The sequence below is a fragment of the Nocardia sp. NPDC004860 genome, assembly GCF_040609015.1.
GTDB lineage: Bacteria > Actinomycetota > Actinomycetes > Mycobacteriales > Mycobacteriaceae > Nocardia.
Window position 1 is genome coordinate 1 of record NZ_JBEXJI010000019.1, and the last position, 115,343, is coordinate 115,343.

100 protein-coding genes and 4 pseudogenes (1 of these 104 running past the window's edge) are annotated in these 115,343 nt (G+C 68.4%); 35 read left to right on the forward strand and 69 right to left on the reverse strand.

Going from position 1 to position 115,343, the window contains the following annotated elements:
- From ABZV44_RS28880 to ABZV44_RS28910, 7 genes and pseudogenes are all read right to left on the reverse strand, one after another.
- A pseudogene (locus tag ABZV44_RS28880) lies at positions 1–866 on the reverse strand (Fe-S oxidoreductase); the annotation flags it as partial.
- A gap of 199 nt (positions 867–1,065) precedes the next feature.
- A complete protein-coding gene (fni, locus tag ABZV44_RS28885; protein ID WP_354842809.1) occupies positions 1,066–2,181 on the reverse strand; it encodes a type 2 isopentenyl-diphosphate Delta-isomerase in 1,116 nt (371 codons plus the stop codon).
- Complete coding sequence (locus ABZV44_RS28890) at positions 2,178–3,290, reverse strand: phosphomevalonate kinase (protein WP_354842812.1); 1,113 nt, start codon at positions 3,288–3,290, stop codon at positions 2,178–2,180. The genes fni and ABZV44_RS28890 overlap by 4 nt, the downstream gene beginning before the upstream one ends.
- The gene (gene mvaD / locus ABZV44_RS28895) at positions 3,287–4,288 is read right to left on the reverse strand and encodes a diphosphomevalonate decarboxylase (protein WP_354842814.1); all 1,002 of its coding nucleotides are present in this window, start codon (positions 4,286–4,288) and stop codon (positions 3,287–3,289) included. The genes ABZV44_RS28890 and mvaD overlap by 4 nt, the downstream gene beginning before the upstream one ends.
- A complete protein-coding gene (gene mvk, locus ABZV44_RS28900; RefSeq protein ID WP_354842817.1) occupies positions 4,285–5,250 on the reverse strand; it encodes a mevalonate kinase in 966 nt (321 codons plus the stop codon). The genes mvaD and mvk overlap by 4 nt, the downstream gene beginning before the upstream one ends.
- A gap of 2 nt (positions 5,251–5,252) precedes the next feature.
- A complete protein-coding gene (locus ABZV44_RS28905; protein ID WP_354843197.1) occupies positions 5,253–6,434 on the reverse strand; it encodes a hydroxymethylglutaryl-CoA synthase in 1,182 nt (393 codons plus the stop codon).
- Positions 6,435–6,438: 4 nt separating this feature from the next.
- Positions 6,439–7,503, reverse strand: coding sequence for a hydroxymethylglutaryl-CoA reductase (locus tag ABZV44_RS28910; protein WP_354843199.1), 1,065 nt, complete (start codon positions 7,501–7,503; stop codon positions 6,439–6,441).
- Positions 7,504–7,915: 412 nt separating this feature from the next.
- Between ABZV44_RS28910 and ABZV44_RS28915 the strand changes: the two genes are divergently transcribed.
- Genes ABZV44_RS28915 through hypF form a run of 4 tightly spaced genes read left to right on the forward strand, consistent with a single transcriptional unit; the run spans position 7,916 to position 12,851 of the window.
- The gene (locus tag ABZV44_RS28915) at positions 7,916–8,905 is read left to right on the forward strand and encodes a ParB/RepB/Spo0J family partition protein (protein ID WP_354842820.1); all 990 of its coding nucleotides are present in this window, start codon (positions 7,916–7,918) and stop codon (positions 8,903–8,905) included.
- A complete protein-coding gene (locus ABZV44_RS28920) occupies positions 8,836–9,507 on the forward strand; it encodes a cysteine hydrolase (protein ID WP_354842823.1) in 672 nt (223 codons plus the stop codon). The genes ABZV44_RS28915 and ABZV44_RS28920 overlap by 70 nt, the downstream gene beginning before the upstream one ends.
- Positions 9,504–10,520: a hydrogenase expression/formation protein HypE gene (hypE, locus tag ABZV44_RS28925; protein ID WP_354842826.1), complete on the forward strand. Its 1,017-nt coding sequence runs from the start codon at positions 9,504–9,506 to the stop codon at positions 10,518–10,520. Before ABZV44_RS28920 ends, hypE begins: the two co-directional genes overlap by 4 nt.
- A gap of 9 nt (positions 10,521–10,529) precedes the next feature.
- The gene (gene hypF / locus ABZV44_RS28930; protein ID WP_354842829.1) at positions 10,530–12,851 is read left to right on the forward strand and encodes a carbamoyltransferase HypF; all 2,322 of its coding nucleotides are present in this window, start codon (positions 10,530–10,532) and stop codon (positions 12,849–12,851) included.
- A gap of 69 nt (positions 12,852–12,920) precedes the next feature.
- On the opposite strand, the gene ABZV44_RS28935 is transcribed toward hypF, so the two are convergent.
- Both ABZV44_RS28935 and ABZV44_RS28940 read right to left on the reverse strand, forming a co-directional pair.
- On the reverse strand, positions 12,921–13,442 hold the full coding sequence (locus tag ABZV44_RS28935) for a hypothetical protein (RefSeq protein WP_354843202.1): 522 nt from the start codon (positions 13,440–13,442) through the stop codon (positions 12,921–12,923).
- Between the two features lie 7 nt (positions 13,443–13,449).
- On the reverse strand, positions 13,450–14,313 hold the full coding sequence (locus ABZV44_RS28940; RefSeq protein WP_354842832.1) for a helix-turn-helix domain-containing protein: 864 nt from the start codon (positions 14,311–14,313) through the stop codon (positions 13,450–13,452).
- Positions 14,314–14,571: 258 nt separating this feature from the next.
- Here ABZV44_RS28940 and ABZV44_RS28945 point away from each other — a divergent pair, with 258 nt between their 5' ends.
- From ABZV44_RS28945 to ABZV44_RS28955, 3 genes are all read left to right on the forward strand, one after another.
- Positions 14,572–15,423 (forward strand): alpha/beta hydrolase, encoded by an 852-nt coding sequence (locus ABZV44_RS28945; RefSeq protein WP_354842835.1) that lies wholly within the window; start codon positions 14,572–14,574, stop codon positions 15,421–15,423.
- Positions 15,424–15,526: 103 nt separating this feature from the next.
- Positions 15,527–15,844, forward strand: coding sequence for a hypothetical protein (locus ABZV44_RS28950; RefSeq protein ID WP_354842838.1), 318 nt, complete (start codon positions 15,527–15,529; stop codon positions 15,842–15,844).
- Positions 15,844–16,425, forward strand: a complete 582-nt coding sequence (locus ABZV44_RS28955; protein ID WP_354842841.1) for a carboxymuconolactone decarboxylase family protein — start codon at positions 15,844–15,846, stop codon at positions 16,423–16,425. Before ABZV44_RS28950 ends, ABZV44_RS28955 begins: the two co-directional genes overlap by 1 nt.
- A gap of 262 nt (positions 16,426–16,687) precedes the next feature.
- Here the strand turns inward: ABZV44_RS28955 and ABZV44_RS28960 are convergent, their stop codons facing one another.
- From ABZV44_RS28960 to bioB, 3 genes are all read right to left on the reverse strand, one after another.
- Entirely contained in the window at positions 16,688–17,404 is a 717-nt protein-coding gene (locus ABZV44_RS28960; protein WP_354842844.1) for a DUF2567 domain-containing protein, read from the reverse strand.
- Positions 17,404–17,619, reverse strand: coding sequence for a hypothetical protein (locus ABZV44_RS28965; protein ID WP_354843205.1), 216 nt, complete (start codon positions 17,617–17,619; stop codon positions 17,404–17,406). The genes ABZV44_RS28960 and ABZV44_RS28965 overlap by 1 nt, the downstream gene beginning before the upstream one ends.
- 101 nt (positions 17,620–17,720) lie before the next feature.
- Positions 17,721–18,758 (reverse strand): biotin synthase BioB, encoded by a 1,038-nt coding sequence (gene bioB, locus ABZV44_RS28970; RefSeq protein ID WP_354842846.1) that lies wholly within the window; start codon positions 18,756–18,758, stop codon positions 17,721–17,723.
- A 111-nt stretch (positions 18,759–18,869) separates the two neighbouring features.
- Here bioB and ABZV44_RS28975 point away from each other — a divergent pair, with 111 nt between their 5' ends.
- Positions 18,870–19,454, forward strand: coding sequence for a TetR/AcrR family transcriptional regulator C-terminal domain-containing protein (locus tag ABZV44_RS28975; protein WP_354842849.1), 585 nt, complete (start codon positions 18,870–18,872; stop codon positions 19,452–19,454).
- A 44-nt stretch (positions 19,455–19,498) separates the two neighbouring features.
- On the opposite strand, the gene ABZV44_RS28980 is transcribed toward ABZV44_RS28975, so the two are convergent.
- From ABZV44_RS28980 to ABZV44_RS29015, 8 genes are all read right to left on the reverse strand, one after another.
- Positions 19,499–20,647: an alpha/beta hydrolase gene (locus tag ABZV44_RS28980; protein ID WP_354842852.1), complete on the reverse strand. Its 1,149-nt coding sequence runs from the start codon at positions 20,645–20,647 to the stop codon at positions 19,499–19,501.
- Between the two features lie 162 nt (positions 20,648–20,809).
- On the reverse strand, positions 20,810–21,286 hold the full coding sequence (locus ABZV44_RS28985) for an SRPBCC domain-containing protein (RefSeq protein WP_354842855.1): 477 nt from the start codon (positions 21,284–21,286) through the stop codon (positions 20,810–20,812).
- A gap of 30 nt (positions 21,287–21,316) precedes the next feature.
- Positions 21,317–22,714, reverse strand: coding sequence for a HAMP domain-containing sensor histidine kinase (locus tag ABZV44_RS28990; protein WP_354842858.1), 1,398 nt, complete (start codon positions 22,712–22,714; stop codon positions 21,317–21,319).
- Positions 22,711–23,370 (reverse strand): response regulator transcription factor, encoded by a 660-nt coding sequence (locus ABZV44_RS28995; protein WP_354842861.1) that lies wholly within the window; start codon positions 23,368–23,370, stop codon positions 22,711–22,713. The genes ABZV44_RS28990 and ABZV44_RS28995 overlap by 4 nt, the downstream gene beginning before the upstream one ends.
- Positions 23,371–23,396: 26 nt before the next feature.
- Positions 23,397–24,653, reverse strand: a complete 1,257-nt coding sequence (locus tag ABZV44_RS29000; RefSeq protein WP_354842864.1) for a DUF1501 domain-containing protein — start codon at positions 24,651–24,653, stop codon at positions 23,397–23,399.
- 16 nt (positions 24,654–24,669) lie between these two features.
- On the reverse strand, positions 24,670–25,893 hold the full coding sequence (locus tag ABZV44_RS29005) for a DUF1800 family protein (protein WP_354842866.1): 1,224 nt from the start codon (positions 25,891–25,893) through the stop codon (positions 24,670–24,672).
- A 156-nt stretch (positions 25,894–26,049) separates the two neighbouring features.
- Entirely contained in the window at positions 26,050–26,742 is a 693-nt protein-coding gene (gene bioD / locus ABZV44_RS29010; RefSeq protein ID WP_354842869.1) for a dethiobiotin synthase, read from the reverse strand.
- Positions 26,739–27,893, reverse strand: a complete 1,155-nt coding sequence (locus ABZV44_RS29015; RefSeq protein WP_354842872.1) for an 8-amino-7-oxononanoate synthase — start codon at positions 27,891–27,893, stop codon at positions 26,739–26,741. The genes bioD and ABZV44_RS29015 overlap by 4 nt, the downstream gene beginning before the upstream one ends.
- Before the next feature lie 105 nt (positions 27,894–27,998).
- Here ABZV44_RS29015 and ABZV44_RS29020 point away from each other — a divergent pair, with 105 nt between their 5' ends.
- The gene (locus tag ABZV44_RS29020; RefSeq protein ID WP_354842875.1) at positions 27,999–28,292 is read left to right on the forward strand and encodes a hypothetical protein; all 294 of its coding nucleotides are present in this window, start codon (positions 27,999–28,001) and stop codon (positions 28,290–28,292) included.
- Between the two features lie 57 nt (positions 28,293–28,349).
- Here the strand turns inward: ABZV44_RS29020 and ABZV44_RS29025 are convergent, their stop codons facing one another.
- From ABZV44_RS29025 to ABZV44_RS29040, 4 genes are all read right to left on the reverse strand, one after another.
- The gene (locus ABZV44_RS29025) at positions 28,350–29,090 is read right to left on the reverse strand and encodes an ABC transporter permease (RefSeq protein ID WP_354843208.1); all 741 of its coding nucleotides are present in this window, start codon (positions 29,088–29,090) and stop codon (positions 28,350–28,352) included.
- A gap of 64 nt (positions 29,091–29,154) precedes the next feature.
- On the reverse strand, positions 29,155–29,964 hold the full coding sequence (locus tag ABZV44_RS29030; RefSeq protein ID WP_354842878.1) for an ATP-binding cassette domain-containing protein: 810 nt from the start codon (positions 29,962–29,964) through the stop codon (positions 29,155–29,157).
- The gene (locus ABZV44_RS29035) at positions 29,961–30,461 is read right to left on the reverse strand and encodes a MarR family transcriptional regulator (RefSeq protein WP_354842881.1); all 501 of its coding nucleotides are present in this window, start codon (positions 30,459–30,461) and stop codon (positions 29,961–29,963) included. Before ABZV44_RS29035 ends, ABZV44_RS29030 begins: the two co-directional genes overlap by 4 nt.
- Positions 30,462–30,516: 55 nt before the next feature.
- The gene (locus ABZV44_RS29040) at positions 30,517–31,779 is read right to left on the reverse strand and encodes an adenosylmethionine--8-amino-7-oxononanoate transaminase (RefSeq protein ID WP_354843211.1); all 1,263 of its coding nucleotides are present in this window, start codon (positions 31,777–31,779) and stop codon (positions 30,517–30,519) included.
- 200 nt (positions 31,780–31,979) lie between these two features.
- Between ABZV44_RS29040 and ABZV44_RS29045 the strand changes: the two genes are divergently transcribed.
- Genes ABZV44_RS29045 through treY form a run of 3 tightly spaced genes read left to right on the forward strand, consistent with a single transcriptional unit; the run spans position 31,980 to position 37,493 of the window.
- Positions 31,980–32,951 carry a bifunctional helix-turn-helix transcriptional regulator/GNAT family N-acetyltransferase gene (locus ABZV44_RS29045; RefSeq protein ID WP_354842884.1) on the forward strand — a complete coding sequence of 324 codons (972 nt, stop codon included), beginning with the start codon at positions 31,980–31,982 and terminating at the stop codon, positions 32,949–32,951.
- Positions 32,952–32,961: 10 nt separating this feature from the next.
- The gene (glgX, locus tag ABZV44_RS29050; RefSeq protein ID WP_354842886.1) at positions 32,962–35,073 is read left to right on the forward strand and encodes a glycogen debranching protein GlgX; all 2,112 of its coding nucleotides are present in this window, start codon (positions 32,962–32,964) and stop codon (positions 35,071–35,073) included.
- An 11-nt stretch (positions 35,074–35,084) separates the two neighbouring features.
- The gene (treY, locus tag ABZV44_RS29055; RefSeq protein ID WP_354842889.1) at positions 35,085–37,493 is read left to right on the forward strand and encodes a malto-oligosyltrehalose synthase; all 2,409 of its coding nucleotides are present in this window, start codon (positions 35,085–35,087) and stop codon (positions 37,491–37,493) included.
- A 12-nt stretch (positions 37,494–37,505) separates the two neighbouring features.
- On the opposite strand, the gene ABZV44_RS29060 is transcribed toward treY, so the two are convergent.
- Positions 37,506–38,669, reverse strand: coding sequence for a DUF2235 domain-containing protein (locus tag ABZV44_RS29060; RefSeq protein WP_354842892.1), 1,164 nt, complete (start codon positions 38,667–38,669; stop codon positions 37,506–37,508).
- A 188-nt stretch (positions 38,670–38,857) separates the two neighbouring features.
- On the opposite strand from ABZV44_RS29060, the gene ABZV44_RS29065 reads away from it, so the two are divergent.
- A complete protein-coding gene (locus ABZV44_RS29065; protein ID WP_354842895.1) occupies positions 38,858–39,535 on the forward strand; it encodes a response regulator in 678 nt (225 codons plus the stop codon).
- A gap of 66 nt (positions 39,536–39,601) precedes the next feature.
- On the opposite strand, the gene ilvA is transcribed toward ABZV44_RS29065, so the two are convergent.
- Positions 39,602–40,957: a threonine ammonia-lyase IlvA gene (gene ilvA / locus ABZV44_RS29070; protein ID WP_354842898.1), complete on the reverse strand. Its 1,356-nt coding sequence runs from the start codon at positions 40,955–40,957 to the stop codon at positions 39,602–39,604.
- A gap of 124 nt (positions 40,958–41,081) precedes the next feature.
- Positions 41,082–41,519 carry a nitroreductase family deazaflavin-dependent oxidoreductase gene (locus tag ABZV44_RS29075; protein ID WP_354842901.1) on the reverse strand — a complete coding sequence of 146 codons (438 nt, stop codon included), beginning with the start codon at positions 41,517–41,519 and terminating at the stop codon, positions 41,082–41,084.
- 86 nt (positions 41,520–41,605) lie between these two features.
- On the opposite strand from ABZV44_RS29075, the gene ABZV44_RS29080 reads away from it, so the two are divergent.
- A complete protein-coding gene (locus ABZV44_RS29080) occupies positions 41,606–41,830 on the forward strand; it encodes a hypothetical protein (RefSeq protein WP_354842903.1) in 225 nt (74 codons plus the stop codon).
- 166 nt (positions 41,831–41,996) lie between these two features.
- On the opposite strand, the gene dnaE is transcribed toward ABZV44_RS29080, so the two are convergent.
- Together dnaE and ABZV44_RS29090 are read right to left on the reverse strand one after the other, a co-directional pair.
- Positions 41,997–45,551, reverse strand: a complete 3,555-nt coding sequence (gene dnaE / locus ABZV44_RS29085; RefSeq protein ID WP_354842906.1) for a DNA polymerase III subunit alpha — start codon at positions 45,549–45,551, stop codon at positions 41,997–41,999.
- Positions 45,552–45,666: 115 nt separating this feature from the next.
- Positions 45,667–46,926 (reverse strand): serine hydrolase domain-containing protein, encoded by a 1,260-nt coding sequence (locus ABZV44_RS29090; protein ID WP_354842908.1) that lies wholly within the window; start codon positions 46,924–46,926, stop codon positions 45,667–45,669.
- A gap of 179 nt (positions 46,927–47,105) precedes the next feature.
- On the opposite strand from ABZV44_RS29090, the gene ABZV44_RS29095 reads away from it, so the two are divergent.
- Both ABZV44_RS29095 and ABZV44_RS29100 read left to right on the forward strand, forming a co-directional pair.
- Complete coding sequence (locus ABZV44_RS29095) at positions 47,106–48,497, forward strand: alpha/beta hydrolase (protein WP_354842911.1); 1,392 nt, start codon at positions 47,106–47,108, stop codon at positions 48,495–48,497.
- A 59-nt stretch (positions 48,498–48,556) separates the two neighbouring features.
- Positions 48,557–49,171 carry a methyltransferase domain-containing protein gene (locus ABZV44_RS29100; protein WP_354842914.1) on the forward strand — a complete coding sequence of 205 codons (615 nt, stop codon included), beginning with the start codon at positions 48,557–48,559 and terminating at the stop codon, positions 49,169–49,171.
- A gap of 28 nt (positions 49,172–49,199) precedes the next feature.
- On the opposite strand, the gene ABZV44_RS29105 is transcribed toward ABZV44_RS29100, so the two are convergent.
- The 3 genes and pseudogenes from ABZV44_RS29105 to ABZV44_RS29115 all read right to left on the reverse strand — a co-directional run bounded on the left by ABZV44_RS29105 (position 49,200) and on the right by ABZV44_RS29115 (position 52,418).
- Positions 49,200–49,598 carry a VOC family protein gene (locus ABZV44_RS29105; protein WP_354843214.1) on the reverse strand — a complete coding sequence of 133 codons (399 nt, stop codon included), beginning with the start codon at positions 49,596–49,598 and terminating at the stop codon, positions 49,200–49,202.
- 161 nt (positions 49,599–49,759) lie between these two features.
- Positions 49,760–50,442: pseudogene (locus ABZV44_RS29110) on the reverse strand (response regulator).
- Positions 50,424–52,418 (reverse strand): sensor histidine kinase, encoded by a 1,995-nt coding sequence (locus ABZV44_RS29115; RefSeq protein ID WP_354842917.1) that lies wholly within the window; start codon positions 52,416–52,418, stop codon positions 50,424–50,426. Before ABZV44_RS29115 ends, ABZV44_RS29110 begins: the two are co-directional and overlap by 19 nt.
- Before the next feature lie 161 nt (positions 52,419–52,579).
- On the opposite strand from ABZV44_RS29115, the gene ABZV44_RS29120 reads away from it, so the two are divergent.
- From ABZV44_RS29120 to ABZV44_RS29130, 3 genes are read left to right on the forward strand one after another with little or no spacing between them, the layout of a single operon-like run.
- Positions 52,580–53,440 carry an ABC transporter ATP-binding protein gene (locus tag ABZV44_RS29120; RefSeq protein WP_354842920.1) on the forward strand — a complete coding sequence of 287 codons (861 nt, stop codon included), beginning with the start codon at positions 52,580–52,582 and terminating at the stop codon, positions 53,438–53,440.
- Positions 53,430–54,317 carry an ABC transporter permease gene (locus ABZV44_RS29125; RefSeq protein ID WP_354842923.1) on the forward strand — a complete coding sequence of 296 codons (888 nt, stop codon included), beginning with the start codon at positions 53,430–53,432 and terminating at the stop codon, positions 54,315–54,317. Before ABZV44_RS29120 ends, ABZV44_RS29125 begins: the two co-directional genes overlap by 11 nt.
- A 3-nt stretch (positions 54,318–54,320) precedes the next feature.
- On the forward strand, positions 54,321–55,373 hold the full coding sequence (locus tag ABZV44_RS29130; protein ID WP_354842925.1) for an ABC transporter substrate-binding protein: 1,053 nt from the start codon (positions 54,321–54,323) through the stop codon (positions 55,371–55,373).
- A gap of 48 nt (positions 55,374–55,421) precedes the next feature.
- Here ABZV44_RS29130 and rarD read toward each other — a convergent pair whose 3' ends face one another.
- Positions 55,422–56,348 (reverse strand): EamA family transporter RarD, encoded by a 927-nt coding sequence (rarD, locus tag ABZV44_RS29135; protein WP_354843217.1) that lies wholly within the window; start codon positions 56,346–56,348, stop codon positions 55,422–55,424.
- A 158-nt stretch (positions 56,349–56,506) separates the two neighbouring features.
- On the opposite strand from rarD, the gene ABZV44_RS29140 reads away from it, so the two are divergent.
- Positions 56,507–58,942, forward strand: coding sequence for a cation-translocating P-type ATPase (locus ABZV44_RS29140; protein WP_354842928.1), 2,436 nt, complete (start codon positions 56,507–56,509; stop codon positions 58,940–58,942).
- Positions 58,943–59,127: 185 nt separating this feature from the next.
- Entirely contained in the window at positions 59,128–59,955 is an 828-nt protein-coding gene (locus tag ABZV44_RS29145; protein WP_354842930.1) for a PhzF family phenazine biosynthesis protein, read from the forward strand.
- Positions 59,956–59,960: 5 nt separating this feature from the next.
- On the opposite strand, the gene ABZV44_RS29150 is transcribed toward ABZV44_RS29145, so the two are convergent.
- Positions 59,961–60,872 carry an ADP-ribosylglycohydrolase family protein gene (locus ABZV44_RS29150; protein WP_354842933.1) on the reverse strand — a complete coding sequence of 304 codons (912 nt, stop codon included), beginning with the start codon at positions 60,870–60,872 and terminating at the stop codon, positions 59,961–59,963.
- A 192-nt stretch (positions 60,873–61,064) separates the two neighbouring features.
- On the opposite strand from ABZV44_RS29150, the gene ABZV44_RS29155 reads away from it, so the two are divergent.
- The 3 genes and pseudogenes from ABZV44_RS29155 to ABZV44_RS29165 all read left to right on the forward strand — a co-directional run bounded on the left by ABZV44_RS29155 (position 61,065) and on the right by ABZV44_RS29165 (position 63,123).
- Positions 61,065–61,850 (forward strand): acyl-ACP thioesterase domain-containing protein, encoded by a 786-nt coding sequence (locus ABZV44_RS29155; protein WP_354842936.1) that lies wholly within the window; start codon positions 61,065–61,067, stop codon positions 61,848–61,850.
- A gap of 69 nt (positions 61,851–61,919) precedes the next feature.
- Positions 61,920–62,442, forward strand: a pseudogene (locus ABZV44_RS29160) (pyridoxamine 5'-phosphate oxidase family protein).
- A 357-nt stretch (positions 62,443–62,799) separates the two neighbouring features.
- Positions 62,800–63,123: a hypothetical protein gene (locus tag ABZV44_RS29165; protein WP_354842938.1), complete on the forward strand. Its 324-nt coding sequence runs from the start codon at positions 62,800–62,802 to the stop codon at positions 63,121–63,123.
- 59 nt (positions 63,124–63,182) lie between these two features.
- On the opposite strand, the pseudogene ABZV44_RS29170 reads toward ABZV44_RS29165, so the two are convergent.
- Both ABZV44_RS29170 and ABZV44_RS29175 read right to left on the reverse strand, forming a co-directional pair.
- Positions 63,183–63,799 (reverse strand): annotated as a pseudogene (locus ABZV44_RS29170) (transposase); the annotation flags it as partial.
- A 282-nt stretch (positions 63,800–64,081) separates the two neighbouring features.
- Positions 64,082–65,533, reverse strand: a complete 1,452-nt coding sequence (locus ABZV44_RS29175) for a DUF222 domain-containing protein (protein ID WP_354842941.1) — start codon at positions 65,531–65,533, stop codon at positions 64,082–64,084.
- Positions 65,534–66,573: 1,040 nt separating this feature from the next.
- On the opposite strand from ABZV44_RS29175, the gene ABZV44_RS29180 reads away from it, so the two are divergent.
- Positions 66,574–67,668: a cytochrome P450 gene (locus tag ABZV44_RS29180; protein WP_354842944.1), complete on the forward strand. Its 1,095-nt coding sequence runs from the start codon at positions 66,574–66,576 to the stop codon at positions 67,666–67,668.
- Between the two features lie 486 nt (positions 67,669–68,154).
- Positions 68,155–68,931 (forward strand): inositol monophosphatase family protein, encoded by a 777-nt coding sequence (locus tag ABZV44_RS29185; RefSeq protein WP_354842948.1) that lies wholly within the window; start codon positions 68,155–68,157, stop codon positions 68,929–68,931.
- A 208-nt stretch (positions 68,932–69,139) separates the two neighbouring features.
- Here the strand turns inward: ABZV44_RS29185 and ABZV44_RS29190 are convergent, their stop codons facing one another.
- Genes ABZV44_RS29190 through lspA form a run of 3 tightly spaced genes read right to left on the reverse strand, consistent with a single transcriptional unit; the run spans position 69,140 to position 71,356 of the window.
- Complete coding sequence (locus ABZV44_RS29190) at positions 69,140–69,802, reverse strand: hypothetical protein (protein ID WP_354842951.1); 663 nt, start codon at positions 69,800–69,802, stop codon at positions 69,140–69,142.
- A 13-nt stretch (positions 69,803–69,815) separates the two neighbouring features.
- A complete protein-coding gene (locus ABZV44_RS29195) occupies positions 69,816–70,742 on the reverse strand; it encodes an RluA family pseudouridine synthase (RefSeq protein ID WP_354842953.1) in 927 nt (308 codons plus the stop codon).
- Entirely contained in the window at positions 70,739–71,356 is a 618-nt protein-coding gene (gene lspA / locus ABZV44_RS29200; RefSeq protein WP_354842956.1) for a signal peptidase II, read from the reverse strand. The genes ABZV44_RS29195 and lspA overlap by 4 nt, the downstream gene beginning before the upstream one ends.
- 104 nt (positions 71,357–71,460) lie before the next feature.
- Between lspA and ABZV44_RS29205 the strand changes: the two genes are divergently transcribed.
- The 3 genes from ABZV44_RS29205 to ABZV44_RS29215 all read left to right on the forward strand — a co-directional run bounded on the left by ABZV44_RS29205 (position 71,461) and on the right by ABZV44_RS29215 (position 73,752).
- Positions 71,461–72,468 carry a hypothetical protein gene (locus tag ABZV44_RS29205; protein WP_354842959.1) on the forward strand — a complete coding sequence of 336 codons (1,008 nt, stop codon included), beginning with the start codon at positions 71,461–71,463 and terminating at the stop codon, positions 72,466–72,468.
- Entirely contained in the window at positions 72,456–73,169 is a 714-nt protein-coding gene (locus ABZV44_RS29210; RefSeq protein WP_354842962.1) for a hypothetical protein, read from the forward strand. Before ABZV44_RS29205 ends, ABZV44_RS29210 begins: the two co-directional genes overlap by 13 nt.
- Positions 73,170–73,290: 121 nt before the next feature.
- Entirely contained in the window at positions 73,291–73,752 is a 462-nt protein-coding gene (locus ABZV44_RS29215) for a VOC family protein (protein ID WP_354842964.1), read from the forward strand.
- A 117-nt stretch (positions 73,753–73,869) separates the two neighbouring features.
- On the opposite strand, the gene ABZV44_RS29220 is transcribed toward ABZV44_RS29215, so the two are convergent.
- From ABZV44_RS29220 to ABZV44_RS29240, 5 genes are all read right to left on the reverse strand, one after another.
- On the reverse strand, positions 73,870–77,169 hold the full coding sequence (locus tag ABZV44_RS29220) for an arabinosyltransferase domain-containing protein (protein ID WP_354842967.1): 3,300 nt from the start codon (positions 77,167–77,169) through the stop codon (positions 73,870–73,872).
- Between the two features lie 750 nt (positions 77,170–77,919).
- Complete coding sequence (locus tag ABZV44_RS29225) at positions 77,920–80,085, reverse strand: hypothetical protein (protein ID WP_354842970.1); 2,166 nt, start codon at positions 80,083–80,085, stop codon at positions 77,920–77,922.
- An 11-nt stretch (positions 80,086–80,096) separates the two neighbouring features.
- The gene (locus tag ABZV44_RS29230; RefSeq protein WP_354842973.1) at positions 80,097–80,498 is read right to left on the reverse strand and encodes a WXG100 family type VII secretion target; all 402 of its coding nucleotides are present in this window, start codon (positions 80,496–80,498) and stop codon (positions 80,097–80,099) included.
- Positions 80,499–80,595: 97 nt separating this feature from the next.
- A complete protein-coding gene (locus ABZV44_RS29235; protein ID WP_354842975.1) occupies positions 80,596–81,096 on the reverse strand; it encodes a hypothetical protein in 501 nt (166 codons plus the stop codon).
- A gap of 251 nt (positions 81,097–81,347) precedes the next feature.
- Entirely contained in the window at positions 81,348–82,727 is a 1,380-nt protein-coding gene (locus ABZV44_RS29240; protein WP_354843220.1) for a DNA polymerase IV, read from the reverse strand.
- Between the two features lie 176 nt (positions 82,728–82,903).
- Between ABZV44_RS29240 and ABZV44_RS29245 the strand changes: the two genes are divergently transcribed.
- Both ABZV44_RS29245 and ABZV44_RS29250 read left to right on the forward strand, forming a co-directional pair.
- Positions 82,904–83,782, forward strand: coding sequence for a UTP--glucose-1-phosphate uridylyltransferase (locus ABZV44_RS29245; protein ID WP_354842978.1), 879 nt, complete (start codon positions 82,904–82,906; stop codon positions 83,780–83,782).
- Positions 83,783–84,005: 223 nt separating this feature from the next.
- On the forward strand, positions 84,006–85,013 hold the full coding sequence (locus tag ABZV44_RS29250) for an alpha/beta hydrolase family protein (RefSeq protein ID WP_354842980.1): 1,008 nt from the start codon (positions 84,006–84,008) through the stop codon (positions 85,011–85,013).
- A 42-nt stretch (positions 85,014–85,055) separates the two neighbouring features.
- Here the strand turns inward: ABZV44_RS29250 and ABZV44_RS29255 are convergent, their stop codons facing one another.
- On the reverse strand, positions 85,056–85,502 hold the full coding sequence (locus tag ABZV44_RS29255) for a MarR family transcriptional regulator (protein WP_354842982.1): 447 nt from the start codon (positions 85,500–85,502) through the stop codon (positions 85,056–85,058).
- Positions 85,503–85,557: 55 nt separating this feature from the next.
- On the opposite strand from ABZV44_RS29255, the gene ABZV44_RS29260 reads away from it, so the two are divergent.
- On the forward strand, positions 85,558–86,625 hold the full coding sequence (locus tag ABZV44_RS29260) for a hypothetical protein (protein WP_354842985.1): 1,068 nt from the start codon (positions 85,558–85,560) through the stop codon (positions 86,623–86,625).
- Between the two features lie 7 nt (positions 86,626–86,632).
- Here the strand turns inward: ABZV44_RS29260 and ABZV44_RS29265 are convergent, their stop codons facing one another.
- Positions 86,633–87,172 (reverse strand): TetR/AcrR family transcriptional regulator, encoded by a 540-nt coding sequence (locus tag ABZV44_RS29265; RefSeq protein ID WP_354842988.1) that lies wholly within the window; start codon positions 87,170–87,172, stop codon positions 86,633–86,635.
- A 110-nt stretch (positions 87,173–87,282) separates the two neighbouring features.
- On the opposite strand from ABZV44_RS29265, the gene ABZV44_RS29270 reads away from it, so the two are divergent.
- Positions 87,283–87,696: an organic hydroperoxide resistance protein gene (locus tag ABZV44_RS29270; protein WP_354842991.1), complete on the forward strand. Its 414-nt coding sequence runs from the start codon at positions 87,283–87,285 to the stop codon at positions 87,694–87,696.
- Between the two features lie 6 nt (positions 87,697–87,702).
- On the opposite strand, the gene ABZV44_RS29275 is transcribed toward ABZV44_RS29270, so the two are convergent.
- The 23 genes from ABZV44_RS29275 to ABZV44_RS29385 all read right to left on the reverse strand — a co-directional run bounded on the left by ABZV44_RS29275 (position 87,703) and on the right by ABZV44_RS29385 (position 113,976).
- The gene (locus ABZV44_RS29275) at positions 87,703–88,239 is read right to left on the reverse strand and encodes an NlpC/P60 family protein (protein ID WP_354842994.1); all 537 of its coding nucleotides are present in this window, start codon (positions 88,237–88,239) and stop codon (positions 87,703–87,705) included.
- A 223-nt stretch (positions 88,240–88,462) separates the two neighbouring features.
- Positions 88,463–88,690 (reverse strand): type II toxin-antitoxin system RelE/ParE family toxin, encoded by a 228-nt coding sequence (locus ABZV44_RS29280; protein WP_354842997.1) that lies wholly within the window; start codon positions 88,688–88,690, stop codon positions 88,463–88,465.
- A 124-nt stretch (positions 88,691–88,814) separates the two neighbouring features.
- A complete protein-coding gene (gene ileS / locus ABZV44_RS29285) occupies positions 88,815–91,970 on the reverse strand; it encodes an isoleucine--tRNA ligase (protein WP_354843000.1) in 3,156 nt (1,051 codons plus the stop codon).
- 312 nt (positions 91,971–92,282) lie between these two features.
- Entirely contained in the window at positions 92,283–92,486 is a 204-nt protein-coding gene (locus tag ABZV44_RS29290) for a hypothetical protein (protein WP_354843223.1), read from the reverse strand.
- A gap of 126 nt (positions 92,487–92,612) precedes the next feature.
- A complete protein-coding gene (locus ABZV44_RS29295) occupies positions 92,613–93,443 on the reverse strand; it encodes a DivIVA domain-containing protein (RefSeq protein ID WP_354843003.1) in 831 nt (276 codons plus the stop codon).
- 72 nt (positions 93,444–93,515) lie between these two features.
- On the reverse strand, positions 93,516–93,818 hold the full coding sequence (locus tag ABZV44_RS29300; RefSeq protein WP_040856625.1) for a YggT family protein: 303 nt from the start codon (positions 93,816–93,818) through the stop codon (positions 93,516–93,518).
- A 484-nt stretch (positions 93,819–94,302) separates the two neighbouring features.
- On the reverse strand, positions 94,303–95,100 hold the full coding sequence (gene sepF, locus ABZV44_RS29305; protein WP_354843006.1) for a cell division protein SepF: 798 nt from the start codon (positions 95,098–95,100) through the stop codon (positions 94,303–94,305).
- Positions 95,101–95,204: 104 nt separating this feature from the next.
- On the reverse strand, positions 95,205–95,978 hold the full coding sequence (locus ABZV44_RS29310) for a YggS family pyridoxal phosphate-dependent enzyme (protein WP_354843009.1): 774 nt from the start codon (positions 95,976–95,978) through the stop codon (positions 95,205–95,207).
- Complete coding sequence (gene pgeF, locus ABZV44_RS29315; RefSeq protein WP_354843012.1) at positions 95,975–96,715, reverse strand: peptidoglycan editing factor PgeF; 741 nt, start codon at positions 96,713–96,715, stop codon at positions 95,975–95,977. Before pgeF ends, ABZV44_RS29310 begins: the two co-directional genes overlap by 4 nt.
- A gap of 139 nt (positions 96,716–96,854) precedes the next feature.
- On the reverse strand, positions 96,855–98,114 hold the full coding sequence (gene ftsZ, locus ABZV44_RS29320; RefSeq protein WP_354843015.1) for a cell division protein FtsZ: 1,260 nt from the start codon (positions 98,112–98,114) through the stop codon (positions 96,855–96,857).
- A gap of 320 nt (positions 98,115–98,434) precedes the next feature.
- Entirely contained in the window at positions 98,435–99,295 is an 861-nt protein-coding gene (locus tag ABZV44_RS29325) for an FtsQ-type POTRA domain-containing protein (RefSeq protein WP_354843018.1), read from the reverse strand.
- Between the two features lie 6 nt (positions 99,296–99,301).
- Positions 99,302–100,747: a UDP-N-acetylmuramate--L-alanine ligase gene (gene murC / locus ABZV44_RS29330; RefSeq protein WP_354843226.1), complete on the reverse strand. Its 1,446-nt coding sequence runs from the start codon at positions 100,745–100,747 to the stop codon at positions 99,302–99,304.
- Between the two features lie 77 nt (positions 100,748–100,824).
- A complete protein-coding gene (ftsW, locus tag ABZV44_RS29335) occupies positions 100,825–102,312 on the reverse strand; it encodes a putative lipid II flippase FtsW (protein ID WP_354843021.1) in 1,488 nt (495 codons plus the stop codon).
- Positions 102,309–103,751: a UDP-N-acetylmuramoyl-L-alanine--D-glutamate ligase gene (gene murD / locus ABZV44_RS29340; RefSeq protein ID WP_354843229.1), complete on the reverse strand. Its 1,443-nt coding sequence runs from the start codon at positions 103,749–103,751 to the stop codon at positions 102,309–102,311. The genes ftsW and murD overlap by 4 nt, the downstream gene beginning before the upstream one ends.
- Positions 103,752–103,800: 49 nt before the next feature.
- Positions 103,801–104,877: a phospho-N-acetylmuramoyl-pentapeptide-transferase gene (gene mraY / locus ABZV44_RS29345; RefSeq protein WP_354843024.1), complete on the reverse strand. Its 1,077-nt coding sequence runs from the start codon at positions 104,875–104,877 to the stop codon at positions 103,801–103,803.
- A complete protein-coding gene (gene murF, locus ABZV44_RS29350) occupies positions 104,874–106,358 on the reverse strand; it encodes a UDP-N-acetylmuramoyl-tripeptide--D-alanyl-D-alanine ligase (protein WP_354843027.1) in 1,485 nt (494 codons plus the stop codon). Before murF ends, mraY begins: the two co-directional genes overlap by 4 nt.
- Positions 106,355–107,971 carry a UDP-N-acetylmuramoyl-L-alanyl-D-glutamate--2,6-diaminopimelate ligase gene (locus tag ABZV44_RS29355; protein ID WP_354843029.1) on the reverse strand — a complete coding sequence of 539 codons (1,617 nt, stop codon included), beginning with the start codon at positions 107,969–107,971 and terminating at the stop codon, positions 106,355–106,357. The genes murF and ABZV44_RS29355 overlap by 4 nt, the downstream gene beginning before the upstream one ends.
- A gap of 239 nt (positions 107,972–108,210) precedes the next feature.
- Positions 108,211–109,968, reverse strand: a complete 1,758-nt coding sequence (locus tag ABZV44_RS29360) for a penicillin-binding protein 2 (protein WP_354843232.1) — start codon at positions 109,966–109,968, stop codon at positions 108,211–108,213.
- A 235-nt stretch (positions 109,969–110,203) separates the two neighbouring features.
- Positions 110,204–110,872, reverse strand: a complete 669-nt coding sequence (locus tag ABZV44_RS29365; protein ID WP_354843032.1) for a hypothetical protein — start codon at positions 110,870–110,872, stop codon at positions 110,204–110,206.
- Between the two features lie 55 nt (positions 110,873–110,927).
- Entirely contained in the window at positions 110,928–111,908 is a 981-nt protein-coding gene (rsmH, locus tag ABZV44_RS29370; protein WP_354843035.1) for a 16S rRNA (cytosine(1402)-N(4))-methyltransferase RsmH, read from the reverse strand.
- A 184-nt stretch (positions 111,909–112,092) separates the two neighbouring features.
- Positions 112,093–112,524 (reverse strand): division/cell wall cluster transcriptional repressor MraZ, encoded by a 432-nt coding sequence (gene mraZ / locus ABZV44_RS29375; protein WP_213560465.1) that lies wholly within the window; start codon positions 112,522–112,524, stop codon positions 112,093–112,095.
- Between the two features lie 460 nt (positions 112,525–112,984).
- Positions 112,985–113,410: a DUF3040 domain-containing protein gene (locus ABZV44_RS29380; RefSeq protein ID WP_354843039.1), complete on the reverse strand. Its 426-nt coding sequence runs from the start codon at positions 113,408–113,410 to the stop codon at positions 112,985–112,987.
- A 125-nt stretch (positions 113,411–113,535) separates the two neighbouring features.
- Positions 113,536–113,976, reverse strand: coding sequence for an SAV_6107 family HEPN domain-containing protein (locus ABZV44_RS29385; protein WP_354843042.1), 441 nt, complete (start codon positions 113,974–113,976; stop codon positions 113,536–113,538).
- Positions 113,977–114,185: 209 nt separating this feature from the next.
- Here ABZV44_RS29385 and ABZV44_RS29390 point away from each other — a divergent pair, with 209 nt between their 5' ends.
- Positions 114,186–114,797 (forward strand): N-acetyltransferase, encoded by a 612-nt coding sequence (locus ABZV44_RS29390; protein WP_354843045.1) that lies wholly within the window; start codon positions 114,186–114,188, stop codon positions 114,795–114,797.
- Positions 114,794–115,343, forward strand: partial view of an NAD(P)/FAD-dependent oxidoreductase gene (locus ABZV44_RS29395; protein WP_354843048.1) — the 5' end (the start) only. The gene runs 1,067 nt beyond the window's last position; the window shows 550 of its 1,617 coding nt (coding positions 1–550); it begins with the start codon at positions 114,794–114,796; its stop codon lies beyond the right edge, outside the window. Before ABZV44_RS29390 ends, ABZV44_RS29395 begins: the two co-directional genes overlap by 4 nt.

Consider the following 115,343-nt stretch of genomic DNA (forward strand, 5'->3'; position numbering starts at 1 on the left):
CACGAGAAATCCTCGAACCTACCCACACCGAAAGTGTCATTGTCCGGATCCGCGGTCTCCATCTCGATCGGCTTACCACCCGACATCATCGGCTTCGCCGCACCCAGCGCCACACCGCCATCGGCCTCACGCTTGAAATAGATATTGAAGAACGCGGCGAACCGGTGCCACGCCACACCCCAGTCGATATTGCGGCTGACCACCACGACCCACACCAGCGCCGTCATCAGCTTGCAGAACGCGAAGACGGAGACCGCCGCGGCGCTCGCGGGGAGCAGCTTGGCGATATGCATGCTGACGAAGTCGCTGGCGGCGTGGTGCTCACCGGTGTAGGCCTGCACCAAGGCCTTCACACCGACCATGCTGATGCCCTCGGCGAGCACGATGAGCTCGACGAAGTAGGCCGCCAGGAAGTTGGAGCCGGAGAACCGCGAGAGCCGCGCGGGCCGCCGCGGGTGGTTGGCCTGCCGAATGATGATGAGCGCCAACACACCGACGATGGTGCCCAGCCCCAACAGCTCGTCGAGCAGGTGATAGACGAGGGTGTCACCGATCAACGGCCACGTGAAGGTGGGGCTGAAGATCTGCCCCTGCGCCTGGAAAACGGTGACGAACCCGAGCAGGAAGCCGACCATGACCAGCCAGTGCGCCCAGCCGACGGTCCGGAACTTCACCATGCGGGTGTGCGCCGCGAATTCCTTGACCAGGGTGGCGATTCGGGGCAGGAACGGCCCGAACCGGTCCGGTGCCGGCTGCCCCAGCCGGATGGTGCGCACGATATTGCGCACCGCCAAAACGAACCCGGCCCACGCGGGCACACCGACCAGTATGGAGATGATGCCCAGCGTTATTTGCAAGGGGCTCATGCAGTGGCCTTTCATTCACGAAGCGACGCTGTGTCGCTCGGCGCTCGTCGCATCATAACTTGCGCTAAGTTACCCGCGGGTAACTTAGCGCAATCCATGTTACTCGCGGGTAGGGTATCAGCAACCTCAGCGAATCGAGCTACCCCACGCGCGCCGGATGTGGTGTGCCGCAAATTCATTCGATATGAGCGCGCTGATCTCAGCGGAGGCGGCTCGTTGGCACGATGGGCCGCAGTGGATTCCGCGAGCGCCGGGCGTAGGCGGCCGGGTCGATGCCGCGCAGTCGGCAGATCTCGGCGAGCCCGCCGGTCAGCAGCAGGTCGGCATCCGCCAGCGCGCGCACGGTGTCCGCGCCGAGCACCACCATGAGCTGCCGGATCTGCGTGATCCACGCGGTGATCGCCGCGATCAGCGCATCGACCCCCTCGGACTCGAGGATCGTCAGGAAGTGCCCGGATACCCCCACCGCGCGGGCGCCGAGCGCCAGGGCGCGAACGACATCGAGCGGAGTGCGCACCCCTCCGGAGGCGAGCAGCGCGACCCCGTTCGTCAGGGCCGCTTCGGCTCCGTCGACCAGGCAGGCCGGGGTGGACAGGCCCCAGTCGGCGAGCAGGCCGAAGTCGGCTCCTCGCCGCCGGGCATTCTCGATCAGCGCGAAATTCGTTCCGCCATTGCCGGATACATCGACGATCCGCACGCCGAGCTCGGCCAGCCGCGTGACCGTATCGGCGCTGATCCCGAACCCGACCTCCTTCACGATCACCGGTATGCCCAGCGTCTCGGTGAGGCGAGCGATATGGCGCGGCCAGGCCGAGAAGTCCCGATCGCCCTCCGGCATCACGATCTCCTGGATCGCATTGACGTGCACCTGCAGTGCGTCGGCACCCAACAGCTCCACCGCGCGCATCGCCATCTCCGGTGTGACATTGGCGTTGACGTTGGCGATGACGTAGCCGTCCGGATTCTCGCCGCGCAGCACGCGGTAGGTCTCGGCCACCGAACCGTCTGCCAGGTACGCGCTCATCGAACCCGACGCGATCGCCAAGCCGGTCTCCCGCGCGGCGATGGCCAGTCCACGATTCACCTCGCCGGTGCGGGCGCTGCCGCCGGTCATCGCGTTGATGTACAGCGGCACCGGCCACGTCGTGCCGCCCACCTCGGTGGCGAGCGAGACGGCGTGCTCCGCGGTGCCACGCAGGGCGTGGTGGACGAAGGCGACCTCATCGAACGGAGACCGGCGATGCCCGGCCATCGATTCGCGATGCTGTGCGACGGCCAGGCGGACATGATCGTCCTTGCGGCTGGCATAGCTCATCTGCTGCTCTCTTTCCTCTCGGGTACCCGGAGATTCAGCGGTTCGACGCCGGCGGCTCGCCAGCGCTGCCGCAGGGCCGGCGCGCGGGCGGGATCGATCAGGGCGATTCCGCAGTCGCCGCCGCCCGCGCCGGAGCTCTTCGCCGCCGCACCGAGTTCCTCGGCCAGAGAGCGCAATCGACACAGTTCGGGACTCTCGATGGCGGTACGGGATACCGCGGCCAGCTCACGGAGCAGGCGACCGGCGGTGCTCAGCGCGAGCTCGGCCGCTCGATCGTCGCCGGAGCGGCATGCCGTCGCGAACTGCTCGACGCACTGATCGCTGGCGGTGACGAACTCCCGATAGGCCGAACCATGGTGTCGGACGGCCCGTTTCATGGCCGCGACCAGCGCGCTCGAATCCGCCGGTCGCCCAACCCATCCCACTTCCAGGGACAGCTCGCGAGGGGGCGGCAGCGACCGTACCGTCAGGTATCTCCACGGCTGCCGGATCAGCGCCCCCAGTTCGGTGTCCGGCCGCGCCAGCGCCGCGGTCAGGGCGGCGCGATCCGGGGTCCGGTAGTACACCCAGCCGCCGTGCGCCGAGGCCGCGACATCACCCCCGGAGCAGTGCGGATCCACCGAGAACACCGACAGCAGAGCCAGTTTCGTCTCGGTATCCGGATCCAGCGGCAACTCGTAGGCCCGGGCGACGGCCCGTACCACCGCTACGGTCACCGCTCCGGAGGACCCCAGCCCGTATTTGCGTCCGGTGGCGGAATCATCCAGTTGGGAGTCGATTTCGAGGGTGAAGCCCACCGGCTCGTGCCCTGACTCGGCCGCGTAACGATCGACGATGGCCAGGGCCGCCAGCACATGGGACAACCCGACCGCACCGGCTGTCCTCGCTGACACCGGCTCGAAACACACTCCCCGGCTGATGAATTCGATGCAACGCCCCGGCGCGCGGTTGGTGATGATCGTCCGCACCACAGGATCGACCGAGCTCACCGGGGTAAGACGCACGCGCACATAGCGATCGATGCCGACCAGCACCGCCGCGCTGCCCGGCTCCAGGACCGCGTATTCGCCGACGATGTACAGCTTGCCCGGAACGGCAACGGTGATCATCGTTCTCCGCTGTCGGAGAGGACGGCACCGGGCCCGGCGGTGGTGACCACGATCCGCTCCGCTCCCCCGGCCACCTCGGCGACGGCCGCCGCGACGACAGCGCTGTCGCGGGAATCGCACAGCACCTTCACATTCGGACCGGCGTCCATCGTGGCCCAGGCGCCGATGCCCGCGGCACGCAACTCCAGCACCAGGTCCAGCACCCGCAGCGTGCCGGGTGCGAAATACCGTACGGCCGGTCGGGCGCCGAGCATGGTGGCATGCATCCCGAGGGCGTTGGCCTCGGCGATCTCCCCGACGGTCGCCAGATCGCCCTCGCGCAGCGCCGCCCGCATGCGGTCCAGGTCCCGGGCGGACTCCGCCACCCACGGCGGATAGAACGGCGACGTGGCCATGGTCCGCCGCATGGCTTCCCTACTGGAAACCGCCTTTTCGCGGGTATCGACCAGGGCCACCACCAGCGCCGGATCCAGCAGCGGCGCGTCGATCGGCTCGGCGAAGCTGCTCAGGTCACCGGCCGCGCCGGCACCCACGCCACGCCACCACACCGCGAAGCCACCGAAGACCGAGCGCGCCGCACTGCCGGACCCGCGGCGCGCCAGCCGGGACAGCGCGGCTCGATCCAGGTCCAGTCCGTAGGCGGTCGCGGCGGCCAGCGCCAGTGCGGCGAAACCCGCGGCCGAGGAGGCCAGTCCGGCTGCGGTCGGCACCGTGTTCACGGTGTCCACCACCGCGTACCGCCGGTCGCCGGTCCGCTCGCGCACCAGCTCGAGAAACCGCGAGACCGGTGCGGCGAAGGCCGCGGGCGCCGGGGCTCCGGAGAAGGTCACCCGGTCGGCGGTCGAGTCCGGCCCCACCGTGACCCTGGTCGTGGTGGGGAATTCCCGCAGGGTCAGCGACAGGCTGGTGGTCATCGGCAGGTGCAGGACCTCGTCCCGCTTGCCCCAGTACTTGATCAGGGCGATGTTCGGATGCGCGATCGCCGCAACGGAATTCATACTTCCACCGGATTCAACGGAACCTCGAGACAGCGCTGGGCACCTGCCGCGAGCAGTGCCGTGTGGACGGCGGGGGCGTCGGTGGTCAATGCGATGACGCAGCCGCCGAGCCCGCCGCCGGAGAGTTTGGCGCCCAGAGCTCCCCCGGCCAGTGCGGCGGTCACCAGCTCGTCGACGGCCGGGCAGCTGACGCCCAATCGCACCAGAATCCGCTGTGCGCCGGTCATGGCATCGCCCAGCTCGGCGAACCGCCCGAACCGCAGATGCTCGGCAGCACCGTGGGTGAGCTGCCCGGCTCGCTCGAGCAGATCCTCACCTGCCGCGCCGAGGGCGTGCAGTCGCCGGCGCGCGGTCGCCACCGCCACTCGGGTGCTGCCCGGCACACCGGTGTCGCCCACCACCAGGACCGCTCGATCCGCGCTGTCCGCCACCGGAAGTGGCCGGGCCACCCCGTCCTGGAACCAGAGCGGCCCGGCCGAGCCGATCACCGTGCGCGCATCGACGCCGCTGGCGTTCCCGTGCGCCAGCGCCTCCGATTCCTGGATCAGCGCGAAAAGTGTTTCACCGGACAGTTTTCGATCCCACAGATCGGCGACCGCCCTGATGATGGCCGCCGCGATTGCCGCGCTCGAACCCAGACCCCGCTCGCTCGGGATATCGCTGTCGACGGCGATGGCCAGGCCCTCATCGGGAACCCGGAGATGGTGGCAGACCGCCGCTACCGCGAGCCGCGACACCGCGGTATCGCCCGGCCCCGCAGCCGGTTCCCGGCCTGCCACGTTCGTCGACTCCACGGTGACCGGGCCCCTGGATCGGCGCGCGGTGGCGGTGACCCCCATGAGCGGCACCGGCAGCGAGATGGCCGGGCGACCGTAGAGCACCACATGCTCACCGAGCAGGATCAGTTTGGCGACGGCCCGGCCATGACCGAGGGTGCGGTCCGCCGACCGTTCAGCACCCATCCTCATGCCTGAATCAGGTGACATGCCTCGTACATTCGCGAATGCTCGGCAACGGCCCGCAAACGGAACGGCCCGGCCCCGTCGACCGCCAATACCTTCGACGAACCGTCCTCGGGTAACTCGAATTCCCTTATCTCACGATATCTTTCGTAGGAGATCGGCTCCCGTCGCGCGATGGCGGACTGGTTGGCCGAGGTCCGCAGTCGCCGCCGATATCCCGGCACCATCGACAATCCGAAAAACTCCGCGACACAACCCGATCCGTAGCTCAGCATTCCGACGGAGCGCCCGCTGAGGTCCTCGGCGTGGTCGAGCAACGACATGAGACCCACGTACAGCGAGGCCGTATAGCTGTTGCCGACAAGGCGATTGTAGACAGTGGTGGCTGCGAGGTCCGCGTCCAGCCGCGCGTTATCGGTGTCGATACCGTGGATTTCCAGCAACCGCGCGTGCGCCTTGTAGGCCATTCTGGTGAACGGCTGGTGATAACAGAACGCCGCGAAATCCTGGATCGCCCGGCCGCCGCGGGCTTCGTAGTCCTTCCACACCTGTTCCACCGCTTCGAGATACAACGAGACCGACAGCTTGCCGTCCACCATCGGTGTCGAGCGGTAGTTGGGTCGCCAGAAGTCCTGCACATTGGCGGTGTACAGACCCGACACGGGCTCGAGGACCGCGACGGCCGGGTCCGCCGACACCAGCATGGCGACGGCGGCCGCGCCCTGCGTGGCCTCACCGGCGGAACCGAGATCGTATTTCGCGATATCGCTGGCGAGCACCAGTACCTTGTGGCCGGGGTTGCGGTGCACGAGTCCGGCCGCGAAGTGCAGCGCCGACGTGCCCCCGTAACACGCTTGCTTCAATTCCACCGCCCGCGTCGAGGACGGTAATCCCAGCAGGTCCTGCACATAGATCGCGGCCGCTTTGGACTGGTCGATCCCGGTCTCGGTCGCGAGCAGGACGGTGCGGATATCCCCGGCGTCGTGCTCGGCCATGATCTGCTTCGCCGCGGCGGCGGCCATGGTGACGATGTCCTCGTCCGTCGCCGGAACGGTCTGCGTGCTCTGCCCCAGGCCGACGGTGTACTTGCCGGGGTCGACGCCGTGCCGCTCTGCCAACTCCTCGAGGTCCAGCGCGTAATGCCCGGTCGCCAACGCGATATCGTGAATTCCAATAGGAAACACCACGTCAATTCTCTCTATCCGATGGTGGGCGTTCGAAATTCAGATGCGTCCGCATCAGTTCGCCGGCGTTCGTCTGGGCCGCCAGCAGCGACAGCTCGCCGCACAGCACCGCCGCCGCTGTCACCACGGCGAGCCGGCGGGCATTCTCCCCCGTCGCCCGGTCCGCACCGCAGCCCAACCTGGCGAGATTCGCCGCGGCGAAATCCAATCCCTTTCCGTTTCCGACCGTTCCGACAATGATGTTCGGCAGCGTGCACGAGAAATAGAGATCACCATCGCGGTCCTCGGCGTGCGTGATGCCCTGCGAGCCCTCGACGATATTGGCCGCGTCCTGGCCGGTGGCCAGGTAGACCGCCAGCAACATGTTCGCGTAATGCGCGTTCGCGGAACGGATTCCGCCCGCCAGACTCGTTCCGATCAGATTCTTGCGGACATTGAGAGCAGCTACCCGCCGCGCGGTCGTGTGCAGATCGTTCGCCACCACGGCACGCGGGATCAGCAGTTCGGTCACCACATTCTTGCCGCGGCCGAGAATGCCGTTCACCGCGGACGCTTTCTTGTCCGTGCAGAAGTTCCCCGACACGGATTCGTAACGCAGACCGGGGAATACGCGCACCAGGTACGCGAGGAGGGCATCGGCGGCCAGGGTCGCCATATTGTGGCCGGAAGCGTCGCCGGTAGCGAATTCGAATCGCACGAACAGCAGATTTCCGGCGATCTGGTGCCGGACATTCAGGAGTTCGGCATAGCGGCTGCAGTCGGCGACGATCCGGCGCATCTCCCCCATGGCATCCCCGAGCCGGCGGACCGCCGCCAGTGCCGCACCGGCGTCGTCGGCCTCGAGCAGGACCGACCGGGTCATCCGTTCGTCGACGAGCGTGCACACGACGCCGCGGTCGCAACGCCTGGTGATCTTGGCGCCGCGCGCCACCGACGGCCACAGCGGTGACTCGTAGGTGGCCAGCGGGACCTCGATCGGTTCGTCCACCACATTGCCAGTGATCTTGATCGGGCCCACCCAGCGCAACGGGACGACCGCCGCGTCCTTTTCACGCTCGGTACCGGTCATGGACATCGAATCTCCCCGAGCATATTCGTGTTATTGCGATTTACATATATGGAAACCGAAGTCGGCCACGGTATTACCGCACATGTCGATCTTCGGGACAAGGGCCGGGCGCACGTCGTCGATCCCACCGAGTGACGCATCCGACTGTGAGCGGGCACAGTGCACCCAACCACACCCCGCCGGGCCTCCTGTCCTGCGGCGATGGCTCGAATCACGCTGTGCAACTGCGGCTTTCGCCCAGTTGCACAGCCCGGGAAGTGGCACACGACCTGTGGATCGACACACTCCCACGGCACATGGGACGGTGGGCGATCACAACAACCATGCCGACCGGTCGAGTCCTCTTGCCGGAAGGATGAGCCTGCGGTAATTTTCGAATTCTGACCCTGTAAGACCAAGGGGCACTACATATTTGGAGCACTCCTCGAAATTGAACCGCGTCAGAACAACCTTAGAGATTGCATCGCTGGTTACTATCGGCTCCCCGAGATCCGAGGGTGAGGATCATTCGCACATCGAAAGGTTGGTCGAGGCCGAGTGGCCTTTGCCGCCCATTCTCGTTCATCGGCCCACAATGCGGGTCATCGATGGATTTCACCGCACATTCGCCGCGCGACTGAAGGGATTCACACATATTGATGCATATCTGGTGGACGGTTCCGAGGAACTCGCATTCATCGTCGGGGTACGCGAAAACACGACCCACGGCCTGCCGCTGTCGCTGAGCGATCGGCGCGCTGCCGCGGAACGCATCATGCGGACGCATCCGCACTGGTCGGATCGCTCGATCGCGACCACCGCGGGCCTGTCCGCGAAGACCGTGGCGGCGATCCGCGGCCGGATTCACGACGATTCGCGATCGAGCCATCGCCTGGGAAGTGATGGCCGCCTACGACCCGTCGACACCAAATCGGCCCGGCGCACCGCCGCCGAGCTGATCCTGGCCCGCCCGGACGCGTCCCTGCGCAGCATCGCTCAAGAAGTCGGCTTGTCCCCGTCCACCGTTCGCGATGTACGCGCCCGGCTCGAACGCGGGGATGATCCGCTCGTTCATTCGAACGAGCACAGACCTCCCCGTACCCCACCGGAGCAGGAGAGCAAACTCTCCGACACCTCCGATCGGCCGGCACCCCCTTCGCCTCCCGAGAAGCCGGCGGACCTCGGCGCCCTGCTGGCCCTGCTGGCCCGGGACCCGGCGCTGCGTATGAGTGCCAGCGGCCGCGACCTCCTGCGCTGGATGCATCAGCACGCGGTGAAGAGCACCGATATCGAGAAGATAGCCGACGCCATTCTCCCGCACACCCGGGACCACATCATCGAATTCGCGAATCAATGCGCGGTCAACTGGTCGAATATCGCCCAGGATCTGCAAAATCACTCGGACACGACGCAGAACAACTAATTACTGGAGTAGTCGACATGTCAAAGATTGCAGTCCTCACGAGCGGCTTGCAGTACGATATCGTCGGAAAGAATCCGGAACGCCGGGCGGCGATCGCCGCGGCGACCGCACATGTGGCGGGATTCTTGTCCGATCTGCGGAAACGCGGCTATCCCGTCTTTCACCTGCAGCTCATCAACGAACCCGACGATCCCCTCGCCGAACGGTACGACGGCCGTGTCCCCGCGCTGCGCGGCACGGCGGGCGCCGAAGTGATCCGGGATTTCCTCGAGCCGGACGATATCGTTCAGGAGCGGAGCAAGGACAGCGGATTCTATGAGACCGATCTGCACGAACGACTCCAGGCAATCGGGGTCGAGACCCTGATTCTCATCGGTCTGCAAACCCAGATCTGTATTCAGACGACTGCGGCCGACGCATTCTTCCGCGGATACATTGTCGGCGTGCCGAGCGACTGCGTATTCTCCGCCGTCGAAGCCGACCGGCAGCGTGCACTCGAATGGCTCGAGGGTTACTGCGCCACAGTCGCCGATTCCGGGGAAATTCTGCGGACGATCGATGAGAACGGCGGCCTCCCCCGGAAGGAGACCAAGACACCGTGACTCTCGCGACCCAGCAGATCCAACTCGACCACGGCACCGGCGCGACACTGTCGAGCGAACTCGTGGCATTCATCGCGGAGACCTTGGGCGACGTCTATGTGGGCGAGATGGAGGACAGTGCCGTCCTCGCGGTGGAGGGCAGCCGTATCGCGATGACCACGGACAGCTTCGTGGTCGACCCTCCGTTCTTCGGCAATGGCGACATCGGAAAGATCGCGGTGTGCGGGACCGTCAACGATCTCGCGGTCTCGGGAGCGGCCCCGCGGTATCTCACGCTCGGAATGATCCTCGAGACGGGACTGCCGTTCGACCGTCTGTCCCGCGTACTGACCTCGATCAGGGACACCGCTCGCGAAGCCGGCGTGCAGATCGTGTGCGGCGATACGAAGGTCGTGCGCGCCGGGGAAGCGGATCAGTTGTACCTCAACACAAGTGGGGTCGGTTTCTTCGTCCGGGAGCCACTGCGGATGGACGCCGTGCGCCCCGGGGATGCGGTCATCCTGTCCGGCCCCCTCGGTAATCACACCGTGCATCTGCTGTCGATCAGGGAGGGCCTCGGCTTCGAAAGCCGGGTCCTCAGCGATTGCGCACCCCTCAACACCATGATCGACGGCGTGCTCGCCGCGGTGCCGGCCGGATCGATTCGCTCGATGCGCGATGTCACCCGCGGCGGACTCGCGGCGGTGCTGCACGAGTACGCGGGCAAGTTGGACAAGACAATCCGGATCGAGGCTCCGGCATTGCCCATTCAGCACGAGACCGCGATGGCGGCGGACATGCTGGGGATCAATCCACTGCACTGCGCCAACGAGGGCTGCGTGGCGATCTTCATCGATCCCGGGGCGACCGATCAGGTACTCGCCGCGCTCCACGCGCACGAGTACGGCCGGCACGCGGTGGCGATCGGCGAGGTGACCGCTCTCGATGGCGCGGCGGTCGTTCTCCGGGATTCCGCCGGCCGCGAATCCACACTGCAACCTCTCCGCGGCGCCGAGCTGCCCCGGCTGTGTTGAACCGATGTCATGACCGAACATGCGACCTGGAAAATCAGGGTTACCGGCGTCGTTCAGGGCGTGGGCTATCGCCCGTTCGTCTACAAGCTCGCCCGTGAACGGCACTTGGCCGGATGGGTTCGCAACGATCCCGAGGGCGTGCTCATCGAGGCGAGCGGCCACGAGTCCGTGCTGCGGCGCTTCAGCGAGGAATTGGCGAGCAGGGCTCCGGAGTTGGCCCGCGTCGATGGCGTGGTAGCCCTCAGCCGATCGGCGGGGCGGTCGGCGGCCACCGATTTCGAGATCGTGCACAGTGCGCACGGCGGAGCGAAAGTCGCTCTGGTGCCCGCGGATACGCATGTGTGTGCCGACTGCCTGGCCGAGTTGCGCGATCCGGCCGATCGCCGCTATCGGTACCCGTTCATCAACTGCACGAACTGCGGTCCACGCTATTCGATCATTCGCGCGCTTCCGTACGACCGGTCGCAGACCACGATGCGCTCGTTCACCATGTGCGAGAGGTGCGACCGGGAGTATCGGGATCCGATGAGCCGGCGCTTCCACGCGCAGCCCAATGCCTGTGCCGACTGCGGACCTCGTCTGTTCCTCGCCGACCGGCAGGGAGCGGTTCTCGAAGGCGAGGACGCATTGCGCCGGTGCGCACGGGAATTGACGGCGGGACGGGTCGCGGCCGTCAAGAGTGTCGGGGGCTTCCATCTCGCCGTGGATGCGCGCCGCGCCGAGTCGGTGGCCTTGCTCCGCGAGCGCAAACGCCGGGATTCGAAACCCTTCGCCGTCATGGTCCGGGATCTGGCCACCGCCCATCGGATCGTGGAACTGTCCGCCGCCGAGGAAGCACTGCTGCGATCGCCCGCGCGGCCGATCCTGCTGGCGCGCAAGCGTTCCGGCGCGCTCCCGGAAGGCGTCGCCCCGAGGAATCCGAATCTGGGACTGATGCTGCCCTCGGCACCGCATCATCACCTGCTGCTGGACGAATCCGGCCTGGACGCGGTGATCATGACGAGTGGAAACATCTCCGGCTATCCGATAGTCCATCGCAACGAGGATGCGCTCCGGCAGCTTTTCGAGATCGCCGATGTGATCCTCTACCACGACCGCGAAATCGAGATCAGGGTCGACGATTCCGTGGTCCGGTTGTCCGCCCACCCCGCGTTGGACGGCCCCCTGGTGACGTTCCTGCGCAGAGCGCGCGGGTATGCGCCGTATCCGGTGGACGTCGGCCGTCCGCTGGCTCCGCTCGTCGCCTATGGCGCCGAACTCAAGACGACGGTGGCCCACTCCGCCGGTTCCCGGGTCTTCCTCAGCCAGCACATCGGCGACCTGAAGAACGACGAAACCTTTGCCGCTCATCGCAAGACGGCGGCACACCTGGCGTCGCTTTATGATCTGGAGCCCGCGGCGGGTGTCTACGACATGCACCCGCAGTTCCGCTCCAGCAGTGCGCACGAGGGCATCGGCGAACCGGGCGATCCCGTGTTCGTCCAACATCATCACGCTCATATGGCGGCGTGCATGGCGGAGAATCGGCTCACCGGACCGGCCATCGGTGTGGTGTTCGACGGAGCCGGCTACGGCACCGACGGCACCATCTGGGGCGGGGAATTCCTGGTGGGTGGCTTCGAAAGATTCGAGCGGGCAACGCATTTGCGGCGTTTGGCGCTGATCGGCGGTGACCGAGCGGTGCACGAACCGATTCGGACCGGGGTATCGGTCGCCCTGGACGCATTCGGCGATATCGACACCGCCGTCAAGGCGTTCCCGGCGATCGGCCGGCTCGAGCCGGATCGCCGGCATGTGTATTCGACGATGCGAGCGCAAGGAATCAATTCGCCCGAGGTATCGAGTATGGGCCGGCTCTTCGACGGGGTCGCCGCCCTCCTGGATATCTGCTGCTACGCCGAGTACGAGGCCCAGGGCCCGATCGAGTTGGAGGGCCTGCTCGAGCGGGACCTCGCCATGGCCGACGGATACGAGTTCGACTACACCACAACCGAAGTCGACTTCGGACCGGTGATCCGCGCGATCGCCGAGGACCTCGCCGCCGGCCTACCGCTCCCACAGATCAGCCGGCGGTTCCATTCCGGCGTGGTCACCATGGTCCGGCGGCAATGCCGCGAGATCTCCCGTGCCACCGGCATCCGGCAGGTCGTCCTCTCCGGCGGCGTATTCCTCAACGAATTCCTCCTGGTCAACTCCCTCACAATGCTCGAGCGCGACGGATTCGACGTCTACAGCCACCGCCACGTCCCCCCGAACGACGGAGGCATAGCCCTCGGCCAGCTGCTTGTCGCGGACCACCGGCGCGCCCTCGGGAACGGACGGGTCGGGTGAGAGGCGACGCGTCGGTGGCGAACTCGCGCCTTCGGCTTCGCCGTTCCCGACTCGCACCGATAGCCGGAACTACCAGCGGACCATGGGCATCGGACGCGTCGGATGGGTCAGCGCATAGCGAGCGGCTTGCCGGGCCAGGAATGCGTGAAAGCCGACATAGGGCAACTGTGCGACAACAGCTTTCACCTCGGCCCTGGACACTGGTCGATGAAGCAGCCCGTGTGTCACATCGATCCGGTCGGCGACGCGGAAGGTCTCGGCCAACCGATCGTCGACGCCGCGAAGGCCATGATGCTCGAGCACCATCCGACGTGCAGCCGCTATATCGCCGATCCCGAATTCAGCAGCGTGACAGCCCACCAGATCCGCCGACGCAGCCAAATAGTCCCAGCTCCCCACCGTCCAGATCCCCAGATCGTGCACCGCCCACGCCAGCGCCGCAACATCCGGCACCGCCTCCCCCAGCAACAACTGCTGATAGTTCAAACAGCGCAACACATGATTCCGGTACACCGGCAACGAATCACCGACCTCCCGCCGATGCCGATCGAGCACGGCATCCACAATCGGATGAGAATCCCGGATCTGCATCCAATGATCATCGCGCACCGACCCACGATTCGGTGGACATGCTCGTCATCCCGGCGGTCGGCCAGGCGATGTCGTCGACGGCGAGCCAGGAGGTCACGGCGACGGCGGTGGGGGTGATGCCGGAGAAGGCGACTATGTCGCGGTGGAGATGGGATTGGTCGGCGTAGCCTGTTTCCGCGGCGACGCGGGCCGGGTCGGTGCCGGCGGCGAGGCGGTGGACGGCGTGGTCGAAGCGGATCAGGGTGGCGGCCCGTTTGGGGGGCAGGCCGAGTTGGGTCTGGAATCGGGACCACAGGCGTTTGCGGGTCCAGCCGAGTTCGTCGGCGAGGGCGTCGACCCGGACCAGGCCGTGACCGGAGCGGATGCGGCGCCAGGCCCAGACCACCTCCGGGTCGGCCGACGGCGCGTCCGCGTAGCGGCGGGCGAGCAGGGCCTCGATGAGTGCGAAACGTTGGTCCCACGAAGGGGTTTCGGCCAGTTGTTCGCGGATCAGCGCGGACTCGCGACCCCACAGGGCATCCAAAGGCACCAGGGTGTCGGACAATTCGGCGAGGGGGACGCCCAGGAGCGGACCCGCGATCAGGGGAGACAGGCGCACCTGCACGCATTCGATCTGCGCGCCGCGCACGCGCCGGGTGCCGGTCCCGAGCCCGCTGACCAGGCTGCCCCCGCACCGGCCCGCAGCGTCGTCGACGGTGACCGCGCCGGGGCCGAACTCCAGCAGCAGGGTGATGTCGGGATGCGGCAGCGCCAGCTGATCAACAGGATTCACCCCGCGATCGCGGAAGCCGGCCATGCGGATACCGGGGAGCCGGCCGGGCCGCGAGGGGCAGACGACATCCCAGACAGGTTCGGGTGCGGTGACGCGCACGCCTTCATGGTGGTGGCCGCGGAACATTTGTTCAAGCCGGAGGGGTGCGGCGACGGCGACCGTAAGTGCGTGACTTCCTCAGCCGCACGCCCCGGCCATGCGCAAGAATCTCCGACCCGACTCTCCGGCCACTCGCCAAGAAAGCAGGCCCGCCACCGGCAGGAACAGCGTGCCCACCGACGTGGCCGGAGGTACGGCCCGCGACGCCCGGTGGCCGCGGCCGCCCTCAGCATGCTTCTCGTGCTGGGCTGCGCCGCGGTGACGACAGCGCGGAGCGCCGCCGCCACAGGCGATTCGACGCTGACCGTCGACGGCCAGGACATCCACATCAGCCAGGACGGCCCGGGCGATGATCCCGCTCTGGTGCTGATCCACGGCCTCGGTGCGTCCGCTCACTGGTGGGACCAGGTGGTGCCGCTGTTGCCCGGCTATCACATCATTCGCGTCGAGCTGCTCGGTCACGGTGGTTCCGCGAAACCCGATGGTGACGACTATTCGATTCCGCAGCAAGGACATCGCGTCGCCGGTGTGCTGGACCAGCTCGGCATCCGGCACGCCCTCGTCGTCGGCCACTCCACCGGCGGCGCGGTCGCCACCTCGGTCGCCGAACAACGCCCCGATCTGGTGACCGGCCTGGCCCTGATCGACGCCGGCCCGGCCATGAGCGACGACACCTCCGAAGGCCCGGCCTCCCAACTCCTCACCACCCCCGGCATCGGCGACGTGCTCTGGCAGGTTCGCACCGACGACCTTCTGCGTCAGGCCCTGCACAGCGCCTTCGCCACCGACACCTACCCGATACCCCAGCAGTTCGTCGACGACCTGCGCGGCATGACCTACCACGCTCTCATCGCGACCGACGCCGCCAGCACCGACTACATCACCCGGCGCACCCTCCCGGACCGCCTCACCGACCTCGGCAAACCGCTCCTGGTGATCTTCGGTGACCGGGACCGCCGCTGGCGCCCCGACACCGCCACGGACGAATACCGCCGCGTCCCCGGTGCGACAGTGACGACCATCCCCGACGCCGGACACACCCCCTTCGTCGAGGACCCCTCGCGCACCGCCGCAATCCTGGTGCCCTTCACCAGGATTCACACCTCGTGAGCGGCCCCGAACCCGTCACGAGAGGAGCATGCGGCGCCGGGATCGAGCGCGGGCCTATGGTGGTCACAGGGAAAAGTGGGTAGCTGAGCCGACGGAGGCGGTCGTGGCAACCGAGGACAGGAAGCGAGCAGCACACCGCGCCCTGGTGGACCGGGTGCTGAACGGGACGGGGACGGCGCCGGAAGACCTGCGCGCCCGCGCCTTTCACAATGCCGATCTTCCGCCCCCATTACGCGAGCTCATCGGCAAGGTCGCCACCAGGCCGACGCAGACCGCCGACGCGGACTTCGCCGCCGCCGAGGCCGCGGGCTACAGCCAGGATCAGCTCTTCGAGCTGGTTGTCTGCGCGGCGGTGGGCCAGTCGGCCCGGCTGTACGAGGCCGGGCTCGCCGCTCTGGCAGCCGCAGCGGAGGACGCCTGATGCGCCCGGATATTCTCAACGACGGCTACCGCCCGACGACCAAGCTCCTGTTCGGCCTCATCGGACTGTTCTCTCGCCAGCCCGTGCCGGACGCCGCCAAGCTGGTCTTCTACCGCCCCGACTTCTATGGCGCCCAGGCGAAAACCTTCACGCACGAGGCCATGCGCGGCCCCTCGGCCTGGTCGGTCGCCGACCGGGAACTGATGGCCGCCCATATCTCCAAGGTCAACGAATGCGACTTCTGCATCGGCGCGCACACCGCCACCGCCGCCCAGGCCTACGCGGATGACGACCGTGTCCGATCGGTGCTGACCGATGTGGATTCGGCGCCCATCGAGGACGGTCTGCGGGCAACCCTTCGGATGCTCGGCACACTCACTCGCGAGGGCACGGTGACCAGCGCGGACATGCGCAAGGTGCTGTCGGCAGGCGTCACGCCGCAACAGATCGAGGACGCCCTGGCGGTCTGCGCGGCATTCAATACCACCAACCGTCTCGCCGATGCCTTCGACTTCGCGCTCCTCAGCCCGGCGGCCTTCGAAGCGGGTGCCGGGTACCTGCTCAAACGTGGATACCGCTAGGCGATCATCGGTCCTGGGAACGATCGCGGTGTTTGGTGGTGCGCCTGTAGCGGCGGCCGCTCGGGATCGGTTGGGACGCATTGGATCTGCGGAGTTCGTGACGCTGACGCCACGCGGTGAGGTCGGGGCGTTCCGCCGGTGCCGAGCCGGCACGATCGGCAGGTGCGGGCTTCATGGGTCCCCCTGGGTGATTCGGATCCGTGGACGCGAATACGGTAGGGGGTACAACGCCCGGGCTCCAGCGAATATTGCCGGAGCCGGGTCAGCGGGTGGCGCCGGAATCGGGCAGCGAACCGGGAGCGTCGAAGGGCACCACGGGTTCTCGCACGCCCATGGCCTGCTGCACGCCGCCGGGGTACGGACCGTAGGTGATGGCGGAACCGTACTGCGGCCCGGCGAGCACGGCCGGATCGGGGCGGCTGCCGCCGAACGGGAGGAATTGGCCGCTACCGAGATCGTCGGAGGTGCTGAGCGCGGTCAGCAGGAGCGCCACCACGGCGGCGGCCAGCGGCTGCGCGATCAGCGCGGCCCAACCCTCCACGGCGGGAGCGAAATCCACGATGGAGTGGAGGGCGGGATGCTGGGGGCGGGTGTGCAACTGCTCGGCGACGGCCTCCCCCGCCACCTTCATCAGGAAGGCGCCGCCCAGCGAGCCGAGCAGAATGCCCGACAGCAGCACGGGCCCCCGCGCCCGGCGCCAGCGCCAGGCCGCGGCCGTGCCGAGGACACCGAGCACAATGCCGATCAGCACGAAAATGGCGAGGGCATCGAAACGATGCATGCTCTCACCGGTGAGGGCGGTGCCGCGGTCGGGTTCGACCACCAGCAGCTGCTCGGCGGGAGCGAGGAACGCCCACACCACCCCGGCCAGGGCGCTCACCGCGAGGAGGACGGTGCACACCACCGCCGCCGCGCGCACTTCCCGCATCAGTACGTCGACGCGTAGTCCGCCCGGCTCGGCGGTGAGTGTGGTTGCCACTAGCGGTGTTCCAGGCTCGTGGAGTCGAGAACACCGTGGCGGGAGCATTTCGCCCACCAGCCGTCGGGGCTGACCTGCACGATCATGCGGCGACCGCACTGTTCGCAGAAGCGTGGGGGCTCGAGGCCCAGAGCGGCGGCCGCGGGAACCGGATCATCCAGACCCGGCACGATCCGCTTACCCGTGAAGGGGTTGTAGCGCTCCTCGATGTCCACGATCACCTCGATGGATCCTTCGTGTCTCAATAGCAGTGCACGGTAATGCGGGCCGGAGAGACCGTACCGCCACGGTACCGGTTTTCCATAGCCCGCTCGTCTCAGAGGGTTTCGTTGAGCGCCTTGATCGGCATCTTGAGCTCACCGAGCAGATCGATGTCGGCCTCGGCGGGACGGCCCAGGGTGGTCAGGTAGTTGCCGACGATGACGGCGTTGATGCCACCGAGGATGCCCTGCTTGGCGCCCAGATCACCGAGGGTGATCTCGCGGCCGCCCGCGAAACGCAGAATGGTGCGCGGGAGGGCCAGGCGGAACGCGGCGACCGCGCGCAGGGCGTCGGCGGCGGGCAGCACCTCGAGGTCACCGAAGGGGGTGCCCGGGCGCGGGTTGAGGAAGTTCAGCGGAACCTCGTCGGGCTCCAGTTCGGCCAGCTGCGCGGCGAATTCGGCGCGCTGCTCCAGGGATTCGCCCATGCCGAGGATGCCGCCGGAGCAGACCTCCATGCCCGCCTCGCGCACCATGCGCAGGGTGTCCCAGCGCTCGTCGTAGGTGTGGGTGGTGACCACGTTCGGGAAGTGCGAGCGCGCGGTCTCGAGGTTGTGGTTGTAGCGGTGCACGCCCATGGCGGCCAGCTGATCCACCTGCTCCTGGTTGAGCATGCCGAGCGAGCAGGCGACCTGGATGTCGACCTCGTTGCGAATGGCCTCGACGCCCGCGGCGACCTGCGCCATCAGCCGCTCGTCCGGACCGCGCACCGCGGCCACGATGCAGAACTCGGTGGCGCCGGTCTTCGCGGTCTGCTTGGCGGCCTCCACCAGCGACGGGATGTCGAGCCACGCCGCGCGCACCGGGGACTGGAAAAGTCCTGACTGCGAACAGAAGTGGCAGTCCTCCGGGCAGCCGCCGGTCTTGAGCGAGATGATGCCCTCGACCTCGACCTCGGGCCCGCACCACTTCATGCGCACGTCGTGCGCCAGGCCGAGCAGCTCCTCGAGCCGGTCGTCGCCGAGGCGCAGCACCTCGAGGGTCTGGTCCTGGGTCAGGCCGACGCCGCGCTCGAGCACCTGCTCGCGGGCGATGGCGAGAATGTCATCGCCTGCTGTGGTCACAGCATCGGTGGTGACGGCTGCCTGAGTCATGTCCGCGCGAATCCCTTCGTCCGACCGGTGTGGCCGAGCAACTTGAACGGTGTTCAGGGTAGGCTAGCAGTCCGGAACGTGAGCCGGAACACGAGAGGGTCGGGTTTTTCAGTGCAACTCCATCGCACGGACGTGGTCGACGGGGCCATCGCCATTCTCGACCAGTACGGTCTGGCGGATCTGACCATGCGCCGGCTGGCAAGCTCGCTGCACGTCCAGCCCGGTGCGCTGTACTGGCACTTCCCCAACAAGCAGGCGCTGCTCGGTGCGATCGCCGACCGGATTCTCGCGCCGATGGACGAACCGGTCCGGGCCGACGAATGGTCCAAGCAGATGACCGAATTGGCGCACCGGCTGCGCGAATGCCTGCTGGCCTATCGCGACGGCGCCGAATTGGTCTCGGCCACATACGCTTCCCGCCTCACCACCAGCAAGGGCCGGGAACGCCTGGCCAGCGCCGCGATTCGCGCGGGCATGACGCGCGAGGAAGCCGAACTCGCCGCCTACACGCTGCTGTACTACGTGCTCGGCCAGACGGTGGACGAGCAGTCGCGCATCCAGATGGATTCCGCGGGCGCGCTGACCGAGGAGAACTCGCCGCTCTACGACATGCCCGACGCCACCGCCCGTTTCGACTTCGGGCTGCAGCTGTTCGTCAGTGGCGTCCGCCACCTGCTGGGCAGCCGCATCCGCTGATCCGCCCGGCCGCCGACGACGCGGTGCGCTGACCCGCCGATCGGTCAGCGCCCGACCGAGACCACCGCCGCCTCGTCGGCCTGCACCTGCCGCACGAACGGCACCACCTGCTGCTCGATGACCGTGTTGTACTCCTGCGGCCGCTCGATCGGGTTGGCGTGCCCGGTGGTTCGCGTGGTCACCACCAGCAGCGTCCCGTTCACGCCACCGACCTGGTCGATCAGCACCTTGTGCGAGTACTCCACATCCACGATCGGATCGTCGTACGGGTTGTGCGGCCGGATGAACACGATGGCCGGACGGGGTTTGCCCGCAGCGGGTTTGGACAGCGCCCGCAGATCGTCGACCGCGCCGCCGGCCACGATGGCCTTGAACTGGGCCTCGATCAGGCCGTTGCTGGCGGCATTGGTGTTCAGGATCTTGTCGCGCAGAACGTTCTTCACCGCTGCGCGGAACTCGTCGCCGCGGATCACATAGCGTCCGCCGACGAAACTCTCATGGCGCGCATACGTTTCCACGATCAGCCGCAGCAGCCGGCTCTCCCGCGCGCCGGGCACCCAGCCCATCCAGCGCAGCATTTCCTCGCCCTGGTCGCGGCTCTCGGGGCGGACCGCGTTCAGATCCACCGGCGTGCAGTCCAGGAGCACCGCCCGCACCCGCTTCCTGCTGTCCTGGTGCAGGTGCTTGGCGATCTCCAGCGCGATGACCCCGCCCATGCTGTGCCCGGTCAGCACCACGTTCGGCACCTTGGCCGCGTCGGTGACCTTCACGATCAGATCCGAGATGACCTTGGTGTCGATACCGGCGTTGTCGTAGCGCACCGCCCACACCGATCCCAGCCGCCGCAGCGACGGCAGCGCCCGGGCGGTGTCACTGGCGTCGAGGACGCCGAGCCCGACCAAATCGAAGACGGCGGTGTCGCCGGCCTGCGAGTCCGACGGGCCCGCGATGGGCAGCACGGCGGGCTCGGTGCGCGCCAGCCGGGCCTGCTCCGGCAGCACGTCCAGACCCATGTATTCGGCGAAGGCGCCCAGCGCCACCAGCGGCACCAGGCTCAGCCGCAGGACCAGCAGCCGGGTCCGCCGCCAGCGGACCCAGCCGACGCCCGAACGGGTCGCGCGCAGGCGCGCGCGACGCCGCCGGTCGTCGTAGTCGGCGACGCCGGACGGATTCGGAAAACCCGGCAGCGCCATACCAATCAACTGTACGAATTTCCGGCTGGTCATCCAGGCTTGTTCTGCCGGTCATCTCCTGGTAGCGCACAGGTCATCTCGGTAGGCAGCGCTCATCGCCGCGCAATGCCGAGGGATCGACGGCGAATTCGCGGGCAGTGTCAGTGGATTTCGCGGGCGGTGTCAGTCCTCGGCTGCCTGCTCGGCCTGCTCGGCGTGCTCGGCGAGTTTGGCCAGGGCCGCGCGGAAGCCGATCTCGTTCTCGTCGGGCGAGAGTCCCGGCGGCAGGTTCTCGTGGTACGCGGTCACGCGGGTCCCACCCGGGACGTCGTCGAGGGTGTAGGTCACCGTCATCTCGCCACGCAGATCCGGGTCGTCCGTTTCGAATTCGAGGGTCTGCACCACCTCGCGATCGGGCACGACCCGGGCGAACACACCGTGGAAGGTGTCGGTGTGCGGGGCCGTCTTCCCCGCCCGGGTGTGCAGGTCGTAGGTCAGCGAGATCCGGATCCGCCCGCCGACGCGGGCATCGAACTCATGGATGCGACTGGTCATGCCGTCGGGAACCATCCATGTGCGCACCGAATGCGCATCCAGGAGCGCCCGGAAGACATTCGGACGCGGGGCACCGACGAACTTCTCGACTCGAGTGGAAGGCACCGCGCCACCCTACGCCCGATGTGATGAAGATCACGACAACTCCGCCGAGCTGCCCGGCACGTCCTCGGGCGCGACCGGCAGCGCGAGCGTGGCCAGGGTGCCGCCGCCCGGCGCCGGAGCCAGGGTCACCGAACCGGAATGGACGGTCGCCACCCATCGCACCAGTGACAGGCCGATGCCGTGGTGTCCGCGCGCCCCGACCGCGCCATGCCGGAAGGGGTCGGTGAGCGCGGGATCCAGGCCGGGCCCTTGATCGCGCACCAGCACCTGGCCCGCCGCCACCCGCACCTCCACGGGCGTGCCGCCGTGCACCAGGGCATTGTCGATGAGATTACGGACCGCCAGGGCCAGCAGATCCGGATCCGCCCGCACCGCAGTGGGTTCCGCGGTGAAGGTGACGTCGGCGCCGCATTCCGCGACCACGCCCTCCACCAGCTGGTCCAGGTGCAGGCGCTGCCGATCCAGTTCGCCCACACCGGTTTCGGCGCGAGTACGGGCCAGCAGCCCGGCCACCATGCGGCCCATGCGGTCGGTCAGCGCGCGGGCGTCGGTGACCGCGCGCCGGGTGTCGGCCGGATCACGCAGCGCCGCATCCAGGTAGAGCCGCAAAGTGGCCAGGGGCGTGCGTAATTCGTGCGAGGCCTCGGACAGGAAGCGCTCCTGCTGGTCGAGCATGCGCACCGCCTCGCGCATGCTCACCCCGGACAGCAGATGCCCGGCCACGGCGGCCAGCGCCACCAGGGTCAGCCCGCCGACCCACAGGGCCACGACCAGGCTGCGGTGGTCGCTCTCCCCCGGCGCCGGGTCGCCGCCCGCGAAAACGACGGCGCCGACGCTCGAGTCGTCGTCCCAGGCCGGGGCCGCCGCCAGCCGTACCGGATTGCCGTCGCGGTCGGTGCGGCTGTGCCACTGGGTGTCCTCGGCATCGGCGGCCCGCTGCGCGAGTCCGGTCAGGTCCGCGGGCAGTCCGGATCGCCTGTGCACGAACAGTTCCTGCCAGCGGCCGTTCTGGTCGCGGACCAGAATCGCGACGGCGCTGGGGCCACTGGCCAGATCGTCGTCGCCGCGCACGGTCTCCAGATCGATGCCGCCGTCCTCGTTCCAGTACACTTCGCGCGCCAGCCCGGTGACCACCCGGTCGACGCCCGCGTCCAGGGCCTTCTCCCGCGAATGCCCATCGATCGAGGCCGCGAGGGACGCGAGCACGATCAGGCAGACGGCGGTCAGCGCGGTGAACAGCCCGGTCAGCAGCCACCGCGTGCGCCGCAGCCGGCCCGGCGTGGTCGGTTGCGACGTGGGCCGGCTTCGCCGCCAGCGGGCGAGCCGGCCGCGCGAATCATGGCCGGCCGCACCAGGATCGGCGTCCACCGGTCGCGCGCCCGCGTCACCGGGGCGGCCGTGGGCCGTCGTGCGCCGCCGGAACTTCACGGCGTGATGGTGAAACCGGCGCCGCGGACGGTTTCGATGAGGGGCGGGGCGCCGAGCTTGCGGCGCAGCTGGGCGACCACGACGTCGACCACGTTCGAGGCGGGTTCGGCCATTTCGTCCCAGCAGCATTCGATGAGTTCGGCGCGGGTCACGACGGTTCCGGCGCGGACCGCGAGGAGCTCCAGGACACCGAACTCCTTGGGAGTCAAGGTGAGCAGTGTGCCCGCGCGGTGGACACGGCGACGTGGCCGGTCCACCACGAGGGTGCCGACGACCGTGCGGGTGGGTGCGGGCAGCTCCCGGCGGCGGCACAGCGCGCCCACACGGGCGGCCAGTTCGTCCATGGCGAACGGCTTCACGACATAGTCGTCGGCGCCGTGGGCGAAGCCGTCGAGCCGGTCGGCGAGGGCATCGCGGGCGGTGAGCATGACGACCGGCGTGCGCTGCCCGGAGTCCCGATGGGCGTGCACCAGGTCGAGGCCGTCGCCGTCGGGCAGGCCGCGGTCGACGACCAGGCAGTCATAGGTATTGACGGTGATCTTCAGGTCGGCGTCGGCGTAATCGCGGGCCAGGTCCACCGCGAAACCCGCCGCGCGCAGCCCGGCCGCGACCTCGTCGCCCAGATTCCTGTCGTCCTCGCACACGAGTACCCGCACCTGGGCTATTACAGCATCCGTACCTGTCACGCGGCCACGACCCCGGGCAGCGGACGCGGGGAACCGGGCAGGACGTCCCCGGCCGGGACGCCGAACCAGCTCTCGGCGACGGTGGCGTAGAACTCGGTCATGTCGACCGTGGCACGCAGATTGCCGTCCGCGTCGAGGGCGCGCAGTGACGGTGTTTCCCCGAAGACGCCGGGATTCGTCGGCCCGAGCAGCAGGGCCGTCCCGGCCGCGCCGTGGTCGAGACCTTCCGAGTCGTTCACCGGGACGCGGCGGCCGAATTCGCTGTACGCGGCGACGAGCACGCGATCGGCGATGCCCCGGGCGGCCAGGTCCCGGCGGAAGGCGGCCAGCGCCGTGTCGAGCTCCCGCATGAGGGTCTCGTAGCGGCGCGGGTGCTTCGTATGGGTGTCGAAGTCCGCGCCCATGGGGACGTGCACGATGCGCAGGCCGTGGTTGTCGTCGGCGAGCAGCCTTGCGGCCAAACGCAATTGGACACCCAGGTCACTGCCCGGATAGCCGTCCGCGGCCGCCGGGAGGGTGGCCGCCACATCCGAGAACCGCAGCGCGGCCGCGCCGCCCGCCCGGGCGGTGGCGAAAAGCGGTGCGTCGGCGCGGTCGGGGTGCGCCATGGCCCGCTGGGCTGCCAGCCAGGCGGCGCGGACGTTCTCGTCCTCGAAAACCGGGAACAGGCCATCGTTTCCGGCATCGACGGACAGTGTGGTGACCCGTTCGCAGGCGAGCGCGGGTGTGTCGCCGACACCCAGCGACACGCCCACCGCGGGTGCGGCCGGATCGCCGAGATGGTCGCAGAGCCGCCCGAGGAATCCGGTGTCCGGGCGGGCGGTGCCCTCGGGATCGCCGGTCTGCCAGCGGTGCAGCATCTCGAAATGCGACAGATCGGGTTTGGCGGTACCCACGCCCGGAATCACCGAGACGCCGGCGGCGGCCAGTTCTCTCAGCTGTGGATGCAGGCCGAGCGCGCCGTCGATGGCGTGCACGTGCTCGGCGGCGAGGGCGGTGCCGCGCCGCAGGTCACGGTAGCGGGAGTCGGCGTAGGGCACGGCCATCGACAATCCGTCACTGCCCCCGGCCATTTCGATCACCACCAGCCGCCGCTTGTCGAGCGCCGCCGCCCGTATCGGCGCGGGCGGATGCCAGACCCCCGGCGCACCTGACGAGCCGAGCAGCCGATGGCCCGCCACCCCGCCGACCGCGGCCACCGCCCCGGCGCCGATACCCGCCCGCAGCACGGTGCGCCGATTCAACGAGACCATGGAAAGTCCTTCCCGTTCATGCCAGCGTGAATTCCGGCGAGGTGATGATCAGGGCCAGCAGGGCCGTCGCGGCCTGTTCCGGATTCCGGCGCAGTTCGAACGCCAGATCGCGGGCGGCGGTGCGGGTTCCGGGGCTCGGGTCGAAGATCGAGGCGCGGGTGAACGCGGCCGCGACCGGGTCGCCGGCCCCCGCGATCTCGGTCAGTGCGGGCGCGTTCACCGCCAGTGCCGCTCGCGCGACGGCCGTACCCGGCGCGACCCACCGATTCCCCGGCGGCCAGCCCGCCACATTCGGCGGATAGAACGGCGATTGACCGAGCGCGGTCATCGTCTCGAAAGCGGTTGCCGCATTGTCGATCCCGCACACCGCCAGGGCGGCCGTGACCCATTCGACCGGATAGCGCGGGCGCGCGTACCTCGCCTCCCCGAACGACGGATCGCGCAGGATCGCCGCCACCAGGGGCCGAATTTCCAAGTGTGCCTGCGTGAATACCGCAGCCAGCTCGGTCAGCCGCTGGTCCGAGGCGACTCGGCCCACCAGGAAGTGGTGCAGTTTCGCGGCGAGGAACCGCGCGCTCTCGGGCCGATCGCACAGCACGTCGACGGCATCGCGAACGGTGGTCACCTGACGTCCCAGCAGCTCCACGGCCCGCTGATTCCCGGATTCCGGATCGAATGCCACCGACCCGTGGTCGTCGACACTCCATCCGGACAAGGCGACCGCTGCGGCCTCCACATCCTGCTGCGTGTAGTTCCCCCGCCCGAGGGTGAACAACTCCATGAGCTCTCGCCCATGATTCTCATTGGGCGCCTGCGCAACCGACCCGGCACCGTCCAGCCACTGCAGCATGGCCCCGTCCACCGTCACCGCCTGCGCCAGCTCCCGGAAATTCCCCAGCGCGAATTTCCGGAACAACAGGTGCTGCCGCCACATCAGATCCCAGGTATCGACCTTGTCGTGACTCGACGTGAAATGCCCGTGCCAGAACCACACCATCTTCTCGTGCACCCCGGCCGCCGGATCCGCCATCGCCCGCAGCCACGAACCAACCGGCCCATTCGAAACGGCATCGGCCTCCTCATCGAACACCGGCGTCGCAGGCACCACCGGAGCGGCGGCCAGCACACTCTCGATGACATCCCCGCCACCACCCCGATCGACGAGGGCCTCCACCTGCCCCGGAAACGGCCCGAAGGTGGTGCGCCGCAACACATGCGCGACCGCCGCCAACTCATCCATGCCCCCAGCATGGGCAACCACCCGTTAGAAATTCATGAGGCAACCCGCCCGCCACTCGTCATCAGCATCGGGGCCCGCGGTACTTCGCGTCGCCGGCGCGGCTGGCAGACGGCGAGGATTCCGGCTCTGCGAGGCACTGGCCCACGCCACCGATCGCTAGAAGCGGGTGAGGAGGTTGCTCGCGGTCCAGGTCGGGTCGAACCAGGTGGGGGCGGCGGCGGTGAAATCGGGGGCGGGCCAGGAGCCGGCGCCCGAGGGGATGGAGCCGATGAGGTCGACGCCGGTTACGGCGGGGAGGTCGGTGCGGTTGCACTCGGAGGCGAGATCGGGGGTGGCGGGCCAGGATCCGATGACGAGGCCTGCGCAGGGGACGCCGGCGGCGGTCAGGGCTCGGGTGGTCAGTTCGCTGTGGTTGAGGGTGCCGAGGCCGGGGGCCGCTACCAGAAGCACCGAGGCACCGAGTTTTTGGGCCAGGTCGAGGAGGGTGAAGTCGCCGATGCGGACGAGCAGGCCGCCGGCGCCCTCGACCAGGACCAGGTCCGCGTCCGCGCAGGACTCGATGCCGGCGATGGTCTCGGACAGGGTCAGCAGCGGCCGGCCGCAGCGCCGGGCGGCGGTATCGGGGGCCAGGGGCTCCGGGTAGCGGGCCAGTTCCAGGGTGCGGGTGACCCCGCTCAATCGGGTGATTTCGGCGAGATCGCCGGGTTCACCGGGGGCTACGCCCGTCTGGGCCGGCTTGCAGACGGCGACGTCCAGACCTGCGGCGCGGGCCGTCGCCGCCAGGGCCGCGGTGACGATGGTCTTGCCGACGTCGGTGGAGGTGCCGGTGATGAACAGGAGGCGGCTCATGCCGGGACCACCTGCCGCCCACGGGCTTCGGCGAGGACCTCGCCGAGAATGGTTGCGATGGTGGCCAACTCGGCCTCGGTGAGGTCGGCGCGGGCGGTCAGGCGCAGGCGGGAGGTGCCCTCGGGGACCGACGGCGGGCGGAAGCAGCCGACGCTGAGACCGCGGGCGCGGCAGGCCTGGGCGGCGTCATAGGCGACCTGGGCATCGCCGAGGATGACCGGGACGACGGCCGAATCCGGTTGGCCGACACCGGCGATGCGGGCGAGATCGGCGGCGCGGTCGAGCACCCGCTGGGCCATCTCGGGATCGCGGCGCAGCAGCCGCAGGGCCGCGCGGGCCGCGCCGACGGCGGCGGGCGCCAGGCCGGTGTCGAAGATGAAGGTGCGGGCGGCGTCGATGAGGTGGGCGCGGACCCGTTCGCTGGCCAGCACCGCGCCGCCCTGGGCGGCAAAGGCTTTCGAGAGGGTCGCGGTGATCACCAGGTCGGGCTCGCCGGCCAGCCCGCACTCCTGCACCAAGCCGCGGCCGCCGGTGCCGCGCACCCCCAGGCCGTGCGCCTCGTCCACGATGAGCACCGCGCCATTGGCCCGGGTCACCCGGTGCAGTTCGGTCAGCGGCGCGAGATCCCCGTCGGCGCTGAACACCGAGTCCGTCAAGACCAGTGCACGTTCCTCGGTGCGCTCGGACAGCAGGCGGTCCACGGACGCCGGGTCGCAGTGCGGCGCGATCTCCACCCGCGCCCGCGACAGCCGGCAGGCGTCGACCAGCGAGGCGTGGCTGCCCGCGTCCGAAACCACCAGTGCGCCACGGCCGGCCAGCGCGGTGACCGCGCCCAGGTTCGCGGCGTAGCCGGAGGCGAACACCAATCCGGCCTCCGCGCCGACGAATTCGGCGAGTTCGGTCTCGAGCTGTTCGTGCTCGGCGGTGGTCCCGGTGACCAGGCGCGAGCCGGTCGCGCCGGCGCCCCAGTACCGCACCGAGGCGACGGCGCCCTCGATCACCTCGGGGTGGCGGACCAGCCCGAGATAGTCGTTGGAGGCCAGGTCGATGCTCACCGTGTCGGAGGTGCGGGGGCGCAGTTCACGGCGCAGCCCGGCGTCCACGCGCTCGGCGGCGCGCGTGTCGAGCCAGCTCAGGGGATCGGCAGTCACAGCTCGGAAGCATACTTGAACACCGTTCAGGGGGCCATGGGTGTCGGTACACGGCGCTATGCTGGGAAGTCGTAAGGAGGCTGCGCGATGCCACGATGGGCAATAGTGGTCGAGCAGACGACCGGCTTCGGCGACAGCAAAACCTGGAGTCCGAAGATCCTCACAGAGGTGGTGGGAACCCGCGAACAAGCCCTCGCGAAAGTCCCGGACCTCGTCTCGAAATTCCAACCCGATCATCCGAAGTTGATCAGCCGCCGCACCATCCTGCGCGACGGCGACACCTTCATGCTGATCGCCCGTGGCTGGTCCGACGACTATCACTGCGTATTCAAGGTCTGGGAAGTCCTGTCAGACAGTGACAATTCAGACAAGGTGCGCGAAAGACGGGCCAACCGTTGACGGCTCGCACCGCGCGAGCCGACACGGCACCACACCGGTGGCCGAGACCGCGTCGGCCTACCGGACCAACCGGCCCAGCAGGGCCGACGCGGTGGCGACGCCGAGGGTGGCGGCCCCGGCCAGTACACCGAAGTCCAGCCAGAGGTCGGCCTGTGTGCCGATCAGCAGGCCGCGCAGCGCGTCCACCTCGTAACTGAGCGGGTTGACGTGGCTGACGACCCGCAGCCACGTCGGCATGAGGTCCACGGGGTAGAGCGCGTTGGAGGCGAAGAACAGCGGCATGGTGATGGCCTGGCCGATGCCCATCAGCCGATCCCGGGCGCGCACCAGCCCGGCGATGGTCATGGACAGGCAGGCGAAGAAGGCGGTGCCGAGGAAGACCACGGGAACGGTGGCGAGCACGCGCAGCGGATTGCCGGTGAGGGCCACACCCATGAGCAGCGCCACGATCACGATCACCAGGATCTGGGCGATGGCGCGAACGCCTGCGGCGAAACACTTTCCGGCGATCAGCGCGGCTCGTGGGGTCGGGGTGACGAGCAGTTTGGTGAGAATGCCCGCATCGCGGTCCCAGATGATCTGGATGCCATAGAAAATCGCGATGAACAGCGCCGATTGGGCGATCACGCCGGGAGCGAGGAAGTCCAGGTACGGCACCGAACCGGTGGGCAGCGCGTGCAGGCGGGAGAAGGTGGTCCCGAAGATCACCATCCACAGCACGGGCTGGATTGCGCGCGTGAGGACTTCGGTCTGGTCGTGGCGCAGCTTCTGGATCTCCACCAGCGCGAAGGTGCCCATGCGGGAGGCCAGCCGGGGCAGGCGCGCCCAGCCGCGCGGGGCCAGGACCGGCGTGAACGCCGTATCAGCCCGCGCGCCGGGCGGTCCGGCGAGTGCTTCGGACATTGCGCATGTTCCCTTCGGTCACATCGTCGAGGCTCTCCCCCGCGTGATGCCGGAAGACATCCTCGAGGGTCGCCCCGGGGCCGATCCCGGCCTTCAGATCGGCGGGCGAACCGGTCGCGCGCAGCACGCCCTTGTGCAGCAGTGCGATTCGATCGCAGAGCGCGTCGGCCTCGGCCATGTAGTGGGTGGTGAGCAGCACGGTGGTGCCGTAGCCGGCGCGCATCTCGGCGACCCGCTCCCAGACGCTGTCGCGCGCAATGGGATCCAGACCCACCGTCGGCTCGTCCAGCACCAGCAGGGCGGGGCGGTTCACCAGGGCCTGGGCCAGTTCGAGGCGGCGGATCATGCCGCCCGAGTAGCCGCCGGCCAGCCGGTCGGCCACGTCCAGCAGGTTCATGGCGTCGAGCACCTCGTCCACCCGCTCGCCCCGCTCGGCGCGCGGCACGTCGAACAGCCGGGTGAACCAGGCCACATTCTGCCGCCCGGTCAGCCCGGCCTCGATCGAGAGCTGTTGCGGTACATAGCCGAGGTTGTAGCGGACGTCCGCGGCGTGGGCCGTGACATCGAGCCCGAACACCCGGACGCTGCCGGACTGGATGGGCATGAGCGTGGTGAGCAGCTGAATGGTGGTGGACTTGCCCGCGCCATTGGGGCCGAGCAGGCCGAACACCTCACCGCGTTCGATGGTGAGGGTGAGATCGTCGACCACGGTGCTGGTTCCGTAGCGGTGGGTCAGGCCGGCGCATTCGACGGCGGGCACGCTGGTCATCGGTCGCCTCCGCGGGAGTGCTCGCGTTCGTGCAGCAGATCGGTGAGGCGCGTCATGGCCGCCAGACCGTTGCGCAGTTGTGCGCGTTCGGTTGCGGTGAGCTGGTCGAGCGCCTCGGCAACCACGGCGTGCCGTTGCCGCCGCGTCTCGTCGGCGATCCGCTGCGCGTCCGGGGTCAGCGACAGTCGCATCGTCCGCCGGTCCCGCGGATCCGGCTCACGCACCACGAGCCCCGCCTTGACCAACTCGGTCACCAGCGTCGACACACTGTTCGCCGCCGAACCCAGTTCTCCGGCAGCCTCTTTCACCGAGATCCCCGGCCGCCGCCCCACCAGCCGCAAGAACTCCGACTGCGCCCCGGACAGCCCCGGCTCATCGAACGACCGCCCGGCCAACCGGCCAACCTGCCGCCGCAGCCGACCCATCGAGCTGAACAGCAGCGTCATCAGCTCGGCATAGCCGTCGCTTTCGGCGTTCTCCCGGGGAGTCTCGGACACGCTCCCACAATAGCTCTGTTTCAGAGGTATTTCGACCGGAGCGCGAACCCGGTGGTCAGACGGCCGCGGCGGCGACCATGGCGGTGGCGATGCGGCGAATGTCGTCGCGGGTGCTGATAAAGGGCGGCATGCAGTAGATGAGGTTGCGGAAGGGGCGTAGCCAGACGCCGGATTCGACTGCGGCGTGGGTGGTTTTGCGCATGTCCACCGGCTGGTTCAGCTCGACGACGCCGATTGCTCCGAGAGTGCGGACGTCGGCGACGGCGGGGAGGTCGCGGGCGGGGGCCAGGCCTTCCGTGAGGCCGGTGTGGATATCGCGGACCTCGCGCTGCCAGTCGCGCGAGAGCAGTAGTTCGATCGAGGCCACCGCGACCGCGCAGGCGAGGGGATTGCCCATGAAGGTCGGGCCGTGCATGAGGCCGCCGTGCGAGCGGCTGATGGTTTCGGCGATCTCGGTGGTGCACAGTGCGGCGGCCAGGCTCATGTAGCCGCCGGTGATGGCCTTGCCCACGCACATGACGTCGGGCCGGATGCCCGCTTGCTCGGCGGCGAAAAGTGTTCCGGTGCGGCCGAATCCGGTGGCGATCTCGTCGAACACCAGCAGGACGCCGTGCTCGTCGCACAGCCGGCGCAGATCGGCCAGGTAGCGCGGATCGTGGAAGCGCATGCCGCCCGCGCCCTGCACCACGGGTTCCACGATGACCGCGGCCAATTCGTGCGCGTGCGCGGCGAGGGTCCGCTCCAGCTCCGAGACATATTGCGGCTCATAGGCTTCCGGCGGCGGGCCCGCGAAGACCTGCGGAACCAGGACATCTGTCCAGAGCGAGTGCATGCCGCCCTCGGGATCACAGACGCTCATGGGGGTGAAGGTGTCGCCGTGGTAGCCGCCGCGCCAGGTCATCAGCCGGTGCTTCTCCGGCCGCCCCAGCGCCCGCTGGTACTGCAGGCACATCTTCACCGCGACCTCCACCGACACCGAGCCGGAGTCGCAGAGGAAGACCTTGTCCAGGCCCTCGGGCGTGAGCTCGACCAGCAGCTGCGACAACCGCACCGCCGGCTCGTGGGTGAGCCCGCCGAACATGACGTGACTCATCTTCCGCGACTGGGCGAGCAGGGCGGCGTCCAGCACCGGGTGCTGATACCCGTGCACGGCCGCCCACCAGGAGCTCATACCGTCCACCAGTTCCCGGCCGTCGGCCAGGGTGAGCCGGGTGCCGGACGCGGAGGCGACCACCAGCGGCGCGGTGGTGGCCGGGAAACCGCCGTAGGGATGCCACACGTGAGCGGCGTCGAGCGCGGTGATCTCGCCGGAGGGCAGCGCCCCGACAGGCCCGGTCGATGCCGCAACAGTTTCGCTCAGTGCCGCAACAGGCTCGGTCAGTGCCGCAACAGGCTCGGTCGATGCCACGAGAAGTCCTTCGAGGAGCGGGCTTGAACGGCGTTCAAGTTACCACGAACCCGGCCACCCAACCGCACCCCGGGCGTATTCTTTGACTCGGTCAAAGGATTGGAGCCAGCATGGCCGTCGAGACGACCGATCGCCCGGTCGAGGCACAGCAGATCGCCGCCGTCCGCGCCTTCAACCGGCGCTACACCCGCATCATCGGCGTCCTGCAGGGCGAGATGCTCGGCACCGAGTACTCGCTCACCGAGGGCAGAATCCTGTTCGAGCTGGCCCATTTCGGGGCCACCGAGGTGGTGGACCTGCGGCTGGCTCTGGATCTGGACCCGGGATACCTGAGCCGCATCCTGGCCCGGTTCGAAGAGCGCGGCCTGGTCGCCCGCCGCCGATCCGACGCCGACGGCCGGCGGCAGGTGGTGGAGCTGACCGAGGCGGGCCGGGCGGCCTTCACGGTGCTGGACCAGCGCACCCAGGACCAGATCGGGGATCTGCTGGTCCCGCACTCCCCGACGGTGCGCACCCGGTTGGTCGGGGCCATGCGCACCATCGAGCAGATCCTCGACACCGACTCCGAGCCCGATCCCGCCGGCGTGATGCTGCGCGAACCCCGGCCCGGCGACCACGGCTGGGTGATCACCCGCAATGCCGTGCTCTACGCCGAGGAGTACGGCTGGAACGCCGAATACGAGACGCTGGCCGCCACCATCGTCGCGAACTGGCTGAGTTCCCATGACCCGCAACGGGAACGGGCCTGGATCGCCGAATACGAGGGCAGCCCGGTCGGCTGCGTCTACTGCATGCGCGAGGACGACACGACCGCCCGGCTGCGACTGCTACTGGTGGAACCGTCCGTCCGCGGGCTCGGCGTGGGCAGCGCACTGGTCGACGAATGCCTGCGCTTCGCCACCGCGGCGGGATACACCGAGATGGTGCTGTGGACCAACAGCGTGCTGGACTCCGCGCGCCACATCTACCAGCGCGCCGGATTCGAACTGGTGGAATCGAATCCGCACCACAGCTTCGGCGTCGATCTGGTCGGGCAGACCTGGCGGCGGGGACTCGGCGGGGAGGACGATCCGGCCCGCTAGGGTCTGGATCATGTCTCCCGCGACTCCCGGCACCACCGCGCTCGGTGTCTGGCCGGGGACCGCCTATCCGCTGGGCGCGACCTACGACGGCGCCGGAACGAACTTCTCGGTGTTCTCCGAGGTGGCCCGGCGGGTGGAGCTGTGCCTGATCGACGCGGACCACCGCGAGACCCGGGTGCCGCTCGACGAGGTGGACGGCTATGTCTGGCACGCCTATCTGCCCGGCGTCGGGCCCGGGCAACGGTACGGTTTCCGGGTGCACGGGGGCTTCGATCCGGAGCGGGGGCTGCGCTGCGATCCCAGCAAGCTGCTGCTGGACCCGTACGGCAAGGCGTTCGAGGGCGATTTCGGGACCGCCACCGCGCCCTACAACTTCGGGCAGAACTCGCTCGGGCACACCATGACCGGGGTGGTCATCAACCCGTACTTCGACTGGGCCCACGATCGCGCGCCGAAGCGGCCGTACCACGAGACCGTCATCTACGAGGCGCACGTGAAGGGCATGACCGTCGCACATCCGGAGGTGCCGCCGGAATTGCGCGGCACCTTCGCGGGCATGGCGCATCCGGCGATCCTCGAACACCTGCGGGGGCTGGGCGTGACGGCCGTGGAGCTCATGCCGGTGCACCAGTACCTCGACGACCGCATTCTGCTGGACCGGGGACTGCGGAATTACTGGGGCTACAACAGCTTCGGCTATTTCGCGCCGCATCGCGGCTATGCCGCGGGCTCCTCCCCCGCCGCCGCGGTCACCGAATTCAAGACCATGGTGCGCGCCTTCCACGCCGTCGGTATCGAGGTGATCCTCGACGTGGTCTACAACCACACCGCCGAGGGCAATGAATTCGGGCCGACCATCAGCTTCCGCGGCATCGACAATGCCGCGTATTACCGCCTGGTGGACGATGATCCACAGCATTACATGGATTACACGGGCACCGGCAACAGCTTCAACATGCGCCACCCGCATGCCCTGCAGCTGATCATGGATTCGCTGCGCTACTGGATCCTCGAGATGCACGTGGACGGATTCCGCTTCGACCTGGCGGCCACCCTGGCCCGCGAATTGCACGATGTGGACCGGCTTTCCACCTTCTTCGACCTGGTGCACCAGGATCCGGTAGTGAGCCAGGTGAAGCTCATCGCCGAACCCTGGGATGTCGGCGAGGGCGGATATCAGGTCGGCAATTTCCCGGTGGCCTGGACCGAATGGAACGGCAAATACCGTGACACCGTGCGGGATTACTGGCGCGGGCAGCCGGCGACACTGGGCGAGTTCGCCTCCCGGCTCACCGGGTCCTCGGATCTGTACGAGGCCACCGGCCGTCGGCCCGGCGCCAGCATCAATTTCGTGACCGCACACGACGGATTCACGCTGGCGGATCTGGTGTCCTACAACGAGAAACACAACGACGCCAACGGCGAGGGCAATCACGACGGCGAGAACTACAATCGCTCCTGGAACTGCGGCGTCGAGGGCCCGACCGAGGATCCGGAGATCCTGGCCCTGCGCGCGCGGCAATCCCGTAATCTGCTCGCCACCCTGATGCTCTCCCAGGGCACCCCGATGCTGTTGCACGGCGACGAATTCGGCCGCACTCAGCGCGGCAACAACAATGTCTACTGTCAGGATTCACCGCTGTCGTGGATGGACTGGACGTTCATGGACACCAATGCCGATCTGCTCGAATTCACCAGGCGCGCGGTCGCGCTGCGCGCCGCGCACCCGGTGTTCCGGCGGCGCCGCTTCTTCGATCCGGCGCCCGATCCCGACGACCTCGGCGATATCGCCTGGTTCACCCCCGGCGGCGCGGCCATGACCGACGCTGACTGGAAGACCGGCTTCGCCCGCTCGCTGGCGGTGTTCCTCAATGGCGACGGCATCAACGAGCCGGGCCCGCGCGGGCAACGCATCACCGACGACTCGTTCCTGCTGTGCTTCAACGCTCACGACCAAGCCCTGGGTTTCGCCCTCCCCGACGACCGGCACGGTAATGCCTGGTCGGTCGCCCTGGACTGCGCCACGCCCACCGGCCGCCCCGCCGCCGACACCGTCCTCCCCGCTGCGGCAACGGTGCAAGTGCCCGCACGCTGTCTACTCGTGCTGCGCCGTACGGCATGATCGATACCGCCATGACCAGCTCGCCCGAACACCTCACCGGACCCATCGCCCGGCAGACGCCCGTGCGCAGCACCTACCGCCTGCAGCTGCGGCCCGACGCGCTCACCTTCACCGACGCGCGCGCCATCGCCGAATACCTGCAGCAACTGGGCATTTCGCATCTGTACCTGTCGCCCGTCATGACCGCGACACGCGGCTCCACCCACGGCTACGACGTCACCGATCCGACCACGGTGTCGGCCGCGCTGGGCGGGCCGACCGGGCTCAAGGCCCTGGCCGACGAGGTGCGCAGCCGCGGTATGGGACTCATCGTCGACCTGGTGCCCAACCATGTGGCGGTGGCCGATCCGCGGCAGAACCAGTGGTGGTGGGATGTGCTGCGGCAGGGCAAGAAGTCCAAGTACGCCACCTGGTTCGATATCGACTGGACGCCGGGCAATGGCGCCGGCGGGCGCATCGCGCTGCCGGTGCTGGCCGGGGAGAACGATCCGGCGGCGCTGACCGTGGACCGCTCCGGGCCCGAACCCATGCTGGCACTGCACGATCTGCGCTTCCCCATCGCGCCCGGCACCGACGGCGAGAACGCGCTGCGCATTCACGACAAACAGCACTACCGCCTGGTCAACTGGAAGTCGGGGCTGTGCGGATACCGTCGCTACTTCACCGTGGGCGGGCTGGCCGCCATCCGGCAGGAGGAGCCGGCGGTCTTCGAGGCCACCCATCGGGAGCTGGCCGCCTGGTGCGAGCACGACCTCATCGACGGTGTGCGCGTGGATCATCCCGACGGACTGGCCCAGCCCGCCGAGTACCTGCGGCGGCTGCGCCAGCTCATCGGACCGCAGCGGCTGCTGCTGGTGGAGAAGGTGCTCTCCAATCGTGAGCCCCTCGACGCCACCCTGCCCATCGACGGCACCACCGGCTACGACTCCCTCGCCGACATCGGCGGCGTACTCATCGACCCGGACGGCGAGAAACAGCTCACCGACCTGTCACGGCAGTTCACCGGGCACGGCAGCGACCGGGCCTGGTTCACCGAGCAGGAACACCGGATTCGCCGCGCCGTCGCCGAGACCATGCTGGTGCCCGAGGTGCGCCGGCTGGTGGCCGCGGTCAAGCGCGACGCCCGCGCCGACGCCTTCGACACCATGGCGCTCACCAATGCCGCCATCGAGGTGCTGTCGTTCATGCCGGTCTACCGCACCGACTACGCGCCGCTGGCGGGCATGGTCGGGGCCGTCGTCGCCGAGGTCGCACGGCGCAATGCCGAGCTGACCGCGCCGCTGCAGGTGCTGGTGACCGCGCTGGCCACCGGCGGCGAGGCCGCCACCCGCTTCCACCAGGTGGGCGGGGCGATGAGCGCGAAAGCCGTGGAGGACACCATGTTCTACCGCGCCGCGCGGCTGGTGTCGCTGCAGGAGATGGGCGCGGACCCGGCCCGCTTCGGCTGCTCGCCCATCGAGTTCCACCTCGCCAATGCCGAACGCGCGCAACGCTGGCCGGCCGGCATGACCGCGCTGTCCACCCACGACACCAAGCGCGGCGAGGACGTGCGCGCCCGCATCGGCATGCTCTCGCAGGTGCCCGACATCTGGGCGCGCTCGGTCAGCACCTGGGAGGAGATCGCGCCCGGACCCGACGGCGCGACCACACTGTTCCTGCTGCAGAACATGTTCGGGGTGTGGCCCGCCGACGGCCGCCCCGCCGCGGCCGTGCCCGGGCTGCGCGAGCGGCTACATCAGTTCGCGGAGAAGGCGGTTCGCGAGGCCGGCACCCAATCCTCCTGGGAGGAACCGGATGTCGAGTTCGAGACGGCGGTGCACCGCTGGATCGACACCGTCATCGACGGACCGGTCGGGGCCGAGCTGGGTGAGTTCGTGGCCGATCTGGCCGGCCACGCCTGGACCGACGCGCTGGCGCAGAAGCTGCTGCAACTGTGCGGCCCCGGCATCCCGGACGTCTACCAGGGCTGCGAGCTGTGGGAGGACTCGCTCGTCGATCCCGACAACCGCCGCCCGGTGGACTTCACCCACCGCTCCCTGCTGCTGCAATCCCTCACCGGCACACCGGATCTCGACCCGACCGGTGCGGTCAAGATGTGGATCGTGGCGTACGCGCTGTGGCTGCGCCGGGAACGCCCCGACTGCTTCGTCGGCGGCGCCTACATCCCGCTGTTCGCGGCCGGCGACCGCGCCCAGCACCTGCTCTCCTACGCCCGCGGCCGCACCGGGGAGACCCCCGAGGTGATCGTGGCCGTCACCCGGCACAGCATCCGGCTGGACGAGGCGGGCGGCTGGGCCGACACCGTGCTGGATCTGCCGCAGGGACACTGGACCGACCGGCTCACCGGCCATACCTTCTCCGGGCGCGCACGGCTGGAGAAGCTGTTCGCCCGGCTGCCGGTGGCCCTGCTGGTGCGCTGAGCGGCCGGCCGCTCAGGCGGCGGATTCTTCCGGACCGCCGTCACCGGCAGCGCGTGGCACCTGGTCGACGGGCTCGATGAGATCCGGCGGCACCGGACCGCCCCGATGCTCGCACCAGCGGTGAATATTCGCCGGGCGGTAGCCCTTCCGGTCCGGGACGCTGGCGGCCAGGAAGCTGTCCTGGTCCTCGGGCTGCAACAGCTTGCGCCAGGAATCCCAGTAGAAGCGCGGGCTGCGCCAGCCGGTCGCCAGGCGGGCGTAGTTCAGCACCCGGAAACTCAGGCTCAGCGAATCGTGCAGGTGCGTGGCGTCGAACGGGCAGCTGCTGAGCAGGGTGTCGAGGCGGTCGTGATCGAAGGCCAGTCCCTCGGCCTCGGCCTCGGCGATCATCCAGCGCAGGGTGATGTCGGACAGCCCGCAGTCGGCGTAGCCGCCGCCGATATCGCTGTGCACGCCCTCGAACCAGACCTGCTTCACCCGGTCGGGACGGTCGTAGAGCTCGCGCTGATCGGCGGGAATCTCCCACAGGCAGGGCTCGAAGGCGCGCCGCCGCTCGTCGATGGCCAGGGCCTGACGCGCGCACAGCACGATGCGCGAGAGCCGCACATCGTGGAAGCTGTGCAGCCACGAGGTGATACCCGGGACGCCCATCGCGCCCACGGTGTCGAAGACGCCGAGGAAATTGATGACCGGCCTCTGGGGGTGGCAGTTCGCGGCGCGGAAGGCCGCCCACTCCGGCGGATCCGGATCGTCGGGGTTCTTCTTGCGGGTCTTGTAGATCCCCAGCGCCTTCGGGTACTTACCCCCGATGATGGCCTCGTAGGTCAGGATTCCGAGCCGGTTGATCATCCCCGCGAGGCTGCGGGCGGTGTACGCGCCCCGGCTGAAGCCGAAGATGTAGATCTCGTCCCCGGGCTCCCAGTTCAGGGCCAGCTGCCAGTAGGCGGCCGACAGATTGGCCTCCAGGCCCAGACCGAACGCGCCGCCCAGCACCTTGTCGGACATGAAGCCACGCGAGCCCGGACCCGAGACGTAGTTGATGCGCTGACCGACGGACTTCCCCTCCTTGTCCGTCCCGGTCAGCTTGACCGCTTCCGCGATCTTCACGATGTTCGACACCGTCGAGCTCGACTCGGCCTTCCAGGTGCCGTCACAACACACGACCAGCCTTTTCATGAACGTCAGCCTCCCGCCCTGACCGTTCGGTTTCACGCGTAGTGAACTACCCGATCATCGCGCCCGGGCCACGCGGTCGTTAACCGCGGCGCGTGCCCCCACAAGTGCCCCTCCCACGGCGTTAACGTCCCGCGCTCTCCAGGCGATCGCTCACGATTCGTTCACGATCCCTATGGCACGGTGGCGGCATGTCCGACGATGGAGTGAGCGCCCGCAGCGTATGTGTCCTGGTGTGCGAGGACGACGAGCGGCTGGGCGAGCGAGTCGCGGACGGACTGCGGGCGGCCGGATTCATCGTCGATCTGACCCGCAATCTCACCGACGCCGCCGAGCACTGCGGGGTGCGGATCTACGACTGCCTCATCGTCGACCGCGGGCTACCCGACGGCGACGGACTGGAACTGGTACGGCGGCAACGGGAATCGGGTGATCGCACCCCCGCACTGCTGATCACCGCGCGCGACAGCCCGGCCGACCGCCGCGAGGGCTATGCGGGCGGCGCGGACGACTATCTGGCCAAGCCATTCTCACTGGGCGAGCTCGCCGCACGGGTGCGGGCCCTGTGCTCGCCCCGGCGCTCGCCGCACTCGCCCGTGCTCACCATCGGGGATCTGGTGGTGGACCGAATACGCCGGCGGGTGCGCCGCAGCGGAATCCTGCTGACCATGACCACCCGCGAATTCTGCGCGCTGGAACTGCTGGCCGCGCGCGCCGGAACCCTTGTCACGCCGGCCGAGATCGCCGCCTTCTGCAGCGATTCGACCTCGACCGCGGGCGTGGACGAGGTGATCACGCGCCTGGACCGCAAGCTGGGCCGGCCGCGGATCATTCACAGCTCGGCGGCGGGATATCTCCTGCACGCCTGAAAGCCCCGCCGGGGCAACCGGACCCGTGTGATCCCGAACGAGGGGTCGGATCACACGGGTCACCGGTCAGGTCAAATACCGGTAGGCGGGCGAGTTCGGATCCAGCCGCTCACACTGGATCGGCGACTTGTCCATCCGCCCGAGCAGCGGCTCCAGGCCCTCCGGGGTACCCAGTTCGATGCCGACCAGGGCGGCGCCGGTTTCGCGGTTGTTGCGCTTGACGTACTCGAACACGGTGATGTCGTCATCGGGCCCGAGGACCTCGTCCAGGAAGCGACGCAGCGCGCCGGGCTCCTGTGGGAAGTCCACCAGGAAATAGTGCTTCAGGCCCTGATGCACCAGCGAACGCTCGATGACCTCGCCGTAGCGGGAGACGTCGTTGTTGCCGCCCGAGAGCAGCACCACCACCGTCGCACCCGGCTCGATCTCGACCTCGCGCAGCGCCGCCGTCGCGAGCGCGCCCGCCGGCTCGGCGACGATGCCCTCGTTCTGGTACAGCTCCAGCATGGCGGTGCAGATGGCGCCCTCGTCCACGTGAATCATGCGGAAAGAGCCTGCGCCCGAACCGGTTTCGGTGCTGGTCAGCAGGGGCAGCGAGGCGTGCGAGCGGACCTGGCCGCCGAAGCGCACCACCGCCTGGTAGCCGACTCCGCCGACCCGGCGCACGGCGGCGCCGTCCACGAACGGGTCGATCTCGGGCAGCGTCACCGGGCCGCCGGCCACCAGCGCGGCCGTCATGGACGCCGCGCCCGTCGGCTCCACCGCGAGAATCGCGGAGTGCGGCGACCGCTCCCGCAGATAGGTGGCGATACCCGCCAGGCAGCCACCGCCACCCACCGGCACCACCACCAGATCGGGCTCGCGGCCGAGCTGTTCGAGGAATTCGGCGGCGATGGTGCCCTGCCCGGCCGCGGTGCGCGGATCGTCGAAGGGCGGGACCATGGTCGCCCCGGTGCGCTTCACATCGTCGGCGGCGGCCGCGGCGGCCGCGTCGAAGGTGTCGCCGACGGCGATGAGTTCCACGAATTCGCCGCCGTGGACGCGGATTCGGTCGCGCTTCTGCTTCGGGGTGGTGGTGGGCACGTAGATGCGGCCCGTGACGCCCATGGCCTTACAGGCGAAAGCCACGCCCTGCGCGTGGTTTCCGGCGCTGGCGGTGACCACGCCCGCGGCCTTCTCGGCGGCGGTCAGCTGCACCATGAGGTTGTAGGCGCCGCGCAGCTTGTAGGAGCGGACGGCGGTGAGGTCCTCCCGCTTGAGGTAGACCTCGGCCCCGGTCAGCGCCGACAGCCGCGGAATTCTTTGGAGCGGCGTCGGCTCGATAATGTCCGAAATTCGCTTCGCGGCCGCATCGATCTCGTCCGCTGTCAACTCGGGCAGCGAACCGGACACTCTCTCGGCGATAACAAGCGGATCAGACACCCGAACATGCTAGCTGGGAGCATGCGGCGGGCCTGCAGCAGCGCCACGAAAAGGTCCCGGTCATGTCGGACCGGGACCTTCTCTCACCGGCCGCCGTGCTTCCCGGCGATACGGCGGGCGGCGCTCAGGGGCGCGGGGTGAGGACGAACAGCGGGATCTGGCGGTCGGTCTTCTTCTGGTACTCGGCGTAGTCGGGCCACACCTCGATGGCCCGCTTCCACCAGAGGGCCTTCTCGTCGCCGGTGACCTCGCGGGCGTCGTAGTCCTTGACCACGTCCCGGTCGCGCAGTTCCACATGCGGATCGGCCTTGACGTTCCAGTACCAGACCGGGTGCTTGGGCGCGCCGCCCAACGAGGCGACCACCGCGTACTCGCCGTCGTGCTCGATCCGCATGAGCGGGGTCTTGCGGAGCTTGCCGGACTTGTTGCCGCGGGTGGTCAGCAGAATGATCGGCACACCTTGCAGGAGGTTGGCCTCCGCGCCTCCGGAGTTCTCGTACTGCTCGGCCTGCTCTCGTGACCAGTCGGACGGGCTGGGTTCGTACTCTCCGATAAGTGGCATGACCTGGGTAACCAAGCACGGTCCTGTGTTGTTCCCGACAGAGGTTTCGGTTGCCCGAACTTTGTATCACCGTCTACCCTTACCGTATGGCAGTGGTTCACCCTACGGACACCGAGCAGCCCCGCTCGCACGCTTCCGTGGACATCGCCGGGACGGCATGGCCGGTCTACAAGCTGGAAGCCTTGTTCGCCGGTGTGGTGGTCTGCCTGACACTCGCCCTGATCACCGGATCGGTGCAGGCCGCGGTGCTCGGCGCGACGGTGATCGCGGCGCTGCGCTGGATCATCGGCGGGGCGCGCAACCTCCGCTGATCCGGACCTTCCGGCTCCCGGACCTATCGGTCCACGGTCGGCAGCTTCACCATCGGTAATCGCGACGAGTCCGTCAATCGCATCGTCGGCGACCCACCTGGCTGTGACAACACGTGTGCCCCCTCGCCGAGACGAGGGGGCACACGGTGCGACGGGGGTATCGGGATCAGACCGCGCCCAGGCAGCCTGGGCCGAGGAGGGCCTTCAGGTCGCCCATGAGGGCCGAGGAGGGTGAGACCCGCAGGTTGTCGGCCACCTTCAGCATGGTGGTGCGATCCCGGGAGCCGACGTGCTTGATGTGCACGTTCGCGGTGCCCGGATGCCGGGACAGCACCCGCTTGAGCTCGCCGATCTTGTCGGGGGTGCACAGCCGGGTGGGGATGACCACCGACAGCGGCTTGTCCACGCCGATGGACGAAAGGTCCGGCACCACAAGGTCGTTGGCGATCAGGGAGACGCGGTCGTCGCGGGCGCTGACGCGGGCCTTGACCAGGACGATGGCGTCCTCGGTGACGTCCATGCCGTAGACGGAGTAGGACTGCGGGAAGAACAGCACCTCGATGCCACCGGTGAGGTCCTCGAGCTGGGCCGAGGCCCAGGGCAGCCCGTTCTTGTTCACGCGGCGGGTGACGTTGGCGAAGATGCCGCCGATGGTGACCTGCGCGCCGTCCTTGATATCGCCCTCGAGAATGGCGGGGATCTGGGTGTCGGACTGGGCCGCGAGGACGTGCTCGACGCCGTTGAGCGGGTGCCCGGACACGTAGAGGCCCAGCATCTCCCGCTCCAGGGCGAGCTTGTGCTTGGTCTCCCATTCCTCGTCGGGGACCTTCACATTGAAGACGCTGGCAATGGACTCGTCGGCGTCGTCGAGGCCGCCGAAGAGATCGAACTGGCCGATGGCCTCGGCCTTCTTGGTCGACATGACCGCGTCGATGGCATCGGAGTGCACCAGCAGCAGGCCCTTGCGCGGATGCCCGAGCGAGTCGAAAGCGCCTGCCTTGATGAGGGATTCGGTGACCTTCTTGGTGCAGGCGATGGCGTCGATCTTGTTCAGGTAGTCGGAGAAGTCGGTGAACTTCGACTTCTCCTTGCGCGCGGCGATGATCGAGGCCACCACGTTCGCGCCGACATTGCGCACCGCGCCCATGCCGAAGCGAATGTCGTTGCCCACCGAGGCGAATTCGAGCTCGGACTCGTTGACGTCGGGCGGCAGCACCTGGATGCCCAGGCGGCGGCAGTCGGCCAGATAGACGGCGGCCTTGTCCTTGTCGTCACCGACGGAGGTGAGCAGACCGGCCATGTACTCGGCGGGATAGTTGGCCTTCAGGTACGCGGTCCAGAACGACACCAGGCCGTAGCCGGCGGCGTGCGACTTGTTGAACGCGTAACCGGCGAACGGGAGAATCGTGTCCCACAGCGCCTTGATGGCCGGCTTGGTGAAACCGTTCTCCAGCATGCCCTTTTCGAAGCCCTCGAATTCGGCCTCGAGGACTTCTGCCTTCTTCTTACCCATGGCGCGGCGCAGAATGTCGGCTCGGCCGAGGGAGTACCCGGCCACCTTCTGCGCGATCTGCATGATCTGCTCCTGATACACGATCAGGCCGTAGGTATCGCGCAGGATGTCCTTCAGGGGCTCTTCGAGCTCCGGATGGATGGGCTTGACCTCTTGCCGCCCGTTCTTGCGGTCGGCGTAGTCGTTGTGCGCGTTCATGCCCATGGGGCCGGGGCGGTACAGCGCGAGCACGGCGACGATGTCCTCGAAGCCGGTGGGGATCATGCGGCGCAGCAGGTCTCGCATGGCGCCACCGTCGAGCTGGAACACGCCGAGGGTGTCACCACGCGCGAGCAGTTCGTAGGTGGCCGGGTCTTCCAGGGGCAGGGTGTCGAGGTCGAGTTCGATGCCGCGGTTGGCCTTGATATTGACCAGCGCGTCACCGATGACGGTGAGGTTGCGCAGGCCCAGGAAGTCCATCTTCAGCAGGCCGATGGCCTCACACGACGGGTAGTCCCAGCCGGTGATGATGGCGCCGTCCTGCGCGCGCTTCCAGACCGGGATCGCGTCGGTGAGCGGTTCGGACGACATGATGACCGCACAGGCGTGCACGCCCGCGTTGCGGATCAGACCCTCGAGACCACGTGCGGTCTCGTAGATCTTGTTGACGTCCGGGTTGGTGTTGATGAGCTCACGGACCTCGGCGGCCTCTTTGTACCGCTCGTGCTCGGGATCCATGATGCCGGAGAGCGGAATGTCCTTGGCCATGATCGGCGGCGGCAGCGCCTTGGAAATCTGGTCGGCGATGGCGAAGCCCGGCTGGCCGAACTGCACGCGGGCCGAGTCCTTCAGCGCCGCTTTGGTTTTGATCGTGCCGAAGGTGATCACCTGGGCGACCCGGTCGCTGCCCCACTTGTCGGTGGCGTAGCGGACCATTTCACCGCGGCGGCGATCGTCGAAGTCGATATCGATATCGGGCATGGACACGCGCTCGGGATTGAGGAAGCGCTCGAACAGCAGACCGTGCGGAATCGGGTCGATGTTCGTGATGCCCATGGCGTAGGCGACCAGCGAGCCGGCCGCCGAACCACGGCCCGGGCCGACATTGATGCCGACCGAGCGGGCATAGGTGATGAGGTCACCGACGACGAGGAAGTAAGCGGGGAAGCCCATTTCGTTGATGACGCCGAGCTCGTACTTGGCGCGCGAGATGTACTCCTCCGGCGGCCCGCTCGGGAAGCGCCGGTCCAGGCCGACCATGACCTCGTGCTCGAGCCAGGTGGCCTGGGTGTGGCCCTCGGGCACCGGGAAGATCGGCATCCGGTCGCGGTGGGCCCAGACGTCGTCGTAGGACTGGACGCGCTCGCCGATCAGCACCGTGTTGTCGCACGCGCCGGGGACTTCCGCGTCCCAGATGGCGCGCATCTCCTCGGCGGACTTCAGGTAGTAGCCGGAGCCGTCGAACTTGAAGCGGGTCGGGTCCGAGAGCGTCTTGCCGGTCTGAATACACAGCAGCGCTTCGTGATTGGACGCGTCGTGCTCGTGCACGTAGTGGCAGTCGTTGGTGGCCAGCGGCGGAATGCCCAGCTTCTTGCCGACCTCGAGCAGGCCCTCGCGCACCCGGCGTTCGATGGACAACCCGTGGTCCATGATCTCCAGGAAGAAGTTCTCCGGCCCGAAGATCTCCTGCCACTTGGCCGCGGCTTCGAGGGCCTCGCGTTCGTGGCCCAGGCGCAGCCGGGTCTGCACCTCGCCCGAGGGGCAGCCGGTGGTGGCGATGATGCCCTCGGCGTGCTCGGCGATGATGTCGGCGTCCATGCGCGCCCACTTGCCGAGCTGACCTTCGATGGAGGCCAGACTCGACAGCTTGAACAGGTTACGCAGACCCGTCGCGTTCTCGGCGACCATGGTCATGTGGGTGTAGGAACCCGAACCCGAGACGTCATCGCTCTTCTGCGACGGGTCGCCCCACAGCACGCGCTTGGTGTTGAACCGGGACTCCGGCGCGATGTACGCCTCGATGCCGATGATCGGCTTGATGCCCTGCTTCTTGGCGGAGTTGTAGAACTCCGACGCGCCGTACATATTGCCGTGGTCGGACATGCCGACGGCGGTCATCCCGAGCCGTGTCGCCTCTTTGAACAAGGGCGTGATCTTCGCCGCGCCGTCGAGCATCGAGTACTCGGTGTGGTTGTGGAGATGGACGAATGATCCCGACGAGGCTGACACCCGGACATACTATGCGGCCCCACCGACGAGTTCCGAAGGCACGCGGTGGTGATCACTCGAGTCGGCGTGGCGGACTCCGCGTGTCGTGTGCGACGTCACGCGGCGCGGCCCGCGACTATGCGACCGAAGCGGCAGCGGGCAGGGCGGGGGTAGTGGTGCGGCGCGCCGCGTTGGCGCCCCGCACCACCAGCGGCAGCACCCATGCCGACGCGAGTTGGTCCAGGCTCATCGACCCGATGCCGAGCCGATTGTGGACGAAGCCGACCGACAGTCCCAGGCGGGGTTCGGCCCAGCCGAACGATCCGCCCAGACCGATGTGCCCGAAGCCCGCGTGGGCTCCCGGAACGGGCAGCGAGTGATAGCCCATGTGCCACATCATCGGGATGTAGAACAGCGCACGGTCGAGCCGGTAGCTCTCCACCTGCCGCATGGCCCTGATGGTTTCGGGCGAGAGGAAGCGGCGGCCCTGGTGCATGCCCCCGTTGGCGAGCGGGTCGTACACGGTGGCCAGGCCGGTCGCCGTGCAGACGCCGTTGCCCGCACCCAGTTCGGTGCGCAGGATGGGCGGTTCGTCGCCTTCCAGCAGCTGGTCCAGGCCGGGCAGGAACAGCGCGCGGGCGACCGCGCCGAGTGGACCGGGCAGCGAGTAGGCCCGGCCCAGCACCAGCGAGGCATAGTTGGTGCCGACCGCCGACAGCTTGTTGCCGTGCAGCAGGGCGGCGCTGGTGCGCGACCCGGGCGGCGGGTTGCCCAGGTGGATGCCCTCGGTGCCCAGCGGTTCGGCGACCTCGGTACGGAACAGCTCGGCCATGCCGCGGCCGGTGACCGCGCGGGCCAGGCCCGCCAGCAGCCAGCCGAAGGTGAGGGCGTGATAGGTCGGGATGCCCAGCAGATGATCGGGTTTGGCGGCGGCCAGGTGGTCTTCCATCATGCGGTGGTCGAGCACGTCGTCCAGGCCACGGGCGATCTCGGGCAGCCCGTACAGCCCGGCCCGGTGGGACAGCACCTGCCGTACCGTGATCCGCCCCTTGCCGTTGGCGGCGAATTCCGGCCAGTAGCGGGCGACCGGGGCGTCGTAGTCGATGAGGCCGCGATCGGCGAGCCGGTGGATGACCGTGGCCGCAATGCCTTTGGTGGCGGAGAAGACGATGGCGCCGGTGTCGGCATCCCATGGCCGGCGCGGCCCGGCCTCCCCGATCCAGATCTCGACCAGCGGTTCCCCGCGCAGGTGCACCGTGAGCGCACCCCCGGCGCCCGGGCGACCGCCGACCATCCGCGCGAAAGTGCGCACCAACGGACCGAATTCAGCGGCCGCGTAGCCGCCCACCGTGGCCGGCAGGTCCATGAGACCCGGCGGGGAAGCGTCATTGCTCACGAATTCCACGGTACGAGCGCCGAGTGACACCGGCAATGACGAAACGGAGAGAGTTACTCCCGTTGGCCCAGTGGTTATTCCGGGTGTCCGGGTAGTGACACCGGCGTTATCGGAGCGAGCCTTTCCGAGATCAAGGCGAGTTCCCGGGAGTGCCGGCGAGGGCTGCGTAGGCTGTCGCCATGCGAAGGGCGTGGTCGTTGGTTCCGGCGGTACTGCTCGTGATCGCCCTGGCGCTGACCGGGTGTTCGTCGTCGAAGCAGGAGGCCGCGCCCGCCGGCCTGACCGGGGACTGGCACGGAAGCATCGAGATTCCCGACCATCCGCTGGCCGTGGGGGTCAGCTTCACCGGTGGGGACCAGGCCACCATCGACATTCCCGCCCAGGGTGTCGAGGCCGCGCCGCTGAGCGGGGTGAAGAACGATCCCGACGGCGTGGCCTGGACCATCACCAAGATTCCGGGCAATCCGTCGTTCCAGGGCAAGTACGACAAGGGCTCCGACAGCATCCAGGGGCGGTTCAGCCAATCCGGCCAGACGTTTCCGCTGAACCTGACGCGCGGCAAGGTCGAGGGCCCGCCGCGCCCGCAGGAGCCGAAGCCGCCGTTCCCGTACAAGTCCGAGGACGTCAGCTTCCCCAGTGCGGACATCACCATCGCCGGGACGCTGACCGAGCCGAACACCGGCGGGCCGTTCCCGACGGTCGTGCTGATCAATGGCAGCGGGGCCAACGACCGCAATGAGGAACTGCTGGGTCACAAGCCGTTCCTGCTGCTGGCCGACACCCTGACCCGCGCGGGTTACGCGGTGCTGCGCACCGACAAGCGCGGCGTCGGCAAGACCGGCGGGCACCTGGACACCTCGACCTACCAGGATCTGACCGACGACATCGGCGCCGGAATGGCCTTTCTGCACGGGCGGCCGGAGATCGACGCCAAGCGGATCGGCCTGCTCGGGCACAGCGAGGGCGGGTATCTCGCGCCGCTGTACACCATGCGGCCGGACAGCGGAGTGGCGTTCGTGATCATGATGGCGGGGCCGGCGGTGCCGGGCTCGGATGTGCTGGTGGAACAGAATCGGCTGATCCTCACCGCGCAGGGGGCCACCGCGGAGCAGATCGCTCAGCAGGTGGCGTTCAACTCCACGCTGTCCACTCTGCTGCGCTCCGGGGATCTGGAGGCCGCCAAAACCTATGTACGACAGCACAATGACAGCCTGCCCGCCGACAAGAAGCTGTCCGAGGCGCAGATCGACGAGCTGGTGACGCCGTACATGGCGGCGCTGGTCGGCTACGACCCGGCCCCGGCGCTGTCGGCACTGCGGGTGCCGGTGCTGGCCATTTACGGCAGCAAGGATCTCCAGGTGCCCGCGGCCCAGAACGAGGGCCCGGCGCGCACGCTGCTGGCCGCCGATCCGGATGCGACCGTGCACGTCTTCGACGGGCTCGATCACCTGATGCAGCCCGCCGACAAGGGCACGCCCGACGAGTACGCCAAGATCGAGACGACCATCGATCCGCAGGTGCTGACCTTCGTGACGGATTGGCTGACGCAGCGATTCCCCATCGCACACTGACCGATTCATCCTTGCCCGAAGCAGTGGCGTACGCGCGATCCGGTTGCCAGAGTGGTGTCGTGGGAATCTACGAAGACCGGGTACTGCCCAGGCTGGTCGACCAATGCTGTGGCTCGAAGCAGATGAACTCCGAGCGGCAGCGGGTCTGCGCCGGGCTGCACGGGCGCGTCGTCGAGATCGGGTTCGGATCCGGGCGCAATGTGCCGTTCTATCCCGATTCGGTGCAGTCGGTGAGCGCGGTCGAACCCGCCGACCTCGGGTGGCGAATGGCCGCCGGGCGGCTGGCCGCGGCGACGGTTCCGGTGGAACGGGCCGGCCTGGACGGGCAGGCCCTGCCGTTCGCGGACGACAGCTTCGATTCCGCGCTGTCGACGTGGACGCTGTGCACCATCCCGGATGTCGGGGCCGCGCTCGCCGAGGTGCGCCGGGTGCTGGCGCCCGGCGGCACTTTTCATTTCGTCGAGCACGGTCTCGCACCGGATGCCGGTGTCCAGAAGTGGCAGCACCGGTTCAACCCGGTGCAGAAGGCGGTGGCCGGTGGCTGCCACCTCGACCGCGATATTCGTGGGTTGATCGAGGCCGCGGGATTCGAGATCCGCGATATCGATCGGTATTACCAGCAGGGGCCGAAGCCCTGGGTTGCCTTCTCGTTGGGCACCGCGGTAGCCGGGTGAGGAGTTACCGCGGTGACCCGCGTGAGAACTATTGCGGCCAGCCGCCGTACGGGACGGTGATCAACTCCATGTAGTGGCCGACAGGGTCGAGGAAATAGATCCCCCGGCCACCGTCATTGTGGTTGATCTCGTTGACGCCCTGCTGACGCGGGTCGGCCCAGTAGGTCATGCCGTACCGCTTGATCTTGTCGTAGGCGGCGTCGAATTCTTCCTCGGAGACCAGGAAGGCGTAATGCTGCGGTTGCGGCTCGCCCTCGAAACCCGGTGGCAGATTGGCGAAGTCGAAGGTGACGCCATTACCGACGGTAAGCGGAATGAACGGACCGTATGGCTTGCCCACCTCCACCCCGAGGATGTCCGCCCAGAATTCGGCGGAGACCCGATTGTCCGTGCACGCGACAATGGTGTGGTTGAACTGGATAGTGATAGGAATTCTCCTGTGTTCGTGACGATCCCGACCCTGGACCGGTACAAGTCGGCCGACAGGAGCATCGCCACGCCCACGACGGTAACCACCCGCCGCCGATTCCGCCAAGCGCCCTGTGCGAACCGTCACAGCTCGCAGCGGCCCCAGAAAATGGGGGCGGCTCAGGGCCGGCGGGGGGCGGAGTACTCCTGCTCCGGGCGGCCGGTGCTGCCGTAGCGCAGTTGCATGCGCAGGTCGCCGACGCCGACCAGGCTCGCGAGATAGCGCTGGGCGGTGGCGCGGGAGATGCCGATGGCGGCCGAGACCTGGGCTGCCGACATCGGAGTGTCGGCATTGCGGACCGCTTGCAGGACAAGGTCTTTCGTGGGTGAGGCGACGGTCGGCGGGCCGACGGCGACACCGGCGGGGGCGGCGACCGGGCGCAGCGCCGCCAGGGCGGCGTCCACATCGGCCGCGGTGACCTCCTGGGCGGCGAGCAGCCGCCGATATCGCGCGTACCCCGCCAGCCGGGCCGCGAGCACGGCATGGTCGAACGGCTTCACCAGGTAGCCGAGCGCCCCGGCCGACAGGGCGGCGCGCACGGTCTCCGATTCCGTTGCGGCGGTGAGCATCATGGCGTCGGACGGCATCTCGCGAACCAGGTCGATGCCGGAACCGTCGGGCAGGTAGACGTCCACCAGGGCCAGATCGACAGGGTCTCCGCCAGAGCGGCGCGCGCGGCGGCGAGCGTGTTCACGGTCGCCGACACCGCGAATCCCGGTAGCGCCGAGACGATTCCGGCATGCAGATTGGCCACCCGGAAGTCGTCGTCGACCACCAGCACGGTCAGCTCTCCTCGGCCCACGCCGCCTCCTCGTCCGTCAGCGCACCCGGCATCCGGGCAATGAACTCCGCTCCGCCCAAAGACTTCTCACCAGCGTCCGAACGGCCCCCGGTTACGCTCACGCCTCCCGGGTCGGCCAATCGCACATCCCCGCCCCGAGCCCGTGCCACCTGTCGCGACAGCGCCAAGCCCAGCCCCCGCCCACCCGGGCCACCGCCCGATTTCGTCGAAACCCCCTCGGCGAAGACCGAATCCAGCAATGCGGGCGCGATGCCCGCCCCATTGTCGGCGACCGCGATATGCAGGGTCCCGCCCTCCTGCACCAACTCCACCTCGACCACCGGCCCCTCGCCCTCGCCGACCGGATTCACGTCACCATCGACCCGAGCGCCGGAGGCGTTGATCGAGCCGGAATTCGCCGCCCGCCGAACGCTGCCACCCACGCTGTCACCACCGGAATCCAAGTCGGCAGCTGCCCCGGCAAAATCCGGATTCCGCTCGGACACAGCCGAACCCGCACCACCGCCGGCCGCGGCGGCGTCGATGGCGTTGTCGAGAAGATTTCCGAGGACGGTGGTGACATCGACGGGGGCGGCGAGGTTCGCGTCGACCCAGGTGTTGGGGCCGAGGCGGAGGTGGACGCCCTGTTCGCGGGCGTGGGCGGCCTTGGCGGAGAGGAAGGCCTGCAGGTAGGGGTCGCGGATGGTGTCGATGCCGGGGAGGGCCGCGCCGAGGGGGCCGGAGCCGAGGAGTTCTTCGATGTAGTGGGTGGCCTCGTCGGGGCGGCCGGTGTGGAGCAGGCCGCTGAGCAGGTGGAGGCGGTTGGCGAATTCGTGGCGCTGGGCGCGCAGGACGGTGCTCATGGTGGAGACGGCATCCAGTTGGCGGGTCAGCGATTCCACGTCGGTGCGGTCGCGGACGGAGAGGACCGCGCCGAGGGGTCGGGAGTCGCGGGTGACGGCGCGGGCGGTGACGACCACGATGCGGTCGCCGACCGCGGCTTGGACGGGTTGGCCATCCGCGGCCCGGAAGGCTTGCAGGACACGGGGAGTCAGGCCGATCGACTCGATATCGCTGCCCGGTTCCGGGTCGATGCCGAGCAGGCGGCGAGCCTCGTCATTGACGACGGTGACCCGGGATTTCGCGTCGGCCGCGACCACGCCCTCACCGATGCCGTGCAGGACGGCGTCCTGCTCGCGGACCAGATCCGCCAGATCGGAAGGCTCCAATCCCAGCGTCAACCCATGCCAGCGACGGGACAGCAACATTGATCCGGCGATGCCCGCGAGCAATGCGCCCCCGATCAGCAGTCCCGCGCGGCGTAGATCGCGCAGCAGCTGATCATGTACCGCCGCAGTGGAAATCCCCACGCTCACTTCCCCCACCACGCGGCCGCCGACGGGGCTCTGACCGCCGCTCGGCTGCCCGTTCGGTGTCGGGCCTGCCGCCTGGGCACTCGGTGCACCGGTCGCCGGACCCGAGGCTCCCGGCGGCGAGGCCTGTGCGGTATCCGGCTGCAGGACAGGGACTTTGGCGCGGACCGATTCGCCCAATGTCCCGTGTTCCCGGATCACCACTTCGGCCCCGGCCAGCGCGCGCGAGGGGTCGGTGCTGACCATTTCGCCCAGTCGGGCATGGTCGGGGTGGGCAAGGCGGATGCCCGCGTCATCGGTGATCACCACGAATAGCGCATCGGTGCGCAGGCGCGCGCTGTCGGCGATGTTCTCGAGCGTGCCCTCGGCGAGTTCCTGCTTCAGCGTGGGTCCAGCCGGTGACGGGCTGTCGGCGTACCGCGCGACGGCGGCGCGGACCTGCGGGTCGGAGGCGACGGTGCGGGCGATGGCCAGAGCGCGCTGGCCGTACTCGCCGGAGAGGCGGTCGCCACTGACGTAGGCGAAGACGCCGAAGGCGAGCCCGACGGTCAGGCCCACCACAGCGATCTGCAACAGCAGGATCTGGGTCCGGAGCCGGACGGAACGGGGGCCGAGCGAGAGCACGGGCGACAGTGTAGACAACCCCTCGCAACCACCTGAGCAGAATGCACAAAACGACCGAATCGCCGCTTGTGTGACTTGCGCGCACAACCGGGTGGAGTGTGACCCGGCCCACGTAGCTTCTGTCCAACGCCGCAGCGGCGGCATCGGAAACAGGAGCACTGATGAGCACAACGACCACTGAGCCCGGGCCGGGTCCCGCGCCTTTGATCGAATTGCGGGGCGCGACCAAGCGGTTCCCCGGCAACAACGGCGGCATCCACACCGCGGTGCGCGACCTGAACTTCACCGTCGCGGCCGGCGAATTCGTCGCCGTCGTCGGCCCGACCGGCTGCGGCAAGTCCACCACGCTGTCGCTGGTGTCCGGCCTGGAACCGGCCTCGGCGGGCCGGACCCTGGTGCGCGGCAAGGATGTTCGCGGTATTCCGGACGGTGTCGGCTACATGTTCCAGCAGGACGCCGTGCTGCCGTGGAAGTCGGTCATCGACAATGTGGCGCTGGGCCCGAAGCTCCGGGGCGTGTCCAGGGCCGAGGCCCGTGAGCGCGCTGCCCGCTGGGTTCGCACGGTCGGGCTGGCCGGGTTCGAGAACTACTACCCGCATCAGCTCTCGGGCGGCATGCGCAAGCGGGTGGCGCTGGCGCAGACGCTGGTCAACGATCCCGAGATCATCCTCATGGACGAGCCGTTCAGCGCGCTCGACGTGCAGACCCGCCAGCTCATGCAGGACGAACTGCTGCGTGTGTGGTCCGGCACCGACTCGGATGGCCGGGAAAAGGGCCGGGCGGCGGTCATCTTCGTGACCCACGATCTGGAAGAGGCCATCGCCCTGGCGGATCGGGTCGTCGTCATGACCGCGAGCCCCGCCACCGTGTGCGGCGACTTCGAGGTCACTCTGGACCGGCCGCGCAATGTCGAGGAGGTCCGCCTCACCGAGGAATTCCGCGACCTCTACAAGGAAATCTGGGAAACGCTGCGCGATCAGGTCGAGGCGGCCCGCACGAAGGGAGCGGCCCGTGTCGCTTGATGTCATGCCGCAGACCGCGGTCGCCGCAACGGAATTCGAGGTGGAGACCGAGGAGCAGATCCTGGCGCGGGTGCGGTCGCGGGCGCGCCGGAACAAGATCCGGACGTGGGGGCTGCGCGCGCTCATCGTGGCCCTGTGGCTGGGCGCGTGGGAGCTCACCGCCACCTACTGGATCGACCCGTTCTTCTACTCCAAGCCCTCGCTGATCTGGAACCGGCTGGCCGAATGGTTCACCGAGGGAACGCAATTCGGCTCCATCTGGCTGCAGCTGTACACGACGGTGCAGGAGGCGGTGCTGGGCTTCGCCATCGGCACCATCGCGGGCATCGTGCTGGGTGTGCTGCTGGGCCGCTCCCGCTACTGGGCGGACGTGCTGGCCCCGTTCATCAAGGCGCTCAACGCGGTGCCGCGCATCGTGCTGGCGTCGCTGTTCATCATCTGGTTCGGCCTGGGACTGCAGTCCAAGGTGGCGACGGTCGTGGTGCTGGTGTTCTTCGCGGTGTTCTTCAACGCCTTCACCGGTGCGCGCGAGGTGGACGGCAATGTCATCAACAATGCCCGCATCCTGGGCGCGAGCCGCCGTCAGGTGCTGAGCTCCATCGTGCTGCCCAGCGCGACCACCTGGATCCTGTCCTCGCTGCACACCGCCTTCGGTTTCGCGCTGATCGGCGCGGTGGTCGGTGAGTACGCCGGCGCCGGCAAGGGCCTGGGCCTGCTGATCAGCAATGCGCAGGGCACCTTCGACGCGGCGGGCATCTACGCGGGCATGATCATCATCACCGTCGTCGCGCTGGTGGCGGAGTGGCTGATCGGGCTGGCGGAGAACCGGCTGCTGAAATGGCGGCCCTCGCAGGCCGCCTCGGGCCACGGGATCTGAGCCATGAAGTACCGCAAGCACATTGCCGTGGTCCTGCTGGCGATCAGTGCGCTGCTGCTGGTGACGGGCTGCCGCGATTCGCGCCGCATTCCGACCGAGAACGGGCGGCCGCAGATCACCATCATGGTGGGCGGGCTGGAGAAGGTCATCTACCTGCCGGCCATGCTCACCGAGAAGCTGGGCTTCTTCGAGGCGAATGACATCGATGTGCACCTGCTGGGCGAGCAGTCCGGCGCGACGGCCGAGACCGCACTGCTCACCGGCGACGTCCAGGCCGTGGTCGGTTTCTACGACCACACCATCGATCTGCAGGCCAAGGACCAGTGCCTGAAGACGGTCGTGCAGTTCGCCGACGTGCCCGGTGAGGTCGAGCTGGTGTCGAAGCAGGACGCCGACGCCATCAAGTCCCCGGCGGACTTCAAGGGCCGCAATCTGGGCGTGACGTCGCTGGGCTCGTCGACCGACTTCCTCACTCAGGCGCTGGCCGGGCAGGCCGGTCTGCGGACCTCCGACTACACCCGGGTGAAAGTCGGTGCGGGACAGACCTTCATCGCGGGCATGAACCACAACGGCATCGACGCGGGCATGACCACCGACCCGACCGTCGCCAAGATGGTCACCTCCGGCGACGCCAGGGTGCTGGTCGACATGCGCAACGAGCAGGGCACCCGCGCGGCGCTCGGCGGCCTCTACCCCGCCGCCTCGCTCTACATGCGCTGCGAGACCGTGGCCGGCCACCCGGACATCGTGCAGAAGCTGGCGAACTCGTTCGTCCAGACCCTGCAGTGGATCAAGACCCACTCCCCCGAGGAGATCGCCGCCACGATGCCCGGCCAGTACGCGGGCGGGGATCCGAAGCTCTACGTCAAGTCCATCGCCGACTCGATCAGCATGTTCAACGGCGACGGCCTGATGAAACCCGAAGGCGCGCAGAACGTCCTGCGCATTCTCGGCCAGTACTCGCGCAATGTCGCACCGGTGCGGGAGCGCATCGACCTCGACGCGACCTACACCAACGAGTTCGTGGAGAAGGCCCAGAGCGCTCGCAAACCCTGACCGGCCCACGTGGAACCGCACATCGAATGAGGGGTGTGCGGTTTCGCGCTATTCCGGGACGGCGACCACGGGACGGCGGGAGCGGCGCACGGCGTCGACGGTGAAGATGGCCAGCGCCAGCCAGATCAGCGCGAACCCCGCCCAGCGAGACGCGGGCATGGGCTCGTGCCCCACCGCCACACCCCAGGCCAGCTGCAGTCCGGGCGTGAGGTACTGCAGAATTCCCATGGTGGACAACGGCACTCGCGGGGCCGCCAGCGCGAACAGCACCAGTGGCACGAGGGTGACCGGACCGGTCAGCATGAGCAATCCGGTATGCGGAAGTGAGGAACCGAAGGTCGCGTTGCCGGTCACCGCGATCACGATCACCGCGATCAGCGCGAACGGCGCGGCCGCCAATCCCTCTGCCGCCAGGCCGGGTAGCGCGTCGAGCCGAATCACCTTCTTGACCAGCCCATAGGTGGCGAAGGAACAGGCCAGGATCAACGCGATCCACGGCGGCCGGCCGTAATCGATGGTCAGCACGATCACCGCCGTGGCCCCCAGCCCCAGCGCGACCCACTGCGGAGCCCGGAGCCGCTCCCGGAAGATGATGACCCCGAATGCCACCGTCACCAGCGGATTGATGAAGTACCCCAGCGCACACTCCACCACGTGATGCGAGATCACGCCGTAGACGTACGCGCCCCAGTTCATCGAGATCGCCGCCGACGCCACGGCCGCCAGCTGCCAGGTCCGCGCATCGATCCGCCGCAGCTCCCCCAGCCGCCCGGCGAGCGTCATCACCAGCAGCGAGACCACCAGCGTCCAGAGAATCCGCTCGACCAGGACCTCCCCCGCGCTCGCGAAGGACAGCAGTCCGAAGAAGGCCGGGAACAGTCCCCAGATGAAATACGCCCCGATGCCGAAGGCGATGCCCGCGTCCCGGGCGCCCTCGTGTCCCGTCGGCTGATCCCGCCGCGTCGTCGTATCGATCGCTGCGTCCGAGTTCCCAGGTCCTTCCGCCACCCAAATACGTTAGCCCGCGCAACAAACGTCACGACAGCGAATACATGGGATGATCCTCACACACCCATCCCGCGCGACGGGCAGCTACGGGCGAGTTTCTTTGATCGCCCTTTACTGTGGAGGGCATGTCGATTACTGCGCAGGCAGCTAGTCCACCCAGCCCACCCGCGCTGGGGCTCACCTCCGCCGAGGTGGAGCAGCGGCGGCGGGACGGACTGACCAACGACGTGCCGGAGCGGGCCAGCCGGTCCGTCAAGGACATCGTCAAGGCGAACGTGTTCACCCGGATCAATGCGATCCTCGGTGTGCTGTTCATCCTGGTGCTGGCCACCGGTTCGCTCATCGACGGCATGTTCGGGCTGCTGATCATCGCCAACAGCGCGGTCGGCATCATCCAGGAGCTCCGGGCCAAGAACACCCTCGACAAGCTGGCCATCGTCGGGCAGGCCAAGCCCGTGGTACGCCGCGAGGGCATCGCCGGCGCCGTCGTGCCGCAGGAGATCGTGCTCGACGACATCATCGAACTCGGTCCCGGCGACCAGATCGTCGTCGACGGCGAGGTGATCGAGACCGAACTGCTCGAGGTCGACGAGTCACTGCTCACCGGTGAGGCCGACCCCATCGACAAAACCCTTGGCGCGCATATCATGTCGGGCAGCTTCGTGGTGTCGGGCAGCGGCGCCTACCGGGCCACCAAGGTCGGCAAGGACGCCTACGCCGCCAAGCTCGCCGACGAGGCCAGCAAGTTCACGCTGGTCAAGTCGGAGCTGCGCAGCGGCATCGACACCATCCTGAAAGTCATTACCTACCTGCTGATTCCGGCGGGCCTGCTGTCCATCTACAACCAGCTGTTCTCCTCCAAGGAATCCTGGCGACCCGCCGTCAACGGCATGGTGGCCGCGCTGGTGCCCATGGTGCCCGAGGGCCTGGTACTGATGACCTCCATCGCCTTCGCGGTCGGCGTGGTCCGGCTCGGTGCGCGCAAGTGCCTGGTGCAGGAGCTGCCCGCCATCGAGGGGCTGGCCCGGGTGGACGTGGTGTGTGCGGACAAGACCGGCACCCTCACCGAGAACGGCATGCGGCTCGCGGAAGTCCGTCCGGTGAACGACATTCCGGAGGCGACACTGCGCGAGGTACTCGCCGCGCTGGCCGCCGACGACCCGCGGCCCAATGCCAGCGTGCAGGCCATCAAGGAGGCACTGCCGGGCGCGCCCGGCTGGGACTCCACCGGAGTCGCGCCGTTCTCCTCCGCCAAGAAGTGGAGCGGCATGTCCTACGGCGAGCACGGCAACTGGCTGATGGGTGCGCCGGACGTGCTGCTGGACCCGGACTCCGAGATCGCCGACACCGCACAGGACATCGGGGCCAAGGGGCTGCGCGTCCTGCTGCTGGCCCGCAGCGATCGGCCGGTGGACGCGCCCGACGCGCCCGGGCAGGTCACCCCGGCCGCGCTGGTGGTGCTCGAGCAGAAGGTGCGCCCCGACGCCAAGGGGACGCTGGAATACTTCGCCTCCCAGCATGTTTCGGCCAAGGTCATCTCCGGCGACAATGCGGTGTCGGTCGGCGCGGTGGCGTCGTCGCTGGGGTTGCCCGGGGGCAACGACCCGGTCGATGCCCGCACGCTTCCGACCGATCAGAACGAGCTGGCGGACGTGCTGGAGCACAAGACCGTGTTCGGCCGCGTCCGACCGGATCAGAAGCGCGCCATGGTCGGTGCGCTGCAGTCGCGCGGCCACACCGTCGCCATGACCGGCGACGGCGTCAACGACGTCCTCGCCCTCAAGGACGCCGATATCGGCGTCGCCATGGGCTCGGGCAGCCCGGCCACCCGCGCGGTGGCGCAGATCGTGCTGCTGGACAACAAGTTCGCGACCCTGCCCTACGTCGTGGGCGAGGGCCGCCGGGTGATCGGCAATATCGAGCGGGTCTCCAACCTGTTCCTCACCAAGACCGTCTACTCGGTGGTGCTGGCGTTCCTGGTCGGCATCGCGGGCATCGGGTCGCAGATCTTCAGCTACAAGGCCATCGGCTACCCGTTCCTGCCCCGCCACGTGACGATCGCCGCCTGGTTCACCATCGGCATCCCGGCCTTCATCCTCTCGCTGGCCCCCAACAACGAGCGCGCCCGCACCGGATTCGTCGGCCGCGTCATGCGATTGGCGGTCCCGTCGGGCGTCGTGATCGGCGTGATGACCTTCATCTCGTACCTGATCGCCTACAAGGGGCCCGACGTCAGCGAGACCGCGAAGATCCAGGCCGGCACCACCGCCCTGATCACGCTGCTGATCATCGCGGTGTGGGTGCTGGCCATCGTCGCCCGCCCGTGGAACTGGTGGAAGATCCTGCTGGTGGCGGGTTCCATCGCCGGATACCTGATCCTGTTCGCGGTGCCGTTCACCCGCCACTTCTTCAAACTGGACCCGTCCAACATCGCGCTGACGACATTGGCCATCGTGTGCGGCGGAATCGGCATCGTCCTGGTCGAGGTTGCCTGGTGGCTCAGCGCCAAGTACCTCGGCGAATCGCCCCACACGCCGGTACCGGCGGACGAAGACGCCTGATCCACAAGCCGTTTCGAGCCGGGGCCGTGTCACGTACCCCGGCTCGAATCATGTTCAGCGCGAGCGCATGTGGAGCGTGTCAGCGGCCTGGACCTGCGGTGATGGTCGAATTGGTCGCATGGTTTGGCTCGCCGTGAGTGGTGCCGTCCTGGGCAGTAATTGAATTCGCAGGTACCTTGAGCGCCATGGAGGTCTTGCTGCATCAGCTCGACGCATTCGCCGACGCGCCGTTCTCGGGCAATCCCGCCGCGGTCATGCCGCTGCTGTCCTGGCTGCCGGACGAACTGCTGCAGCGGCTGGCCGAGGAGAACAACCTCGCCGAGACGGCCTTCTACACCTCGGCGCTGCCGGCGGAAGCGGGTGCGCCGCCGGACAACTCGCCCGCCTTCCATCTGCGGTGGTTCACGCCGACGGTGGAGGTGGACCTGTGCGGGCATGCCACCATGGCCGCGGCCGCGCAGATCCTCGACGACATGCATCCGGGGGCGGATCGGGTCCACTTCTATACGCGCAGCGGGTGGTTGCGGGTGGATCGGGACCGGGACGATCTGGTGCTCGACCTGCCATCGGTGTCATCGGTGGAAATCGATGTGCACGACGAACTTCCGCATCAGCTGGCGCAGGCGCTGGGGGTGCGGCCGCTGCGCGCGTTCGAGGGGACCGACGTGGTGCTGGTCGTCACCGCCGAACACGAAGTGCGCGAATCCCGTCCGAACTTCTCGGCCTTTCCCGAATTGAACCGCGCCGCCATTCTCACCGCGACCGGCGACGACGTCGACTTCGTGTCCCGGGTCTTCGCACCCGGCCAGGGGATTCCCGAGGATCCGGTCACCGGGTCGGCGCACGCCCAGCTCACCCCGCTGTGGAGTCGCGAACTCGGGCGCACCATCCTCACCGCCCGCCAGCTGTCCCGGCGCGGCGGGGCCCTGCGCTGCGCCCTCACCGGCGACCGGGTGCGCCTCACCGGCCGCTGCCGCCGCTACCTCGACGGCGTAGTCCGCCTGCCGGACTGAGCAATTCAGCGCTCGGTCACCTGCCGGGTGAGGGCGTTCAGGTCCGTGGTGCGATAGCCCGGGTAGCCGTGCAGCAGCTCCAGCCATTCGGCGGGGACGGCCGACGCGCCCCAGCGAGCGCCGAGCAGACCGCCCGCGATGGCCGCCGTGGTATCGGTGTCGCCGCCCGCGCGCACCGCGAGTTCCAGTGCGGCGGACAGGGTTTCGGCGTGAGTAATGGCCCACCAGGCCGTCTGCAGGGCGTGCACCACCCAGCCGTTCTTGGGGAAGTCGACGGGGCTGCCGGTTTCGGCCTTGTCCAGCAACGGTTCCCAGAAGCCGGTGTCCACCTGGGACAGCGCCTCACGCAGGCCGTCATAGGTGCCGAACAGGATGGCGTGGCGGATGGCCAGGGTCCAGAGCTTGCACGCCTGCATGGCTTGCATGTCGTAGTGGGTCAGTGAACTGACGAGTTTGGCTGCCTTGCCGCACTTCTCGGCATCGTCGAGATAGGCGAGCGCGACCGGGGCGGTCCGCATGAGCGAACCATTGCCCGCCGTCAGGCCGGTCAGATCGTGGGCGCGCATCTGCATGGCGCGCCCGGTCACGTCACGCCACTGCAGCACCTCACGGGTCTGGTTGCCGATGTCCTTGGGTCCGGAGTCCCACCACACGACGAATTCGGCCGCCACCGCGTCCAGCCCCTCCGGGCTGCAGAGGTCCCCCACCCGCGCGGCCGCCCGCGCCACCGCGACCGCCATGGCCGTGTCGTCGGTCCACTCACCCGGCGCCCACCCGAACGCGCCACCGCCCCGCATTCGGATCTCGGCGTCCGGACCGGGCACGGTGAACTCGTAGCCCGCCCCCAGCGCGTCTCCGGCCGCGGTCCCCAGCAGTACCCCGGCGGCTCGGTCGGCCTGCTCCGGCGTCAATTCCATGTGCGCTCGCCTCTTCCGCTCCGATGCGTCCACATCGATCTATCACGACGTTACCCACCGCGTGGGCACGCCGAACCGGGCAGCCGCCGTCTTTACGGGTTCTGCACTAGGCTCGGGGACACTCCCGTGCAGCGTCGCCGCCGCAGTTGTTCCGTGCACTCCCGCTCCGTTACTCGGATGGAGGTTCTGCCGATGAACCAGGTCGCCGATCCCACCGTGACCGCGGCACACCCGTCGGCCACGCCACTCGTCCCCGTTCCCGACTCCGGCCACATCTTCGACGTCACCCGCCGCCTGGGCACCGTCGATATGGACGAGAACCAGTACCTGCGCATCGACGGCACCGCCCGCCACCTCCAGGACGCCGGCGTCGACCACCTCGCGCACATCGGCGCCCTCGAATCGCATCCGCACTGGATCGTGCGCCGCACCGTCATCGATGTACTCCGCCCGATCACCTGGCCCACCCAGCTGCGCATCCGCCGCTGGTGCTCGGGCATCTCCCCGCGCTGGTGCACCATGCGGGTCCGTATCGATTCCGACACCGGCGGCCTGATCGAAACCGAAGGCTTCTGGATCCACATGAACAAGGAGACGATGAGCCCGTCCCGGGTGGCCGACGAATTCTTCGAGCTCATGAGCACCACCACCGACGAGCACCGGCTGCGCTGGCGGCAATGGCTCGACGAACCCCGGCCGCCCACGCCCGCCACCCGTTTCCCCCTGCGCCGCACCGACACCGACCACTTCCAGCACATCACCAACACGGCCTACTGGCACGCTGTCCACGAATTCACCGCCGACGCAACGGATCTCGTCCAGGGACCGCACCGTTTCATCCTCGAATACAACAAGCCCATCCGCTACGGCGAAACCTTGGACATCCATACCGCCCGCACGCCGGACGCCCTCACCCTCTGGTTCTCCGTCGACCACGGCACCCGGGCCATCGCCCAACTCCGCCCCGTCGCATCCTGATCGCCCCGAGCCGATGATTGCGACGGACTCGGCCCGTCTCGACTCGTATCAGCCCACCGAGGAGGAACGATGCTCGCAGATCCGGTATCGGCAGAGGACCTGAACATCTATGGCAAGGCCGAGCTGCCCTGGGACCGCGTCCAGAAGGCGATCGACGCATGGATCGGGCTGCCCGAGACCCCCCCAATTCCTCGGCACCGTCAGCCCATCCGGCAAGCCGAGCTCAGCAGGGATCGGCGGCATCGAAGCCGACGGCCACATCTACTTCACCAGCGGGCCCGCCAGCAAGAAGTCACGCAACCTGGCCGCCAACCCGTTCTGCACACTGTCCATCCGATTCCCGGACGTCGATCTCGTACTGTCCGGGGCAGCGCACCGGATCATCGATCCCGCCGAACTCGATCGCGTCACCGCCGTCTACCGCGCCGGCGGCTGGCCCGCAGAACGATCCGGCGACGCGATCACCGCACCCTACAGCGCCCAGAGCGCCGGACCCGCCCCCTGGCACCTCTACCGCCTCACCATCCACACCGCAGTAGGCGTGGCCCTGACCGACCCCCACGGCGCCACCCGCTGGCACTTCGCCCACTGACCGCCATCAACCCGCAAGGGCGAGCGCAGGATTCGACAATCCGCCCCATCGCGTAGCCCCACCCCTTCACCCAGACCGCCGGTCCCGACCGCGGGCCAACATTGAATTCGGACGTTTTGACGCTCAGCAGTGACGTCCGACTCCTCCGGACGTGACCGTCCCGCACCCACAAACCCGAAAGACAAAGAGCCAAAAGACAAAATGCAGTAATGATGGGGTGAACCCCGCAACGGTCGTCCTGACTCGAAAAGATGCAGGAAAACGAGGGGGTGTCCCATGTTCGTTGTCAAGTCGCGGGTCGGGTGTTCTGGCTGGTGAGGGTGTTGGACGAAGCTGGTTGTCGGTAGCGTGATTTGGGTGTCGACGAAGGCTGAACGGCAGGCTGCCCGCGGCGTGGTGGCTGCGTATCACGAGGCGCAGCTCGGTGTGCTGATCGAGCAAGTCGGCCGGGCGGTGGACCGTTTTCGGACTGGTGAGCGGGATGCGTTCGAGGTCGACGCGGTGATCCATCAGTTCCATCGGGCGGCCCGGCAGTTGTGGTCGTTCTGCGCCCTGTCCGGCACGCAGATGGAACTGACCGCGAACTTGATTCAGCGCATGGCCGATGACGGCGACCCCATCGATTGGTGGCAGCGCGGCGCGTCGCCTAACGCCCGCAGTGCAAAGGATCCGGACGCCTGATCCGGCCGCTGGTGTGGCAGCTGCGGGGTTGCGGTAGGGCCGTCTGGCTTTGAGTACGGATAGAGAACGTCGCAGCGGCGATGGGCTAGGCAGACGAGCGCGGCGTTGTGCATTTTGCCTCCGACGCGTTTGCGGTCCTGGTAGGCGCGGCTGACTGGGTCGTGCAGGGCGGCAAACGCTGACAGGAACAGCGTGCGTTTGAGTTTGTGATTGCCGGAGCGGGCGGGATGTTCACCGCGGATGGATCTGCCGGAGCGGTGGGCGACCGGGGCGATGCCGGCGTAGGCGGCCAAATCGCCGGCGATGGAAAACGCCGTGCCGTCGCCGAGTTCGAGCAGAGTGCGGGCTCGGGTCCTGACTCCGACGCCGAGCATCGAGGCTGGGACCTTGGCGAGAGGGTGCGCATCGAGCATCCTCTCGATGTCGGTCGCGATGAGTTGTCGTTGCACCAAAACCGATTTCAGTGAATCGGCGAGTCCCGGGAGCACAACCTCGGCGGCCTCACTGCCCGGGCGGCGACTGGCCGCGCGGGCAGCGCGGCCAGGATCACCTCGACCAATCGGGCGCCCATGCTGGGTGCATGCTTGATTGCGACGGCGGTGAGTTTGCGTTCTCCTGCGGCGCGGATGCCCTTCGGGGCACACTTGCCCGTCACTGCGCACACAGCAGGACACGAGCAGCCGGGAATCACGCCACCCGAGCATCCCACCTCCAGCAACTGGAATCGATCGCAGCGACGACCCACTGCCCCACGCGATGCCGATCGTCCACCCACACCTCCCCGCGCCCTGCGCACGCCAGCAGGGCACGAGCAGCCGGGAATCACGCCGCCCGTGAACCCCACCTCCAGCAACTGGAATCGATCGCAGCCGCGACCCACTGCCCCACGCGATGCCGATCGTCCACCCACACCTCCCCGTGCCCTGCGCACGCCAGCAGGGCACGAGCGGTCTGGGAATCACGCGGCCCGTGAACCCCACTTCCGGCAACTGGATTCGATGGCAGCGGCGACCTGCTGCCCCACGTGATGCCTGTCGTTCACGCGAGCAATGCCGGTCGGGTCGAGACGTTTCGGGGCAATCCACCCGGTCCGTCCCCGATACGGGGAATCTTTGCCCATGACAACGGTTCTCCAGCCGCCGGGACTGTCGTTCACCAGTGCGTGGCAGTGATCGCAGACCAGGGTCAGGTTGGTCAGATCGGTCGGTCCGTCTTTGGCCCAGTCGGTGATGTGGTGGACCGCGCACATACTCGCGGGTGCGTCGCATCCCGGGCGGGTGCAGCCCTTGTCGCGGGCGATCAACGCCAGGCGCTGCGCCGGAGTGGCCAGGCGCTGGCAGCGACCCAGGTACAGCGGCAGCCCGTCGGCGTCGAGGACCGCCAGTACCGGGCGGGTGCCCTCGGCCAGCTTCAACGCCTCGTTGATCGAGACATAGCCGCCCGAGGCGGTGGTCGCGACCCCGGCCCCACGCTCGAGGTCGGCGAGGTTCATGGTGAGGATGGCTTGGACCGGCAGACCGCGGTGGGAGCCGAGTTTGGCGGGGTCGACTCCGGGCTGCAGGAGCGCGAACAGGGCGTCGTGGGTGCGCTGACCGCCATCACGACGATCACGACGCGCGGCCGCCTCCAACAACGTCGAATCCACGACCCTGACCGTCGCGGCGACGCTGTCGGCGTCGTCGATGTTGCACATGCCCGGGCGCGCGAGCTTGGCGAAGACGGCATCGAGCAGCGCGCGCAGTTCGGGGGTGATCCAGCCTTCGATCCAGGACATGCCATCGATGCCGGGGCGGCACAGCAGGATTCCGCGCTTGCGACGGCGGTCGGTGTCGGAGACGACCTTGCCGTCCGGGTCGACCCGGGCGAGGATGTCGCGGCCGATCTTGGGCAGGTCATCGGGCCAGCCGGTGCGGGAATGGCCTACCAGGATGCCCTCGGCCTCCGCACGCGTCTCGGCCGCGATGTCGGCGGGCAGGTGGTTCATCACGTCGATGATGTTGCGGACGTGATCGCGTGAGATATCGCCTGTCCCATAGGCTTCGGCGGTCTTCTCCAACGTCGCCGGGCGCAGGTGTCCGGTGGGTTCGAAGAATTCCCCGCACTGCACGGTGATCTTCACTCGCACCGATGCGTCGTACCTCGACAGACCCAAGGTCTGCCGCAGGAACGGCACCATCCCCTTCGCCCCACTGCCTTCGGGCAGCGAACGATTGCAGGCCTCGATGATCAGGCGTGAATCCAGCGCCGACAGTTGACGTTTGCAGGTTTCGAGCCGCTGCATCAATTCCACGACATCACTGTCGGAGAACGGGTTCAGGTTGCCGTGCAGGACGGAATTCGACAGGGATTGGACGGCGGCTGCCAGGTCGGCGATGCCGCACGTGTCGAGTGTTTCCCCTTTCGAATCCATGTGCTAATTCTACCGCTCGCATGATCGCCAGTGAAGCCGAATTAAAGTGTGACACAACGATTTTCAGACATCGAACTATTTCAAATTCGAACCTAACAGGGTACGAGGACGTGGAGAAACTCGATGTCGCCCTTGCCGTTCGAGCTACGGAAGCCGCGTCCGGAGTAATGCGGATCAGTTCCGTGACCCAGCTACCCGCTACGACAAAGAGGATGAGGACTTCGTCACCCAGGCTGATCTCGCCGCCGGGCTGACCATTCTCGACATTCTTCGGGCCGCCCGTCCCGGCGGCCGTTTCCTCGCCGAAGAGTCAGGCACCCACCGGGGACCCCTCGAACCGCACCTAGTTGATCAATCCACTGTGCGGCACAAGGAATTTCGCTGCGGGAGCAGCGCTTGTCACGGTGAATATCGGGCTCCGCCCTGCTACCCAATCCGCGAGCCGCCCTGGTCGAAATCGACGCCGACAACCTGTCGCCCTACACGGGCTGGTTCTCGCTGGCCGGCTGATGGCCGACGAAACCTTCACGGCCGCCTGCTATCCCCGCGTTCTATCCACCTCACCGGCCCTGGTTCGGGTGGCAGCGGAAGCGGATCAACGACCGCGGCCCGGTCACCCTGGCCGAGCTGCCCGGCGGAGTTCAGGCCTGGTCGGTCACCAGCCAGGAGTTACTACGCACACTGCTGCTCGATCCATGCAGATCCAAGGATGCCCGCCGAGACTGGCCTGCTTTCCTCGAGGCGGCCGACGCTAGGCAAAGGGAGTGTCGATTCGTGTTGATACGCCGCAACTTTGCCGAAAATGATTGATACACAACGGTATTGGCAGTTACGGTTGTCAGGACCTCAGAGGTCGAGGGGGCTCGACACAAGCCTCCGCCTGCCGGTCTACGGCCAGAATGGAGTTCGCCATGGACAACCACACCGACCCCATCGTCATCGATCCCGAATGTCCCGATATTCAGGGTGAGATCGCCCGCATCCGCGAGCGGGGACCGATCACCAAGGTCGTGCTCCCGGGCGGAGTGCCCGCCTGGTCGGTGACCGACGCGGCCATGCTCAAGGAGATTCTCTCCAGCTCAGAGGTTTCCAAGGACCCACGCCAGCACTGGCCGGCGTTCCGGAACGGCGAGATAGGCAAGGACTTCCCGCTCCTCAACTGGGTGAATACGCGTTCGATGTTCACCGCTTACGGCGCAGAACACCGTCGGCTCCGCAAGTTCGTGGCACCGGCGTTCACCGACCGGCGCACCGCAGCGCTGAAGCCACGCATCCAGGCCATCGCCGATGAACTGGTGACGGGTCTGGATGCCGCGCCGCAGCGCGACCCTGTCGACATCCGTGAGCATTTCGCTTACCCGCTGCCTCTGCGTGTGATCAACGAGCTGGTAGGCGTTCCCGAGCACCTGATCGGGCCACTACGTACATGCGTGGACGGCATCTTCGACATCGCATTGAGCGAAGAGGAAGCCGTAGCCAACTACCTGACGATGATCGGGCTCCTGCAGGAACTCGTCGCATATCGTCGCGAGAATCCCGCGGAGGACATGACCAGCACCCTCATCGCCCACGCGGACGATCCCGCAAAGGATTTCAGCGTCGAGGTACTCGTCGGGACACTCTATTTGACGATCAACGCCGGGCACGAGACGACGGTGGACCTGATCGACCAGTCGATATACCTGTTGCTCACCAACCCGGACCACCTGGCTGCTGCGCTCGCCGGCAGTCTGCCCTGGGCGGATGTGATCGAGGAAGCGCTGCGGTTCGAGCCATCGATCGCGCACGCCCCGCTGCGCTACGCGGTGACCGATTTCGTCCTCGGCGACGTCACGATCACCGAAGGCGATCCAATACTCTCGTGCCCCGCGGGCGTCAACCGGGACCCCAAGATCTACGGCGACAGCGCGGACAAGTTCGACCCGTACCGGACGAACAAAGACCACATGGCGTTCGGGTACGGCGCCCACCGCTGCCCGGGCGCACCGCTGGCACGGCTCGAGGCCCAGGTGGCCCTTCCCACACTCTTCCAGCGGTTCCCGCACATGAAACTCGCCGTCTCCCCCGACGAACTCGGCACGGTACCCGGTTTCATCGCCAACGGGCACGACCACCTGCCGGTATTCCTGAAATAGGCAGCGATATTCGGGGAGGAATCAAGACGGTATAGGCCGCGGCGTGGGGCTGGTGCAGACGTTCCGGGTAACTCTCGAGGTCTCCGGTCGCAGTACCGGCCCTCGCCGCGACGAACTGCTACTGATCGGCGGCGTCTGGCGCAGGAACGGCACCAGGTCCCGGAACCGCTGGTTCCAGGCAAGGAGCGATCGCGGCCTCGATGATCAGGCGTGAATCCAGCGCCGACGGTTGGCGTTTGCAGGTTTCCAGGCGCTGCATCAACTCGACGACATCAGCGTCGGAGAACGGGGTGAGGTTGCCGTGCAGGACGGGGTCTCGACGGCGGTCACCAGGTCGGCGATGCCGCACGTGCCGAGTGTTCCACCTTCGAATCCACGTGCTGATTTTACCGCGACCGAGACCGCAACGGAAGTCGAATTTTGTTGTTATACAACAGTTTTCATACATCGAACCAATTCCAACTCAGGCCCAGTAAGGTGCCAGGTATGGAGGAATCCGATGTCGCCCTTGCCATTCGAGCCGGGGAGGCCGCGTCCGGTGTAATCCGGGATCAGTTCCGTGGTCCTGTCACCCGCTATGACAAAGAGGATGATGACTTCGCCACCCAGGCTGATCTTGCCGCCGAGCGGACCATTCTCGATATCCTTCGGGCCGCCTGTCCAGGCGATCGTTTCCTTGCCGAGGAGTCCGGCGCCACCGGGGACCGTTCGGACCGCACCTGGTTGATCGATCCGCTGTGCGGCACAAGGAATTTCGCTGCGGGGACGCCGCTTGTCGCGGTGAATATCGCGCTGCGCGCCGGGGAGACCGTTACGGCGGCCGTTGTGGCGGATCCCTTCTCCGGGGAGATCTTCTGGGCCGACGGGACCACGGCCGCCGTTCGCCGCGACGGCAACGACCACCCACTGGTCCCTCTATCCGCGAGCCGGCTGGTCGACAACCCGTCGCCCTACACGGACTGGTTCTCCGCTGGCCGGCTCATGGCCGACGAGTCCTTCACTGCCGCGTTCCATCCCCGCGTTCTGTCCACCTCACTGGCCCTGGTCTGGGTGGCAGCGGGCCGTCGCGCCGCCTACCTCGTGGACCGCGATCTCCGCGACGACGTCCACTTCACCGCCGGCATCGCTGTGTGCCGGGCAGCCGGCTGCACGGTCACCGGCCTTACCGGGCAACCCCTCCACACTCCACCGCACGGCCTGCTGGCCGCCGCCGACCCCGTCACCCACGGCCGGTTGCTCGACATCATCGCCGGGACCCGCTAGAGCGAGGCATGGTGCACGAGAGCATCGGCGACCAGCGCCGCACCGGCCAAGGCACCTCCTCACGAGCGGCGGGATGTCACCGCCCTGTGCGACAACTCGCCGCGCGCCGATCATGCCGTTGTCGGATGACCCTTCGGCCCGCCTCGAGAAGGTCCGAACGGAGCTCCTCGGCCTCGGCTGGTCGTCGAGGGCCGGGCGCTGACCGAGGTCAGTTGTCGGGAACCGGCCCATCGTCCAGGGGCGGACTGGCGGATTCGAGTTGTTCGGGCAGGAGCGGGGATACCGCGAAGACGGCGGCGGATGCGTCGGCGGGGAGTGCCTCGACGGCGCGAACTCCCGGGTGCGCGGCCAGGGTGCGGAGTTGCGCCAGCGTGCCCTGCAGAACGATGGCGACGACGCACGGGCAGTCGGCACCCAAGCGGCTCGCCACGAGGTTCTTCACCCGGGTGGAGCGGTCGTCGTAGGTGGGCGTCGACTCCATCTGGGCGGCAGCGGATTTCACCGACGCCACGGCCACGGCATCGCCCGCGGGGACACCGATGGAGATGATCGGCGTCGCCACCCGGTCGACGGCCACGTGATAGTCGATCTCCGAGATCCGCAGGCCGCCACTGAATTCCGGAATGCGGCCGGCGGTGACACCCTCGGTGAACGAGAGCAACGCCCAGTGCCCGTCGGAGTCGGTGCCCTGCAACGACTTCTGAGCCCGCTCCAGGTAGTGCGTCACCGGCTCACCGCTCTCCGGCCCCAGCCGGTCGGTGGAGATGATCGCCGGCCGGGGCGGGATCGCCCACCCCAACACCACGATCAGGATCGCGAAAAGCACTGCGCCCACACCGATCCCGGCGCGGCGCGGCGTCAGCGCATCCACTCGAGACCCCGGATCAGTGCGCGCGCAGGACGTCGAGGGCGTGTTCCAGATCGGCGGGGTACTCGCTGGTGATCTCGATCCAGCGGCCGTCGGCGGGATGGTTGAAGCCCAGCTGGCGCGCATGCAGCCACTGCCGTTCCAGCCCCAGCCGCTCGGCCAGACGCGGGTCCGCGCCGTAGGTGAGGTCGCCGCAGCAGGGATGCCGCACCGCCGAGAAGTGCACGCGAATCTGGTGGGTGCGACCGGTTTCCAGGTGGATGTCGAGCAGGCTCGCCGACTGGAAGGCCTCGACGGTGTCGTAATGGGTGATCGACGGGCGGCCGTCCGCGGTGACCGCGAACTTCCAGTCGTTGCCACGCGCGCGTCCGATCGGCGCGTCGATGGTGCCGCTGCTCGGATCCGGATGACCCTGCACCAGCGCGTGATACCGCTTCTCCACGGTCCGGTACTTGAACGCCCGCTTGAGCTGGGTGTAGGCATGCTCGGACTGTGCGACCACCATCACACCCGAGGTGCCGACATCCAGCCGGTGCACGATGCCCTGCCGCTCATGGGCTCCCGAGGTCGAGATGCGGTAACCCATGGCCGCCAGGCCGCCCACCACGGTCGGGCCGGTCCAGCCGACACCCGTGTGCGCCGCCACCCCCACGGGCTTGTCGACGGCCACGATGTCGTCATCGGCGTAGAGGATCTTCATCCCCTCCACCGGGGTCGCCTCCACCGTGAGTTCCCGCTTGGGCTCCGGGAATTCGACCTCCAGCCAGGCCCCTGCGGTCAGCCGGTCCGACTTGCCGGCCGAGACGCCGTCCAGCTGGACGCCGCCGTCCTCGGCCATCGAGGCCACCGCGGTGCGCGACAGCCCGAGCAGGCGCGACAGCCCAGCATCGACTCTCATACCGTCCAGCCCGTCGGGCACCGGCATGCTGCGGGTCTCCCTCATGCCGCCTTCCCCTCCGTGCTCGACGCCGCCTGCTGCCGATGCATGCGGGTGCCGTCGGGTTCGAAACCGAACACCGTCAGCGCCACCAGCAGAATGGCCCCGCACACGATCGACGAATCGGCCACATTGAACACCGGCCACCAGCCGACCGCCACGAAATCCACCACATGACCCTGCAACGGGCCGGGCGCGCGGAACAGACGGTCGATGAGATTGCCGAGCGCGCCGCCCAGCACCATGCCCAGGCCGATGGCCCACGGCAGCGAGCGCAGGGTCCGGCCGATGCGTATGACACCGATCACCACGGCCGCGGCGACCAGGGTCAGCAGCCAGGTCATGCCGGTGGCCATGGAGAACGCGGCGCCCGGATTGCGGACCAGGGTCAGGCGCACGCTGTCGCCGATGAGATAGATCGGCTTACCGGGCGTCATGGTCGCGACCACGATGGTCTTGGTCAGCAGATCCAGGCCCAGCAGCACCACCGCGATGAGCAGGAGCACGGGCAGACGCAACGGCTGCGCGGGGGAAGTCCCGGCATCGGCCGCGGGGCTGATCTCCCCTGGCGATGTGTCTGGTTCCTCTGCGCCGGATTCGCGCGGCCGATCGGTACTCACCCTGACATCATTCCTTATTCATGTCGGGCGCCTCTGAACACCCCGAAACCACGGCCCCACAGGATCCCAGCTGTTTTTCAGGAACGCGCCGTAACCTGTTCGACGTGACGGTGTTGTCTTCCTCCCCCAGCTCGGCGAAAGCCACCGCACGCTGTTCCGGCACCCCGCGCCCGCCGCGGCGAGGCGCGGGCACGCGCACCACGCGCTCGGGGGTCCTGCTCCTGGTTCTCGCGGTGACCCTGACCGCCTTCGGCGTCGGCTGCAGCGATCGCACGGAGACCACGGCCGAGGCCGACGGCACCGAACCGGTGGGCATCAACAAAGAGGTCACCATGCCCATCGAGGCCGTGACCGCCACCGTCGTCGAGCCGGGCGCCGAACCCCGCTCGCCGCTGCGCCGCACCCTCGAGGCGGGCGCCACCCAGCAGGTCACGCTGAGTACCGAACATCACATCGAGCAGCAGATCAATCAGCAGGCGCTGCGTGACATCTCCCCGCCCGCGATGACCATTCCGCTCACCGCGGAGTCCGGCACCGATGGGGTGGAACTGACCGTCGGCAATGTCACCTCCCCCGACCCGACCCTGGCCAAGGCGCTGCTTCCCGCGGACGGTTCCCGCGTCGGCTTCGACGTCAGTGACCTGGGGGCGATCACCGCGCTCAAGCTGGCGCCCAAGCCCGCTACCTCCGACTCCGCGCGGGCCGCGCTGGAGCAGGCGTTCTATCAGGCCGTGTACCAGTCCATCGCGTTCCCGCCCGACGCCGTCGGCGTGGGCGCGGTGTGGACGGTGCGGCAACAGGTTTCCGGCAGCGTGCCGCTGGAGCAGGTGACCACCTGCACCCTCACCTCCCGGGACGGCAACCAGCTCACCATCGAACTGAATGTGGTGCAGACGCCGAAATCCACCGTGTGGCATCTGCCCAACGAGGCGGGCCAGCTGGAGATCGTCGACTACCTCATGCAGGGCACCGGCACCATCACGGTGGATCTCGGTCTGCCGCTACCGGTTTCCGGTTCGGTCGAGGTGGGCGGCAACCAGACCTACCGCGACCCGCGCAGCTCGGTGACGCTGCGGCAGACCCTGCGCACGGAGGTGCAGTGGGGCGCCTGACGCGGCTCGCGCTGCTGGCGGGGGTCCTGGCGCTGGCCGCCACCGCCTGCGGCAGCCACAAGGATTCCGCGCCCGCGCTGCCGAGTCTGGGGCCGGCGGTGCAACCGTCCGGAACGCCGGGGGGCGCACCGGTTCTCGACCAGTTCACGCTGCGTTCGGAGCTGCTCGACGTATCGGGGATGCCCGCGGGGTTCACCGCGCTCGACGATCCGCCGCCCGGGAGTTCCGGTGGGGCGGGCGCCAAGACCGATCCGGCGCCGTGCGCGAATGTGCTGGCCGCCATGGCCGTTCAGGCTCCGGGGTCGGCGGCGCAGGCCGCGGCCCAGTTCGGCGGGCCGAATTTCGCCAGTGTGGATATCGATGCGGCGTCGTATGCGAATGGCGGAGCGGCGCAGGCTTTTTCCACCGTCCAGTCCATTCTGCCGGGCTGTACCAAGTACTCCGGTAAGGATGCCGACAATACAAAAGTGGAATTCCGGCTGGGCGGTTTGAATCAGCCGCAGGCCGGTGACGGCTCGACCGCATTCCAGATGCGCACCACCAGCGATGGGCTCACGCTGTACACCGATGTGAGCATCACGCTGGTCGGTTCGACGGTGGTGCAGATCGCCTACTCGGATGCGAAGGAACCCGATCCACAGCAGCTCAGCGCCATGACCGCAGCGCAGGTGCGCAAGCTGCAGGGGGCTGCGGGTCCGTAGTCACGGAACTTTTCCCGCATATGCGGCAATTCGGGTGATCATTCGGAAATTCGAGTAATTCTTGTCGGGACCGGGGCATAAGCTCGACGCGTCCGGCAACAACCTCGAACGGAGGTTTTCGATGTCCGATGTCAAACCCATTCCCGAGGGCTACCCGACCGTCTGCCCCTCGCTCGCCTGCAATGGCGCCGCGCAGGCGATCGACTTCTACAAACGTGTTTTCGGCGCCGACGAACGTTTCCGCATGCCCGGGCCCGACGGCACGGTCGCACACTGCGAAATGCAGTTCGGCTCTTCGGTGATCATGCTCAGCGACCCGGCGCCGTCCATGGGGTTCCTGGACCCCAAGGCGGTCGGCGGCACGCCGGTCAATCTGTACGTCTATGTCGACGATGTCGACGCCGCCCACGCCGTGGCCCTGTCGGGCGGGGCTCAGGAGCTACAGCCGCCCGCCGACCAGTTCTACGGTGACCGCACCTCGGGCATCGAGGATCCGTGGGGTCACCGCTGGACCCTCGCCCTGCACGTCGAGGATGTCGAGCCGGAGGAGATGGCCAAGCGGATGGCCGAGATGCAGGGCTGAGGCCCGCCCTGCGGTCCGATAGCACGGTCTGAAAACGCCTCCGCACCCGTTTCGGCAAGGAAACGGGTGCGGATCGCGGTCGCCGGCCGGGCGGCTGTTGCCGCCCGGCCACGGTGATCACTGCCAGCCGGTCACGTTGATCGGGCCGGGATTCCAGAGACCGCTGTGCGGGTCCGTGGTCACCACGGGCTTGGCGGTCTGTGCGGAGCCATCGATCCGCTCGAGCCGCTGCAGCTCACCCCAATCCATGCGCGGGTCGTGGTCGAGGTAGGTCGCCAGGGTGACCGGGCGCAGCAGCATCGAGCTCCAGCCCAGGGCGCCGCCGCCGTCATGGCTCTGCCACAGCGTGGTCATGGCCGCGCCGCCGCGGTCGGGCATGATGCGGTAGTCGGGCACCTCGGCGATCCCGTCGAGGTGATCGAACGGCCGCTGGCACGGGAACTGCAGGCCCACTTCCCAATCCAGCAGCACCGGCTTGTCCCGGCCGACATAGTTCTCCAGCGTCACCGTCTGCGGGATGCGCGGCGGAGTGAGCGCCACCCACTGCTTGGGATCGCTGTCACGGTCCTCGGCCACCACGCGAATCGCGGTGGCCTGCGCCGGAATATCGCTCAGCGGCACCCGCAGATTGCGCCAGGTCGGCGCGGGGCCGATGTCGATCGGCGTGACGCGCCCCTGCGGTTCGACCGAACCCTCAGCGCCGGGGACACCGTACTCGATCTCGACCGATTGGCCGAGCGTCACGATGCCGTCCTTGCTCACCGAGCGAATCCGCCCGGCGGCCGTCATCGCGATGATGCCGGAACGATCCCCCTGCCCGGGCAGGGCATACCAGCCCGTGGTCAGGGTGGAGACCGCCTCGGAGCTGTTGTAACTGCCCAGCACCGGGGTATCGGCGGCGAGCCCGAAAGGCAGTGGCGCGGTAGTGGTTCCGTCCACGGTAGTGCTGCCGCGGTTGCTGACTGCACTGGAGACGCTGCCGCCGGTGTCGACGTCATCGTCAGGACGCAGGTCGGTGGACACGCCTCTGGGCGAGAAGCCGACCGCGTCCGCGGTGAAAGTACCGAGTGCATCGCCCTCGAGCGGCTTCAGCATGCCCTGGTTCGGGTCCGTCTCGACCAGCACGTCGCGGGCCAGGCCGCATGGCTTGCCCAGCACCGCATCCACATTCGAGCGCGCCAGCGAGTACGCCGGATACTGCGCGACCGCGCCCTTGGCGAGCGAGCCCACCTCGAACAGCACCATGAACGCGGCCGCCACCGTCAGCGGCGGAATCGCCACGAAGCGCCAGCCCAGCTTCGAGATCCGGTGCGGGCCGGGCTGTTCCGGCGCGCGCACATGGAACCAGCCGGCCAGGGCGAGCAGCGCCACCGTGAGCGCCAGGAAGATCTTGTCGACCTCGATCCCGGCCAGCACCACCGGCTTGTCGTGCCAGGGCACATTCCAGTTCGAGACGTACCACCAGCCATTGATGCTGGAGAACGCGACCGCGAGCGCGAACGCGATCACCGCAGCGAACAACGCCCGGTTACGCGGGGAGCGCATCACCCGCGGGCCGACCGCCACCGCGGTCAAAACCGCGATGACTCCGGCCAATCCGGCGTAGATGCCGTTGTGGTGGGTCCACTTGGTGGGGGTGAACATCATCAGCGCGATGACGCCCACACCGGTGCCGAGCACCCGGCGCACCGGGCCCGGCGCGGTGAACGGGATCCGGCCGCCCTTGCGCAGCAACACGAATGCGCACACCAGCAGACCGATCCAGAACGCGAACATGCCGAAGCGCCGCGCCAGCGAACCATCGATGGTGGGCATGAAAAGGTATTGGTAGCGAATGTATTCGCCGTCCCAGTGCACATCCGGGCCGACCGCGGTGTGCACCCGGCTCATCTCGAACATCGACGACAGCGGCTGATCGCAGAACATGATCGCCAGCACCACCGCACCGGCCGCCGCCAGCGGGGCGGCGAGGGTCAGATAGGCGCCGAAGCGGGCCTTCAGGATGGTGAAGGCGTTCGCGCCGGGGGCGGTCGGCTTGCCGAGCACGGTCGCGTGCTTGTTGAGGATCCGCCAGGCCGGCCGGATCCCGGCCAGCAGCGGCGCGAAACAGATGATGCCGGACGGGCCGACGGTGCAGGTGAACGCGCCGATCATGATGGCCACGCCGTAGGGCAGCAGCCGGCCCGTCGCGATCGCCCGCTCCACCGAGACCCAGGTGAGCAGGACACCCAGCGCCACCAGCGGTTCCGGGCGCAGGCCGTTGTTGTACGGCAGCCAGACGGCCAGGAAACCCAGCGCGCCGGTCCACACCGCGACGCGGTCGCGGCGGATCCGCGCGCCCAGGCGGGGGATCACCTCGCGGCTGAGCACCAGCCAGATCACGATGCCGGCCAGCAGGGCGGGCAGGCGCATCCACACGCTGGCCGGGCTGACCTGCGCCATGTGGCCGATGAGGTCGTAATACGGAGTGCCGACCGGGGTTTCGGGGACACCGAAGTAGCCGAAGTAGTTGGCCATGTACCCGGCGTGAATCGAGGCCCGGCCCATGCCGTACTGGTAGCCGTCGTCGGAGGTGGTCGCGCCGATGAAATGCCAGAGGATGAGGATGCCCAGCACCACGGCGTCGACGGGCTTGAAGGTCCACCAGTGCTGCGGCAGGAAGCGGCGCGCGCGACGGCCGTCGAGGCGGTCCAGGCGGAACAGCGCGAACAGGGCGACGAGGGTGCCGAGGACGGCGGTCCAGATGGCGATCCGCTTGATCGTGCTCGGCGTCGAGGTGAAGCGGCTGTCCACCTGCGCGCTGACCTTGGCGCCGTCGGAGACGGTCAGGTCGCTGAAGATGCCGACCAGCTGCGGCCGGTAGTCGCCGTTCAGGGTGACCGGGGCGGCCGTGGATCCGCTCAGGGTCGCGGTGGAGGAGGTGAAATCCGAGTGCACGGTGAGCACGCAACCCGCGCCGAGCTGGTCGACGGGCACGCTCATCAGCGTCTTGTGATGCAGGATCGCTTCCAGTTTGCCCGGCGTGGTCACACCATCGGTGGTGGATGCCGCTGTGACCCGGGCCACGAAGCCGTACTTCTCGAGGTCCGGCGCACCATTGGGCGCGGTGGCGGCGAGCGTGCCGCCCTTCGAACCCAGTTGCGTCACAGCCGAACACGGAATGGTGGCGTCGAAGTTCAACGGCGCGTAGGTCACCAGCGGAGCCTCGATGCTCTGCGCCGAATTCCCCTGCGGCCAAGTCAAAGTCGTGTGGTCCACCCGGACCGGCAGGAACGGCACCGCCAGCGCCGCCAGCACCGCGATCACACCGGCGATCAGAGCGGTCGGCCGCGCCCAGCCCCCTCGAATCCTTCTCTCGGGTTCAGCACCAGCACTCCCGGCGGCATCCTGCCCCGCCTTCTCCAACACGTCGGTCACGACCGCCGATCCTAAGCGGAACTCATCTTCCCCCGCTCCCCCCTCTCCACGATCGACCCCCCAAACCCCCGGGACACCACCCCACCCGGTGGAATATCCATGCTCCCGCACCACTTACTGTGCGCCACCTCACATTTCCAGCCCGATCCCGACCTCGCTATCGCCCCCGCCCGCAGTCCCGGCGCGACCACCTACCCAGCATCCAGCGCGACCACCTACCCAGGATCCACACCGAGCCGCTGCCTGCCACCAGAACGGATTCTGAGGCCCCCTCCGGGCCGGAGCCGAGCCATAGCACTCATCCGGGGCACAGTCCGGCCCCGGAGCCGAGCCGCGGTCCGATGTCCCGGGATCCAGGCCCGGGGGGATTGTGACCTCGAGCTCGGCTCTCGGGCCTATTGACCAGGACCAGGGCCCGACCTTTGACTGGCTCCGACCCACGTCCTGGCCCCGGCCCTTGCTCATGACCGTGCCCTGCGCCATTGCCATGATCGGGGCCATCGCCTCGACAACATCGTGCCCCTGGCCCATGGCCCATGGCCCATGGCCGGGATCATGTCCATAACCTGCCGTTCCCCGGCCGGTGGCCATCTTTATGTCCTTGCCCCGGCTCATGACTGTGCCCTGGGCCACCACCATGACCGCGGCCCTTGCGTTGGCCAGGTATCCGTGCCCTTACCCCTGGCCGGGGTGGTGTCCTTGACCGCTGTCCCCGGGCTTATGGCTATTTCCAGGTCCGTGGCCATGCCCTTACCCCGGCTCGTGGGTGTACGCATGTCCCGGCCTATACGGCGGGACCGGGGTCGGCGGGTGGGGTGGCTTCGGCTCGGGCCCGGGGTGCGGCGGCGGGGCCGGCTTCGGCGGTCGCTCGGGTTCCCACACGCTCTCGGGCGGAGGCGCGGGCGCGGTGTACTCCGGAATCGGCGGAATCGAGAAGTACCGCGGCGTATAAGGAATCAGCGACGTCGTATCCGGCACATCGTCATCGTGAGGCGGCCGCGGCAGCTCAACCGTCGGATCCTCACTTCCCGGAGGCACCCGCCACGTCAACCGCGGATCCTGCCCCGTGGCACAAGCACCCGACTCCGGCGTCGAACCCCCACCTTCCTCAGCCAACCTCCATGTCAGTCTCGGATCCTGACCCCGCACAGGACTGCTCGGCGCTGGGACCGAGCCCTCGCCTTCAACAGGCAGACGCCACGCCAAGCGCGGATCCTGACCCCGCACAGGACCGCCGGACTCCGGAGCGGGACGGGCTGAGGTGGCAGGGTTTTCGGCCTGGCCGGCACGACGGTAGTCGTCGAGGTCGGCACGTAGTTGCCTGCGGATGTCTGCCAGATCGCGCAGGCGCTGCTGGATGCCTTCGTGCTCCTCGAAGTACTTGTCCGGGCGCAGGTTCGCCTCGTCGAGGCGGGCCTGCGTATCCGACAGCTCGGCCGTGCGGCGCATGACCGCGTCCATACCGGCCCGGCCCATGTGCTCCGGGCTCATTCCTTCCGAATCGACGCCCAGCGAACGCAGCAGTGCGCGAGCCGAATCCAGCGCTTCGGCAGCCGTGCGCGGCCGCTCGGACTGCGGCTCCGGGCCGGGCGGGGTGCCGCCGCGTGAACCCGGCTCGGTGGCAGGCGAACCGGTTCCGCGTGTACCCGGGTCCGGAGCGGACGAGGGTTCGGGGCGTGTGCCGGGGTCGCCGAACAGATTGGTGAGGGGGCGGGGCGATTCCGTGGTGGAACTGGTTGCGGACGTGTGGGTTTGCGCGCCGGGGTTGCCGGTGGACAGGCCCGCGGCCGCGGATTGGGGGTGCGGGGTCCCCGCGGGCGCGCCCGACGGATCGGCCGTGCCCGACGGATCGGGCGTGGCCGTCGGGTGGGAGGTCGTCGCCGGTTCCGGATGGGGGGCCGGGGCGCTGCCGTCGCCCCCGGTAGGCATGTTCGTGCGCGCGCCCGAGGGCGCCTCGAAGGGACCCGGGTGGACGCCGCCAGAGGTGGGCAGGCGGAAGCCCTTGGCGCCACCGGTCAGGACGCCGTAGGAGGTGGCGCTGGTCAGCAGCCGGGGGTCCCAGGTCCAGCCGTCCGTGGTGCCCTTGGTGATCAGGGTGGGGAGGCCGCCCACGCCCCACGAGGCAAAGGCTCCGGCGACGCCCGCACCGGTGCCGACGAGGGCGCCGCGAAGCGCATTGCCGAAGGGATTGCCCGCGAACGGAAGTCGGGTGGCGGCCTTGCCGAAGATCTCACCGGCGGGTCCGCCGACCGCGCCCGCGGCGGCCGCCGTGAGGGCGGTCATGCCGACCCGTTCCCAATCCATGCCCTTGCGGTGGCCCTCGGCGATCTGCAGACCCTGGATGGCGACGTCCTGACCAGCGCCCAGAACGGTGCTGATGACGACATGTTTCGCGAGGAAGCGGGCCAGCGCGGCCACGCCCAGTTTCTCCGCGTAGCGGGCAATGGCGGAGACCGCACGCTCGCCCAGCAGCCGCACGGCGGTGCGCGTGATCAGGGTGGCCGCGGCCTCCTCGGCGGGCGCGGTGGGCGGGAAGCACCACGCCAGTGCGATCTCCACGGCGAGCATGCCGAGAGCGGAGAGGATCATGATCTTCGTGTACTCGATCTCGGTGCCGAGGCCGTCGGCCGCCTCGGAAACCTGATCGAGGATGTCGGCCAGCGCCTGGAAGGACTGCGGGCCCGAATCGAGGTTGTTCAGGGCCGTGACCATGGACTCGAGACCGTCGCCCCACGGGTAGGCCGCGATGGTGGCCTTCTTGGCGGCCTCCAGTTCGGGTATCAGGTCACGCAATCGGCGCGCGGCGGTGCTCCAGTCGGAGGCGATGTCCCACATCGCGTCTTCGTCGCCCTGCGGCCAGGCCGAACACGCGACCCAGCCCAGCCACTGCAGTTCGCCCGGAATATCGATGGACAATGGCGGCCGGTCTACCGGTAGCGGACAGCGTTGCCGTGGTCCATCCGCTCCAGAGTGTCCGCGGCCTCGTTCTGCCCGGACGCGTACGACCCCAGGGTCGTTGCCATGGTGCGGAGTCCGTCCCGCAGATTGGCGTGCGCGGCGGCGTACCCCTGTCCGCCGTCGGCGAAGGTGCTGCCGTAGCTGTCGTCGCCCCAGGCCGCGCCCTTGGCGGACAGCGCCTGTTCCAGGGTGGCGAGAATGCCGTTGACGCGGTTTTCGAGATCCTGCATCTGCCCTGCGGCACCACGCAGCCGACCAGGAGTAACGCCGACTTTCGTTGCCACTGTTGCCCTTTCGCCGATGGACGGAAGATCAACGATGGCAACGGGTGCGGGCCGCGCAACAGGCCGGCGACCCCGAATTAACGCCACCCTGACAGGTTTCGCGGTCTTCTTGACGAAACTCCGTGTGGGACAGGCAAAACCCGGTCCGGCATCCGCCGTTCGATGCCGGACCGGTCACACGGGACTAGCTGCAGGCCGGGGAGGTCTGGTTGGCCAGCGAGAGTGCGTTGCAGACCCATTCCTTCTGGACCTTCCACTTGCCGTCCTCGGCCACGAAGGGCACGACGGCCTGCTGCGGCGCGCCGCCGTTGATCGCGACCTGAGCGTCGGCGGTGATGGTGCCGTTGCCGAGATCGGTCACATTGGTGACGGTGATGGTGGCGTTGTTCTGCTTGTAGGCCTCCGCCAGCCGGCTGGGCAGGCTCGGGTCGGCCGAGACGCCCTGCAGCATGTCGAGCTTCTCCGCGTCGGGAATGCTCGGGTCCAGTGCCTTCTGCAGTTCGGTGTTCAGGTCCGCCGCGGTCGGGGCCGGCGGGTAGTTCGTCTGCGCCGCGGTGGTCTTGGAGGTGGTGACCTTGGCGGGCTTGCTCTCCTTCTTGTCACCGCTCCCACACGCCGACAGCCCGAGTACGGTCACGACAGCCAGTGCGGCGACCGCGATGCGTCCAGTCTTCTGAAGCTTCAACTGCTCGTCCTTTGCGTTCGAGTAGGTCCGTTCGACAACGTGCCAGCTACACCCGACCGGCGGCGCTGCACGACACGCGACACTACCAACGTGGCGTCTCAGAAGCCGCCCGCGCGCCGGACGGCGCGGCATTTTCAGGCTGAATCCTCATAATTCGCGCATTCGGGCCTTAACGGTAGGACAAGCCCCGATAGCCCCGAAAAGTGAGGAAGACGGACCCGCTCCCGCACCCCGGTTGGCGCCGGAACCGCTCAGCGCAGGCTGCCCAGTGGGTCGGCACGGGTGAGGTCGGGATCTTCGGCGGGGAACGTGCGGGCAGGACCCGGCCCCGTGGAACGGGTTTCGAACCTGATGGTCACGACCCCGTGGCCCGCGCCCTGCACCCAGCCGTGCCCGAATTCGGGGTGTTCGACATCGAGTCCCGGGTACCAGGTTCCGACGGCGAAGGAGCGAGTCGCGGGCGGCACCACCGGATCCGGGCCCTCGGGCACCGCAAAGGTGGGCTCCTCGGAGACCGCGCCATCGGTATCGACCGTCTGATCCAACTCGGGGAACAGCGATTCCTGCCGAATCTCCGAGAGCCCGGCGAAACCCACTCCCACCAGGCGAATCGGCCCGATCTCGGCCGGGTCCAGGGCGGACCGCTGCGCGGCGGCGGTGAGGGTGGCGAGATCCTCGGTGGCATAGGGCAGCGTGGAGGAGCGGGTCACGATGCTCATGTCGGTCTTCTTGAGCTTGAGCACCACGGTGCGCGCCGCGCGGCCGTCGGTGGTGAGCCGCCGATGGGCGGAGGCGGCCATGGCGTCGATGGCCGGGCGCAGCTGGGCGAGGGTGAGAATGTCGGTCTCATAGGTGGTTTCGGCGCTGATCTGCTTGGCCTCCGCGCGCTCGGCCACCGGCCGGTCGTCGATGCCGCGGGCCAGCCGGTGCAGCGCCACCCCGATGCTGCCGCCGAGAATCGAGGACGCCTCCGACTCCGGCAGCGCCGCCAGCGCCCCCACGGTCTCGATTCCCAGTGAGCGCAACCGGCTTTCGGCCACCGGCCCGATCCCCCACAGTTTGCGCACCGGCAGCGCGGACAGGAACCCGTCCTGCTCGGCCGCCGGAATCACCCGCACCCCATCGGGTTTGGCCAGCCCGGAGGCGATCTTGGCGAGCTGCTTGCCGCTGCCCGCCCCGACCGAGGCCACCAGGCCGGTGCGTTCCCGCACCGCCGTCCGTAACTCCTCGCAGAATTCGAGCACCCGCGCCGGAGTGGCCCCGGCCAGTTCCGCGGGTTCCCCGAACGCCTCGTCGAACGACAGTGTCTCCAGCACCGGGATCCGGGTCCGCAGGGTATCGAAGACCTGCCCGCTGAGTTCGCCGTACACCGCCCCGCGCGGCGGGATCACCACCGCCGCCCCGCCGACCAGCCGCCGCGCCTGATGCATGGGCATGGCCGAGCGCGCCCCGAACACCCGCGCCTCGTAGCTGGCCCCCGCCACCACGCCGCGTCCGCCCATGCCGCCCACGAGCACCGGCCGCCCGCGCAGGGTCGGGCGGGTCAGTTGCTCGACCGAGGCGAAGAACGCGTCCATATCTATATGGAGCACCCACCGCCGCTGTCCCGTACCTCGGGACCCGCTGTCGATTTGCTGTGTGTCCGCGCCCGCCCCGGCGGGCCCGCCGCCCCTGCCCTCCGGCCCTGCACAACCGACTCCACCAGGCATGATGTCCCGGTTCGCGGGGTCGGCAGACGTATTCACACCGGGAAATCTACAAGCGACTACCGACAGGCACGACCCGCCGGATGTGTGATGATTCGTCCATGACGATTCGCAAGGCCGTGATTCCCGCAGCGGGTATCGGCTCGCGCCTGCTGCCGCTGACCAAGGCGATCCCGAAGGAAATGCTCGCGGTGGGCGACAAGCCCGTCATCGAACACACCGTCCGCGAGCTCGTGGCCTCCGGCATCACCGACATCACCATCGTGGTAAGCGGCGGAAAGTCGTTGATCCAGGATCACTTCCGCCCCAACCCCGCCCTGGTCGCCCAGCTGCGTGCCGACGGCAAGACCGCCTTCGCCGACGCGGTCGAGGAGGTCGGTGAGCTGAGCCGGCAGGGCCACATCACCTACCTGGACCAGCACGGCCCGTACGGCAACGGCACCCCGGTGCTGAACGCGGCCCGCCACCTGGGCAACGAGCCCATGCTGGTGCTGTGGCCCGACGACGTCTTCGTCGCCGAGGTGCCGCGCGCCCAGCAGCTCATCGACGCCTACGAGAAGACCAACGCGCCGGTACTGGCGCTCATGCCGATGGATCCGTCCGAGTCGCAGCGCTACGGCGTCCCGGTGGTCGAGGAGACGGTCGGCGAGGGTCTGATGCGGATCAGCGGCCTGAAGGAGAAGCCCAAGCCGGAAGACGCCCCGTCCTCCTTCGCCGCCATCGGCGGCTACGTGGTCACCCCGGGCATCATCGCCGAACTGCGCAAGCAGGTCGACAACTGGTACACCCACCGCACCGGCGAGGTGTATCTGACCGATGCCATCAATGTCTTCGCCGCCGAGAATCCGGTGTACGGCCAGGTGATTCGCGGGCGCTGGTACGACACCGGCAATCCGGCCGACTATCTGACCGCGCAATTCGCCTCTGCGCTGGCGCATCCGGAGTACGGTCCGCTGTTGCGACAGCTCGTCGCCGAGTAGGCCGCCGCCGCCTCACAGGCCGCCAGGTTCGGCGCACACGTGCCGTGCGCCCAACCACGCCAGACCGAATTTGTCGAAACCCGAAACATGGGGGCATGTTTCGACGATCATGCCCGTGGGTCGGGATACCCCTCTGGATCGAAGGTCGGTTTTGCTAGGCGGATTGGGCACCCGGGCGGCACTGCTCGCGGCGGCAAGTTGTTCTCTTGTCACTACGTTCACCATGGTCGTACCCGCTGGTCCGGCCTTCGGTGCCCCACCCGACCCGATAACCAGCACGGCGAGCCTCGCGGGCACCGCGGTGTCCGACGACGGCTCCGCCATCACCTCCTTCGAGGTGCACGACTCCCGCAACCTGACGCTGCACGTGCACTCGGCGGCGATGAACTCCGACATCACGGTCGAGGTGCAGCGTCCCGCCGACACCTCCGAGCCGCGCCCGGTGCTGTATCTGCTCAATGGCGCGGGCGGCGGCCAGGACACGGCGACCTGGAAGCGCAATACCGATTCCACCCAGTTCTTCATGGACAAGAATGTGAACGTGGTGATGCCGATCGGCGGCGCGTTCACCTACTACACCGACTGGCGCAGCCCCGATCCCCGGCTGGGCCAGCCCATGTGGAAGACCTTCCTCACCGAGGAGTTACCCCCGCTGGTCGACGCGGCCCTGGCCACCAATGGAATTCACGCCATCGCGGGCATGTCCATGTCGGGCACCTCGGTACTGCAGCTTCCGATCGCCGCGCCCGGCCTGTACCGGGCCGTCGCCGCCTACAGCGGGTGCGCCCAGATCAGTGATCCGGTCGGCCAGAAGTTCACCGACCTGGTGGTCTCCATAGGCGGCGGCAATCCGGTGAACATGTACGGGCCGATGGACGATCCGGAGTGGGCCGCCAACGACCCCTACGTGCATGCCGAGGCGTTGCGCGGCCTGGGGATCTATGTCTCCAATGGCTCCGGCCTGCCCGGCCGCCACGACAATGTGGCCGATGTGCGCAGCCTCGGTCCGGCGGACGGCGGTCTGCCGCAGCAGATCCTGGTCGGCGGCATCCTGGAGGCGGCCAGCGACTGGTGCGCCCGCAATCTGAAGACCCGCCTGCACCAGTTGGACATTCCCGCGACCTTCGATATCGCCAAGCCGGGCACACACTCGTGGGGCTACTGGCAGGACGCGCTGCGCGCCTCGTGGCCGGTGCTGGCCAAGGGCCTGGAGCTGCCCGAAACGGATTGAGCCGCGGCGGGTTCCGGCCCTGGCGTCTTTCCGGCGAAGCCGCTAGCCCTCGTCGACGGCGTTGTAGCGCACGAGATAGGCCGCGAGCCGCTCGACATCCGCGTCGTCCCAGTCGGCGAACCGTTTGCTGAACGCGGCGCTGCGGTTGCGCGCCGCGGCGCGGGCCACCCGTTTGCCCTCGGCGGTGGCGTGCAGCACCAGGTTGCGGCGGTTGGCCGGGTCGACCTCGCGGGCCAGGTAGCCGTCGCGTTCGAGCGCGGCCACCTGGCGGCTGACCGTGGACTTGTCGAGGCGAAAGTGCCCGGCCAGATCCGAGGCCAGGCACCCGTTCCGCTCGATCACCAGGTCGAGAATGCTGGAGGCCACCAGCGACAGCCCCGGATGCAGTTCGGCGGCGCGCCCGCGGGCGCGCCGGGCGAAGGCCGTCAGCTCACGCTGTATGACCTCGATCGCATCGGATCGGCCGGGGAATGCGTCAGCGCTCTTCATAGTTGTAGACTACAACCTCGATTGGTTGTATTTACCAACTATTGGAGAAGAACCCATGGCCTCGCATCAGATCCGGCATGTCGCCGTGCACCTGCTCACCCCGCTGCTCATGTGCCTCGGCATGGGGCTGGCGTACCTGGGCGCGTTCCATCAGCCCGAGCCCAACCACCTGGCGGTGGCCATCGTCGGCGACAGCCCGCAGGTCAAGGTGCTCGCGCAGACCCTGAAGGACAAGGGCGGCAATGCCCTCGACGTGATCACCGTGCCGACCCGCGACGACGCGGTGAGCCAGCTGCGCCACCGCGACCTGGCCGGCGCGTACGTCCCCGACACCGACAAGCCCGAACTGCTGGTCGCCAAGGCCGGATCCGACACCACCGCCATGGCCGCCGAGGCCGTCTTCGGCCAGGTCGCCGGGCTGCAGAACGCGCCGCTGACCGTCACCGACGTCACCACCCCCAGCTCCGGCGACCCCACCGCGCAGGGCATCTTCTTCCTGCTGGTCGCCCTGAGCATCGGCTCCTACGGCAGCGTCGCCGCCATCGGCGCGGCGGGCGCGGGCCTGTCCATGTGGCTGCGCGGCGCGATCGGCCTGGTCACCTCGCTGCTGGTGAGCCTGATCGGCCTGGCCCTCGCCGGCCCGGTCTTCCACGTGGTCGACCACGACCTGGGCGCGATCTGGGGCATGTCGTGGCTGTACTCCGCGGGAGTCCTGACCATCGGCATCGGCCTGCACACCTTCCTGAAGCGCTGGACCACGCTGGCGCTGATGGTGCTGTTCGTCATGCTGAACTTCACCAGCTCCGGCGGCGTCTACAGCCCGTGGCTGCAGAACGACTTCTTCGGCACGCTGCACCACTTCTGGAACGGCGCGGGCTTCGTCGAGGGCGCACGCAGCCTGCTCTACTTCGACAGCACCGGACTGGGTGGCCGGATGGCGAGCCTGGCGCTCTGGCTGGCGGCGGGCGTGCTGCTCATGATCGTGGCGGGCCTGACCGAAAAGCGGCAGGCCGCAGCGCAATCCGCGCCACGCCACGCCGCCCCCGAGCCCGTCGGGCAGGCCCCGTCCGCCGAGACCGCGATGGCGGCCGAGGAGGAGATGGAGGAGGCGGTCGGCGTCTGAGGCCGGTCTATCGAATACCCAACTGCGACAAGGCGGTCCGGATGCCCACCCGGACCGTCTCGTTGTCTCCCATACCCCCGCTGACGGCCACGCCGTCGCGGGTCAGCAGCAGCGCCCGGGCGGCATCGTCGATGTCGGTGTGCCCCGCGGCGCGCAGCCGGTCGGCCATCAGATCCCGGAACCAGCCGCGATAGTCGTCGACGACCTTGCGCACGGCATGCTCCGGATTCGGGAACTCCACGGCCGCATTGAGAAACGGGCAGCCCCGGAAGCCCGGTCCGCAGCTGAGCTCGCCCAGCCGCTCGAAGATGCCGACGATGGAGTCGGTGCCGGCGCCGGGAATGGCCTCCAATACCTCGCGCTGACGGCCGTATTCGCGCACCAGGTAGGCGACGACCAGGTCTTCCTTGGTCTTGAAGTGCCGGTAGAAGGTGGCCTTCGCGATGCCCGCCTCGGCGATGATGCGGTCGATGCCGACGGTGTGGATGCCCTCGGCATAGAACAGCCGGGTCGCGGTGTCCAGCAGGCGATCACGGGCTTCACTCATGGCTGACCTGCACTCCTTCCCCTCATCGGGCTTCGGTATTGACGATAGCAGACAGGTCTGTCTACCCTGAGTCGCGTCTGAACAGACAAGTCTGTCTAGGGAGATTCGAAATGGCTAAGCTCTTCACCTCGTCCGCTACCTCCGTCGGCCGCGAGGGCCGCTCGGTCAGCTCCGACGGTTACCTCGACCTGAAGCTGGCCCAGCCCAAGGAGGCCGGCGGCAGCGGTGACGGCACCAACCCGGAGCAGCTGTTCGCGGTGGGTTATTCGGCCTGCTTCGCCGGCGCGCTGCAGGTGGTCGCCCGCAACCAGGGCATCGAGCTGGGCGACACCTCGGTGACCGCCGACGTCAGCCTGAACAAGGACGAGGAGACCGGTTTCGGCATCTCCGTGGTGCTGCGCGTCGAGCTGCCCGAGGAGCTGCAGAACGACAAGGGCCGCGAGCTGGTCGAGGCCGCCCACCAGGTGTGCCCCTACTCCAAGGCCACCCGCGGCAACATCCCCGTGGAACTGGTTGTCGAGTAAGACGATTCAGTAGAAGCGGCGAATGGTGTAGATGTCGAACTGACTCAGCGGAGTCAGGCCGACGGGCACACCCCAGTCGTACGCGTTCAGCACATTGCCGCCTCCCGCGTAGATGCCTACGTGGGAGGCGTCGTCATTGAGAATGACGACGTCACCCTCCTGCATGGCGCCGACGGGCACCTCGAGCCCGGCGTCGGCCTGCTGCCAAGTGGTACGCGGCATATCGATGCCTACGCTGCGAAAAGCCCACTGCACCAGGCCCGAGCAGTCCCAGGCGTCCGGACCGGTGCCACCCCAGCGATAGGGCTTGCCGATCTGAGTGGTCGCGAGCGCGAGCGCGACCATGGCCCGCGGACTGGCCACCGGCAGCTGCGCGGAACCGCTCGCGCTGCCCGAGCCCGACCCGCTGGCACTGCCGGAGGCGGACCCCGACGCCGAGCCGGTGTCGGCGTGCGCCAGGCCCGCCCAGAGCGCGGCGCTCAGCACCAGGGCCGAGGTCGTCGTGACGAATGATGCGAAACGGTGAACCTGCCTTCGAGCCATATGCGTGCCCCTTCATCGGCGATACCGCAGCAACATCTCGAGCAAGACAATTAGCTGACTAATAGCTGTTGTAGCGCACGCGCAACATGAGTCACAAGAGAACTTGGGCCGCGTGTCTCAAGCCCCGTCGCTGACCGTAGAGCCACCCGTTCAGACGTTTGGACACAGAAGGCACGAGAGCGCCCGCCCGGATCCAGGGAAGGCGCTAGAAGTTTGCTGACAGCTACACGGCTGTCTGCCGATAGGCATCCGATCGCTTGGCCACCATGAAGACGGTGACCACAGTGGCGTCGTCGTCAATGCTGTAGACGATTCGGTACCGCCCGAACCGGATCCACCGGTCACAGTCGCCGCCTGCCAGCGTCTTCACGCCGTCAGGACGCGGCTCCTCGCCCAGAGCAATGATCATGCGCAGCGCGGTACCGAAGGCATCGCGGGGCAGCTTCTGCAACTGACCTCGCCACGGATGAGGCCCGAAGCATCGATCATCGGACACACCGATGCAGACACCAAAAAGGAAGGGGCGGAACCGGTTCGGTTCCGCCCCTCGCCTCTTCGGCAACGATCGGACGTGGCTACGCCTTGACGATCGAGACCTTCACGCCGCCGACGACCTCGGGGGCATCCGCACCCACCTCACCGAGAGACAGTGTGGTGGCGAGGATTTCGCCCGCGATCAGCTCGCGGTGGGTCTCCGCCCAGCCCAGGCGCTCGGCCGGGACGTCCAGCACGACCGTGATGCGGTCGGAGACATCCAGGCCCAGGGACTTGCGGGTCTCCTGCAGATCGCGGATGAGGTCGCGGGCCCAGCCCTCGGCCTCCAGCTCCTCGGTGACCGCCGAATTCAGCACCACCAGACCGATATTGCCGGGCAGGGCGGCGGTGGATTCGGGTTCGGCGGCGACCAGGCGCTGGGTGTACTCCTCCGGCAGCAGGGCGATGCCGGCGGCGGACACGGTGCCGTCGGCGGCCTCGCTCCACTCCCCCGCCTTGACGGCCTTGATGACCGTCTGGACCTCCTTGCCCAGGCGCGGTCCGGCGGCGCGGGCGTTCACCACGAGCTCGAAGCGGCCGTGCGCGGCCACATCGGTGGTGAGGTCGACCTTCTTGACGTTCACCTCGTCGGCGATCAGATCCACGAAGGGCCGCAGGCGTTCCGCGTCGGCGGCGGCCACGGTGACCTCCGAGAGCGGCAGGCGCACGCGCAGGTTCTGAGCCTTGCGCAGGCTCAGCACCGTGGAGCAGACCGTGCGGACCTCGTCCATGGCCGACACCAGTTCGGCATCGTGCGGCAGGTCGGTGTCGCTCGGCCAGTCGGCCAGGTGCACCGAGCGCTCGCCGGTGAGGCCGCGCCAGATCACCTCGGTCAGCAGCGGCAGCAGCGGCGCCGCGAGCCGGGTGGTCACCTCGAGCACCGTGTGCAGGGTGTCGATGGCGTCGCGGTCCTCTTCCCAGAAGCGCGAACGCGACCGGCGCACATACCAATTGGTGAGCGCGTCGGCGAAGGTGCGCAGCTCGTCGCAGGCCGTCGCGATGTCGTAGATCTCGAGGGCGTCGGTCATGACGTCGCGGGTCTGCGCCAGCTTGGCCAGGATGTAGCGGTCCAGCACATTCGGCGAGTCCGTGCGCCAGGTACCCGGCTTGGAGGCGTAGAGCTGCAGGAAGGTCCACGCGTTCCAGAGCGGGCGCAGGGCCTGGCCGACGCCCTCGCGGATACCGCGCTCGGTGACGATGAGGTTGCCGCCGCGCAGCACCGGGGACGCCATGAGGAACCACCGCATGGCATCGGAGCCGTCGCGGTCGAAGACCTCGTTGACGTCCGGGTAGTTGCCCTTTGACTTGGACATCTTGAGGCCGTCGTCGCCGAGCACGATGCCGTGCGCCACCACCGATTTGAAGGCCGGGCGATCGAACAGCGCGGTGGACAGGATGTGCAGGTTGTAGAACCAGCCGCGAGTCTGGCCGTTGTACTCGACGATGAAGTCGCCCGGGCTGTGCGCGGCAGCGCCGGGGGTGCCCTCGAACCACTCCTTGTTCTCGAACGGGTAGTGCACCTGCGCGTACGGCATGGAGCCGGACTCGAACCAGCAGTCCAGCACCTCGGGCGTGCGCCGCATCATCGACTTCCCGGTCGGGTCATCGGGATTCGGGCGCACCAGCTCGTCGATGCCGGGCCGGTGCAGGTCGCTCGGCCGCACGCCGAAGTCCTGCTCCAGCTGATCCAGCGAGCCGTACACGTCCACGCGCGGGTAGGCCGGGTCGTCGGAGATCCACACCGGGATGGGCGCACCCCAGTAGCGGTTGCGGCTGATGTTCCAGTCGTGCGCGTTCTGCAGCCACTTGCCGAACTGGCCGTCGCGGATGTGCTCGGGAACCCAGGTGATCTCCTTGTTGAGTTCCACCATGCGGTCGCGGAAGGTGGTGACCGCCACGAACCAGGACGGCACCGCCATGTAGATCAGCGGCTGGCCCGAGCGCCAGCTGTGCGGGTAGGAGTGCTCGATGGTCTCGTGCCGCAACAGCTTTCCGGCGGCCTTGAGGTCCTTGATGATGACCGGGTTGGCGTCGAAGACCATGAGGCCCTCGTAGGGCGGCACCATGGAGGTGAACTTGCCGCCCGCGTCGAGGGGCTGCACGACCTCGATTCCATTGGCGGCGGCCACATCCATGTCCTCCTCACCGAACGCGGGCGCCAGATGCACCACGCCGGTACCGGAGTCGGTGGTCACGTAGTCGGCGTTGAGCACCCGGTGCGCGTTGGGGTGACCGAGGAAGAAGTCGAAGGGCGGCAGGTAGTGCAGACCCTCCAGCGCCGCGCCCGAATACTCGGACAGCACAGTCGGTTCCTCGCCCAGCTCGCGCGCGTAGTGCGAGACCCGCTCGGCGGCAAGCACGTACCGCTTGCCGTCCTTGCCCTGGACGTGGGCGTAGGTGATGTCCGGGTGCACCGCGATCGCCAGGTTGGACGGCAGCGTCCACGGCGTGGTGGTCCAGATGAGGGCGTTGGCGCCGTCCAGGGCGTGCAGTGGGTGCTCGGCGGGAACCCGCAGCACCATGTCGACGGTGACCGCCGGATCCTGGCGCATCCGGTAGGAGTCGTCGAGCCGCGCCTCCTGATTGGACAGCGGGGTCTGCTCGTACCAGCTGTAGGGCAGCACCCGGAAGCCCTGATAGATCAGGCCCTTGTCGTACAGCGACTTGAACGCCCACATGACCGATTCCATGAAGTCGAGGTCGAGGGTTTTGTAGTCGTTGTCGAAGTCGACCCACCGGGCCTGGCGTGTCACATAGTTACGCCACTCGTTCGTGTAGCGAAGTACCGAGGATTTGCACGCGGCATTGAATTCCGCGAGACCCATGGCATCGATCTGTGATTTGTCCGTGATACCGAGCTGCTTCTCCGCTTCGATTTCCGCGGGGAGGCCGTGAGTATCCCAACCGAATCGTCGTTCCACCTTCTTCCCGCGCATGGTTTGGAATCGCGGGATCAAATCCTTGACGTATCCGGTGAGCAGATGGCCATAGTGCGGCAACCCATTGGCGAAGGGCGGGCCGTCGTAGAAGACGAATTCCTCTGCATCGGAACGGTTCTCGATGCTGGCACGGAAGGTGTCGTCGGCGGCCCAGTAGTCCAGGACCCGCTGCTCCAGCTCGGGGAACGACACCTGACCGGAGGTCCGGCTCAGGTCAACGCGCGGATATGCGCTTCGGGTGGTGGTCTCGTCCGCCATCGCGGCCTCTCAGCTCCTCGTGCCAGCACTGTGGGCACGGGGACGATGCCGGCGCTCGGTGCGCCGTAACCGCGGTACCACCCCGCTTGCCCGGTCCAGGATCACGAAAACCCTTGCAGGACCGAGCCTCTCATTGTGAGCTGTGACGGGCTCACCCGTTCGGTTCTAGTGAGCGAGGCCCTGTCGTTCACTGCTGAACGCAGACACCCCGCCGTTCTTCCGAAAGCTCCCCGGTGATGGCCGGATCAACGCCGTAAAGCTCTCTACAGTCTAGCGGGGCCGGTCCAGCGGATATTCCGCGGACCCGCCCCGCTAGTGCTTCGCATGTCTTCCGCCCGGCCGTGACGAGGTGTCCTCGTCATCGGTCCGCAGCGACAACGCACTGACGAGCAGCAGCACCGCGCCTATCACGCACACGATGATGCAGCCCCATGCCCAGATCACCGAACCGGTGGTCAGTGCGGTCACCAGCAGGCCGAAACCCACGGCTGCGAGCGCGAGCGTCACCACGAGCAAGTGCACCACCCCCTCGTTGGGCTTCGATAGCGATGGCTACCGGAGGACTCGAAAGGTTGGCGGCGATACCGCGCCACCCGGGAGTTCGTCCCGCGCGACCTGGCATCGCTGGCCGTATCTACGACTTTACTTGCTGCCCTTGAGAAGTGCGCCGTTGCCGGACGCATCCTGGCCGAACTCGCCGCCGTCGACCGGGACCGCCGAACCACGGTTCTCCAGCTCCTCCAGCTGCGATTCCAGGTAGGACTTCAGGCGCACACGGTATTCGCGCTCGAAGGTCTTGAGCTGCTCGATCCGGCTCTCCAGCACGCTGCGCTGCTGGGTGATGGTGGCCATGATCTCGGTGTGCTTGCGCTCGGCGTCGGCCTGCAGGGCGTCGGCCTTCTCCTTCGCCTGGCGCAGCTGGGAATCCGAGCGGGTCTGCGCGTCGGACAGCATGGCCTCGGCCTTCTGGCGGGCATCGGCGATCATCGCCTCGGAACGCGTACGCGCGTCGCTGACCAGGCGCTCGGAGTTGGCCCGGGCGTTGGCCAGCAGCTGCTCGGCCTCGGTCTTGGCATCGGAGGTGAGGCGGTCGGCCATCTCCTGGGCCAGCGAAAGCACCTTGGCGGCCTGCAGATTCGCGTCCGCGGAGGGCGCTTCCTGCTTGACGGCGGCCACCGGGACCGGAGCCGGCATGGGGGCCGGGGGCGGCGGCGGAGCGGCCTTGATGGGCTCCGGCGCGACGGGCGCCTTCACCGGCTGAACCGCGGGGCCCCGATTCTTCTTGGCGTCAGCCAGTTCCGCATCCAACTCGGCAACTCGCTGGCGAAGATCAGCGTTCTCCTCGATGAGGCGTGAGAGCTCCTGCTCGACCAGATCGAGGAAGGCATCGACTTCATCCTCGTTGTAGCCGCGCTTCCCGATCGGCGGTTTGCTGAACGCGACGTTATGAACATCGGCGGGGGTCAGCGGCATGGAACGATCCCTTCACGCTTCGTATGGAGATCTAGCGGTAGATCTGGGCAAGCTTTCTTTCCGGCCATTCTGTCACACCTGAGCTATCGACTGCCCTGCCTGGCCCGTGATCGTCATCAAGATGAACACGATGAATAGCAGGACCATAATCGACAGATCGAGCCGAATTCCCCCAAGATTCACTGGGGGTATCAAACGCCTCAGAAGTTTCACCGGAGGGTCGGTGACCGTGAAGATCACCTCCAGGATGATCACCACGAAGCCCGTCGGCCGCCAGTCTCGCGCGAAGCTGCGGATGAACTCGACGATGACTCGGCTGATCAGCAGCAGCCAGAAGAGGAACAGCAGTAGGTTCAACACCTGGAACAGGGCCACCGCACCACTGTGCCCTAGATTCCATGATCGGCAAAATAGAAACACTGGGCCCGATCGCCCTCCGCTTCGCTCCGGGCGGGTTCGCGGCCCTGTCACCTCGGCTGGGCCCGATTGCCCTCCGCTTCGCTCCGGGCGGGTTCGCGGCCCTGTTACCTCGGCCTTCCCTCCTACGCTCCCCCGCTTCGCTCCTCCGCTCCAAGCGCGGGGAGGCGGAGCGCAGTCCAGGCCGAGGCGGGCCGCGAACACTGAGCGAACCGCAGCAAGCTGACGACTCGAGGGCGCAAGTCCAGGCATGTGATTCATGACATGCCCATCTGAATGAGCGTGCGATACCCGACAACTCGGGCGCAAGACTCCCCCACGAATCCCCCGCGACTATTTCGCAACCCCCGTTGACGAACGCAATTCGTTGCCGCCGTTCAGTTTTGGCGCAACGGTCGAGCCCCGGCTGCCGCCTCCGCGTACTCGCGGCTGCGGCAGCTCGTCACTTCTGGTTGTAGAAGCCGTTTTCCGCGATCCGGCGGCGCTCCTCGGCGGAGACGTCCACGTCCGCCGGTGAGAGCAGGAACACCTTGGTGGCGACCTTGTCGAACGAACCACGCAGGGCGAAGGCCAGACCCGCGGCGAAGTCCACCAGGCGGCGGGCGTCGGAGTTGCTCATCTCGACCAGGTCCATGATCACCGGGGTGCCGTCACGGAAGCGCTCACCGATGATGGCGGCCTCCGCGTAGGTGCGCGGGCGCAACGTGGTGATCTTGGACAAGGTGCCTCCGTCCTCGAAGATCTGGGGACGGCGGGCCGCCTCGATCCGGCGCTCCTGCTCCCGCAGCTCCTCGATGCGCCGCTCCGCATCGGTATCCATCGCGAGCGCGCCGCGGGTGCTGCCGCGCACCGAGGGCGCGCTGCCGCCCATGGCACGGGTGCGGCTGGACGGGGCCGTGTCGATGCGGGTGGGACGACGGGGCGCGTCGTAACGGTCGTCGGCGTCGTAGCGGTCGCGGTGGTCGCGCTCGCGGTGATCGTCGGCGTAGTCGTCCCGGCGGGACACGCTGTACCCGGGCTTGTAGGGCGCCTTGTAGGACGGCTCGTAGGCGGGCTCGTCGTCGTAGCGGTCCTCGCCGTATCGGTCGTAATCACGCTCGCGTTCGGCGTAGGGCCGGGGACGACGCTGGCCACGCTCATCGGCGCTCCGGGCGGCTCCGCGGTCGTCGACGTAATCGTCTTCGTAATCCTCGAGCGGAACCATCCCGAAGTACGCCTTGAACTTGTGCAGCGTGCTCATCTGGTCGACCTTCCTTCGGCCCCGGTTGGCCTGGGGTGTTGTCCTGCTCAGTCCTCGTCTGCCACCAAGCATATGTTTCGAATGTGACTGGTGAGGTTTCTTTGCTACGCCGAGGTTATCGGTCGCGCGCCCATCAGGGCTGTACCGACACGCACGCAGGTGGATCCATGGCGGATGGCCGACTCCAAGTCGCCGGACATGCCCGCCGACAGTTCTTTCGCATCGGGGTGGACAGTCGTTAATGCGGCGTGGATGCGGGCCAGTTGCTCGAAGGCGGCATCCGGTTCCACGTCCAGTGGCGGGATGGCCATCAGGCCTGCGAGCTGCAGGGATCGCGACGCGGCGACCTGATCGGCGAGCGCGTGCAGGGCCGCGTCGCGGGCGCCGCCGCGGGACGGGTCCGCGTCCAGGGACACCTGGAGCAGCACACGCAAGGGGGTGGTGCGGGATCCGTCGTCCAGTGCGGCCTCCGCGGCGGCGTCGAGGGCGCTCGCGAGCCGGTCGCTGTCCACCGAGTAGACCGTATCGGCCCAGCGTGCAACGGATTTCGCCTTGTTCCGCTGCAGGCGTCCGATGAAGTCCCAGCGTATCTGGGACAGGTGTCGCAGCTGCGCCACCTTGTCCGCCGCCTCCTGCTCACGGGACTCGCCGAACTCGCGGCAGCCCAATCCATAGAGGATCTCGATATCCGAGGCGGGGAAGAACTTGGTGACCGGCAGCAGGCGCACCGAACCCGGTGCCCGGCCCGCGGCCGCGCACGCTGCGTCGATTCGCTCGATGAGTGCCGACAGGGCGGTGGCGAGCTCGCCGGCGCGACCACCTCCGGACGTGACCTGCGCCGCATCGGATCCCTCTGCGGCGGTGAAGCTTTCGGTCATTCTGAAACTCCCTCGGATGACATCCAAATCACACCGGCGAGTCGGCCGGTCGGCGCGTCGCGGCGGTGCGAGAACAGCGTCCGGTCCTCGATGGTGCACCGCGGATCCACCGCGACCGCGCCCACGCCGGCCGCCTCCAGTTGCCGGCGGATGCCCGCGCGCAGATCCAGGCCGGGCGTGCCCTTGGCCGTGGTGGTCGCGCTGCCGGGCAGATGCGCCTCGACATCGGCGCGCATGGCGGCGGGCACCTCGTACTGGCGACCGCTGGCCGCCGGGCCGAGGAACGCGCCGATGCGCTCGGGCTGCGCGCCCACCGACATCATGGCCTCCAGCACTCGCGGCACGATCCCGATCCGGGCCCCGATCCGCCCCGCGTGCACGGCGGCGATGACGCCGGCCTCGTCGTCGGACAGCAGGATCGGCACGCAGTCGGCGGTCAGCACCACCAGCGCGAGATCGCGCCGGGTGGTCACCAGCGCATCGGTGGCGGGCACCGGCTCGGTCCGCGGCCCGTCCACGATCTCCACGTTCCGCCCGTGGATCTGCTCCATCCACACCAGGTGGTCCGGCGCGAGCCCGATGTTCTCCGCGAGCCGAACCCGATTGCGCCGCACCGCCTCCGGATCATCACCCACGTGATCGCCCAGGTTGAACGAGTCGTACGGCGCGGCCGAGAACCCGCCCGCCCGCGTCGTCACAACCCGTCTGGTCCGAAATACCCGTGCCGCTGCTGTCATGCCTTCGAGGGTAGTAGTCACCGGCGGGCAACCCCGAACCCAGCTCCGCGCCCGGAACGACACCACCGCCCGGGAACGACATCGCGCCCGCTCCGGAGCCGGAGCGGGCGCGATGGATGAATCCGTCAGCGGCGCAACGTCAGCGGCGCATGAAGGAGGGGACGTCGACGTCGTCGTCATCGGCGTCCGGGGGCTGGATGTGGCCGCGAGTATTGCTCGCGACCGTCGGGTCGACGGCCGGCCGGGGCGCGCTGTAGGACGGGGCCGGGCCGCGCTCGGCGACCGGCTGCGGCGGCGGGGCCGGCGCGGGCTCGGGGCGCGGCGCGGGAGCGGGCTCGGAGGTGCGGGCCGAGGTGTATTCGTGTGAGCGGCCGACGCTTCCGGCGCTGGCGCTCGCGGTGCCGCTGGTATTGGTGAACCGGCTGACCGCGGGCTCGATACGCCGGGAGGGGCCGCTGCCGTCGAAGCCGGCGGCGATCACGGTGACGCGGACCTCATCGCCGAGGGAATCGTCGATGACCGTACCGAAGATGATGTTGGCCTCGATGTGCGCGGCCTCCTGCACCAGCGAGGCGGCCTCGTTGATCTCGAACAGGCCGAGGTCGGAGCCGCCCGCGATGGACAGCAGCACGCCGTGCGCGCCGTCCATGGAGGCTTCCAGCAGTGGCGAATTGATCGCTGCCTCAGCGGCCTTCACCGACCGGCCCTCGCCGCGGGCCGAGCCGATGCCCATGAGGGCCGAGCCCGCACCGGACATGACCGACTTGACGTCGGCGAAGTCGACATTGATCAGACCCGGGGTGGTGATCAGGTCGGTGATGCCCTGAACACCGTTGAGCAGCACCTCGTCCGCGGAGCGGAAGGCGTCCATCAGGCTCACGGCCGCGTCGCCGAGCTGCAGCAGCCGGTCGTTCGGAATGACGATGAGGGTGTCGCAGGACTCGCGCAGGGCCTGGATGCCGGCCTCGGCCTGGTTGCTGCGGCGCTTGCCCTCGAACGAGAACGGCCGCGTCACAACACCGATGGTGAGCGCGCCGAGCTTGCGCGCGATGGAGGCCACGACCGGCGCGCCGCCGGTGCCGGTGCCGCCACCCTCGCCGGCGGTCACGAAGACCATGTCGGCGCCCTTGAGGACTTCCTCGATCTCGTCCTTGTGATCCTCGGCAGCCTTGCGGCCCACCTCCGGATCGGCGCCGGCGCCCAGACCGCGGGTGAGTTCCCGGCCGACATCGAGCTTCACGTCCGCATCCGACATCAACAACGCCTGCGCGTCGGTGTTGACGGCGATGAACTCGACTCCCTTGAGTCCCTGTTCGATCATCCGGTTGACGGCGTTCACGCCGCCGCCGCCGATACCGACGACCTTGATCACAGCAAGGTAGTTGTGCGGGGGCGTCATGGGCTCTCGCCTTCCTTCGATCTGAAACAGCTTGTCGTCTTCGGCTACTCGCAAAATACCGGCACTATGGTCTCGGTCCGATAAACCCTCAACCATAGGTTCAGCGTTATGTCAAGTATCCGACTGGTGCCGAACGGTATTCGCAGCCACCGCGTTACGGGCGCAGGCGCGCCGAACCGAGCATCAGAATCTTGTGTGATTCGACTCGTCCGACCCACCCGAGCATCGTATCGTGGACGGTTGCCCTCCGGTCCTGGATCGGAACCGACGGTGCCCTTCCGGCAAACCACCGAAAATTTCGGCAGCCCAATGGGTATCGCTCACTTTACCGTGACCAGATTCGGACTCGAAACATCGAATACCTTGCCCGGCTGGGAAAGCAGGGGTCCGACCACCGCGGCCTTGCGCGCGGAGTCCGCGGTTCCACCCCAGAGCACGGTCCGGCCATCACGCAACTCCAGGGCAATATCCGAAACCGAGCGGGCCACAACCGCTCCCACGCCGACCTCGTCGCGCAGCGGAACCGGAATCGCTGCCATGACCACCACCGCGGCCTCGGTCACCGGGTCCGATCCGCCCGGATGATCGGTCACCAGTTTGGGTACCCCCGGTCCCGGCGGCTCGATCGCGAATTCCACGCTGTCGCAATCGAGCAGATGGGCACCGTCGGGACTGTCGAAGTACAGCACGGGGGTGCGCTCCACCACCGTCACCCGGACCGTGGACGGGAACACCCGCTGCACGCGCACGGAACGGACCTTGGGCAGCCGCGAGACCCGTTCGGCCATGGCATTGGTGTCCAGCCGCATCATGGACAGACCGTCCGGTACCTCTAGCGCGTCCTGAACCTGTTGTTCCGGAACGGCACTCAGCCCCTCCACCTGCACCGTGCGCACCGACAGCAGTGGCGTGAACCAGGCGACCAGTCCGAACGCGATCAGCACCACGACCCCGGCCAGGGCGCCCCACCGCACCCAGCGCGACTGCCACGCCATCACGATCCGCGATTCGCGGCGGACCCGCCCACGGCGCAGCCGGGCCCGCCGGGCCGCCGCGCTCTCGCCCGCGGATTCGGCGCTGTTGTCCGCTGCCGCAGCGGATTCGGTGTCGTAATCGTCCGCGTCGTAGCTATCGCCGGCGGCCTGATCCGGCCGATCCGCCGCTCCCCCACCCGAGCCCACGGTGGCTCACCGTCCGTGTGAGGGTCGTGCGCGCAGCCCGTCCAGAATCTGGCTGCCCAGCATGGTCACATCACCCGCGCCCATGGTGATCACCACGTCACCGGGCCGCGCCAGCGCGCCCACCTGCTTGCCGACCCGGGACATATCCGGCTGGTAGTGCACGGGTTTGGTGACCGCGTTGGCCACCAGCGCGCCGTTCACACCCGGCAGCGGTTCCTCACGCGCGCCGTACACATCGAGCACCACCACCTCGTCGGCCAGCGACAGCGCCGCGCCGAACTCGGTCGCGAAAGTGGCGGTGCGGCTGTACAAGTGGGGCTGGAACACCACGATCACCCGGCCCGGCCGCGAGCGCGCGCCGTCACGCGCCTCCTGCGCGACCAGTTCGGCGGCGGCGGAGAGCACCGCGCGCACCTCGGTCGGGTGGTGGGCGTAGTCGTCGAAGACGCGCACGCCGTTCTCGCGTCCGGTGAGCTGGAAGCGGCGGTGCACGCCGCCGAAACCCTCCAGGCCCTGGATGATCTCGCCCATGTCGGCGCCGGTCGCGCGGGCGGCCAGCAGCGCGCCCAGCGCATTGAGGGCCATGTGCCGGCCGGGCACCGACAGGCGCAGGGTGCGCGGGGCATGCTCGTCGGCGAGCTGGAAGACGGCCACGCCGCCGACATCGCGCGGCTCCCAGGACAGCAGCTGCGCGCCGACCGGGACCCCGGACGCGGCGAAATCGCCGGAGCCGTAACCGATCACCTGGATGCCGCGCGGATCCTCGGCCAGCCGGGCCACCGACCGCTGCGCCAGGCCCAGCGAACCCGGATCGTCCACGCACACCACCAGGCGGCCGCCGGGTTCGAGCCGGTCCACGAAGTCGTCGAAGACCTGGACGTAGGCCTCGTCCGTACCGAAGTAGTCCAGGTGGTCGGACTCGATATTGGTGACCACCGCGACGTCGGGCGCGTACTGCAGCAGCGACCCGTCGCTCTCGTCGGCCTCGGCCACGAAGATGCCGCCGGTGCCGTGGTGGGCATTGGTGCCGGCCTCGTTGAGCTCGCCGCCGACGGCGAAGGACGGGTCGTACCCGCAGTGCTGCAGAGCCACCACCAGCATGGAGGTGGTCGAGGTCTTGCCGTGCGTGCCCGACACCAGCAGCGTCTTGTGGCGCTGCATGAGCGAGGCCAGCACGGCCGGGCGCAGCAGCACCGGCACGCCGCGCCGATGCGCCTCCACCAGCTCGGGATTGGTCTTGGGAATGGCGGCGTAGGTGGTCACCACCGCGGTGGGCCCGCCGGGCAGCAGATCCAGGGCGCCGGCGTCGTGGCCGATGCGCACCTGCGCGCCGCGCGCCCGCAGGGCCAGCACGCCGCGGCTCTCCTTGGCGTCGGAGCCGGAGACCATGCCGCCACGTGACAGGAGAATTCGGGCGATCCCGGACATACCGGCACCACCGATGCCGATCATGTGCACGCGTTGCAGATGGTCGGGTAGGTCGGTGTGAGCCTCGGCGGTTCCCACATCGCTGTCCGGCCGCTCCACTGTCACCTCGAATTACCCCGTTCCCTCGCGTGTTTCATCGGATAGTTGGGCTCCCAGGCCCGGGTGCTGCGCCACGACTCCGTGGAGCGGCTGCTGCGCCGGGCCGAATCCGAATCTATCGACCGCCGCGCCGACGACTCCGAGCCGCCCCGGCTCCGACCCGAGGGTAGCGCGCGCCGCTGCGGGGCGGACTTCACCTTGGCCTTGGCCTTGGTGCGAGCCCGGGAGGCCTGCGCCCGCGCGGGCGAGTACAGCTCGGGTTTCGGCAGGCGCAGCAGCCGGCTGAAGCGGCCGTCCTGGCCCGCGTGCAGGGCCGCCACCGCCTCGGGCTCGTGCCGGGCGGCATTGGCGATGATGCCGAACATGAGCAGCGTGATGGCGAGCGAGGAACCACCCGCCGACACCAGCGGCAGCTGCAGGCCGGTCACCGGCAGCAAACCGACGACATAGCCGACATTGATCAGCGCCTGACAGGTGATCCAGGTGGTGGCCGAGGCGGTGAGCAGCCGGATGAACGGATCCACCGAGCGGGTCGCGATCCGCAACCCGGCGTAGACGAAGAGTGCGAAAAGCCCGAGCACCAGCGCACATCCGAGGAACCCGAGTTCCTCGCCGATGATGGCGAAGATGAAGTCGTTGTGCGCGTTGGGCAGATAGCTCCACTTGGCCCGGGACTGACCCAGGCCACGACCCCAGATGCCGCCGTCGGCCAGCGAGTACATGGCCTGCCGGGCCTGGTAGCCGATGCCCTGCGGGTCGTCGCCCGGGCTGAAGAAGGCACGCATGCGGTCGGACCGGTAGCCGGCCGAGAGCGCCAGGATCGCCGCCGCCACGCCACCCGAGACCGCGATCGTCACGAACATGCGCAGCGGCAGCCCGCCGAACCACAGCAGCGAGGTCAGCACGATGCCGAGCGCGATGGTGGTGGACAAGTTGGGTTCCAGCACGACCAGGAAGCACACCAGCAGGCCCGCCGGCACCAGCGGCATGAGAATGTCCTTGTACCCGGCCTTCTCGGTCTGCCGGGAGGCCAGCAGGTGCGAACCCCACACCACCAGAGTGACTTTCACGACCTCCGAGGGCTGCACCGACACCACGCCGAGGTCGAACCAGCGCCGCGAACCCTGCACCTCGCTGCCGATGCCGGGGATGAGCACCAGCACCAGCAGCACCACTGACAGCGCGAAGACCGGGAACGACAGCCGGCGCATCACCCGCATCGGAACCCGCAACGCGATATAGAACAGCACCGCGCCGAAGACGGCCAGCACCGCCTGCTGGATGAACAGCCGGTAGGCCGAGCCGCCGTCGGCGTAGGACTCCACGCTGGACGCCGAGAGCACCATGACCAGGCCGAGCACGGTGAGCAGCACCGCGATCGCCACCACGAGATGGAACGACGCCAGCGGGCGGGCCAGCCAGGCCCCGAACCATCCGATTCTCGGTCGCTGGGTCTGGTTCCCGGCCCGCCGCGGCGTCGCCGTCGTCATTCGGTTCTCCCGATGTCCTTCTCGTCCAGGGCCTGCACGGCGGCGGCGAAGCTGCGGCCGCGGTGCGTGTAGTCGGCGAACATGTCCAGGGACGCCGCGGCCGGGGCCAGCAGCACGGTATCGCCGCGGTGGGCGAAGCCGGCCGCCACGCGCACCGCGCGTGCCATCACCGCTTCGGGCTCGATCTCGGTGAAGGGGTCACCCATCCGAGCATCGTCCCCCGAATTCAGCTCCACGACCGGCACATCGGGCGCGTGTCGCGCGAGTGCGGCCGCGATCGCCGGCGCGTCCTGGCCGAACAGCACGGCCGCGACGAGATGCTCGCGGCATTCCTCGATGAGGTCCTCGACGCTGGCGCCCTTGAGCTGACCGCCGGCCACCCAGATCACGCTGGGGTGGGCCAGGATCGAGGAGCGCGCGGCGTGCGGGTTGGTGGCCTTGGAGTCGTCGACGAACTCCACGCCGGACAGCTCCCGCACGAAGGCCGCCCGGTGCGGGCCGACCTTGTGCTCCTGCAGGCCCTCCTTCACGAACTGCGGTGCCACGTCGATGGATCGGGTCAGGGCGGCGGCGGCCAGGGCGTCGGCCACACCGGCCGGGCCCTGCGGGCTGATGTCGCCGACCTCGGCCAGGATGGCGGCCTTGGTGAAGGCGCGGTCGAGCAGCTTGCCGTCCACCACGCCCAGCTCGCCGTCGGCGGGGACGCCGATGCGGAAGCCGACGGTGCGGCGCGCCTTGGACTTTCGCGCCAGCGCCGCGGCGACGGCGTCGTCCAGGCCGACCACGCCGACCCGTCCGGTCAGCGCGCGCGCCTTGGCGGCGGCGTAGGCGTCCAGGCCGCCGTGCCAATCCAGGTGATCCTCGGCCACGTTCAGCACCACGCCGGCCTCCGGGCGCACCGACGGCGCCCAGTGCAGCTGGAACGAGGACAGTTCCACCGCCAGGATCTGCGGGCCCGGGGTGCGGCGCAGCGCGTCCAGGATGGGCAGGCCGATATTGCCGCAGGCCACCGAGGGAATCCCGGCGGCGCGCAGGATCGAGTGCGTCATCTGGGTGGTGGTGGTCTTGCCGTTGGTACCGGTCACCACCAGCCACTTGCGGACCGGGCCGTAGATGCGGGCCTGGTCGACCCACCAGGCGAACTCGACATCGCCCCACACCGGAATGCCCTCGGTGACGGCCGAGACCAGCACCGGGGAGTCCGGCCGCCAGCCCGGGCTGGTGATCACCAGCGCGAAGCGTTGCAGCGCATCGGGTTTGAGCAGGTCGGCACTGGTGGCGGTGCCCAGGCCCAGTTCGGCGGCCTCGGTGAGCGCCTTCTCACCGCTGTCGGTGACCACCGGGCGCGCGCCGATGTCCTGCAGCGGCTCGATCAGCGAGCGTCCGGAGACGCCCCAACCGGCGACCAGCACATCACGGCCACGCAGGAATTCGAGCATGGGCCCCGGCGATCGCAGGACCCTCGGAGAATGTTCGGACATTGCTCACTCACCCTGCCGCAGAGAGGTATTCGCTGTAGAACAGGCCCAGTCCGATCGCCGAGGCCATACCGGCCAGCAACCAGAACCGGATGATGACCGAGGTCTCGGCCCACCCGCTCAGCTCGAAGTGGTGATGGAACGGTGCCATCTTGAACAGGCGATTGCGCGTGGCGCGGAAGACCGCCACCTGCAGCACCACCGACGCGGCCTCGGCCACGAACAGCGCGCCGATGACGACCATCAGCAGCTCGGTGCGGGTGGTGATGGAAAGGCCCGCGAGCAGACCGCCCAGCATCAGCGAGCCGGTGTCGCCCATGAAGATCTTGGCGGGCGCGGCATTCCACCATAGGAAGCCGATACAGGCCGCGCCGCCCGCGGCGCAGACCAGGGCCAGATCGAGCGGATCCCGAACCTGGTAGCAGCCCGCGACCGCGTGCGCGGAGCACGAGTTACGCCACTGCCAGAAGGTGATGATCATGTACGCGCCCAGCACCAGGCTCATCGAGCCGGCGGCCAGGCCGTCGAGACCGTCGGTCAGGTTCACCGCGTTGGACCAGGCCACCACCAGCAGGCAGACGAATGCCAGGAAGACCACCACGCTCATCGACAGCGTATTGATGTCGCGCGTGTAGGACAGGCGCTTGTCGCCGGGGGTCAGGCCGTGAATGTTCTTGAACTGCAGGGCCAGGACGCCGAACACGACGGCCGCGGTGAGCTGGCCGATGTACTTGCCGGCCGCGGTCAGGCCCAGGTTGCGCTGCTTGCGCAGCTTGATCAGGTCGTCGGTGAAGCCGACGAAGCCCAGCGCGGTGGCCAGGCCCATGACCAGCAGGCCCGAGGCCGAGGGGCCCGGCTCGCCGTAGGTCATGGAGATCAGGTGCGAGCCGAGGTAGCCGGCCCACATGCCGATCATGATGGCGACGCCGCCCATGGTGGGGGTGCCGCGCTTGGCCTTGTGGCTCTCCGGGCCGTCGACCCGGATCTCCTGTCCGAAGCCCTGTTTGGCGAAGTAGCGGATCACCACCGGGGTCAGCAGGATGGAGACGGTCAGCGCGATCGCCGCCGACAAGAGGATCTGGGTCATCGCGCGGCCTCCTGATCCGCACCGATCAGATGGTCGGCGACCGTCCACAGGCCCGCGGAGTTCGAACCCTTCACCAGCACCACCGCACCCGGCTCCAATTCCTCGTCGAGCAGGGCGATCGCCGCGTCGATGTCCGGCACGTGGATGGCCTCCTCGCCCCAGGAGCCCTCCTGCACCGCGCCCTGGAACAGGGCCCGCACGGGGCGGCCCTGGCCGACCACGACCAGGCGATCCACATCCAGGCGCACCACCAGACGGCCGATCTTGTCGTGCTCGAGGACGGATTCCTCGCCCAGCTCCGCCATTTCGCCGAGTATCGCCCAGCTGGGACGCGGCTCGGTCCCGGCCTTGGACATGGTGACCAGCGCCTTGAGCGCGGCGCGCACCGAATCCGGGTTGGCGTTGTAGGAGTCGTTGACGACGGTGACGCCGTCGGCACGGGTCCGCACATCCATGCGGTGCGCCGAGACGGCGGTCGCGCCGGACAGCGCCCGCGCGACGGTCGCGAGGTCCGCGCCCTGGTCCAGGGCGACGGCGGCCGCGGACAGCGCATTGCCGACCTGGTGCTCACCGTGCACGGCCAGCTGGACCTCGATCGATTCGCCGTTGGCGTGCAGGGTGAATCGGGCGCGGGCCTGCTCGTCGAGGGCCACGTCGGAGGCGCGGACGTCGGCGGTGGCGGCCTGACCGACGGTCACCACGCGGGCGGCGGTCCGATCGGCCATCTTCGCGACCAAGTGGTCGTCGGCGTTCAGCACCGCCAGCCCGGAGGCCGGCAGAGCCTCGACGAGCTCACCCTTGGTCTGCGCGATCACCTCGCGGCTGCCGAACTCGCCCAGGTGCGCGGTGCCGACATTGAGCACGACACCCACACCCGGCGGGGCGATCTCGGTGAGCGCCTTGATGTGCCCGGGTCCGCGGGCGGACAGCTCGAGCACCAGGAAGCGGGTGCCGGCGTCGGCGCGCAGCGCGGTCCACGGGTGGCCGAGCTCGTTGTTGAACGAACCGGGCGGGGCCACAACGGGTCCCAGCGGCGCGAGCACCGCCGCCAGCAGATCCTTGGTGGAGGTCTTGCCCGCGGAGCCGGTCACGCCGACCACCGTCAGGTTCCCGGCCTCGACCAGACGGTCCACGCTGGCGCGGGCCAGCGCGCCCAGCGCGTCCAGCACCGCCGCGCCGGAACCGTCGGTGTCGTGGGCCAGCGCGATGGCGCGCGTGTTCCCGGGACGGGGCGTCACCACGATGGCGGGCACCCCGACGGGCCGGGCGGCCAGCACCGCGACCGCGCCCCGCGCGACGGCCTGCGCCGCGAAGTCGTGGCCGTCGGCGCGCTCACCGGGCAGCGCCAGGAACAGGTCACCGGAACCGATACGGCGCGAATCGAATTCGGCCGAGCCGGTGACCTTCGCCTCGGGATCGGGGGCGTCGTGCAGCGTGCCGCCGACGACCTCCGCGATCTCCCGCAAAGTCATCTCGATCATGAAAGCGTCAGGTCCCTCGTCTTTTCCGACAGGGCGGCCGCGAGTACCTCGCGGTCGTCGAACGGATGCTTCACGCCTGAAATCTCCTGCCCTGTCTCATGTCCCTTGCCCGCGACCAGCACCACGTCGCCGGGCTGCGCCCAGTCGACGGCGGTCTTGATCGCGACCGCCCGGTCCCCAACCTCCCGGACCTCACCGCGTTCCGCGACCGGTACCTGTATGGCACCGGCGAGCACCGCGGCGCGGATGGCGGCCGGGTCCTCGCTGCGCGGATTGTCGTCGGTAATGATGGCCAGGTCGCTGCCGCGCGCCGCCGCCGCACCCATCAGGGGCCGCTTGCCGGCATCGCGATCACCGCCCGCACCCACCACTACGGCCAGACGGCCCTCCCCCTGTTCGGCCAACCACGTGCGCAGGGTCGCCACGACCGATTCGATCGCGGCGGGCTTGTGCGCGTAATCGACCACGGCCAGAAACTCCTGACCCTTATCCACCCGCTGCATGCGGCCCGGCACATCGACCGTGCCGAGCGCCGCAGCGGCAGCCTCCGCCTCGACCCCGGCCGCCGCGCACACCGCGACGGCCAGGATTCCATTGGCGATGTTGTACGCACCCGGAAGCCGCAGCCGCACATCCACATTGACACCCGGCCCCGAAGCGGTGAACTCCTGGGTGCCGCCGAGTCCGGCGGTGGCCGCGCCGGCGGTCCAGTCCGCGGGCACGCCCGGCCGGGTCGCCACCGTGCGCAGGCGGCCGGTGGTATCACCGGATCCGGCTGCGAGACAGTCGGATACGTCATCTGCCAGGCGCCGGCCCCACTTGTCGTCGACGCAGATCACGGCCGTGCGCGCCGCCACCGACGGGCACGCGGTAGCGGCCGAGTCCGGGCCGTCCGGAATGAACAGGCGGCGCTTGGCGGCGAAATAGTCCTCGAAATCGGCGTGGAAGTCGAGGTGGTCCTGGGACAGGTTGGTGAACGCGCCGACCGCGAAGCTCACCCCGTCCACCCGGCCCAGCGCCAGGGCATGACTGGAGACCTCCATGACCACCGCGTCCACACCCCGCTCGACCATGAGCGCGAACATGGCGTGCAGCTGCGGAGCCTCGGGCGTGGTGAGCGCCGAGGGCACCCGGACGCCGCCGATGTGGGTCTCGATGGTGCCGATGAGGGCGGTGCGCAGCCCGGCCGCGGCGAGCCCGGCCTCCACCAGATACGACGTGGTCGTCTTGCCGGACGTACCGGTGATACCGACGATGCGGAGTTTGCGAGACGGATCACCGTAAAGGGCCGAGGACAACTCGCCGAGCACCGTGCGCGGCGCGTCGTGCACGAGCACCGGGACGGCGATCTCGCCGATCAGTTCCGCGCCCGCCGGATCGGTGAACACCGCGACCGCGCCACGCTCGACCGCGTCGTGGGCGAAACGCGCGCCGTGCGCGTGGGCTCCGGCCAGACCGGCGAACAGGTCACCCGGCAGCACCGCGTTCGAGCGCTGCTCGATGCCGGTGACCTGGATGTCCTCGAGAGCCGCTGCGAATTCCGCGGGCCGCGCGCCCGTCAGCTCCGCCGCCGCGCGCAGGGTGGTCGCCGGCGGCGTGGCGGGCCGAAGCACCTGCGGCTCCGCCGTTCCTCCGCTCGGCGGCTCTGCTCGATCACCGCTGTACGGAACCGACTGCGCGGGCACGAAGCTCCTCTCCAAGGGGCGGTCATATGCATGAATCGGTCCGGATGACCGGATCGACGTGTCAGGTTACCTGTGTTCGATCGCCGCGCGATCGGCACGGCGGAGTTCGGTCACCCGCCGGTGCACGCACCGGCGGCGGTGGGCGTCACAACCATCCGCTCCCTGCTCTAACTCGCCTGCAGAATCAGCTGTTTGGCAGGCGGCGACGGCGGGATGCGGTCGCGCTGCAACAGCCACGAGGCGATGCTGTGGAACAGGGGCGCGGCCGAACCGCCGCCGCTGCCGTCGGAGCTGCGCACCGGCGCATCCAGCATCATGCCGATCACATAGCGGGGATTGTCGGCGGGGGCCATGCCCGCGAAGGTGATCCAGTAGCGGTCGCTGGAATAGCAGCGGCACTTCGGGTCGATCTGCTGGGCCGTGCCGGTCTTGCCCGCGATCTGATAACCCTCCACGGCGGCCGGGCCGCCGGTGCCGCTCTGGATGCCGCGCGGATCCTTCTGCACGATGGCCTGGAACATCTGGCGCAGCGTCTGCGCGGTCTGCGGGGTGACCACCTTGACACCCTCCGGCGGCTCCTCCTCGGTGCGGGTGCCGTCCGGGGCGATCTTGGCCTTCACGATGCGCGGCGGCATCCGCACGCCGTCATTGGCGATGGCCTGGTACATGCCGGTCATCTGCAGGGTCGTCATCGAAAGACCCTGGCCGATGGGCAGGTTGGCGAAGGTGGAGCCGGACCACTGGTCCCGGGCGGGCACCACGCCCGCGCTCTCACCCGGCAGGCCGACGCCGGTGCGCTGGCCCAGGCCGAACTTCTTGACCATGTCGAAATAACGGTCCTCGCCGACGCGCTGCGCCAGCATGAGGGTGCCCACGTTCGAGGACTTACCGAAGATGCCGGTGGTCGTGTAGGGGGCGACACCGTGCTCCCAGGCGTCGTGCACGGTGACACCGCCCATGAAGATGCTGCCCGGAACCTGGTGCACCTCATCGGGAGTGGTGAGGCCGTATTCGATGGCCGCGGCCGCGGTGACGATCTTGTTCACCGAGCCCGGCTCGAACACCTCCTGCACCGACGGATTGCCCAGATCGGTGGTGGACCAATACTGCGGTCCCATGGCGGGATTGAAGGTGTTGTCGTTGGCCATCGCCAGCACCTGGCCGGTGTGCACGTCCAGCACCACCGCCGAGGCCGCGCTCGCGCCCGAGAGGTCCTTGGCCTGCTGCACCTGCTGCTGCACGTAGTACTGCAGATCCGAATCCAGGGTGAGCTCGAGGCCGTAGCCGTTCACCGCGGGCTGGCGATCACGCCACGAACCCGGGATCACCGCGCCGTCGGAGCCGCGGTCGTAGGTCTCCGAGCCGTCGGAGCCGGCCAGCAGCGCGTCCATCGAGGACTCCAGGCCGATCTGGCCGTGCCCGTCCCAGCCGGTCGCGCCGATCACATTGGCGGCCAGGGAGCCACCCGGGTACTCGCGCATATCCTGCCGATCCATCCCGACCTCGGGGAACTGCAGAGTGATGTCCGAGGCGACCCGGGGGTCCACATTCCGCGCGAGGTACACGAACGGCTCGTCGCTCTTCAGCTTGGCCAGGATGTCCTTCTCGGGCGCGTCATTGCCCAGCTTCTCGTGAATGTATTTGGCGATGGCCGCCAGCCGATCATCCGGATCCGGCGCGGTCTTGGGCGTCTTGTCGTGCGCGTCCGCCAAATCCTTGCGCACCCGCACCGGCTGGAAGCTCAGCTCCTTCGCCGCGATGGTGAATGCCAGCGACTTCCCGTACCGATCCGTGATCGGTCCCCGGTTGGCCGGATCGGCCACCTTCACGGTGCGCTGGCTGGCCGCCTCCGCCGACAGCTTCGGCGCGGAAACACTTTGCACCCACAACAATTGGATGGCCGCCACCACGAGCGCCACCAGCATGACCAGCCGGCCCACCCCGAACCGCAAGCGCGTGCTCGAGTCCAATCCCGGAGCGGGCCGCGGTCTGGACTGCCGGCCCGGCCCCGAACCGGCACGGCCGGAACCCGACCGGCTCCGGCCGGCGGCGGCGACCCGCCCTCGACCGGAATCGGACCGGCTCCGGCCGGAATCACGCCCGCGCCCCGCGCGGGTTGGGCTCATCGACCAGCCCCGTTCGCCGGCGCCTCGGTGCGGCTCATCGGGGCGCTCCGTTCGCCTGCACCTGCGGGTTCTGCGGAGCCGTGATCGGCGCCGCCGGAACGGGATTCGCAGCGGTGGTGGCCGGCGGGGCGGGCGTCGTGGTCACCGGGACCACCCGCTCACCCTGAGCCTGCTGCAGCTTCGACGGCGGCGGGGCGGGCGACGGCGTCGTGTTGAGCGGCGGTGCGGGCGCGCCCTCAGCGGGCTGCGGATTGCCGACCACGGTGACCTGACCGTCCGGGCCGATCACCAGCCGGGCTGGATCCTTGGCCGGGATCATGCCCAGTTCGGCTGCGCGCTTGGCCAATTCGGGAGCCGAATCGGCGGAGGCCACCTCACGCTGCAGCGCGTCCCGCTCGTCGGAGAGCTTCTGGTTGGCGCGGCGCTGATCGCCGAGCTGATAGCTGTCCTCGGTGGCGCGGGTGGTGAGCAACAGCGTCAGCGCCAGGCCGCAGCCCAGCAGCGCGATGATGGTGGCCACGAAGGACATGCGACCGCGCGGCATCGGATCGCTGCGCCGACCGCGGCGCATACCCGGCAGGTCGGCCCCGCCCTCCCGATTGCGCCGGCGCGCGTAGGCCCGTTGCGCCGCACCCGATTTCACCCGTTCGGCGGCCTGCACCCGGCGGGCCCCCCGGCCCGTCGCCTGCGTCCTGATCGTCATGGTGCGGCTCCGATCCAGCGGTTGCCCGCTCGATGTGCCGTTCCACCCCGGAACCTCACGATTGCTCCTCCCCTACGATCCGTTCGGCCGCCCGCATGCGCACCGGAGCGGCCCGCGGGTTGTCCTCGATCTCCTGCTCGGTGGCCTTCTCCGCGCCGCGGGTCAGAATCCTGAATTCCGGTCCCATACCCGGCAATTCGACCGGCAGGTCCAGGGGGGTGCGCGACACCGACCGCTTGGCCAGTGCCGCCTTCACCACCCGGTCCTCCAGGGACTGGTAGCTCATGACCACGATGCGGCCGCCCGGGGCCAGCGCGTCCAGCGCCGCGGGCAGCGCGGCCTCCAGGGACTCCAGTTCGCGGTTGACCTCCACCCGCAAGGCCTGGAAGGTGCGCTTGGCCGGATGCCCGCCCGTGCGCCTGGCCGCGGCCGGGATGGCGTCGTAGAGCAACTCCACCAGCTGTGCGCTGGTGGTAAACGGGGTGCGCTGACGACGCCGCACGATCTCGGCGGCGATCTTGCCCGCGAACCGTTCCTCGCCATAGGTTTTCAGCACCCGGGCCAGCTCGCCGTGACTGTAGGTGTTGAGCACGTCGGCGGCCGTGGGGCCGGTGCTGGAGTCCATCCGCATGTCCAGCGGTGCGTCGATGGAGTAGGCGAAGCCGCGGTCGGCCTCGTCCAGCTGCATGGAGGACACGCCCAGGTCCATCAGAATCGCGCTGACCGAACCCTTGTCGGGTAGCCCGGCCTGCTCCAGCGCGGGCGCGATGCCGTCATACCTGGTGTGCACCAGGGTGATCCGGTCCCGGAACGGGGATAGTCGCTCGCCCGCCAGCTTCAGCGCCGCGGTGTCGCGATCCAGCCCGACCAGGCGGATGTTCGGATACGTCTGCAGGAAGTACTCGGCATGACCGCCGAGCCCCAGCGTGCAGTCCAGATAGACCGCGCCCTCGGAATGCAGTGCGGGACCGAGGATTTCGTCGGCACGATGGAGGAGAACCGGAACATGGCGGGGGCCGTCACTGCCTCGGTGCACGTCGACCTCCCGGAATTCCTGCCTCACGTTTCATTCGCACGGCCACCTGGGGTCGCTGGCGAAAAGGACCTTCGAATTGGGCGAATGCCCCGTGGTCTCTGACCGAAGCACCGCACCTGGCGTTGGGGAAGTACGTCAGGGTCGGTGTCGGGCAGAGGCCGCAGGGCACTCGCCTCGTTGCGGGCTAGAAGATCTCGCCCAGCGACTCGTCTCTGGCCTGCGAGTAATCCTCCTCGTGTTCAGCGAGGTAGGAATCCCACGCCGTCTTGTCCCATATTTCGAGGAAGTCGACCGAACCGATCACCACGCAATCCTTGGACAGATTGGCGTAGCGGCGATGCTCGGCCGACAGCATGATCCGGCCCTGTGCGTCCGGACGCTGCTCATCACTGGAAGCCGCCAAGGCCCGGACGAATGCGCGGGCCTGCGGATTGGACCGGGATGCCGCCGCGGCTCGCCGCGCCAGCGCGGTGAACTCGTCCTTGGGATACACGGCAAGGCTGTGGTCCTGTCCCTTCGTGACCATCAACCCTCCCGCCAGCTCGTCCCGGAACTTCGCAGGCAACGTCAGTCGCCCTTTGTCGTCCAACCGAGGGGTATAGGTCCCGAGAAACAAGCCTCGACACCTCCTGCCGGATCACCCTCTCGACTGTTCGGCCTCCTGTAGTGCGGGCTCCACATTACCCCACTTTCCCCCACTTTCAATCGAAAGCGTCGGTGATCTCGGTCCCCGCTTGGCGAACTTCGCAGGTCACACCAGCTATCACCGAGGTGGGGAAGATTTCGCGCAGTTCCCCCGACACGCGCGACGCGCGCGGGCGAGCATCCGACAACCGCCAGCAAACCCGCAGATAGCGTGCATTTCCGGCATTCGTGGGGCGCGGTGGGGAAGCTCCGTGGGGAGGTGTGGGGAATCCTGGACCACTCCCGACACGCCGAATCGGCACCAACGAGAAACGCCGTGGCGCCACACCTCAACTCGGTATGGCGCCACGGCGTGTCGCTGGATCTTCAGTTAGCCGATCATGGTCCGCTGCCGCGCGGCGCCGAAAGCCTTCGGCGGCACGGCAGCCCGGTCAACTGTCCTGTTCGAACCTCTTGCGGAACCGGTCCTCCATCCGCGCGGAGAACCCGCCCTGCTTCCGGGGCTTCCCGCGGCCGGCGCCGGGAGCGCCACCCGCGCTGGGATGCGCATCGGCGCCGCGACTGCTCGCCGTGCCCATCCGAGGGCCACCGATCAGCAACAGCACACCCGCGCTGAACATGACGATGAATCCGACCAGACTGATGATCGGGAAGCCGCCCGGCTTGAACGGTGCGGCAATACCGGCCACCAATAGGAACAGACCGAGGACGAACAGGGCGGCCGCCTGAAGTCTGCGTCGACCAGTGGCAGAACGTAACCGTCCACCCCGAACAGTCGAGGCGAACTTCGGATCCTCAGCATAGAGCGCGCTCTCGATCTGTTCGAGCATGCGCTGCTCGTGCTCGGAGAGTGGCACGGTACCTCCCCCGGCACTAGGTGGTGGCTGTCGTCTCCGGGTAGACGACGGATAGCCGACCTTGGCGGCTGTCTGTCACCAATAATACGAGTTCGATCAGACGGCGACCACCTACTCGCCGATACTCACGCCAGCATTCCGGTTACCCACCCTGAACTGGGGCGCAGGCGGGCAGCGGCGGCCAGCAGGTCCGCCACGTCGTGCAGGAATGCGTTTACCCGCGAAGCGAACTCGTCCGCGCGGCGATCGTCGATGGGCCGCGGCAACCCGGCCTCCAGGGCCGCTCTGGTCTCGGATTGACCGGTGAAATAGTCGGCCCACATCACGAATTCCGGTGCCGCGCGCTGCATCAGGACCCAGGCGTTGCGAGAACGCGCGCGGGGCGCGCGGTCTGCCCCCGTGAGGGCCAGCACGGCGCCCGCACCGCGGAGGGCGGCGAGGTAGGCCGTACGGAAGCGCTCCGCCGGGTCGGTTTCCCCCTGGGCTGCCAGCAATAGACCGTCCGCCTTGCGCAGTAGATCGCCGGCGCGGCCGGGATGGCCCGGTCGTTCAGTTTTCCCGCTCATTTCGGGTACCTCCCCACTCGTACACCTGATTCGCCTTCCATGAGGACATCCGGTCCCGATCAGGCATTTCGCCCGCCGGAAAGATCGAACAGATATTCGAAGGTTTCTCGTGCGTTTGAATATAGAGAGACCCACCGACAAGTTGACGCCCCTACGTGGCGCTACTGTCGACCCCATCCGTCCGCGCCAACGAGAGTTGCGTCCAGCCGATGACCGCAGTCACCCCCAAACCGACGCCCGCGCCCGTGGTGGTCGACCTGTCGGCCGCTACCCTGCGGCACCGGCTGCACGACGCCCTCTCGGTCTACGTGGCGGCGATGGACTACCCGCGCGGCACCGAACACCAGCGCGCGCCCATGTGGACCGAGCACACCACCCGGCCCGGCTGGCAGGCGGTGGCGGCGGTGCTGCCCGACGACGACGGACGGCTCGACCTGCGCACCGCGCCCATCGTGGCCATCGCCTACGGGTATCACGGCGCGCCGCACCAGTGGTGGCACCAGCAGGTGTACAGCGGCATGCGGCGCACCGGATGGCCCGAACACGCCGCGCGAGAACTGCTTTCGGACTACTTCGAACTCACCGAACTGCACGTGCACCCGGCGGCGCAGGGCCGCGGGCTCGGCGAGATCCTGCTCACCCGGCTGCTGCAGAACCGGCCCGAGCCGACCGTGCTGCTGTCCACGCCCGAGGTGGATCGCGAATCCAACCGGGCCTGGCGGTTGTACCGGCGGCAGGGGTTCGGAGATGTGGTGCGGCACTTCATCTTCTCCGGCGACACCCGGCGGTTCGCGGTGCTCGGCCGGCGGCTGCCCCTGTGAGCCGCGGCAACCTCGGCGCCCGCCGCGTCGTCATCGTCGGTTCCGGGCACAATGCGCTGGTCGCGGCCTGCTATCTGGCGCGGGCCGGGCATCGGGTCGAGGTGCTCGAGCGCGACACCGTGCTGGGCGGGGCGGTGTCCACGGTGGAGCGGTTCCCGGGTCACCTGGTCGATCGGGGCTCGTCGGCGCACATCATGATCCGGCACACCGGGATCATCGAGGAACTGGAGCTGGCCCGGTTCGGGCTGCGGTACATCGATTGCGACCCATGGGCTTTCGCGCCCGCACCGCCCGGGAGCGGGCTGTCGCCGATCGTGTTCCATCGCGAGGTGGACCGGACCTGCGCGTCCATCGCGGCGGCGTGCGGGGAACGGGATGCCGAGGCATACCGGCGGTTCGTGACCGTGTGGGGGCCGCGCAGTGCCCGGGTGATGCGGGCGTTCTCGGCCACGCCGACGGGCGGGAACCTGCTGAAGGCGTTCTGGGGCATGGACCCGCGCGAGGCCGCCGGGGCGACCGGCCGCACCAGTGCCGGGGCCCTCTCGC

Excerpts from the sequence above, each read along its gene's own strand:
- fni (WP_354842809.1), bottom strand. The coding sequence starts at position 2,181 with ATGAGCTATGCCAGCCGCAAGGACGATCATGTCCGCCTGGCCGTCGCA.
- ABZV44_RS28890 (WP_354842812.1), bottom strand. The coding sequence starts at position 3,290 with ATGATCACCGTTGCCGTTCCGGGCAAGCTGTACATCGTCGGCGAATAC.
- mvaD (WP_354842814.1), bottom strand. The coding sequence starts at position 4,288 with ATGAATTCCGTTGCGGCGATCGCGCATCCGAACATCGCCCTGATCAAG.
- mvk (WP_354842817.1), bottom strand. The coding sequence starts at position 5,250 with ATGGGTGCTGAACGGTCGGCGGACCGCACCCTCGGTCATGGCCGGGCC.
- ABZV44_RS28910 (WP_354843199.1), bottom strand. The coding sequence starts at position 7,503 with ATGACCGGTACCGAGCGTGAAAAGGACGCGGCGGTCGTCCCGTTGCGC.
- ABZV44_RS28920 (WP_354842823.1), top strand. The coding sequence starts at position 8,836 with ATGCGCGGTCAACTGGTCGAATATCGCCCAGGATCTGCAAAATCACTC.
- hypF (WP_354842829.1), top strand. The coding sequence starts at position 10,530 with ATGACCGAACATGCGACCTGGAAAATCAGGGTTACCGGCGTCGTTCAG.
- ABZV44_RS28935 (WP_354843202.1), bottom strand. The coding sequence starts at position 13,442 with ATGCAGATCCGGGATTCTCATCCGATTGTGGATGCCGTGCTCGATCGG.
- ABZV44_RS28955 (WP_354842841.1), top strand. The coding sequence starts at position 15,844 with ATGCGCCCGGATATTCTCAACGACGGCTACCGCCCGACGACCAAGCTC.
- bioB (WP_354842846.1), bottom strand. The coding sequence starts at position 18,758 with ATGACTCAGGCAGCCGTCACCACCGATGCTGTGACCACAGCAGGCGAT.
- ABZV44_RS28980 (WP_354842852.1), bottom strand. The coding sequence starts at position 20,647 with ATGGCGCTGCCGGGTTTTCCGAATCCGTCCGGCGTCGCCGACTACGAC.
- ABZV44_RS29000 (WP_354842864.1), bottom strand. The coding sequence starts at position 24,653 with ATGGTCTCGTTGAATCGGCGCACCGTGCTGCGGGCGGGTATCGGCGCC.
- ABZV44_RS29005 (WP_354842866.1), bottom strand. The coding sequence starts at position 25,893 with ATGGATGAGTTGGCGGCGGTCGCGCATGTGTTGCGGCGCACCACCTTC.
- bioD (WP_354842869.1), bottom strand. The coding sequence starts at position 26,742 with ATGAGCCGCCTCCTGTTCATCACCGGCACCTCCACCGACGTCGGCAAG.
- ABZV44_RS29025 (WP_354843208.1), bottom strand. The coding sequence starts at position 29,090 with ATGGGCACCTTCGCGCTGGTGGAGATCCAGAAGCTGCGCCACGACCAG.
- ABZV44_RS29030 (WP_354842878.1), bottom strand. The coding sequence starts at position 29,964 with ATGACCAGCGTGCCCGCCGTCGAATGCGCCGGCCTGACCCACCGCTAC.
- ABZV44_RS29045 (WP_354842884.1), top strand. The coding sequence starts at position 31,980 with ATGGCCGTCGAGACGACCGATCGCCCGGTCGAGGCACAGCAGATCGCC.
- glgX (WP_354842886.1), top strand. The coding sequence starts at position 32,962 with ATGTCTCCCGCGACTCCCGGCACCACCGCGCTCGGTGTCTGGCCGGGG.
- treY (WP_354842889.1), top strand. The coding sequence starts at position 35,085 with ATGACCAGCTCGCCCGAACACCTCACCGGACCCATCGCCCGGCAGACG.
- ABZV44_RS29060 (WP_354842892.1), bottom strand. The coding sequence starts at position 38,669 with ATGAAAAGGCTGGTCGTGTGTTGTGACGGCACCTGGAAGGCCGAGTCG.
- ABZV44_RS29065 (WP_354842895.1), top strand. The coding sequence starts at position 38,858 with ATGTCCGACGATGGAGTGAGCGCCCGCAGCGTATGTGTCCTGGTGTGC.
- ABZV44_RS29075 (WP_354842901.1), bottom strand. The coding sequence starts at position 41,519 with ATGCCACTTATCGGAGAGTACGAACCCAGCCCGTCCGACTGGTCACGA.
- ABZV44_RS29080 (WP_354842903.1), top strand. The coding sequence starts at position 41,606 with ATGGCAGTGGTTCACCCTACGGACACCGAGCAGCCCCGCTCGCACGCT.
- ABZV44_RS29095 (WP_354842911.1), top strand. The coding sequence starts at position 47,106 with ATGCGAAGGGCGTGGTCGTTGGTTCCGGCGGTACTGCTCGTGATCGCC.
- ABZV44_RS29120 (WP_354842920.1), top strand. The coding sequence starts at position 52,580 with ATGAGCACAACGACCACTGAGCCCGGGCCGGGTCCCGCGCCTTTGATC.
- ABZV44_RS29130 (WP_354842925.1), top strand. The coding sequence starts at position 54,321 with ATGAAGTACCGCAAGCACATTGCCGTGGTCCTGCTGGCGATCAGTGCG.
- ABZV44_RS29140 (WP_354842928.1), top strand. The coding sequence starts at position 56,507 with ATGTCGATTACTGCGCAGGCAGCTAGTCCACCCAGCCCACCCGCGCTG.
- ABZV44_RS29145 (WP_354842930.1), top strand. The coding sequence starts at position 59,128 with ATGGAGGTCTTGCTGCATCAGCTCGACGCATTCGCCGACGCGCCGTTC.
- ABZV44_RS29150 (WP_354842933.1), bottom strand. The coding sequence starts at position 60,872 with ATGGAATTGACGCCGGAGCAGGCCGACCGAGCCGCCGGGGTACTGCTG.
- ABZV44_RS29155 (WP_354842936.1), top strand. The coding sequence starts at position 61,065 with ATGAACCAGGTCGCCGATCCCACCGTGACCGCGGCACACCCGTCGGCC.
- ABZV44_RS29175 (WP_354842941.1), bottom strand. The coding sequence starts at position 65,533 with ATGGATTCGAAAGGGGAAACACTCGACACGTGCGGCATCGCCGACCTG.
- ABZV44_RS29185 (WP_354842948.1), top strand. The coding sequence starts at position 68,155 with ATGGAGGAATCCGATGTCGCCCTTGCCATTCGAGCCGGGGAGGCCGCG.
- ABZV44_RS29195 (WP_354842953.1), bottom strand. The coding sequence starts at position 70,742 with ATGAGGGAGACCCGCAGCATGCCGGTGCCCGACGGGCTGGACGGTATG.
- ABZV44_RS29215 (WP_354842964.1), top strand. The coding sequence starts at position 73,291 with ATGTCCGATGTCAAACCCATTCCCGAGGGCTACCCGACCGTCTGCCCC.
- ABZV44_RS29245 (WP_354842978.1), top strand. The coding sequence starts at position 82,904 with ATGACGATTCGCAAGGCCGTGATTCCCGCAGCGGGTATCGGCTCGCGC.
- ABZV44_RS29250 (WP_354842980.1), top strand. The coding sequence starts at position 84,006 with ATGGTCGTACCCGCTGGTCCGGCCTTCGGTGCCCCACCCGACCCGATA.
- ABZV44_RS29255 (WP_354842982.1), bottom strand. The coding sequence starts at position 85,502 with ATGAAGAGCGCTGACGCATTCCCCGGCCGATCCGATGCGATCGAGGTC.
- ABZV44_RS29260 (WP_354842985.1), top strand. The coding sequence starts at position 85,558 with ATGGCCTCGCATCAGATCCGGCATGTCGCCGTGCACCTGCTCACCCCG.
- ABZV44_RS29265 (WP_354842988.1), bottom strand. The coding sequence starts at position 87,172 with ATGAGTGAAGCCCGTGATCGCCTGCTGGACACCGCGACCCGGCTGTTC.
- ABZV44_RS29270 (WP_354842991.1), top strand. The coding sequence starts at position 87,283 with ATGGCTAAGCTCTTCACCTCGTCCGCTACCTCCGTCGGCCGCGAGGGC.
- ABZV44_RS29275 (WP_354842994.1), bottom strand. The coding sequence starts at position 88,239 with ATGGCTCGAAGGCAGGTTCACCGTTTCGCATCATTCGTCACGACGACC.
- ileS (WP_354843000.1), bottom strand. The coding sequence starts at position 91,970 with ATGGCGGACGAGACCACCACCCGAAGCGCATATCCGCGCGTTGACCTG.
- ABZV44_RS29295 (WP_354843003.1), bottom strand. The coding sequence starts at position 93,443 with ATGCCGCTGACCCCCGCCGATGTTCATAACGTCGCGTTCAGCAAACCG.
- sepF (WP_354843006.1), bottom strand. The coding sequence starts at position 95,100 with ATGAGCACGCTGCACAAGTTCAAGGCGTACTTCGGGATGGTTCCGCTC.
- ABZV44_RS29310 (WP_354843009.1), bottom strand. The coding sequence starts at position 95,978 with ATGACCGAAAGCTTCACCGCCGCAGAGGGATCCGATGCGGCGCAGGTC.
- pgeF (WP_354843012.1), bottom strand. The coding sequence starts at position 96,715 with ATGACAGCAGCGGCACGGGTATTTCGGACCAGACGGGTTGTGACGACG.
- ftsZ (WP_354843015.1), bottom strand. The coding sequence starts at position 98,114 with ATGACGCCCCCGCACAACTACCTTGCTGTGATCAAGGTCGTCGGTATC.
- murC (WP_354843226.1), bottom strand. The coding sequence starts at position 100,747 with ATGATCGGCATCGGTGGTGCCGGTATGTCCGGGATCGCCCGAATTCTC.
- ftsW (WP_354843021.1), bottom strand. The coding sequence starts at position 102,312 with ATGACGACGGCGACGCCGCGGCGGGCCGGGAACCAGACCCAGCGACCG.
- murD (WP_354843229.1), bottom strand. The coding sequence starts at position 103,751 with ATGCTCGAATTCCTGCGTGGCCGTGATGTGCTGGTCGCCGGTTGGGGC.
- mraY (WP_354843024.1), bottom strand. The coding sequence starts at position 104,877 with ATGACCCAGATCCTCTTGTCGGCGGCGATCGCGCTGACCGTCTCCATC.
- murF (WP_354843027.1), bottom strand. The coding sequence starts at position 106,358 with ATGATCGAGATGACTTTGCGGGAGATCGCGGAGGTCGTCGGCGGCACG.
- ABZV44_RS29360 (WP_354843232.1), bottom strand. The coding sequence starts at position 109,968 with ATGCTGGTGGCGCTCGTGGTGGCGGCCATCCAATTGTTGTGGGTGCAA.
- ABZV44_RS29365 (WP_354843032.1), bottom strand. The coding sequence starts at position 110,872 with ATGACGATCAGGACGCAGGCGACGGGCCGGGGGGCCCGCCGGGTGCAG.
- ABZV44_RS29385 (WP_354843042.1), bottom strand. The coding sequence starts at position 113,976 with ATGAGCGGGAAAACTGAACGACCGGGCCATCCCGGCCGCGCCGGCGAT.
- ABZV44_RS29390 (WP_354843045.1), top strand. The coding sequence starts at position 114,186 with ATGACCGCAGTCACCCCCAAACCGACGCCCGCGCCCGTGGTGGTCGAC.